The 115343-nt window shown below is 57.0% G+C and carries 96 protein-coding genes, 1 pseudogene and 1 riboswitch (1 of these 98 only partly in view); of the genes and pseudogenes, 58 read left to right on the top strand and 39 right to left on the bottom strand.

The window, feature by feature from the left end:
• The 3 genes from ATO67_RS08310 to ATO67_RS08300 all read right to left on the bottom strand — a co-directional run.
• On the bottom strand, nucleotides 1–514 hold the 5' end (the start) of the coding sequence (locus ATO67_RS08310) for a virulence factor family protein (protein WP_067646743.1). 854 nt of this gene lie to the left of the window's left edge; 514 of the gene's 1368 nt are visible here — the first part of the coding sequence; it begins with the start codon at nucleotides 512–514; its stop codon lies off the left edge, out of view.
• A complete protein-coding gene (gene mprF / locus ATO67_RS08305; protein WP_067646740.1) occupies nucleotides 511–3111 on the bottom strand; it encodes a bifunctional lysylphosphatidylglycerol flippase/synthetase MprF in 2601 nt (866 codons plus the stop codon). Before mprF ends, ATO67_RS08310 begins: the two co-directional genes overlap by 4 nt.
• 182 nt (nucleotides 3112–3293) lie before the next feature.
• Nucleotides 3294–4331, bottom strand: a complete 1038-nt coding sequence (locus ATO67_RS08300; protein ID WP_067646737.1) for a dipeptidase — start codon at nucleotides 4329–4331, stop codon at nucleotides 3294–3296.
• Between the two features lie 117 nt (nucleotides 4332–4448).
• Between ATO67_RS08300 and ATO67_RS08295 the strand changes: the two genes are divergently transcribed.
• Nucleotides 4449–5960 carry a serine hydrolase domain-containing protein gene (locus ATO67_RS08295; RefSeq protein ID WP_067646734.1) on the top strand — a complete coding sequence of 504 codons (1512 nt, stop codon included), beginning with the start codon at nucleotides 4449–4451 and terminating at the stop codon, nucleotides 5958–5960.
• A 22-nt stretch (nucleotides 5961–5982) separates the two neighbouring features.
• Here ATO67_RS08295 and ATO67_RS08290 read toward each other — a convergent pair whose 3' ends face one another.
• From ATO67_RS08290 to ATO67_RS08265, 6 genes are all read right to left on the bottom strand, one after another.
• Entirely contained in the window at nucleotides 5983–6849 is an 867-nt protein-coding gene (locus ATO67_RS08290; protein WP_067646731.1) for a D-amino-acid transaminase, read from the bottom strand.
• Between the two features lie 57 nt (nucleotides 6850–6906).
• On the bottom strand, nucleotides 6907–8910 hold the full coding sequence (locus tag ATO67_RS08285) for an acetyl-CoA carboxylase biotin carboxylase subunit (protein ID WP_067646728.1): 2004 nt from the start codon (nucleotides 8908–8910) through the stop codon (nucleotides 6907–6909).
• 10 nt (nucleotides 8911–8920) lie between these two features.
• A complete protein-coding gene (locus ATO67_RS08280; RefSeq protein WP_067646725.1) occupies nucleotides 8921–10453 on the bottom strand; it encodes an acyl-CoA carboxylase subunit beta in 1533 nt (510 codons plus the stop codon).
• A gap of 99 nt (nucleotides 10454–10552) precedes the next feature.
• Nucleotides 10553–11308, bottom strand: a complete 756-nt coding sequence (locus ATO67_RS08275) for an amino acid ABC transporter ATP-binding protein (protein ID WP_067646721.1) — start codon at nucleotides 11306–11308, stop codon at nucleotides 10553–10555.
• Nucleotides 11305–11985: an amino acid ABC transporter permease gene (locus tag ATO67_RS08270; protein ID WP_067646717.1), complete on the bottom strand. Its 681-nt coding sequence runs from the start codon at nucleotides 11983–11985 to the stop codon at nucleotides 11305–11307. The genes ATO67_RS08275 and ATO67_RS08270 overlap by 4 nt, the downstream gene beginning before the upstream one ends.
• A gap of 104 nt (nucleotides 11986–12089) precedes the next feature.
• A complete protein-coding gene (locus tag ATO67_RS08265; RefSeq protein ID WP_067646714.1) occupies nucleotides 12090–12863 on the bottom strand; it encodes an amino acid ABC transporter substrate-binding protein in 774 nt (257 codons plus the stop codon).
• 339 nt (nucleotides 12864–13202) lie between these two features.
• Between ATO67_RS08265 and minC the strand changes: the two genes are divergently transcribed.
• Genes minC through minE form a run of 3 tightly spaced genes read left to right on the top strand, consistent with a single transcriptional unit; the run spans nucleotide 13203 to nucleotide 15043 of the window.
• Nucleotides 13203–13940 carry a septum site-determining protein MinC gene (gene minC, locus ATO67_RS08260; protein WP_067646711.1) on the top strand — a complete coding sequence of 246 codons (738 nt, stop codon included), beginning with the start codon at nucleotides 13203–13205 and terminating at the stop codon, nucleotides 13938–13940.
• 33 nt (nucleotides 13941–13973) lie between these two features.
• Nucleotides 13974–14786 carry a septum site-determining protein MinD gene (gene minD, locus ATO67_RS08255; protein ID WP_067646708.1) on the top strand — a complete coding sequence of 271 codons (813 nt, stop codon included), beginning with the start codon at nucleotides 13974–13976 and terminating at the stop codon, nucleotides 14784–14786.
• Entirely contained in the window at nucleotides 14783–15043 is a 261-nt protein-coding gene (minE, locus tag ATO67_RS08250; RefSeq protein WP_045229302.1) for a cell division topological specificity factor MinE, read from the top strand. The genes minD and minE overlap by 4 nt, the downstream gene beginning before the upstream one ends.
• Nucleotides 15044–15099: 56 nt before the next feature.
• Here minE and ATO67_RS08245 read toward each other — a convergent pair whose 3' ends face one another.
• Complete coding sequence (locus ATO67_RS08245) at nucleotides 15100–16305, bottom strand: MFS transporter (protein ID WP_067646705.1); 1206 nt, start codon at nucleotides 16303–16305, stop codon at nucleotides 15100–15102.
• A 102-nt stretch (nucleotides 16306–16407) separates the two neighbouring features.
• Between ATO67_RS08245 and ATO67_RS08240 the strand changes: the two genes are divergently transcribed.
• On the top strand, nucleotides 16408–17241 hold the full coding sequence (locus ATO67_RS08240; protein WP_067646702.1) for an AraC family transcriptional regulator: 834 nt from the start codon (nucleotides 16408–16410) through the stop codon (nucleotides 17239–17241).
• A gap of 20 nt (nucleotides 17242–17261) precedes the next feature.
• Here the strand turns inward: ATO67_RS08240 and ATO67_RS08235 are convergent, their stop codons facing one another.
• Nucleotides 17262–18155 carry a choline sulfate utilization transcriptional regulator gene (locus ATO67_RS08235; protein WP_067646699.1) on the bottom strand — a complete coding sequence of 298 codons (894 nt, stop codon included), beginning with the start codon at nucleotides 18153–18155 and terminating at the stop codon, nucleotides 17262–17264.
• A gap of 94 nt (nucleotides 18156–18249) precedes the next feature.
• Between ATO67_RS08235 and ATO67_RS08230 the strand changes: the two genes are divergently transcribed.
• Both ATO67_RS08230 and betC read left to right on the top strand, forming a co-directional pair.
• Nucleotides 18250–19203 (top strand): choline ABC transporter substrate-binding protein, encoded by a 954-nt coding sequence (locus ATO67_RS08230; protein ID WP_067646696.1) that lies wholly within the window; start codon nucleotides 18250–18252, stop codon nucleotides 19201–19203.
• Nucleotides 19204–19220: 17 nt separating this feature from the next.
• Nucleotides 19221–20735 (top strand): choline-sulfatase, encoded by a 1515-nt coding sequence (gene betC / locus ATO67_RS08225; RefSeq protein WP_067646693.1) that lies wholly within the window; start codon nucleotides 19221–19223, stop codon nucleotides 20733–20735.
• A gap of 24 nt (nucleotides 20736–20759) precedes the next feature.
• Here the strand turns inward: betC and ATO67_RS08220 are convergent, their stop codons facing one another.
• Both ATO67_RS08220 and scpA read right to left on the bottom strand, forming a co-directional pair.
• Nucleotides 20760–22955, bottom strand: a complete 2196-nt coding sequence (locus ATO67_RS08220) for a methyl-accepting chemotaxis protein (protein WP_245303930.1) — start codon at nucleotides 22953–22955, stop codon at nucleotides 20760–20762.
• A gap of 181 nt (nucleotides 22956–23136) precedes the next feature.
• Entirely contained in the window at nucleotides 23137–25278 is a 2142-nt protein-coding gene (gene scpA / locus ATO67_RS08215; RefSeq protein ID WP_067646690.1) for a methylmalonyl-CoA mutase, read from the bottom strand.
• Between the two features lie 326 nt (nucleotides 25279–25604).
• Nucleotides 25605–25713, top strand: a riboswitch (guanidine-I (ykkC/yxkD leader).
• A 71-nt stretch (nucleotides 25714–25784) separates the two neighbouring features.
• Here scpA and ATO67_RS08210 point away from each other — a divergent pair.
• The 14 genes and pseudogenes from ATO67_RS08210 to ATO67_RS08145 all read left to right on the top strand — a co-directional run bounded on the left by ATO67_RS08210 (nucleotide 25785) and on the right by ATO67_RS08145 (nucleotide 45931).
• Nucleotides 25785–26864 (top strand): putative urea ABC transporter substrate-binding protein, encoded by a 1080-nt coding sequence (locus tag ATO67_RS08210; protein ID WP_067646687.1) that lies wholly within the window; start codon nucleotides 25785–25787, stop codon nucleotides 26862–26864.
• A gap of 78 nt (nucleotides 26865–26942) precedes the next feature.
• On the top strand, nucleotides 26943–27761 hold the full coding sequence (locus ATO67_RS08205) for an ABC transporter permease (protein ID WP_067646682.1): 819 nt from the start codon (nucleotides 26943–26945) through the stop codon (nucleotides 27759–27761).
• Nucleotides 27758–28501, top strand: a complete 744-nt coding sequence (locus tag ATO67_RS08200) for an ABC transporter ATP-binding protein (protein WP_067646679.1) — start codon at nucleotides 27758–27760, stop codon at nucleotides 28499–28501. The genes ATO67_RS08205 and ATO67_RS08200 overlap by 4 nt, the downstream gene beginning before the upstream one ends.
• A gap of 85 nt (nucleotides 28502–28586) precedes the next feature.
• The gene (locus ATO67_RS08195) at nucleotides 28587–29402 is read left to right on the top strand and encodes an urea amidolyase associated protein UAAP1 (protein ID WP_067646676.1); all 816 of its coding nucleotides are present in this window, start codon (nucleotides 28587–28589) and stop codon (nucleotides 29400–29402) included.
• A 16-nt stretch (nucleotides 29403–29418) separates the two neighbouring features.
• A complete protein-coding gene (locus ATO67_RS08190) occupies nucleotides 29419–30069 on the top strand; it encodes an urea amidolyase associated protein UAAP2 (protein WP_067646673.1) in 651 nt (216 codons plus the stop codon).
• 5 nt (nucleotides 30070–30074) lie between these two features.
• Nucleotides 30075–33611 (top strand): urea carboxylase, encoded by a 3537-nt coding sequence (uca, locus tag ATO67_RS08185; RefSeq protein ID WP_067646670.1) that lies wholly within the window; start codon nucleotides 30075–30077, stop codon nucleotides 33609–33611.
• Nucleotides 33611–35415: pseudogene (gene atzF, locus ATO67_RS08180) on the top strand (allophanate hydrolase). The gene uca and the pseudogene atzF overlap by 1 nt, the downstream one beginning before the upstream one ends.
• A gap of 156 nt (nucleotides 35416–35571) precedes the next feature.
• Nucleotides 35572–36549 carry an AraC-like ligand-binding domain-containing protein gene (locus ATO67_RS08175; protein ID WP_067646668.1) on the top strand — a complete coding sequence of 326 codons (978 nt, stop codon included), beginning with the start codon at nucleotides 35572–35574 and terminating at the stop codon, nucleotides 36547–36549.
• Between the two features lie 101 nt (nucleotides 36550–36650).
• On the top strand, nucleotides 36651–38678 hold the full coding sequence (locus tag ATO67_RS08170; RefSeq protein ID WP_067646664.1) for a hydantoinase/oxoprolinase family protein: 2028 nt from the start codon (nucleotides 36651–36653) through the stop codon (nucleotides 38676–38678).
• Between the two features lie 3 nt (nucleotides 38679–38681).
• Entirely contained in the window at nucleotides 38682–40649 is a 1968-nt protein-coding gene (locus ATO67_RS08165) for a hydantoinase B/oxoprolinase family protein (RefSeq protein ID WP_067646661.1), read from the top strand.
• Nucleotides 40650–40819: 170 nt separating this feature from the next.
• Nucleotides 40820–41674, top strand: coding sequence for an FAD binding domain-containing protein (locus ATO67_RS08160; RefSeq protein WP_067646659.1), 855 nt, complete (start codon nucleotides 40820–40822; stop codon nucleotides 41672–41674).
• Nucleotides 41671–42144: a (2Fe-2S)-binding protein gene (locus tag ATO67_RS08155; RefSeq protein WP_067646656.1), complete on the top strand. Its 474-nt coding sequence runs from the start codon at nucleotides 41671–41673 to the stop codon at nucleotides 42142–42144. Before ATO67_RS08160 ends, ATO67_RS08155 begins: the two co-directional genes overlap by 4 nt.
• The gene (locus tag ATO67_RS08150; protein WP_067646653.1) at nucleotides 42137–44485 is read left to right on the top strand and encodes a xanthine dehydrogenase family protein molybdopterin-binding subunit; all 2349 of its coding nucleotides are present in this window, start codon (nucleotides 42137–42139) and stop codon (nucleotides 44483–44485) included. The genes ATO67_RS08155 and ATO67_RS08150 overlap by 8 nt, the downstream gene beginning before the upstream one ends.
• Before the next feature lie 63 nt (nucleotides 44486–44548).
• Complete coding sequence (locus tag ATO67_RS08145; protein ID WP_067646650.1) at nucleotides 44549–45931, top strand: aspartate aminotransferase family protein; 1383 nt, start codon at nucleotides 44549–44551, stop codon at nucleotides 45929–45931.
• A 21-nt stretch (nucleotides 45932–45952) separates the two neighbouring features.
• Here the strand turns inward: ATO67_RS08145 and ATO67_RS08140 are convergent, their stop codons facing one another.
• Nucleotides 45953–46858 (bottom strand): LysR family transcriptional regulator, encoded by a 906-nt coding sequence (locus tag ATO67_RS08140; protein WP_067646643.1) that lies wholly within the window; start codon nucleotides 46856–46858, stop codon nucleotides 45953–45955.
• A gap of 137 nt (nucleotides 46859–46995) precedes the next feature.
• On the opposite strand from ATO67_RS08140, the gene ATO67_RS08135 reads away from it, so the two are divergent.
• The 10 genes from ATO67_RS08135 (at nucleotide 46996) to ATO67_RS08090 (ending at nucleotide 56202) form a co-directional block, all read left to right on the top strand.
• On the top strand, nucleotides 46996–47718 hold the full coding sequence (locus ATO67_RS08135; protein WP_067646640.1) for a LamB/YcsF family protein: 723 nt from the start codon (nucleotides 46996–46998) through the stop codon (nucleotides 47716–47718).
• A 73-nt stretch (nucleotides 47719–47791) separates the two neighbouring features.
• Complete coding sequence (locus tag ATO67_RS08130; protein ID WP_067646637.1) at nucleotides 47792–48025, top strand: acetyl-CoA carboxylase; 234 nt, start codon at nucleotides 47792–47794, stop codon at nucleotides 48023–48025.
• Nucleotides 48025–49389, top strand: coding sequence for an acetyl-CoA carboxylase biotin carboxylase subunit (locus tag ATO67_RS08125; protein ID WP_067646634.1), 1365 nt, complete (start codon nucleotides 48025–48027; stop codon nucleotides 49387–49389). The genes ATO67_RS08130 and ATO67_RS08125 overlap by 1 nt, the downstream gene beginning before the upstream one ends.
• Nucleotides 49390–49401: 12 nt before the next feature.
• Entirely contained in the window at nucleotides 49402–50277 is an 876-nt protein-coding gene (locus ATO67_RS08120; RefSeq protein ID WP_067646631.1) for a 5-oxoprolinase subunit B family protein, read from the top strand.
• Entirely contained in the window at nucleotides 50267–51238 is a 972-nt protein-coding gene (locus ATO67_RS08115) for a 5-oxoprolinase subunit C family protein (protein ID WP_067646628.1), read from the top strand. The genes ATO67_RS08120 and ATO67_RS08115 overlap by 11 nt, the downstream gene beginning before the upstream one ends.
• A 252-nt stretch (nucleotides 51239–51490) precedes the next feature.
• Nucleotides 51491–52243: an ABC transporter ATP-binding protein gene (locus tag ATO67_RS08110; protein ID WP_067646625.1), complete on the top strand. Its 753-nt coding sequence runs from the start codon at nucleotides 51491–51493 to the stop codon at nucleotides 52241–52243.
• Nucleotides 52240–52974 carry an ABC transporter ATP-binding protein gene (locus ATO67_RS08105; protein ID WP_067646622.1) on the top strand — a complete coding sequence of 245 codons (735 nt, stop codon included), beginning with the start codon at nucleotides 52240–52242 and terminating at the stop codon, nucleotides 52972–52974. The genes ATO67_RS08110 and ATO67_RS08105 overlap by 4 nt, the downstream gene beginning before the upstream one ends.
• Nucleotide 52975: 1 nt before the next feature.
• Nucleotides 52976–53881, top strand: a complete 906-nt coding sequence (locus ATO67_RS08100) for a branched-chain amino acid ABC transporter permease (RefSeq protein WP_067646619.1) — start codon at nucleotides 52976–52978, stop codon at nucleotides 53879–53881.
• A 4-nt stretch (nucleotides 53882–53885) separates the two neighbouring features.
• Nucleotides 53886–54968 carry a branched-chain amino acid ABC transporter permease gene (locus tag ATO67_RS08095; protein ID WP_067646616.1) on the top strand — a complete coding sequence of 361 codons (1083 nt, stop codon included), beginning with the start codon at nucleotides 53886–53888 and terminating at the stop codon, nucleotides 54966–54968.
• Nucleotides 54969–55008: 40 nt separating this feature from the next.
• Nucleotides 55009–56202 (top strand): ABC transporter substrate-binding protein, encoded by a 1194-nt coding sequence (locus tag ATO67_RS08090; RefSeq protein WP_082760200.1) that lies wholly within the window; start codon nucleotides 55009–55011, stop codon nucleotides 56200–56202.
• Nucleotides 56203–56286: 84 nt separating this feature from the next.
• Here the strand turns inward: ATO67_RS08090 and ATO67_RS08085 are convergent, their stop codons facing one another.
• Nucleotides 56287–57288, bottom strand: coding sequence for an AraC family transcriptional regulator (locus tag ATO67_RS08085; protein ID WP_067646613.1), 1002 nt, complete (start codon nucleotides 57286–57288; stop codon nucleotides 56287–56289).
• A gap of 78 nt (nucleotides 57289–57366) precedes the next feature.
• Here ATO67_RS08085 and ATO67_RS08080 point away from each other — a divergent pair, with 78 nt between their 5' ends.
• Nucleotides 57367–58569 (top strand): MFS transporter, encoded by a 1203-nt coding sequence (locus tag ATO67_RS08080; RefSeq protein WP_067647296.1) that lies wholly within the window; start codon nucleotides 57367–57369, stop codon nucleotides 58567–58569.
• Between the two features lie 81 nt (nucleotides 58570–58650).
• Here the strand turns inward: ATO67_RS08080 and ATO67_RS08075 are convergent, their stop codons facing one another.
• The 5 genes from ATO67_RS08075 to ATO67_RS08055 form a co-directional block, all read right to left on the bottom strand.
• Nucleotides 58651–59616 (bottom strand): magnesium and cobalt transport protein CorA, encoded by a 966-nt coding sequence (locus ATO67_RS08075; RefSeq protein ID WP_067646610.1) that lies wholly within the window; start codon nucleotides 59614–59616, stop codon nucleotides 58651–58653.
• Between the two features lie 143 nt (nucleotides 59617–59759).
• Entirely contained in the window at nucleotides 59760–60788 is a 1029-nt protein-coding gene (locus tag ATO67_RS08070) for a hydroxyacid dehydrogenase (protein WP_067646607.1), read from the bottom strand.
• A 44-nt stretch (nucleotides 60789–60832) separates the two neighbouring features.
• Complete coding sequence (locus ATO67_RS08065; RefSeq protein ID WP_067646604.1) at nucleotides 60833–61474, bottom strand: ThuA domain-containing protein; 642 nt, start codon at nucleotides 61472–61474, stop codon at nucleotides 60833–60835.
• Between the two features lie 18 nt (nucleotides 61475–61492).
• Complete coding sequence (locus ATO67_RS08060; protein WP_067646601.1) at nucleotides 61493–62593, bottom strand: Gfo/Idh/MocA family protein; 1101 nt, start codon at nucleotides 62591–62593, stop codon at nucleotides 61493–61495.
• A gap of 37 nt (nucleotides 62594–62630) precedes the next feature.
• Nucleotides 62631–63830, bottom strand: coding sequence for an ROK family transcriptional regulator (locus ATO67_RS08055; RefSeq protein WP_067646599.1), 1200 nt, complete (start codon nucleotides 63828–63830; stop codon nucleotides 62631–62633).
• 240 nt (nucleotides 63831–64070) lie between these two features.
• On the opposite strand from ATO67_RS08055, the gene ATO67_RS08050 reads away from it, so the two are divergent.
• From ATO67_RS08050 to ATO67_RS08035, 4 genes are all read left to right on the top strand, one after another.
• Complete coding sequence (locus ATO67_RS08050; RefSeq protein WP_245303944.1) at nucleotides 64071–65330, top strand: ABC transporter substrate-binding protein; 1260 nt, start codon at nucleotides 64071–64073, stop codon at nucleotides 65328–65330.
• A 76-nt stretch (nucleotides 65331–65406) separates the two neighbouring features.
• Nucleotides 65407–66345 carry a carbohydrate ABC transporter permease gene (locus tag ATO67_RS08045; RefSeq protein ID WP_067647293.1) on the top strand — a complete coding sequence of 313 codons (939 nt, stop codon included), beginning with the start codon at nucleotides 65407–65409 and terminating at the stop codon, nucleotides 66343–66345.
• Complete coding sequence (locus ATO67_RS08040; RefSeq protein ID WP_062451129.1) at nucleotides 66338–67186, top strand: carbohydrate ABC transporter permease; 849 nt, start codon at nucleotides 66338–66340, stop codon at nucleotides 67184–67186. The genes ATO67_RS08045 and ATO67_RS08040 overlap by 8 nt, the downstream gene beginning before the upstream one ends.
• A gap of 13 nt (nucleotides 67187–67199) precedes the next feature.
• Nucleotides 67200–68273: an ABC transporter ATP-binding protein gene (locus tag ATO67_RS08035; protein ID WP_067646594.1), complete on the top strand. Its 1074-nt coding sequence runs from the start codon at nucleotides 67200–67202 to the stop codon at nucleotides 68271–68273.
• A 75-nt stretch (nucleotides 68274–68348) separates the two neighbouring features.
• Here ATO67_RS08035 and ATO67_RS08030 read toward each other — a convergent pair whose 3' ends face one another.
• Nucleotides 68349–68753 (bottom strand): host attachment family protein, encoded by a 405-nt coding sequence (locus ATO67_RS08030; RefSeq protein WP_067646591.1) that lies wholly within the window; start codon nucleotides 68751–68753, stop codon nucleotides 68349–68351.
• Nucleotides 68754–68844: 91 nt separating this feature from the next.
• Complete coding sequence (locus tag ATO67_RS08025) at nucleotides 68845–69795, bottom strand: sugar-binding transcriptional regulator (protein ID WP_067646588.1); 951 nt, start codon at nucleotides 69793–69795, stop codon at nucleotides 68845–68847.
• Nucleotides 69796–69997: 202 nt separating this feature from the next.
• On the opposite strand from ATO67_RS08025, the gene ATO67_RS08020 reads away from it, so the two are divergent.
• From ATO67_RS08020 to ATO67_RS07990, 7 genes are all read left to right on the top strand, one after another.
• On the top strand, nucleotides 69998–71632 hold the full coding sequence (locus ATO67_RS08020; protein ID WP_067646585.1) for an ABC transporter substrate-binding protein: 1635 nt from the start codon (nucleotides 69998–70000) through the stop codon (nucleotides 71630–71632).
• A gap of 64 nt (nucleotides 71633–71696) precedes the next feature.
• On the top strand, nucleotides 71697–72692 hold the full coding sequence (locus ATO67_RS08015; protein ID WP_067646583.1) for an ABC transporter ATP-binding protein: 996 nt from the start codon (nucleotides 71697–71699) through the stop codon (nucleotides 72690–72692).
• A 56-nt stretch (nucleotides 72693–72748) separates the two neighbouring features.
• A complete protein-coding gene (locus ATO67_RS08010; RefSeq protein WP_067647290.1) occupies nucleotides 72749–73675 on the top strand; it encodes an ABC transporter ATP-binding protein in 927 nt (308 codons plus the stop codon).
• A gap of 10 nt (nucleotides 73676–73685) precedes the next feature.
• Nucleotides 73686–74612: an ABC transporter permease gene (locus ATO67_RS08005; RefSeq protein WP_067646581.1), complete on the top strand. Its 927-nt coding sequence runs from the start codon at nucleotides 73686–73688 to the stop codon at nucleotides 74610–74612.
• A gap of 11 nt (nucleotides 74613–74623) precedes the next feature.
• The gene (locus ATO67_RS08000) at nucleotides 74624–75505 is read left to right on the top strand and encodes an ABC transporter permease (RefSeq protein WP_082760199.1); all 882 of its coding nucleotides are present in this window, start codon (nucleotides 74624–74626) and stop codon (nucleotides 75503–75505) included.
• 15 nt (nucleotides 75506–75520) lie between these two features.
• Nucleotides 75521–76279, top strand: coding sequence for a glycerophosphodiester phosphodiesterase family protein (locus ATO67_RS07995; protein WP_067646579.1), 759 nt, complete (start codon nucleotides 75521–75523; stop codon nucleotides 76277–76279).
• A gap of 14 nt (nucleotides 76280–76293) precedes the next feature.
• A complete protein-coding gene (locus ATO67_RS07990) occupies nucleotides 76294–77208 on the top strand; it encodes a TIM barrel protein (protein ID WP_067647284.1) in 915 nt (304 codons plus the stop codon).
• Nucleotides 77209–77263: 55 nt separating this feature from the next.
• On the opposite strand, the gene hydA is transcribed toward ATO67_RS07990, so the two are convergent.
• The 5 genes from hydA to ATO67_RS07965 form a co-directional block, all read right to left on the bottom strand.
• Nucleotides 77264–78676: a dihydropyrimidinase gene (gene hydA, locus ATO67_RS07985; RefSeq protein WP_067647281.1), complete on the bottom strand. Its 1413-nt coding sequence runs from the start codon at nucleotides 78674–78676 to the stop codon at nucleotides 77264–77266.
• A 29-nt stretch (nucleotides 78677–78705) separates the two neighbouring features.
• Entirely contained in the window at nucleotides 78706–79971 is a 1266-nt protein-coding gene (locus ATO67_RS07980) for a cysteine desulfurase-like protein (protein WP_067646577.1), read from the bottom strand.
• A gap of 28 nt (nucleotides 79972–79999) precedes the next feature.
• Complete coding sequence (locus ATO67_RS07975; RefSeq protein WP_067646572.1) at nucleotides 80000–80749, bottom strand: amino acid ABC transporter ATP-binding protein; 750 nt, start codon at nucleotides 80747–80749, stop codon at nucleotides 80000–80002.
• A complete protein-coding gene (locus tag ATO67_RS07970; RefSeq protein ID WP_067646569.1) occupies nucleotides 80749–81420 on the bottom strand; it encodes an amino acid ABC transporter permease in 672 nt (223 codons plus the stop codon). The genes ATO67_RS07975 and ATO67_RS07970 overlap by 1 nt, the downstream gene beginning before the upstream one ends.
• A gap of 63 nt (nucleotides 81421–81483) precedes the next feature.
• Nucleotides 81484–82281, bottom strand: coding sequence for an ABC transporter substrate-binding protein (locus ATO67_RS07965; protein ID WP_067646566.1), 798 nt, complete (start codon nucleotides 82279–82281; stop codon nucleotides 81484–81486).
• A gap of 155 nt (nucleotides 82282–82436) precedes the next feature.
• On the opposite strand from ATO67_RS07965, the gene ATO67_RS07960 reads away from it, so the two are divergent.
• Nucleotides 82437–83132: a FadR/GntR family transcriptional regulator gene (locus tag ATO67_RS07960; protein WP_067646563.1), complete on the top strand. Its 696-nt coding sequence runs from the start codon at nucleotides 82437–82439 to the stop codon at nucleotides 83130–83132.
• A gap of 17 nt (nucleotides 83133–83149) precedes the next feature.
• Here the strand turns inward: ATO67_RS07960 and fhuB are convergent, their stop codons facing one another.
• The 4 genes from fhuB to ATO67_RS07940 all read right to left on the bottom strand — a co-directional run bounded on the left by fhuB (nucleotide 83150) and on the right by ATO67_RS07940 (nucleotide 89310).
• Nucleotides 83150–85150: a Fe(3+)-hydroxamate ABC transporter permease FhuB gene (fhuB, locus tag ATO67_RS07955; protein ID WP_067646560.1), complete on the bottom strand. Its 2001-nt coding sequence runs from the start codon at nucleotides 85148–85150 to the stop codon at nucleotides 83150–83152.
• Nucleotides 85134–85979 carry an ABC transporter substrate-binding protein gene (locus ATO67_RS07950; protein ID WP_245303926.1) on the bottom strand — a complete coding sequence of 282 codons (846 nt, stop codon included), beginning with the start codon at nucleotides 85977–85979 and terminating at the stop codon, nucleotides 85134–85136. The genes fhuB and ATO67_RS07950 overlap by 17 nt, the downstream gene beginning before the upstream one ends.
• 139 nt (nucleotides 85980–86118) lie before the next feature.
• Nucleotides 86119–88293: a TonB-dependent siderophore receptor gene (locus ATO67_RS07945; protein ID WP_067646555.1), complete on the bottom strand. Its 2175-nt coding sequence runs from the start codon at nucleotides 88291–88293 to the stop codon at nucleotides 86119–86121.
• Nucleotides 88294–88425: 132 nt separating this feature from the next.
• A complete protein-coding gene (locus ATO67_RS07940; protein ID WP_067646552.1) occupies nucleotides 88426–89310 on the bottom strand; it encodes a helix-turn-helix domain-containing protein in 885 nt (294 codons plus the stop codon).
• 197 nt (nucleotides 89311–89507) lie between these two features.
• Between ATO67_RS07940 and ATO67_RS07935 the strand changes: the two genes are divergently transcribed.
• Nucleotides 89508–90320 (top strand): ATP-binding cassette domain-containing protein, encoded by an 813-nt coding sequence (locus ATO67_RS07935; protein ID WP_067646549.1) that lies wholly within the window; start codon nucleotides 89508–89510, stop codon nucleotides 90318–90320.
• 28 nt (nucleotides 90321–90348) lie between these two features.
• On the opposite strand, the gene ATO67_RS07930 is transcribed toward ATO67_RS07935, so the two are convergent.
• Nucleotides 90349–90870 (bottom strand): 2'-5' RNA ligase family protein, encoded by a 522-nt coding sequence (locus tag ATO67_RS07930; RefSeq protein ID WP_067646546.1) that lies wholly within the window; start codon nucleotides 90868–90870, stop codon nucleotides 90349–90351.
• A gap of 207 nt (nucleotides 90871–91077) precedes the next feature.
• On the opposite strand from ATO67_RS07930, the gene ATO67_RS07925 reads away from it, so the two are divergent.
• The 5 genes from ATO67_RS07925 (at nucleotide 91078) to ATO67_RS07905 (ending at nucleotide 96275) form a co-directional block, all read left to right on the top strand.
• Entirely contained in the window at nucleotides 91078–92607 is a 1530-nt protein-coding gene (locus ATO67_RS07925; protein WP_067646543.1) for an ABC transporter substrate-binding protein, read from the top strand.
• Nucleotides 92608–92691: 84 nt separating this feature from the next.
• Nucleotides 92692–93633 (top strand): ABC transporter permease, encoded by a 942-nt coding sequence (locus ATO67_RS07920; protein ID WP_067646540.1) that lies wholly within the window; start codon nucleotides 92692–92694, stop codon nucleotides 93631–93633.
• Between the two features lie 12 nt (nucleotides 93634–93645).
• A complete protein-coding gene (locus ATO67_RS07915) occupies nucleotides 93646–94524 on the top strand; it encodes an ABC transporter permease (RefSeq protein WP_067646536.1) in 879 nt (292 codons plus the stop codon).
• 1 nt (nucleotide 94525) lies between these two features.
• Nucleotides 94526–95731: an amidohydrolase/deacetylase family metallohydrolase gene (locus ATO67_RS07910; RefSeq protein ID WP_067646533.1), complete on the top strand. Its 1206-nt coding sequence runs from the start codon at nucleotides 94526–94528 to the stop codon at nucleotides 95729–95731.
• Between the two features lie 46 nt (nucleotides 95732–95777).
• Entirely contained in the window at nucleotides 95778–96275 is a 498-nt protein-coding gene (locus ATO67_RS07905; protein WP_067646530.1) for a RidA family protein, read from the top strand.
• Nucleotides 96276–96284: 9 nt separating this feature from the next.
• Here ATO67_RS07905 and ATO67_RS07900 read toward each other — a convergent pair whose 3' ends face one another.
• Entirely contained in the window at nucleotides 96285–97112 is an 828-nt protein-coding gene (locus tag ATO67_RS07900; RefSeq protein ID WP_067646527.1) for an IclR family transcriptional regulator, read from the bottom strand.
• 103 nt (nucleotides 97113–97215) lie between these two features.
• Here ATO67_RS07900 and ATO67_RS07895 point away from each other — a divergent pair, with 103 nt between their 5' ends.
• Together ATO67_RS07895 and ATO67_RS07890 are read left to right on the top strand one after the other, a co-directional pair.
• A complete protein-coding gene (locus ATO67_RS07895; RefSeq protein WP_067646524.1) occupies nucleotides 97216–98412 on the top strand; it encodes an aminotransferase class V-fold PLP-dependent enzyme in 1197 nt (398 codons plus the stop codon).
• A gap of 40 nt (nucleotides 98413–98452) precedes the next feature.
• Complete coding sequence (locus tag ATO67_RS07890; protein WP_082760211.1) at nucleotides 98453–100297, top strand: ABC transporter ATP-binding protein; 1845 nt, start codon at nucleotides 98453–98455, stop codon at nucleotides 100295–100297.
• Between the two features lie 25 nt (nucleotides 100298–100322).
• Here ATO67_RS07890 and ATO67_RS07885 read toward each other — a convergent pair whose 3' ends face one another.
• The 6 genes from ATO67_RS07885 to ATO67_RS07860 all read right to left on the bottom strand — a co-directional run bounded on the left by ATO67_RS07885 (nucleotide 100323) and on the right by ATO67_RS07860 (nucleotide 106501).
• Nucleotides 100323–101393, bottom strand: coding sequence for an ABC transporter ATP-binding protein (locus ATO67_RS07885; protein ID WP_067646521.1), 1071 nt, complete (start codon nucleotides 101391–101393; stop codon nucleotides 100323–100325).
• Nucleotides 101390–102217, bottom strand: a complete 828-nt coding sequence (locus ATO67_RS07880) for a carbohydrate ABC transporter permease (RefSeq protein WP_067646518.1) — start codon at nucleotides 102215–102217, stop codon at nucleotides 101390–101392. Before ATO67_RS07880 ends, ATO67_RS07885 begins: the two co-directional genes overlap by 4 nt.
• Nucleotides 102214–103116, bottom strand: a complete 903-nt coding sequence (locus ATO67_RS07875) for a carbohydrate ABC transporter permease (RefSeq protein ID WP_067646515.1) — start codon at nucleotides 103114–103116, stop codon at nucleotides 102214–102216. Before ATO67_RS07875 ends, ATO67_RS07880 begins: the two co-directional genes overlap by 4 nt.
• A gap of 119 nt (nucleotides 103117–103235) precedes the next feature.
• Nucleotides 103236–104471 carry an ABC transporter substrate-binding protein gene (locus ATO67_RS07870; protein ID WP_067646513.1) on the bottom strand — a complete coding sequence of 412 codons (1236 nt, stop codon included), beginning with the start codon at nucleotides 104469–104471 and terminating at the stop codon, nucleotides 103236–103238.
• A 78-nt stretch (nucleotides 104472–104549) separates the two neighbouring features.
• Nucleotides 104550–105416, bottom strand: a complete 867-nt coding sequence (locus ATO67_RS07865; RefSeq protein ID WP_425352193.1) for a sugar phosphate isomerase/epimerase family protein — start codon at nucleotides 105414–105416, stop codon at nucleotides 104550–104552.
• Between the two features lie 50 nt (nucleotides 105417–105466).
• Entirely contained in the window at nucleotides 105467–106501 is a 1035-nt protein-coding gene (locus tag ATO67_RS07860; protein ID WP_067646503.1) for a Gfo/Idh/MocA family protein, read from the bottom strand.
• 132 nt (nucleotides 106502–106633) lie between these two features.
• Here ATO67_RS07860 and ATO67_RS07855 point away from each other — a divergent pair, with 132 nt between their 5' ends.
• The 6 genes from ATO67_RS07855 (at nucleotide 106634) to ATO67_RS07830 (ending at nucleotide 114881) form a co-directional block, all read left to right on the top strand.
• Nucleotides 106634–107650, top strand: coding sequence for a LacI family DNA-binding transcriptional regulator (locus ATO67_RS07855; RefSeq protein ID WP_067646500.1), 1017 nt, complete (start codon nucleotides 106634–106636; stop codon nucleotides 107648–107650).
• Nucleotides 107651–107904: 254 nt separating this feature from the next.
• Nucleotides 107905–109731: an ABC transporter ATP-binding protein gene (locus tag ATO67_RS07850; RefSeq protein ID WP_067646497.1), complete on the top strand. Its 1827-nt coding sequence runs from the start codon at nucleotides 107905–107907 to the stop codon at nucleotides 109729–109731.
• A gap of 42 nt (nucleotides 109732–109773) precedes the next feature.
• Nucleotides 109774–111306, top strand: coding sequence for an ABC transporter substrate-binding protein (locus ATO67_RS07845; protein ID WP_067646494.1), 1533 nt, complete (start codon nucleotides 109774–109776; stop codon nucleotides 111304–111306).
• Between the two features lie 60 nt (nucleotides 111307–111366).
• Nucleotides 111367–112290: an ABC transporter permease gene (locus ATO67_RS07840; RefSeq protein WP_067646490.1), complete on the top strand. Its 924-nt coding sequence runs from the start codon at nucleotides 111367–111369 to the stop codon at nucleotides 112288–112290.
• A 5-nt stretch (nucleotides 112291–112295) separates the two neighbouring features.
• The gene (locus ATO67_RS07835) at nucleotides 112296–113144 is read left to right on the top strand and encodes an ABC transporter permease (protein ID WP_067646487.1); all 849 of its coding nucleotides are present in this window, start codon (nucleotides 112296–112298) and stop codon (nucleotides 113142–113144) included.
• Between the two features lie 6 nt (nucleotides 113145–113150).
• Complete coding sequence (locus ATO67_RS07830) at nucleotides 113151–114881, top strand: M14 family metallopeptidase (RefSeq protein WP_067646483.1); 1731 nt, start codon at nucleotides 113151–113153, stop codon at nucleotides 114879–114881.
• Nucleotides 114882–115343 lie beyond the last annotated feature (462 nt).

Raw genomic sequence — 115343 nt, 5'->3', positions numbered from 1 at the left:
TGGTAGCTGGCGTGCAGAGTATCTTGTTGTCCAGAGGAACACCTGCAACGGGATCAACGGCAACAGCCTCGCCTATCGTTGCCGCCGGACTCTGCGCGATCATGGCCAGGGCCAGTGTTGCACCGTCACCGATGCCGGCAATGATCGGTGGCCGATAGTTCGAGACGCCTGCTTTACGCTGTATTTCCTGCGCAAGCTCTTCAATGTCCGAGATCATGTAGATGCACTCGTCGTCATCGGCCTTGAGTGCTTCGATATATTTCGGAAAATCGATGCCGACGACAACGGCGCCCTTTTCGACCAGCGCGTCCGCTTCTGTTTGTTCTGCCTTGCCCCAGCCGGTGGCACCGGAGATGAGGAAAATATTGGCGCTGACATCACCGTCCGGCAGCATGATATGATCTGGCGGGATCATGCCTGTCTGATAGCCGCTAGCGTCTTGTGCCGACACATGAAAGGGTACGGAGAGTGTCGCTGCTATCAAGGCGGCTTTCAGAAACTTCAGGCCTGTCATTTACCAATTACTCCTCTGACGCCACCGCTGATGAGCACCGTTGCATCCATCAGCGCCAAAGCGGCACTTGTACCGTTTGAAACCGCGACATAACGAGGTTCCCACTTCGGGTGGAACTTCGATTTGAACGCTCTCAATCCTTTGAAATTGTAGAAACGCTCACCGTGTTCGAATAATGTCCCGCCAATCCGATCCCAGACTGGAGCAGCCTCGCGTTTCGACATGCCAGAAAGCGGTGCCATGCCGAGATTGAAGTAGGAGTAACCCTGATCGCGCATATATTCAATAATGCTGACAAACAGGAAGTCCATAGCACCACGCGGCGCATCCGGTGAGAAGCGCATGAGATCGACGGTGACTTCTTTTTTCGTTTCGGTCATCAGCAGGTTGGCAAAAGCTGTGACCTGACCATCCTTGTACAACACGGCAACAGGCTGTGAAAGAATGTAGTCCTTTTCAAAGGAACCAAGCGAAAAAGTCTTTTCGCGCGTGTTGTGATGTTCCAGCCAGGAATCTGAAACCCGCTTGATATCCTCATAGATTTCAGGAACTTGCGGCGTATCGATGACAGAAAACGTCAGGCCGTCGCGCGCGCCACGGCTGAGCGATTGCCGCAGATTGGCCAGCTTGCCGCCCTTCAATTCGAAACGGGTGAGATCGACCATGGCGAGCTCACCCAGCTTGAAGGCGCGCAGGCCCGCATCGGCGCAGTGGGTGAGAATGGCAGGCGATATCTGATAGAACACAGCTCTTCCACCGGAAGCACGAGCAGTCTCAACGAACTGCCAGACGAGGTCTGCGAAATCGTTTTCGTCTCCCACAGGATCGGCCAGCGCAATCCAGGAGCGCCCGCGAATGCCGTACATGATGAAGGCATTGCCGCTTTCCGACAGCATGACGTGCTTGTCACCCATACGTACAAGATTGGCGTCGGCCACATCCTGCTTTTTGACGATCTCGGTCGCTTTCACGATATCTTCAGGATGTATTTCTTCCGGGCGGTACATGACCGGCCGCAACAGGCTGAAGATCGCGACGGTGGAGGAAGCGAGAACCAGACCCAGCAGGGCTCGCAAGCTGCGCGGGGCTTCCTCTGAAAATTCGAACTGCCACCAGAGCGTCTGGCTGTAATCGGTATCGCGATACACGAAGAACAGAATTGTTGCTGCTCCTGCAACGATGACAGCCATGGCGGCGAGCCATGTCGGGCCCAGCGCCTGACGCAGAAGTGAGGCATGGCGGGTAAAACTGCGAATGTTGAAGAACAACGCGACAATGAAAATTCCAAGGAATATCGCCTCGAAAACAGCGATAGCCTTGATCAACGACAGAAAAAGACCGCCTGCCGCAGCAACCAGTGCAACCCACCATGCGCCATCTAGCCGTTGGCTCAAGCCACGGGATGCGACCACCAGGACGAGGCCGAGAATACTCGACAAAAAGTGTGCTGCTTCGATGATCGGCAAAGGCACGAAGCCGGAGAGGAAATCGAGATTGCTATCCGGCGTCGGCGTCACACTCGAGAAAATGAGCATGGTGCCGAGAATGAGCGCGTAGGCTGAGAGTAGAGACGGCGCCAGTCGCCCGGCAAGATGGCCGATATCGGCCATGACAGGCTTGGACGCGAACTGCTTCATTTCCGTAGCAAGCATCAGGATAATCGCGACCAGAAGCGGAAGCACATGGTAGATCATCCGGTAAAGAACGAGGCCACCGAGCAGTTGATCGAGGCTGATGGCGTTGCCGAGACCCGCAACCATCACCGTTTCGAAAACGCCCAGACCCGCAGGCACGTGGCTGAGAACGCCGAGGCCGACAGCGGTTGCGTAGATTGCAAAGAAGCTGGGCCAGCCGACATTTGTTTCCGGCAGGAGCACGTAGAGAACGGATGCGGAGGCTGCAATATCGAGGGCCGACACCAGAAACTGCCGTGAGGATGTCCGGCTATCCGGCAGGCGAAGTTTCAGGCGCTTTATCTGGATGACCCGGCTGTTTCGCCCCAGATACATCAACGTTGCCATGATGCCGATGACGACGAGTGCGCCGCCTCTCAACCAAGTCGGATCGACGTTGATGATGCTGGCGATGCGCGGAGCCACGATCAACGTCGACAAAGCACTGACTGCAAGCAGCCCGAGGCCGAATGATAGCGTGACAAAGGCGATTATGCGGGCGATATCCGAGGGGGTTAGTCCCATGCGAGAATAGGCGCGAAAGCGGATGGCGCCGCCACTCAATGGCCCGAAACCGGCGGTGTTGCCAACCGCGTAGGCAATGAATGCAGTGGCGATGACGGAGGGCGTCGGCAGCTTCTTGCCGATATATTCGATGGCGTTCAGATCATAACAGATCAGGGCGGCAAAACTTAAGCCTGTAAACAGGATCGCAAGCGCCGCCGACTTCCAGCTTGTGTCCGCAAGCGCCTCAACGATGTCGTCGTAGCGGACTTCTGACGTCAGCTTGTAGATTGTGAAGGTCATCATCACGAAAACGACCGTCACTGCGATCGATGTGAGATGCGGCCTGTACCGCTCAAAAAAACCCTCGAGCCCGGCTTCGGCCTCTTCGATATTTGCGACGTCGTTCTTCTCGGTCATATGCTTTTCCACGAAACCAGATTGCGTCTGGCGAACCACAGGATTGTGACGCTAGTTCGGTATCGTCTCAGTCATATAAAGATTTAATTTTTATTTTCTAAATTGTGGCGGTGAATATTACGAGAAGCAGCAATAACTACAACAACCGCGCGTTGTTATATAGTATTACCCTTCCAGACTACTTATTGGCCCCAGGTCGCTTCCAGTACCCTGATCCAGTTGCCGTGGCAGATTTTTTCAAGCGACGCTTGATCGTAACCAGCGTTTCGCAACGCATCGACAAGCAGTTGCAGGTCAGCCGCATCCTTCATCGCCGCCGGAATCGTCGTGCCATCGAAATCCGAACCCATTGCGACGTGATCGATGCCCATGCGCTCGACCATGTAATCGACATGGCGAACCAGTTCACCCAGATCGGTGTCGGGGTTCTTGACGCCGTCCTGACGTACGAACAGCACGCCGAAATTGATGCCTGCAAGCCCGCCTGTATCACGGATGGCATCCAGTTGCCGGTCAGTGAGGTTGCGGCTGTGGTTGCACAGCGTGTGTGCATTGGAGTGGGACGCGACCAGCGGCGCGTTGGAAATTTTGGCAATATCCCAGAAACCCTGCTCATTCATATGAGAGAGATCGACCATGATCTTCAGATCATTGCAGACCTTCACCAGCCGCTGTCCGGCTTCCGTCAGGCCGGGTCCTATATCGGGCGTCGAAGGGAAGCGGAAGGGAACGCCATGCGCGAATATGTTGGGTCGGCTCCAGACCGGTCCTAATGTTCGAAGTCCTGCCTGATGCAAAACATAGAGAGCGTCGAGATCGGCGTCGAAAGCTTCCACGCCCTCGATATGTAAAACCGAAGCAAACGCGCCCTTCGCCATGGCATCACGAATATCAGACGCGCTGCGGCATACCTTGAGTTTGCCATCTGACGCCGATCCGATGCGAAACAGCAGGCTTGCCATGCCAAATGTGGTGGCCAGGGCGTCAGGTTGGCTCGGAGGTGTGAAATTGCGGTCAGCGTCAAAACCCGGTGGCGACGGCACAAAGATCGCACATAGACCGCCAGCCAATCCACCTTTTTTTGCCCGGGGCAGATCGATATGCCCAACCGTGTCGCCTTCGATGAACTGTGTCTCCGGCGCGGAAGAGCCGGAAAGTTTCAGACGCAACAGGACGTCGTTATGGCCATCAAATACGGGCACGGCATTGAGGTTCGTCATATGTTGGTCGCTTTCGGAGGGTCTGACACGGCATTGCTGTAAGCGTCAGATAGGTGCAAATGCAAGAGCTGAACAGTGCCCTATGGTATTGCAGGGACTATTTGAATGGAAAAATACATGACGGACAATCAAGACTGGAACGCTGCATCTGAGGTCGCGGAGGATTTCGTTTCGCAATGGAACAGCAACGAACCGGGCGGTTCCGTCATCGGCTTTGATCTGTCAGGCTTGCGGTTTGCCTCTTCGGGAGGTGTTGAAAGCCTGTCGACCTATATGCCGTTTACGCCCAAAAGTGTCGTGCGCTATGCGTCGGTAACGAAACATGTGTTTTGCGCCATGGTGCTGGAACACAGCGATCTGATCCTGCTCGATGATCCGCTCGGCAAGCACATTCCCGAACTGCAAGCACCGCTTTGCGACGTGACGGTCGGGCAGGCACTCGACATGAGCGGCGGTCTGCCGGATGTGCGCGAATGCCTCTCACTTCTGGGCCTGTCGGTCTACACGGAAACGGAAGCCGGACCGCTGCTCGATTATCTCTCGCGTCTGAAACGCCTTAATTTTCCGGCAGGCAGTGAAATTTCCTATTCCAATACCGGCTACCGTCTCGTCGAGGCAGCGCTTGAGCGAAACGGGTTACGTTTTGATGATTTCGTACAAGAGAAGATTGCCCAACCGCTCGGCATCGTTCTGAAAGCACCGGATGTCTGGAACGACCCGGTCGCGGGGCTTGTGCCGGGTTACTGGAAATCCAAGCCTGGCTGGCAGCTTTCATCCGCAGGCCTGCATATCTCCGCATCCGGTAGTCTGGCGGGAAGTGCCGAGGCGCTTGTTCGGTGGCTGCAAGCGCTGTTGAAAGGCGAGCAGGGTTTCGCGGGCGTCTTGGAAAAACTCTCTGCGGAACGCTCCTTGGCGGATGGCCGAATGAGCGAATACGGGTTGGGGTTGCGCTGGTCGCATTTGGGCGAGCGTCGGTTTATCGGTCACGGTGGCTCGCATCCCGGTTACAAGACCTACTTTCTGCTCGATCCTGAAAACGGAACGGGCTTTGCCGTCGTCTCGAACCGGGAAGATACGAACGGGTTTAAAATCGCAATAGAGTGCATGGCAGCATTGACGGGATTGCCGCTGCCAAGACCCAAGAGCGATCTGCCCAACGGCCTTTACGTTACCGAAACCGGCCCTTGGTGGTTGGAAATCAACGGAAGCACTTGCACGTTCATCGACGCTGACGACACGCTGTATGATGATGGCGATGGCTGGGCCTCGTCGCTTTCTGCATCGTCGCCTATGCGCCTGCGTCTGGAAGATGGCGCGCTGGTCGGAGAAGCGGGACACGCGCCGCGCCGCTTTATACCAGTGGGGAAGCATGACGTTCCCTCCACGCTTTCAGGCCGCTGGTCTTCAGAAGAAGGGGCTGAATTTGTGATCGAGAGTGGCGTTCTCTCGATGGGCATTGGCCCCACTCGTCAGTCGATGCCGATCACAGCGTTGGGGAATGGTCGCTTCCTGTTTACGCTGAATGATGGTCCATGGACAAAACGGGTCTGCATCAATTTGCTGGATCAAGATCGCCTGGAACTGGTTTCCAGCCGTGCGCGTATGGTCGAGTATAGGCGCTCGACCTGAGAGAATCGAGCGCCTTCAAGTATCAGATAGCCGTGCGCATCGCGTTTTCGAGGTAAAGCTCGCGAAGGCGCTTCACCAGTGGGCCGGGTTTTCCATCGCCCACCGGCTTTCCGTCGATTTTTGTGACGGGCATCACGAAGTTGCCCGCACTTGTCAGCACCGCTTCCTGCGCGTCCAACGCTTCCTGGAGCGTAAAGGGGCGCTCTTCCAGCGTCAGACCTGCTTCTTCAATCAATTGCAAAGCGGCCTGACGTGTGCAGCCGGGCAGGGTCTTGTTGCTGTTGCCGCGTGTGATCAGCTTCTTGTCTGCGCTGATGATGTAGGCAGTCGAAGAGGCACCTTCGGTTACGAAACCGTCCTCGATCATCCATGCCTCATCGCAGCCCTCGGCCTTTGCAATGCGCTTTGCCATGACCTGCGGCAGCAGGCAAACGGACTTGATATCACGGCGAGCCCAGCGCTGATCCGGAACAGATTTTACCGAGAGCCCGATTGCCTCCTGGGGGCTGCCAATCAGTTTTTTTACCTGTGGGAACATGACGAGCGTAGGTGCGAGATCATCTGAAAACAGAAAGTTGCGGTCTTCCGCGCCACGCGTCAGTTGCAGGTAGATCAAACCTTCCGTCAAATTGTTTTCCTTGATCAGGCGTCGTTCCGCTTCGACCACCTGCTGGGTCGTGATGGGCAAAGGAATGTCGATTTCACCAGCACTTCTCTCCAGCCGCGCCATGTGCAGATCGCTGTCGATCAGCTTGCCATCAATGACGGACGTAACCTCATAGATGCCGTCCCCAAACAGAAAGCCACGGTCGAAGATCGACAGTTTGGCTTCGGATTCAGGTAGAAATTCACCGTTGAGATAGACGATGCGGTCGGTTGCGCTGGGCATGATAGGTCCTTTGGTGTCAGGCTGAAAAGCAGTGTCTGTTTAAAACGATCCGGCGACCTATTCAAACTCCAAAATCACCTCATCGACAGCCAGGCTGTCGCCTGCACTGACCGCCACTTTGCTGACGCGCCCCCGCCGTTCCGCACGAAGAATGTTTTCCATCTTCATCGCCTCGACCGTCGCCAGCGTCTGGCCCGCTTCCACATGATCGCCCTGCTGTACGGAAATAGAGGTCACGACGCCCGGCATGGGGCAAAGCAGAAGTTTCGACGTATCCGGTGGCAGTTTTTCCGGCATAAGCCGGGCCAGTTCTGCCACGCGTGGGGTACGAACCCGTGCAGATATATCCATGCCGCGCCAGCGAAGACGGATGGCTGATGGCGAAAGATCGATCTTCACTGCCATGGACTGGCCACCGACCGTAAACATTTGCAGCGTTTGCCCTGGCTGCCATGCCGTGTCGATTGGCAAAGTTGTGCCATCCTCAAAGGTTGCAGAGGTATTGTTCTCAGCGTGTGTAAGGGAAATGCGATGGTCCGCCTTTGCTAAGGTGACAACCCAATCATTGCCAACCACTCTGCGATGATTACCGATGGTGCCGGAAATCTGCGTTGCCCGGGTCTGCACACGGTGATGAGCAAGGACCGCAATGACAGCCAGTTTCCGTGCGGTTTCAGTATCCGGTTCGACGCTCGCAAAGCCCTCGGGAAATTCTTCGGCGATGAAGCCTGTCGTCAGGTTTCCGCTGCGGAAACGCTGATTTTGCATGACGGCGGAGAGGAAGGGCAGGTTGTGGCCGATGCCTTCGACCTCGAAACTGTCCAGCGCATCCCCCATGGCATCGATGGCTTCTGCCCGATCTTTTCCCCAGGTGCAGAGCTTGGCGATCATCGGATCGTAATACATCGAGATCTCACCACCCTCGAAAACGCCCGTGTCGTTTCGAATAATGGTGCCGTCAGGCCGGGTCCCTTCTTTGGGTGGGCGATATCGCGAGAGACGACCGATCGACGGCAGGAAGTTGCGATAGGGGTCTTCCGCGTAAAGACGGCTTTCGATGGCCCAGCCGTTGAGTTTCACGTCGTTCTGGCTGAAGGCAAGGGGTTCGCCAGAGGCCACGCGGATCATTTGCTTCACGAGATCGATGCCAGTGACGAGTTCCGTAACTGGATGCTCGACCTGAAGGCGGGTGTTCATCTCAAGAAAGTAGAAATTGCGGTCGCCATCCACGATGAATTCCACCGTGCCAGCGGAATAATAACCAACGGCCTGGGCGAGTGCCACGGCCTGTTCACCCATGGCCCTGCGTGTAGCTTCATCGATAAAAGGAGAGGGCGCTTCTTCGATGACTTTCTGGTTGCGGCGCTGGATAGAGCATTCCCGCTCGCCGAGGTAGAGCACTTTACCATGCTGGTCGCCCAGAACCTGAATTTCGATGTGGCGTGGTTGGTTGACGAATTTTTCGATGAAGATGCGGTCATCGCCAAATGACGCCTTCGCCTCGTTCCTGGAGGACTTGAAGCCCTCGCGTGCCTCGGTGTCGTTCCAGGCGATGCGCATGCCCTTGCCACCGCCACCTGCGGATGCCTTGATCATGACAGGGTAACCGATAGATGATGCAATCTTCACGGCTTCGTCCGCGTCTTCGATCAGGCCCATATGCCCAGGCACGGTGGAAACACCGGCCTCCTGCGCCAGTTTTTTCGAGGTGATCTTGTCGCCCATCGCCTCGATTGCCTTCACCGGCGGTCCGATGAAGATGACGCCGGCCTTATCCAGCGCTGCGGCAAAAGCTGCGTTCTCCGACAGAAAGCCGTAACCGGGATGCACGGCATCGGCCCCGGTCTGCTTTATGGCGTCGAGAATTCGGTCGATGACGATATAGGACTGGTTGGACGGGGCCGGGCCTATGTGCACGGCCTCATCCGCTTCCCGCACATGCAGCGCGTTGGCATCGGCATCGGAGTAAACCGCGACGGTCTTGATGCCCATGGCTTTCGCGGTGCGAATGACGCGGCAAGCGATTTCGCCTCTGTTGGCGATGAGGATTTTGGAAATCATTGGGTTATCCTCACAGCGGAATCGTGTCGTGTTTTTTCCAATGCGTCGTCACCTGCTTATTGCGCAGTGATGCGAAGGCGCGGGCGATGCGGCGGCGGGACGAATGCGGCATGATGACCTCATCGATAAAGCCGCGCTCTGCCGCTACGAAGGGATTGGCGAAACGCTCTTCGTATTCTTTGGTCCGCGCGGCGATCTTGTCTGGGTCGGAGAGTTCGGAGCGGTAGAGGATCTCTGCCGCGCCCTTCGCGCCCATCACCGCAATTTCCGCCGTCGGCCACGCGTAATTGACGTCGGCGCCGATATGTTTCGAGGCCATCACGTCGTAGGCGCCGCCATAAGCCTTGCGTGTGATCAACGTTACCATCGGCACTGTCGCTTCCGCATAGGCAAAGAGCAGTTTTGCCCCATGCTTGATGACGCCGCCATATTCCTGTGCCACGCCGGGCAGGAAGCCCGGGACGTCCACTAGCGTCAGAACAGGAATGTTGAAAGCATCGCAGAAACGTACAAAACGGGCTGCCTTGCGTGAGCTGTCTATATCAAGGCAACCGGCCAGCACCATCGGCTGGTTGGCGACAACGCCAACGGTCTGGCCTTCGAGGCGGATGAAGCCGGTGATGATGTTCTTTGCAAAGGCCTCCTGAATCTCGAAGAAATCGCCCTCATCGGCCAGCGCGTGGATCAGTTCCTTCATATCGTAAGGCTTGTTGGAACTGTCAGGAATGAGTGTGTCGAGACGCTGCTCCAGCCGTGCCGGATCATCGTGAAACGGGCGGTTCGGTGCCTTCTCGCGGTTGTTGAGCGGCAGGAAATCAAACAGCGCCCGCACTGCCTCCAGTGCCTCGACATCGTTTTCATAAGCGCCATCGGCCACAGACGATTTTCTGGTGTGGGTGGAGGCCCCGCCCAGTTCCTCCGCCGTGACGATCTCGTTGGTGACGGTTTTTACCACATCCGGTCCGGTGACGAACATGTAGGAGGTATCGCGAACCATGAAGATGAAATCGGTCATGGCGGGGGAATAGACAGCGCCGCCCGCGCAGGGGCCCATGATGACGGAAATTTGCGGGACAACGCCGGAAACCTCGGCATTGCGCCTGAAAACCTCTGCGTAACCGGCCAGCGACGATACGCCTTCCTGGATACGCGCACCGCCGCTGTCGTTAAGACCGATGACAGGCGCTCCAACACGTGCGGCCATATCCATGACCTTGCAGATTTTCTGCGCATGGGTTTCGGATAGCGAACCGCCCAGAACGGTAAAGTCCTGGCTGAAGACGTAGACCTGCCGCCCGTTGATGGTGCCCCAGCCGGTGACGACGCCATCGCCTGCGACCTTTTGTTCGGCCACCCCGAAATCCACCGCGCGGTGGGTGACATACATGTCGTATTCTTCGAAAGAGCCTTCATCAAGCAGAACATCCAGACGCTCCCGCGCCGTCAGCTTGCCTTTGGCATGTTGCGCATCGATGCGCTTTTGCCCGCCGCCAAGCCGTGCCTGCGCCCGGCGCGCTTCCACTTCCTCAAGAACCGTCTGCATGCAGCCTCCCTGATGCGAATGTCGTCGTTCTAGACTTAAGGGTCAAATCCCGAATTGAAAACAGTCTATTACGGCCAACGGTAGGGATTCGACGACATGCTAAAGGGATTGTGCCGCGTTGATGGAGGAAACGAAGCGACGGGTGCGATCTTGCTTGGGCGAGCGGAAAATGGCTTCGGAGGAGCCGGTTTCGACAACTTTTCCAGCTTCGAGAAACACGACGTTATTGGCAATGCGCGAGGCAAGGCGCAGATCGTGCGTCGCCATGACCATGGTCGTTCCCTCACGGGCGAGTTGACCCAACACGTCGACCACTTCCTCTGACAATTCCGGGTCGAGCGCTGACGTCGGTTCGTCGCATAACAGCACTTGCGGCGAGGGACCGAGTGCCCTCGCAATGGCCACGCGCTGTTGCTGCCCGCCCGAGAGATTGGCGGGCCAGGCGTCGGCCTTGTGCGCCATGCCGACCTTGGTCAGAAGCTCCATGGCGCGATCTCTTGCCTTTTCGCGTGACCACTTCTGCACGATCAGCAGTCCTTCCATGACGTTCTCGATGGACGTGCGGTGGGGGAAAAGCTGGAAGCTCTGAAACACCATGCCCGTTTGCCGGCGGATTTTCTGGATGGACTGCCACGTCACTTTCTTGCCTGCGGTAAAGGAAACCGCATCGGTGCCGATCTTTACGGTCCCTTCCGTTGGCAACTCCAGCAGGTTGATGCAACGAAGCAGGGTGCTCTTGCCGCCGCCGGATGGGCCGACCAAAGCGGTTACGCTGCCTTCAGGAAAGCTGAGCGAAATGTCCTTGAGGATGACCGCTTCGCCGAAACGTTTTTCGATATTGGAAAGCTCGATCATCGGCTGTTCTCCATCATGCCGCCGTAACGGGCGAAACGCACTTCCAGCCGCGCCTGCAAGTTGGACAGCACGGAACTCAGGGCCAGATAGATGATGGCCGCCTCGATATAGAGGATGAGCGGTTCATAGGTGGTGGCCACGATGCGCTGTGCCGATTGAAAAAGTTCCGGCACGGTAATGGCGGCGGCGAGCGAGGTGTCCTTCACCAGAGAAATGAAGGTGTTGGACAGCGGTGGTACGGCCACCCGGCTTGCTTGCGGCAGGATGGTACGCTGCATGGCCTGCCGCCAGTTCATGCCGGTCGAAAATGCCGCTTCCCACTGACCTTTCGAAACCGACGAAATGGCAGCGCGGATGATTTCGGACGTGTAGGCGCCTACATTCAGCGTAAAGCCGATAAGGGCCGCCGGGAACGCATCCAGCAGAATGCCCATGCTGGGAAGGCCGTAGAATATCACGAACAACTGCACCAGCAGCGGCGTGCCACGGATGACCCAGACGTAAAACCGCGCAAGCAACCGGAGCGGCGTAGGGCCGAACAATCGTGCGACAGCGGTGGCAAGACCCAGCGTTAATCCAAAGAGAAAGGACAGCAATGTCAATGGGATGGTGAATTTCACACCTGCCCAAAGCAGCGTGGGCAGGGAATCCATCATCAGTTGAAGCCAATGCGGCACGGTAAACCCCTTAAAAATGCGAAGTCCGGCGCTGGACGCCGGACTTTATGATCTTATCTCAACAATGGCCTATTTTCCCGAAGGAAAATAGACGTCACGTCAGCTTACTTGGAGACGTCCTGACCGAAATATTTGTCGGAAATCCTCTTGTAAGTGCCATCGGTCTTGATGTCGGCCAATGCCTTGTTGATGGAGGCTACCAGATCGTCGTCACCCTTGCGCACGATGATACCGGAATAATCGGCATCCGGCTTTTCAGCCACGATCTTCACGGGTGCGTTTGCCTGCTTCTTCTTGAAATCCAGGAACGAGAGGCTGTCGTTGACAGTCGCGTCGGCACGACCGGTCAAAACCAGCTGGATCGACTGATCGAAGCCATCTGTTCCAACGAGCTCAGCGCCCGCTTCCGTTGCCAGCTTGCCGAAGTTGCTGGTCAGCGACTGGGCCGATTTTTTGCCCTTCAGGTCTGCAAAGCCCTTGATGTCGGTATTCTTCTCGCTGACGATCAGCACCGCCTTGGAGGCGATGTAAGGTTCGGAGAAGGCGTATTTCTGTTTGCGCGCTTCGGTGATGCCGACCTGATTGATGACGGCGTCGTAACGCTTGGAATCGAGACCGGCGATCAGGCCATCCCATTTGCCCTCAACAAACTCGGCCTTGACGCCGAGCTTCTTTGCAACGGCTTCGCCGATCTCCACGTCGAAGCCAACCAGCTTGTTGGCAGAATCATGGAACGTGAATGGCGCGTAAGTGCCTTCGGTGCCGATCTTGATGACGCCCGCGGACTTGATCTGGTCAAGATTTTCGCCAGCAAATGTTGGAGCGAACATGGCAGCGTTCAGGGCTGCTGCGGTTGTGATTGTCTTGAGCCAGCTCATGGTATTCCTTTCAGAATTTTCTGTTGATGTCTCTTCCCATAAATCGTGCTGGTTTAAACGGCACAAAGACGCAAAAAGATGCAGTTTGGGAGAATATTTTTCTCTTCTCAAGTGCGTCGTCCGGGTCGACTGGTTGAAGGGTGGATGGCCACTCTCTAAAGGCGAGCTGCATACTTCGTCCGAAGGCAGAATCACTTGGAAATTCAGCGCTATGGCCGCTGCAAGATGTACGTCTGTCAAGGCCATGTCGAGGTTAATTTCTCTTGGTTGACATGGTGCCTGTTAACCATTTGTTAACCACATTCGCGGTACCTCATTGTCAATGATTTCTTTACCAAGATGACCAAAGTGCTAACAGACACCTCACGCTCAATCCGCATCAAAGGCCGCTCGTTTCTTGCGGTCGTGCTATCTCCTGAACAGCCTCTGGACCAATGGCTTGAGCGACTCGATGATCTGGCAGCACGCTCTGCCGGGTTTTTTCTGTCGCGCCCCGTGGTTCTGGATGTTGCGGAACTGAAGCTCGACAAGGCGGGGCTGAAAGGCCTTCTGGCAGAGCTTTTTTCCCGTAATGTCGCCATTATGGGTATCGAAGGCGCACGCCCGTCCATGATTGAGCCCGGCATGCCTCCCGCTTTGAAGGGTGGAAAGGCAGCTTCGGACGTCGATGTGGAACCCGTATCGCTCGCCACGGCCGAAGCGGCTGAGGATGTTTCGAAGCCACCCGTTACGGAAATCCGCAGTGTGGTTCAGTCCCTGATGATCAGCGAGCCGGTGCGTTCCGGCCAATCGATCATCTTTCCTGAGGGCGATGTGACCATAGTCGGGTCCGTAGCCTCGGGTGCCGAAGTCATCGCGGGTGGATCGATCCACATTTACGGCGCGCTGCGCGGTCGTGCCATGGCGGGATCGCTGGGCAACGCTTCGGCGCGGATATTCTGCAAGAAGCTGGAGGCCGAGCTGCTGGCCATCGATGGCGTCTACAAAGTGGCTGAAGATATCGACCCGAAGTTTCGCGGTCAGGCCGTCCAGCTATGGCTGGAAAACGATACGATCAAAGCGGACAAACTCAATTAAGCCGTATGCGGCAAAAACGGATAGGAGAGCAGGATGGGGAAGGTAGTCGTCGTTACCTCCGGCAAGGGAGGCGTTGGTAAAACCACGTCGACAGCCGCGCTTGGTGCAGCGCTGGCGCAGAACGGGGAGAAGGTCGTCGTCGTTGATTTTGACGTCGGTCTTCGCAATCTCGATCTCGTCATGGGTGCGGAACGCCGCGTCGTTTACGATCTGGTCAACGTCATTCAAGGCGATGCGAAGCTGCCGCAGGCGCTGATCCGCGACAAGCGTCTCGACACGCTGTTTCTGTTGCCGGCATCGCAAACACGCGACAAGGACAATCTGACGCCTGAAGGTGTCGAGTGGGTCATCGGCGAGCTGAAGAAGCATTTCGACTGGGTCATCTGCGATAGCCCGGCTGGTATCGAACGCGGCGCGACCTTGGCAATGCGCCATGCGGATGTTGCCGTTGTCGTTACAAACCCGGAAGTATCCTCGGTTCGCGATTCCGATCGCATTATCGGTCTCTTGGATTCCAAGACACTAAAGGCCGAGCGCGGCGAGCGGATGGAAAAGCACCTGCTGCTGACCCGTTACGATTCGGTTCGTGCCGAGCGTGGCGATATGCTGAAGGTCGAAGACGTTCTGGAAATTCTATCCATTCCTTTGATCGGCATCATCCCTGAAAGCATGGATGTTCTGCGCGCGTCGAACGTCGGTGCGCCGGTTACTCTGGCGGATGCGAAATCTCCACCGGCCATGGCTTATTTCGATGCGGCACGCCGCCTGCGCGGTGAAGACGTTCCGATGATGATTCCCGGCGAAAAGCGTGGCATCTTCGCCAAGTTCTTCGGGAGGGCCGCATGAGCATCTTCAACCTTTTCCGCAAACAAAAATCGGCACCCCTTGCCCGTGAGCGGTTGCAGGTTCTGCTCGCGCATGAACGCAACGGTGTTGGCAACGAGCTCGTCGCCTTGCTGCGTGAGGAAATTCTCGCTGTAATCGCCAAGCACGTCCAGATCGACAGCGACAAGGTTCACGTCAAGATGGACAGCGACGAGCATGTCTCGCTGCTGGAGATCGACGTTGAGATTCCTCTGGCTGCGAGTCTTCGTGCAGCCTGATAGATAGCAATATAGAAAAGCCGCCCGGATGGTTTCCGGGCGGCTTTTTATTGACTTCAAGCGGCCCTGCGGCGGCTTGGCAATTGCGGTAGAAACACCGTGAGCAAGCCAAGCAACGGCATGTAGGAGCAGAGGCGGTAGACGAAATCTATGCCCTCGCGGTCTGCGAAGACGCCTAGAACCGCAGCACCAATGCCCCCGAAACCGAAGGCAAATCCGAAGAACATGCCTGCGATCAGGCCGACACGTCCGGGTACCAACTCTTGCGCAAACACGACGATGGCTGAAAACGCCGAGGAAAAGATGAAGCCGATCATGACAACGAGAATGGCAGTCCACATCAAATTGGCGTAGGGCAAAAGCAGTGCAAACGGGATGACGCCGAGGATCGAAAACCAGATAACGACGCGCGAGCCGAACTTGTCACCAATCGGCCCGCCGAAGAACACGCCCGCAGCGGATGCGCCAAGGAACAGGAACAACAGCAGCTGCGCATCCTGAACAGACAGGCCGAACTTCTCAATCGTGTAGAAGGTGAAGTAGCTCGACAGGCTGGCGAGGTAGGCGTTCTTGGTCGCCGTCAGAATAATCAAGACGACAAGCGTCATGATCACCTTGTTTTTGGCCATGGGCAAAGTACGGCTGACGGGTGCGCGGCCCGCATTGCTGCGGCGGTGACGGCTGTACCAGACGCTCACCCATGACAGAACGGCAAAGCCGATAAGGGCGATCACGGAAAACCAGCTCAGGCTCTGCTGACCCATCGGAAGAACGATGAAGGCTGCGAGAAGCGGGCCGATGGCCGTGCCGGTGTTGCCACCAACCTGAAAGAACGACTGTGCAAGACCGTGGCGACCACCCGATGCGACGCGCGCGACGCGCGACGCTTCCGGGTGGAAAATGGCAGAGCCGATGCCAATCATGCAAGCGCCGATCACCAAGACCGCAAAGCTATGTGCGTAGGCAAGCGTGAACAGTCCGGCACAGGTGGAGAGCATGGCGACTGGTAATGAAAATGGCATCGGCCATTTGTCTGTTGCTATGCCCACGGCTGGCTGAAGCAGCGAGGCAGTCACCTGAAAGGCGAAGGTCAGCAGGCCGATCTGGACGAAATCCAGCGCATAGTTCGCCTTGAGAAGCGGGTACAGCGACGTGAGCAGCGACTGCATGATATCGTTGAGCATATGGCAGAAGCTGGCTGCGGCGATGATGGAAAACGTCGTTTTTTCGGCACTGAAGCTCGTGCTGGTCACACTCGCCATAGGGTTTCTCTCCAGATATTCGTCATGATTTTGCGCTCTTCTACCCTCATTGTTTTCGGCCTGCTTTTGTGGTGTGGTCTAGTTTTTACGAGAGTGGGCCAAATGCTTGACGATCATTCCCAGGGATTGAGCTTTTTGCGCAGTGACGAGCATGACGCCATGCTCAGTTTCATCGATGGCAATAATGAAGCCGTGCTAGCACTTCGTCGCGTCTATCCCGAAGGCTTCAAGAGCCCGGTGCACTTACACAGAAAGACGCAGTTGTGGTTTGCCCATAGCGGTGTCGTGATCGTCAGTACAGGTGATGGACGCTGGATGATCCCGCCTGGCCATGGGCTGATCATTCCTGCCGGATTGCAACATTCCAGCGAAATGATCAGCGATGTGGAAATGCATTCCGTCTACGTGCATCGCGATGTCATCAACACCGACAGGCCACGCGTCGTGGAGGTCACCGTTCTCGCTGAAAACTTGATCGAGGAACTCGTTCAAGATGACGTAAGACGATCGGCAACGCGCAGGCGTGAACTGGTCATGGAGTTGCTGATGGACGAAATCAGTCAGCTTCCCGAAAAGCCGCTGGGGCTTCCCTTTCCGTCTCAACCAAACATAGCAGCGCTTTGCAGGCATTTTTTGAGTGCCCCGGCCGCCAACGCCAGCATTGATGATTGGGCGCAGACGCTGGGTATGAGCAGGCGGACATTTACCCGCGTGTTTCGCGCCGAAACTGGTGTGAGTTTCGTGACATGGCGCCAGCAAGCCTGTATTTTTGCCTCGCTGCCGCGTCTGGCAAACGGGGAAAGCGTGACGAATGTTGCGCTGGATGCGGGCTATGAGAATGTTTCCGCCTTCACCACAATGTTCAGGCGCATGCTGGGCAGTTCGCCAAGCGCTTACCTCAAATCATCGGGTGTGCGGATAGTCAGGCATCCATGACGTAAAAGGATCTGCTATCGCTATGGCGCTTGCTCACGCAGCCAATCTACCAGTTTTGCCGTGGCACCTTTTCTGCCCGATGAGCCCATCAACCAATATCCCCGATCTGGTGCTTCAAGTTCGGGGCCGACGCCGACGAGCGCGCCGCTTTTCAGCAGGTCATCCACCAGGCCTGCCCAGCCGAGCGCCAATCCCTGATGGCCGATGGCTGACTGGACGACGAGAGAATAGGTGTTGAAGCTTATGTCGCCTCTGCCGTGTTCGATATTTCTTTGAACACCAGCACTTGCGAGGTAGCTCGGCCAATCGTGCCAAGTCGATGCCCAAGAGCTTTCGAGATGGATGAGCTTCAGCTTTGCGAAATGTTCCGGCTTTGCCATTTCGGGAGAAGCGTTCAAAAAGCCCGGGGCGCAAACGGCTCTGACTTTTTCCGGCAGCAGCAATGTCGCGTTACGACCGGCCTCTTCTCGGGTTCCGAAGATCACCAAGACGTCATTTTCACCCGTATTCTGGCGAAGCGGGTTCTGTGTCGCTGCTATCTGGATGTTGATATCGGGATATCGGGCGCGGAATTCCTGCATTCTCGGAATGAGCCACAGCGACGAAAACGCATAGTCCGTGTGCAGCCGAACGGTCGCCCGTTCATCTGTTTTGAACTCATCGGCCAACAGATCGATTTCGGCGACATGGCGGCTGACTGTGTCGTAGAGGCGTCTGCCTTCGGGCGTCAGTTCAACGCCGCGGTGCTGGCGTTTCAGAACGCGAATGCCCAACTCCTCCTCCAGACGCCGGATTTGATAACTCACCGCGGGCTGCGTCAAACCCAGTCCCTGCGCTGCCGCAGTCAGGCTGCCGCGCCTGCCGATCTCCAGCAATATCCGCATCCATCCCAGATTGATCGGTCGCTCAGCCATAAAAAATCCTTTTGCCAGATATCAAAAAATATCCGCTTCACGGCAGAGATCAATCCGTTGTTCACTAAAATACTGGATTAATCGGAGAACAGCGATGAACAGGAATTCTCGTACAGGACGCATCACCACAGGCATTCTTCTGATTGTTGCTGCTTTTGCTGGCAATGCGAACGCGGCGGATGACGCTGCGTGCAAGGCGATCCGGTTGAGCGATCCCGGCTGGACGGATATTACAGCAACTAATGGCGTTGCATCCGTAGTGCTGAGCGCGCTTGGATATGAACCGGACGTCAAGACCCTGTCGGTGCCGATCGGCTATCAATCCATGAAAAATGGCGAAATCGATGTGTTCTTGGGCAACTGGATGCCTGCCCAGAAAGCGTTCGTCGATGATCTGAACGCCGCAAAGGCAATCGAGGTCATCGGCCAGAACCTGGAGGGTGCCAAGTTCACGCTCGCCGTTCCATCTTACATGGCGGAAAAAGGCATCAAGAGTTTTGCTGACCTTTCAAAGCACGCCGATGAGTTCGACAAGAAGATTTATGGCATTGAACCCGGCGCACCTGCCAACCAGAATATTCAGAAAATCATAGCCGACGAAAAATTTGGGCTTAAAGACTGGGAACTGGTCGAATCTGGAGAGCAGGCCATGCTGTCGCAGGTAGAGCGTGCCGGTAAGTTGAAGAAGGGCGTCGTGTTTCTCGCCTGGGCACCTCACCCGATGAACGAGAAATTCTCGATCGAGTATCTGTCCGGTGGTGATGACTACTTTGGACCGAACTTCGGTGGCGCACAGGTTTACACGCTGGCCAGAACCGGTTGGACGGCGCAGTGCCCGAACGCCGCCAGCCTGTTTAAAAACCTCAAATTCGATGTGGGCATGGAGAACAAGCTGATGGGCGAAATCCTTGGCGGCCAGACGTCCACCGATGCGGCAACAGCGTGGCTCAAAGCCAATCCGAAAGTCATCGATACTTGGCTGTTTGGTGTGACGACGCTGGACGGCAAGCCCGGTGATGCTGCAGTCAAGGCTGCGGTCGGTCTGTGATTTCAGGATAACAGTGCATGACGCGTCAGAATATTCTCATCCTCATGGTCGATCAGTTGAACGGAACGTTCTTCCCGGATGGACCAGCGGATTTTCTCCACGCGCCCAACTTGAAGGCGTTGGCGGAGCGCTCCGTGCGCTTCGCCAACAGCTACACGGCCAGTCCGCTCTGCGCGCCTGCGCGGGCGTCCTTCATGTCCGGCCAGTTGCCAAGCCGTACGCGTGTCTACGACAATGCTGCAGAATTTGCGTCAGACATCCCGACCTATGCGCACCACTTGCGTTCGGCGGGATATTATACCGGTCTGTCCGGCAAGATGCATTTCGTCGGACCGGATCAGTTACATGGTTTCGAAGAGCGATTGACGACAGATATCTACCCGGCCGACTTCGGCTGGACACCTGACTATACCAAGCCCGGCGAGCGTATAGACTGGTGGTACCATAATCTCGGTTCCGTCACGGGGGCAGGCGTTGCCGAAATCACCAACCAGATGGAGTATGACGACGAGGTCGCCTATCATGCGACCCGCAAGCTCTATGACCTCTCGCGCAGGCTCGATGACCGTCCATGGTGTCTGACAGTCAGTTTCACGCATCCTCACGACCCCTATGTCGCACGGCGCAAGTTCTGGGACTTATACGAGGATTGCCCGGCTCTCGACCCGCACGTCGAGCCCATTGCCTTTGCCGATCAAGATACGCATTCGCAACGGCTGCTGGAAGCTTGCGATCACCGCGCGTTCGATATTACGCCTGAACAGGTGCGGCGGGCAAGGCGGGGCTATTTCGCCAACATCTCCTATGTCGATGAGAAGGTCGGTGAAATTCTCGATGTGCTGAAACGGACGAGAATGGATGAGGACACGATCGTTGTCTTCCTGTCCGATCACGGCGATATGCTGGGCGAGCGCGGGCTGTGGTTCAAGATGTGTTTCTTCGAAGGTTCGGCCCGCGTCCCCTTGATGATTTCCGCTCCACAGTGGAGTACTAACCGCGTCGATGCACCGGTCTCAACTCTCGATGTGACCCCGACCCTTTGCTCGCTTGCGGGTCTGGATATCACATCGCTGAAACGTTGGACGGACGGGGAGGACTTGACCGGGCTTGTCGAGGGCACGTCGAAGCGCGGCCCTGTTCCAATGGAATATGCCGCCGAAGGTTCGATCGCGCCATTGGTTGCCATACGCGATGGGCGTTACAAGCTGAGCATTTGCGAGGCAGACCCGCCGGTGCTCTTCGACCTCGAGGCCGATCCGCAGGAACTGCATAACCTTGCAGACGATCCGCGTCATCAGGATGCTCTGGCATCTTTAATGAAACAGGTCGATACGCGTTGGAACCTCGACGCATTCGACGCGTCCGTTCGCGAAAGCCAGGCGCGCCGTTGGGTCGTCTACAAGGCCCTTCGCAACGGCGCTTATTACCCATGGGACTTCCAGCCGCTTCAAAAAGCGTCGGAGCGTTACATGCGAAACCACATGGACCTCAACATCCTTGAGGACAACCAGCGTTACCCCAGAGGCGAATAGGGCAAGCGCCGGATGCCCGGGCCATTAGCTGGCCAGGGCATATTGTGTACGTCGCTGGTCGGTGTGCGACGTGTTTTTGCCAACCTTGAAGCGGCCGATGACTTCGGCAAGATTTTCGGTTTCCTGTGACAAGCTTTGCGCCGCTGCCGTCGTCTCTTCAACCATGGCCGCGTTCTGCTGGGTAACCTTGTCCATGTGATCGGCAGCCGACGACACTTCGCGAAGGCTCACGGCTTGTTCGCGGGTGTTGGAGGCGATCTGGTTGACCGTCTGGGTCATGCCAACCACCTGTTCAACGATTTTATCGAGCGACGAGCCGGTTTCCTGAACGAGTTGAACACCTATTTCTACCTGCGAGGATGACAGCGAAATCAGCGTTTTGATTTCCTTCGCGGCCTGTGCGGAACGCTGCGCCAGCTCTCTGACTTCCTGCGCCACGACGGCAAAGCCCTTGCCAGCTTCACCCGCACGAGCAGCTTCGACACCGGCATTCAGCGCCAGCAGATTGGTCTGGAACGCAATTTCATCGATGACGCTGATGATATTGCCGATCTTGCTCGAAGACCCCTGGATTTCCGTCATGGCGGAGATGGCACGGGCGACGACTGCGCCGCCCTGTTCAGCGTCGGTGCGCGCGGCGCTGACCGTTTTTTGGGCAGTGTTTGCACCATCGGCGGTGTCGTTGACGCCACGGGTTACATCACCCAGCGCTGCAACTGTTTCTTCCAGAGATGCGGCCTGCTGTTCGGTGCGGCGCGCGAGATCGTTCGATGCCGTTGAAATTTCTCCGAGGCCAGAGCGGATGGCATACACGGCCTGGACGACGTTGCTGATCGTATCTTCGAGCGTGGAGACCGACGTGTTGAAGTTCTGACGGATGGTTTCGAATTCCGCAGAAACCTTTGCGTCCATACGGACCGTGAGGTCACCGGAAGCCAGCACACTGAAGCTGTTCTGGACGATTTGCACGAAATTCCGCAGATCTTCTGCCTTCGCTTCTTCAATATTACTGCGGCGTTTGCGGTCTTCTTCGACCTGCTCCTGCAGCTGCTCCTGTTCCTGTTTCAACGTCTCGCCGCGGGCGAGATCATGGCGGAATTTTTCAAGAGCCACCTTCAAGCGGCCGAGTTCGTCTACACTGCCATTATGGGGAATGTCGTCACGGTAATCGCCATCCGCCATTTTCTGAACGGAGCCGAGGAGGCTCTTAAGTGGTTTTCCGATGAGGGTGCGGCTGGCGGCGAGAATAACGCCCAGTGACACCAGCAGGATCAGCACGCCGCCGATGGTGGTGCTGTAAATCTGGCTCCATACCGGACCGGAGAAGGTTGCTGCGGGAACATCGAGAATTGCCGCCCAGGTCGTGTTCATGCCGGGGGCTGAGAATGGGTAGACCAGACGAACGGAACCGTCCGCCATATCGCGCAAAATCTGCGGCTTGCCATCCACCAGCGCCTGCTTGACCTTGTCAGCGCCTTGATCGGCATAATCCTTCATCAGATTGGCAGCATCAGGGTGTGACAGCCATTTTCCATTGCTGGCCAGTAGCATGACGCGGCCACCATCGAATGGTTTCATCTGGTTCAGCGTATTTGTCAGGTCATCAAGTTTAATGTCGACGCCGGCCATGGCAACGATATTGCCGTTTGCACGCATAGGAACGGAAACAGATGTCACCAACTTGTTCATGTTGGTAAGATAGGGTGAGGTAATCGCAGCTTTGCCAGAATTGGCCACAAGCGAATAATATTCGGACGTTGGATCAAGGCTCCAGGTCGATAGTTCCATCTGGCCATTGTCGCCCTTTGTCCAATAGGGTGTGAAGATGCCTTCCTTGTTGACGCCATCGCTGCCTGCGGCGGGTGTCAGGCCCTTGGCCTCTGGCATTTCAAACATCCATGCCCCGAATACGTTGGCATATTGCGGCGGGACGGACTTGATGGCGGCAATGATGTCAGTGCGGTTTTTTGAGCCGTCTGTGATGATACCGTTCAGGGTGGCGGCCAAAGTGGCGCCGGCAGATGTGGCCTGAGCAATGTCGGTAGCCACGCGCTGGCTGACAAGGGCCGCCTTCTCCGTTGCAAGAACCATGACGTCGTTTTCGGTCTTTGCTTTGATGGTGATCGCATTGAAGGTAGTATAGGCAATCAGGATGCTTGCGATGGCCGCTCCTGTCGCGAGAATGAGCTTACCTGATAATGTGCGAAGTATTGCATTCATGTACTTGTCCCCAGCTTTGCGCGAAGTCTGCTGGAAATTGGTGAATATTCTCCAAATAGAAAACTGTTATAGTCATTACGGATACCCGTTTTCGAGACCAAATATCTGGGTGTTGTCCGTACTTGTGTGTCCGGCGTACAAAGCAGCTTCGCGCGCCGAGCAAAATTGTCGTTTTTCCGAGTTAGGCGTTTCTCAGTCGGCCCTGCATCAGATCAACGACGGCGCGGGCGGCTTCCAGCACGTTGGTGCCGGGGCCGAAGACGGCAGCGACACCATTATCCAGCAGAAACTGGTAGTCCTGCCGTGGCACGACACCGCCGACGATGACGATGACATTTTCCGCGCCTTTGGCTTTCAGTGCCTCCACCAATTGCGGGGCCAGCGTCTTGTGGCCCGCTGCCAGTGAGGACATGCCTACCACATGAACCTTGCTTTCCACGGCAAGGCTTGCGGCCTCTTCCGGTGTCTGGAACAAAGGGCCAGCAATGACGTCAAAACCAATATCGCCGAAAGCAGATGCGATGATCTTTGCGCCACGGTCATGGCCATCCTGCCCCAATTTGGCAATCAGCATTTTGGGTTGGCAGCCGACAGCCGCCGACAGCTCGCTTAGACGCGTGCACAGGGTGGCATATTCGGGATCGTTCTCATAGGCGGCGCCGTAAACATCGTGCACGACCTCCGGCACTGCGGTGTGATCCCCGAAAACAACGCGTAGCGCATCGGAAATCTCGCCTACTGTTGCGCGCGCGCGTGCTGCTTCCACGGCAGTTTCCAGCAAATTGCCGTCGCCGTTGCGGGCGACCCCCGTCAAAGCGGCAAGCGCATCTTGCGCCGCTTTCGGGTCCCGTTGACGTCGCACCTTTTCAAGTTGCCTGATTTGCCCGGCACGAACCGCACTGTTATCAATGTCGAGAATGTCGATGGGATCTTCGTTTTCCAGCCGGAATTTGTTGACGCCAACGATGATTTCCTCGCCGCGGTCCACGGCCGCCTGCCGTCTGGTCGCCGCCTCCTCGATGAGCCTTTTCGGCAGACCGTCATCGACAGCCTTTGTCATGCCGCCAAGGGCTTCCACCTCTTCGATCAACGCCCAGGCTTTGTCAGCCAGTTCGTTGGTGAGGCTTTCGACGTAATAGGAGCCAGCTAGCGGATCGACCACTTTTGTCACACCGGTTTCATGCTGGAGAATGAGCTGGGTGTTGCGGGCGATGCGGGCGGAAAAATCCGTCGGCAACGCCATGGCTTCATCCAGCGCATTGGTGTGAAGCGACTGCGTGCCACCTAGCGCAGCAGACAGTGCCTCATAGGCCGTACGGATAACGTTGTTATACGGGTCCTGCTCCTGCAGGGACACGCCTGATGTCTGGCAATGGGTGCGCAACATCATCGATGACGCTTTTTGCGGCTCGAACTCCTCCATGATACGCGACCACAAAAGACGTGCAGCGCGCAGCTTCGCCGCCTCCATGAAGAAATTCATGCCGATGGCGAAGAAGAAAGAAAGGCGGCCCGCGAAATCATCGATATTCAAGCCTTTCTTCAGGGCAGCGCGCACATATTCACGTCCGTCCGCCAGGGTGAAGGCCAATTCCTGCACCAGCGTCGCACCCGCTTCCTGCATGTGGTAGCCGGAAATCGAAATCGAGTTGAAGCGTGGCATTTCCTTTGCCGTGTATTCGATGATGTCTGCAATAATCCGCATCGAAGGTTCAGGCGGGTAGATGTAGGTGTTGCGCACCATGAATTCTTTGAGAATATCGTTTTGTATGGTGCCTGAAAGGTCGGCTTTCGAGCAACCTTGTTCTTCCCCGGCGACGATGAAGCTGGCGAGAATGGGAATGACCGCACCATTCATGGTCATGGACACGGACATGTCTTTGAGTGGGATGCCGTCAAAAAGGATTTTCATGTCCTCGACACTGTCGATGGCCACGCCCGCTTTGCCGACATCTCCCACCACACGCTCATGATCGCTGTCATATCCGCGATGGGTAGCCAGATCGAACGCAACGGAAAGGCCTTTCTGGCCAGCCGCGAGGTTGCGTTTGTAAAAGGCGTTGGATTCTTCAGCGGTCGAAAAACCGGCATATTGGCGTATGGTCCAGGGGCGGCCAGCGTACATGGTCGCACGAGGGCCGCGCACGAAGGGTTTAAAGCCCGGCAAACTATCGAGGTGTGGGATGTTTTTGATGTCTTCGGCGGTGTAGAGCGGCTTGACGTCAATGCCCTCTGGCGTCTGCCAGACAAGACTGTCGGATGAACGTTTCAGTTCCTTTTCGGCAAGTTCCTGCCAATCCTTGACCGTTTTATCATCTGACATCCATGTCTCCTGTTCAATCGGCGTGTGCCATCGTTGCAGACGGTAACGCTTTACCTCCCGTATTGGACGCATGTTTTTTACGACCAGTTCAGGTAGGATATGAAGCCAGAGGCAGTTGCACAACAAAAACCCTTGCGGCCTTATTGAATGACGTCACTCGAGATGGAATAGATGTGCTTCAAGCACGGTTTATTTCGTGGGCACATGACATCTTGCGTGCTGCAAATTTCATCAAACGGAAATTGAACGTGCTGTTCTGCCTCCTTAATACCGGAAAAACGCGCGGTTTTTGCATCTGGCACGCCATTTGCTTGTATCAAAACATCAGAGTTGGCCGCTAGGGTTCCGGCGCATTGTGCGTGACTGGTCCGAGAGCAGCCACTGGGTGGGGAGAAATCCTGCCCGGATGCACGGCGGGACAAAAGCCCGGGAGACCTCGTTAGCCAAGGGATTGGCTGCGTTGGTTCGTGCCGATCCCTTTTTGTAGAAAAGCAAAGGGGAATACCATGCAAACAGTCAAAAAAATCATCTCCATCTCCATCACCGCACTTGCAGCGTCGCTGGCTCTCTCCAGCGCCTTTGCGGCGCAGGCCGCACCGAAGAAGGATTTCAAGGTCGCGTGGTCCATCTATGTCGGCTGGATGCCGTGGGGCTATGCCAACGATCACGGCATCGTCAAGAAATGGGCGGACAAATACGGCATCAACATCGAAGTCACGCAGTTCAACGACTATGTGGAATCGATGAACCAATATACGGCGGGCGCTTATGACGCCGTGACGCTGACCAATATGGACGGCCTCTCCATTCCAGCCGCTGGCGGTGTCGATACCACTGCCGTCATCGTCGGTGACTTCTCCAATGGCAATGACGCCGTCATCCTCAAAGACAAGACGAGCCTTGCCGATATCAAGGGTCAGAACGTCAACCTGGTCGAATTTTCCGTTTCGCACTATCTTCTCGCCCGCGCACTGGAAAGCATCGGCTCCACCGAGCGCGATGTGAAAGTCGTCAACACCTCGGACGCGGATATGGTTGCCGCATTCCAGACGCCTGACGTTTCCGCTGTCGTTACATGGAACCCGCTGGTCTCGACCATTATGGAAACGCCATCGGCCAAAAAAGTCTTCGATAGCGCGCAAATCCCCGGCGAAATCATCGATCTCATGGTCGCCAACACCAACTTGCTGAAGGACAATCCGGATTTCGGCAAGGCGCTTGCAGGCATCTGGTACGACACGATGAAGGTGATGACCGCAGACAGCGCTGAAGGCAAAACCGCACGCGAGACGATGGGCAAGGCCTCGGGAACAGATATTGCCGGTTTCGAAGCGCAGATGGCCGCAACCAAGCTTTTCGATAAAGCCGCAGACGCGGTCGCGTTTACCGCTTCGCCCAATCTTCCGAAGACAATGGATCTCGTTCGCAACTTCCTGTTCGAAAAAGGCCTTCTGGGCAATGGCGCGCCATCTGCAGATGTCATCGGCATCGCCTTCCCGGATGGTTCAGTTCACGGCGACAAGGACAACATCAAGTTCCGCTTTACCACGGAATATATGGACGCGGCCGCCAAGGGCGCACTGTAAGGCATTCAACGCCAGACACCTCGCGACCGGGCGATATGCGCCCGGCATAGTGATAAAGCCTCAATCAGGAGCTTTTCCATGCGCTGGATCAACACACGGCCTTCAAGCGGAGGGCGGCTTGCCCTTGCAGCTTTGCCATTTGCCGCAGTTCTCATCGCCTACACCATCGGCTCGGCCACGCGACTAGCAGAAAACGCCAATGACAAGCTGCTGCCCGACTTGACCGGCTTTGCAGACGCCATCAACCGCATGGCTTTCATACCGGATGCCCGCACAGGCGATATCGTTTTGTGGACGGATACGATCGCCAGTCTCATCCGTCTGTTTTCTGGTCTTGGCATCGCAACCGCGATAGCGCTGATCGTTGGCATGTTAATCGGCATGTTGCCCTATGCGCGTTCGCTGCTATCGCCATTCGTCGGTGCCATCTCCATGGTGCCGCCGTTGGCCTTGCTGCCCATTCTGTTCATCGCGCTGGGTCTGGGCGAAGTATCAAAAGTGGCTTTGATCGTCATCGGTGTCACTCCCGTGATGATCCGCGATCTGGCGCTACGAGCGCTGGAACTGCCGCGTGAACAGATCATCAAGGCCGAAACCTTGGGCGGAAATTCCTGGCAGATCGCGCTTCGCGTCGTTCTTCCGCAGGTGCTACCGCGCCTTATCACCTGCATACGTTTGCAGATTGGACCGGCATGGCTGTTTCTAATCGCGGCTGAAGCCATTTCAGCGGATGCCGGGCTTGGTTACCGCATTTTCCTCGTGCGCCGTTATCTGGCGATGGATGTGATCTTTCCCTACGTCGTCTGGATAACCCTGATCGCCGTTCTGACCGACTGGCTGCTGGAGCGTTTGCGGCTTGCCGTATTCCCTTGGTCGGCCACGGAGACAAACGCATGAGCGCGATCAGGATGGACAACGTCTGGAAGGAATATGGCGACCAGATCGTTCTGGAAAACATCTCGCTCGAGATCGAATCCCGTGCTTTCGTGGCACTGGTTGGGCCATCGGGCTGCGGAAAAACCACTTTCCTGCGCATGATCCTCGGACAGGAGCGCCCAACGCGGGGAGCCATTTTCATGGATGGCCAGCCCTTGTCGCCAGAACCGGGGGCCGACCGAGGCGTCGTGTTCCAGCGTTATTCGGTGTTTCCGCATCTCACGGTTCTCGGCAACGTGCTGATCGGCAGAGAGCTTACGGCAGCCCCTTTTGCGGGGAGACTGTTCGGTTCCGCACGTCGTGCGGCCATTGAAGATGCCCGCGCCATGATTGCCGATGTTGGTCTTGAAGGCACCGAGAACAAATATCCAGCGCAGCTTTCCGGCGGCATGCAGCAGCGTCTTGCCTTGGCGCAGGCACTGTTGATGCCACCCAAAGTACTGCTGCTGGATGAACCTTTTGGCGCGCTCGATCCCGGCACTCGGGCGGAAATCCACCAGTTGATGAAGCGCTTGTGGAACGAGACGCCGATGACGGTGGTCATGGTGACCCATGACATGCGCGAGGCCTTTACGCTGGCCACGCGGGTGGTCGCGTTCGAGAGACCGCGCGACCGCCCGGAAGAAAAAATGCGCTACGGCGCGACGATTACCCGCGATCTCCACATCTGGCCGACGCGCCGGGCGGCAAGTACCGACTGACAGCTTTGAACGCCCGCCGGGACGACCCGGCATTACGGGCAAAAAACAAGCGGGACGACCCGAACTTAACCCATGGAGCAGGCTCATGCACCTAAGACGTTCGCCTGAAGACATCGCTGCCAACCGTGCGCGCTACGAAGAACACCAGAAAAAGGGGCTGAATTTCGCGCCCAAGGCCTTGCCGGGCTTCAGCGATTTCCCAGAAATTCCAGTCGATGAAGCCAGAGTCATCCATCGTGAGGTCATTCCCGGTGGCTGGTACTGGTCCACGAAAGTCAAACGCGAAGAGGTTTTGCGCGTCAGCCTCACACACGGCTTTTCGTCTGTTGCACTCATTGCCTGGGCCAGTGGCGACACCTCGGAACGCATGAACCTGCCCGATACGGTCAAGATGCAGTGGACGACAGGGCTCTCCAAAGGCCGTGTCATCTTCTCGGACATGGGCCGGGTCATGTTCTCTATCACCGAAGATTCGTCTGGCGCGCATGATTGCCTCGTGGGCGGTTCGAACGCTGCAACCAATGCCCGCTATCAAGGCCACGAGTTGCGCGACACCCGCGACAATTTCGTCAAACTCGCCATGAAGATCGGTCTCGACCGGCGCGATATTCCTGCAGCGTTGACCCTGTTTGCACCCGTGCGCGTAGATGCGGAAGGCCGTTTCTTCTGGAACTCGGCGCTCCTCAACGGCGCCGATTATGTGGAACTGCGCGCCGAGATGGACATGGTCGTAGGCTTGTCCAATTGCCCACACCCGCTCGATCCGAACCCTGCCTATGCGCCCAACCCGGTGACGATCACGCGCATCGCCGCGACAACCGTTGCCGCCGACGATCTTTGCCGCACCGCGAGCGCAGAGGCGATCCGGGGTTTTGAAAACAATGCAGCCGCCGAACTTTGAGCCGGGGAGACCGATCATGACCAATTTCATCCAGACCGCTCCGTCCCGCACGCTCGAAAATACCGCGCAGGACCATTACATCGCAGCCGAAAAGCCGTTTTCGACCATCATTCGCAAAGGTCAGACGGTCCGCATCGAAGACAGCTATGGCCAGCAGGCCATCGATACGCTGTTTTATAACGCAGACGATTATTCCGAGCGCTATTCCAGCCAGGATACGGTGCGCGAGCAGAATGCCGCCTATATCTCCACCGGCACGAAAGTTATGTCGAGCGAAGGCCGGGTCATGTTGCGCATGACGGCAGACAGCTGCGGGCGGCATGACACCTCTGCCGGCGCCTGCTCATGCGAGAGCAACACGGTACGCTTCGGGCACGGTACGAAATATCTGCATGCCTGCCGCGACAACTTCGTGGCGGAGGTCGCAAAATACGGCATGGGCAAGCGTGATATTCCCGCCAACATCAACTTCTTCATGAACGTTCCGATCTCCCCCAACGGCGGTATGACCATAGTCGATGGCATCTCATCCCCGGGTGATTACGTGGAACTGGAGGCTGAAATGGACGTGCTGCTCGTCATTTCCAACTGCCCGCAGATCAACAATCCCTGCAACGGTTTTGACCCGACGCCGATCCGCGTTCTGGTTTGGAATGGGGAGGCTTGATCGCCATGTTCACCAAAGTTCTGGTCGCCAATCGCGGTGAAATCGCGGTTCGCGTTATTCGCACATTGCGGCTCATGGGCATTGCGTCCGTTGCCGTCTATTCCGATGCCGACCGTTTTGCCAAGGCAACGCTGATGGCTGACGAAGCGTTTCGTCTCGGTCCCGCACCGGCTGCGGAAAGCTATCTGAATGTCGACGCCGTCATTGCCGCCTGTAAGGCAACCGGCGCTCAGGCGGTGCATCCCGGCTATGGTTTTCTCTCTGAAAACATCGGCTTTGCTGAAAGACTGAAGGCCGAAGGCATTGTCTTCATAGGCCCGAAGCCGGAAAACATTGCTGAGTTCGGTTTGAAGCACACGGCACGAGCGCTGGCGAAGAAAAGCGGCGTTCCGCTGCTGCCAGGATCGGATCTGCTGGCCTCGGTTGACGAGGCGCTGGTTGCCGCTGATAGCGTCGGCTATCCGGTGATGCTGAAATCCACGGCTGGTGGCGGCGGCATCGGCATGCAACTGTGTGACGACGCGGCAGCGTTAAAAGCAGCGTTCGAAAGCGTCCAGCGCACGGCCAAGGCAAGCTTTGGCGATGCCCGCGTTTATCTGGAACGCTTCGTCGCCAAGGCGCGCCATGTCGAGGTTCAAATCTTCGGAGATGGCGAGGGCAGGGTTATTGCGCTGGGTGAGCGTGATTGCTCGCTGCAACGGCGAAATCAGAAAGTCATCGAAGAAACACCTGCACCGGGCTTGTCTTCTGCTATGCGGGAGAAGCTTCATGCGGCCGCTGTGGCTTTGGGTACGCAGGTCAAATACCAATCCGCAGGTACTGTAGAATTTATTTTCGATCCTGCGCGTCAGGCGTTCTACTTCCTCGAGGTGAATACCCGTTTGCAGGTCGAACATCCCGTAACAGAAGCGGTTTTCGGCATCGACCTGGTCGAATGGATGATCCGCCAGTCTGCCGGTGAGGATGTTCTGACCGGCAAAGACAATCTTATGCTGAAGGGCGCGGCAATCGAGGCGCGGGTCTATGCGGAAATGCCGCACGCGGATTTTCGGCCCAGTGCGGGGCTGCTGACCGAGGTCGTCTTTCCACCGGATGTGCGGGTGGATGGCTGGATCGAGACGGGAACCGAGGTCACGCCGTTTTACGACCCGATGCTCGCCAAGATCATCGTGACGGGTGACACGCGACAGGACGCTATCAACGCGCTGAAAAAGGCGCTATCGGCAACATCGATTTCCGGTATCGAAACCAACCTCGACTATCTCAATGCCATTACCAAATCCGACCTGTTCGGCAGCGGCGATGTGGCAACGACTGCGCTCAAAGATTTCGCCTTCGTGCCTGATGTGGTGGAGGTGATTTCATCCGGTGCGCAATCCAGCCTTCAGGAACTTCCGGGCCGTCTTGGCCTCTGGAATGTCGGCGTTCCGCCCAGCGGCCCGATGGACGAGCGCTCCTTTCGCCACGCCAACCGCCTCGTCGGCAATCATGATTATACTGCAGCACTCGAGCTTACCGTGTCGGGGCCGGTCCTGAAATTTTTCACAGACGCCACCGTGGCGCTGGCGGGTGCCGACATGCCGATGACCGTGGATGGCGAACCGGTCGATCACAATGTTCCCCATCGCATACATGCGGGACAGACGCTTGCCATCGGGCAGATCAAAGGTGCAGGGCAGCGGGCCTATCTTGCCGTTTCCGGCGGCTTTGATGCGCCCGTCGTGCTCGGCTCCCGCGCCACCTTCGGGCTTGGCCAGTTCGGCGGAAACGCCACCGGACCATTGCGCGCAGGCCAGGTGTTGCGCCTTGCAAAAGCGGTGCAGACAGAGATCACGCCCGCGGTGGAACCTGTGGACCTGACCCGCGAATGGTCCGTTGGTGTCGTCTACGGCCCACACGGTGCGCCCGATTTCTTCCTTGAGGACGATATCGAAACGCTGTTTTCGACAGACTACGAGGTGCATTTCAACTCTGCCCGCACGGGCGTGCGCCTTATCGGCCCCGCGCCGAAGTGGGCGCGCACGGATGGCGGCGAGGCTGGACTTCACCCATCCAACCTGCACGACAATGCCTATGCCATCGGCTCCATCGATTTTACCGGCGATATGCCTATCATCCTTGGACCTGATGGACCCTCGCTGGGCGGCTTCGTCTGCCCTGCCGTCATTGCAGCCGATGAGCAGTGGAAAATGGGGCAACTCAAGCCCGGCGACAAAATCCGCTTCCACCCGGTGGCCCGTGCGCAGGACCCGATTGCCGGACCGGTCGCCAAGCGTATCTCGGATGACGCCGGTTCGCCCATTCTCGCACGGCGTGAAGATGCCGAGGTTCCCGTTACCTATCGTCGCCAGGGCGATGACAATCTGCTGGTCGAATATGGTTCGATGCAACTCGATGTGGGCCTGAGGTTGCGCGCGCATCTGCTGATGCAGGCTGTCAACGAAGCCAAACTGCCCGGCGTGATCGATCTCACGCCCGGCATACGATCCTTGCAGATCCACTATGATGGATCGAGCCTTGCCCGCACGAGGTTGCTTGGGCTGCTGTCCGATATCGAGGATGGCATGCCTTCGGTGCAGTCTGTGAAGGTACCAAGCCGGACTGTGTGGTTACCGCTATCCTGGAACGACCCGGACGCTGAACTTGCGATGCGCAAATATCAGGAACTTGTACGCCCTAACGCCCCCTGGTGCCCCTCCAACATCGAGTTCATCCGCCGCATCAACGGGCTTGCGGATGAGCAGGCGGTGAAAGACACCATCTTCGACGCCTCTTATCTGGTCATGGGCCTTGGCGATGTCTATCTCGGCGCACCGGTTGCCACGCCGCTCGATCCGCGCCATCGCCTAGTCACGACGAAGTACAATCCGGCCCGCACATGGACACCGGAAAACGCCGTCGGCATCGGCGGGGCGTATATGTGCATCTACGGTATGGAAGGACCGGGTGGTTACCAGCTTTTCGGCCGCACCATTCAGATGTGGAACACCTGGCGGCAAACGCCGGTCTTCGGCAAAGACAAGCCATTGCTGCTGGATTTTTTCGATCAGGTGCGGTTCTTCCCCGTTTCGCATGCGGAGTTGACGGAAGCACGCGCCGCCTTTCCGCATGGCGGCTATCCCATCCGCATTGACGAGGGCGAATTTTCCTATGCGGATTACGAGGCAGATCTCGTGAGAGACGCCTCCGGCATCGGGTCTTTCAAAGCGGGGCAACAGGCAGCATTCGAGGCCGAGCGTCAGCGCTGGAAAGAACAGGGCCTCGACAGTTTCGTGCCCGATGAAGGCGCAAGCGTCGGCGCTGGTGGCGACATCGCAGAAGGATGCTTCGGTATCGAAAGTGCCGTACCGGGCAATGTCTGGAAGGTTCTGGTCGAGCAAGGCCAGAAGGTTGATGCAGGCGAAACACTCGCCATCATCGAATCCATGAAAATGGAAATCAACGTCACCGCCCATGCGCCGGGCCGCGTCCGCGAGCTTCGCGCCGGACCGGGCCGTAATGTCAAGGCAGGCGATGTCCTCATCGTTCTGGAGACAATCTGATGCTACCCATGTTTCTCGATCTCACTTCACTGAAACAGGCATATGCCAACGGCCTTACACCACTTGATCTGGTGGAGGAAGTGCTGGCTCGCATCGACGCTTGTGATGATCCGGCCATCTTCATTACCAAGACCCCGGCAGAGGCGTTGCGTGCCGCCGCGCGGGAACTCATGGCCCGCGCGCCCTTAGTCAATAGCCTGCCGCTGTGGGGCGTACCATTTGCTGTGAAGGACAATATCGACGTTGCCGGGTTGCCAACGACGGCGGCATGCCCGGCCTTTGCCTATGATCAGCAACAGGATGCGACAGTCGTCGCGCGGTTGAAGGCAGCAGGGGCGCTTGTCATCGGCAAGACGAACCTCGACCAATTCGCTACTGGTCTGAACGGCACACGCTCACCCCACGGCGCGCCGCGTTCGGTGTTCGACAAGGCCTATGTATCTGGTGGATCGTCGTCCGGGTCAGCCGTCGCCGTCGCGTCCGGTCTTGCCTGCTTTGCGCTGGGAACGGATACGGCAGGGTCGGGCCGTGTTCCCGCCGCCTTCAACAACCTCGTCGGCATCAAGCCGACACCGGGGCTGGTACCGAATGTCGGCGTCGTTCCCGCCTGCCGCTCCGTCGATGTGGTCACCGTATTTGCCGGAACGGTGGGGGATGGCGTGGCGGTTCGCAAGGTCATGGATGGATATGACGCTGCCGATCCATTCTCGAAAACAGCCAAACCCATCACGCTTCCCACATCTGGATTGAAGGTCGGTGTCCTCGCTCATTCCGAACGAGAATTCTATGGCAATGCCGCCTATGAAGCGCTGTATGATGCCGCCATCGAACGGGCCAACGCGCTCGGCGCGCAGATCGTGGAATTCGACTACGCGCCTTTCCGGCAAGCTGCAGAACTCCTTTACAACGGGCCATGGGTGGCGGAACGGCTGGCGGCTGTGAAGGATTTCTTCGCGACAAACAGCGAAGACTTCGATCCTACGGTTCGAAGCATCATAGCTGGCGCAGAAGCCTACACCGCCGTTGATGCTTTCCAAGGTCTCTACAGGCTGGAAGCCCTGCGGCAATTGACGCTGAAGGAATGGGAAAAGGTCGATATGCTGATGCTGCCGACATCACCGACCACCTACACGGTGGAAGAGATGTTGGCCGACCCTGTCGCAAAGAACGGTCACTTCGGGCGATACACCAATTTTGCCAACCTGTTCGGTTATGCGGCAATTGCGATACCCGCTGGTTTCGACACCGATGATCATCTTCCATCGGGCGTAACATTGTTCGGCCCCTCCTTCTCAGATGACGCGCTCGCACCCTTCGCCGATGCGCTTCATCGCGCGGTGGCCTGCGGTATGGGCAAGGATAGAATGCCGCACATCCCGAAGCCTCCCGCGTGGCCGTATCAGATGACGGGCTGGTGCCGATTGTCGTTGTTGGCGCACATCTGTCCGGTATGCCGCTGAACCACGAACTGACCGGTCCCGGCGGTATTCTCATCAAGACATGCAGAACGGCGGGCGACTATCGTTTGTTCGTGCTTCCCAACACCACGCCACCCAAGCCCGGCCTTATCAGAGAGCCTGGTTTTCTCGGCGAAGGACTTGAGATCGAGGTGTGGAAAATCACGCCCGATGCATTCGGTCGTTTCGTCCAGAATATTCCAGCCCCGCTTGGCATAGGCAAGATCACGCTGGACGATGGCAGCCAGGTCTCCGGCTTCCTGTGCGAAGCGCATGCAGTGACCGGGGCGCAGGAAATCACCCAACTGGGTGGCTGGCGCGGCTACATTCAGTCTCTTCGGAAATGAGGTCGTTCAGTCAGCGCATAACATCTCCGCCGACATGGCCGATGCGGCTGGGTTCAGAAACTTGTGCGTTTTTTAGCAATACGCTCCCCGAAATTGATGTATCTTGAACTCAATAAAAGGAACCGGAAAAGCCGGACCACAGGGGAATATCGAAGAATGAGATACGTCGTCGATAATGTCGGCGGTCTTGCTGGAGGTGATGCCTGGCAGGCCGCAGTGACAGAAACATACTTTCCGCTGGATACGGAGTATCGTAGTCGGCGGGAATTCACCGGACAACTGGAAACCTGGTCTCTTGGTCTCGTGGGTGTTTCGCGGATGCAGTGTGACGGCGTGCGTTATCGCCGACATCGCCGTCATTTTCTCAACGAGAGCGATGCAAGCCTTCTGGTTTCCATTCCAGAACTCAGCGAAATCAACTTTTCGCAAGGTTCGCGCAGCGTCAAATGCGATCCTGGCGGGTTTTTGCTGGAACGCGGTGATGCGCCCTATGAATTCTGGCATGGGCGGCCCAATGCTCTGTGGGTGCTGAAAGTGCCATCCGCCAGTGTCCGCTCGCGCATCGGCTCGACCGACAGGTTCAGTGCCTTAAGCTTCGATGGCACGAGCGGCGTTGCCGCGCTGTTTCTCGATACCGTGCGCACCACAATCGGGCATGTCGCCGATCTCAGCGAGGCGGCACGAGAAATGACTGGCAGGCACATTCTCGAAATGCTTTGTCTGTCTATCGTCAGTGACGACCGGGTTCTGGACAGCAGCATTTCCTCCATACGGGCGGGGCACCTGCACCGCGCCGAGCAATATATCCGCGACAATATCAAGAGCCGATCGCTAGGGCCGCAGGCCGTTGCGGATGCTGGCGGAATATCATTGCGCTATCTGCAAGGCCTGTTTCAGGAAAGCAGCAAGTCGATCAATGGCTTCATCCGTGATAGCCGCCTCGACCACTGCGCTGAAGACTTGATGTCGGTAACCCATACCGCGACAATCGCCGAGATCGCCTATCGTTGGGGATTTGCTGACCAGTCGCAGTTCTGCCGACACTACCGGACCAGATTTGGATGTTCGCCAAGCGACACGCGTCGAGAGGCAGTGCTGCGAGCGCGATCATTCGCGGATATGCAGCGACACTGACGCGGTAGAAACACTCCTCCCAAGAAAATGTCGACCTCGGCCACAAGCATGTGTGGCCGGGCAGGGAAACTGCGGCCTCAAACAGCCTTAAGGACACGAGTATGACAAAGACGAGAGTTGCCGTGGATGTCGGCGGAACCTTTACCGATATCTGCATCATGGATGAGGATACCGGTGCGATCCGTATCGAGAAAACCGGCTCGACGCCTGACGATCCGATGCGCGCCATTCTGAACGGTGTGGAGCAGGCCGGCATTGACCTGTCCGAGGTCACGATGTTTTCTCATGGCACAACGGTCGCAACGAATGCGTTGATCACACGCCGCCTGCCGCGGGCTGCCATGGTGTGCACCGAAGGATTTCGTGATGTTGTTGAAATCCGGCGGGCCAACAAGGAAGACCTCTGGGACACCTACAAGGATGTCGCGAAGCCCTATATTCCACGTCGTGATCGCCTGACCGTGCGCGAACGTGTGGACGCAGAGGGTGTGATTTTGGAGGTGCTGAATGAAGAGGACGCCATTCGCGTGGCCGAAATCCTCAAGAAGCGTGAGGTGAAGTCGGTCGCTGTCTGCTTCATGAACTCCTACGTTAACGGCGCCAATGAGCGGCGCATGCGTGATATTCTGAAACAGGTCATGCCGGATATTCCGGTCTCGGTTTCTTCCGAAGTGATGCCGGAAATTTTCGAGCATGAGCGCTTTTCCACGACGATGGCGAATGCCGTCTGTGCGCCGGTGGTTGTCGATTACGTGTCGCGCCTCAGCGATAAGCTAGCGGCGGGCGGGTACCGCCGCGATCTGCTGCTTCTACACTCAGGCGGCGGCGTGATGACGCCCGCAAGCGTCAAGGAGTTTTCCGCCCGCCTTGCGGGTTCCGGCATTGCCGCTGGGGCCATCGCCAGTCGTTTCATCGGCAATCTCTGCGGTTTTCCCAACTCCATCGGCTTCGATATGGGCGGCACGAGCACGGATGTTTCGTTGGCATGGAACGGCCAGTCGCGCATCACCAAGGATTGGTACATTGAATATGGATATCCGATCCGCTTTCCATCGATCGAGGTTCTGACGATTGGTGCCGGTGGTGGATCTCTGGCTTGGCAGGACGAAGGCGGCTCGCTGCGCAACGGCCCTCAGTCTGCCGGAGCCCATCCGGGCCCCGCCTGCTATCGTAACGGTAATCCCGTTGCTACGAACACGGACGCCAATGTGGTGCTGGGGCGGCTGGGTAGCAGCCTTGCTGGCGGCAAGATCACACTTGACCCGGCCCTTGCGGCGAAGGCCGTTCAGGAAACGGTTGCGACACCCTTCGGCATGAGCCTTCACAAAGCTGCCGAAGCCATCATTGCCGTGGCCAACGCCAATATGGCCAATGCCGTTCGTCTTCTGTCCGTCAGCCGGGGTTACGACCCGCGCGATTTTGCCCTTGTTGCCTTCGGTGGCGCTGGCGCGTTGCATGGGGCAGCGGTTGCCAGAGAGCTTTCCATTCCAACCGTTATCGTTCCACCCAATCCTGGCGTCACCTCTGCCCTCGGCTGCCTGCTGGTGGATGTGCAGCATGATTTTTCCGAAAGCTTCATGGCGGACGCCTCCGCAGTTTCGCCAGATGAGATGGAAGCGGCGTTCCAGCGCATGGAAATGCAGGCGACCGAGCGGCTGTCTCACGAAGGTATCGCGCCCGGCGACATGGCACTGCAGCGCACGGTGGAGATGATGTATCAGGGCCAATGGCGCTCGCTTGCCGTCAACGCACCGCCCAAAATCGATAGCATCGGCGCGCTGATCGAGGCATTCCATGCAGAGCATGAGCGGGAGTTCAACTACCGCCGCGACGAAGCGCCGGTATCGGTCTTTCGCATCGCCATCAAGGCCGCCGGTATCGTGCCCAAGGCTGATTTGCCGAAATACGAGGTGAGGGATCATACACCGGAGCCGATCGCCCGCCGTGCAGTCTGGTTCGATGGCGTATCCCATGAAGCAGCGATCTATCAGCGTGAAATTCTCGAGGCAGGCGCAATGTTCGTTGGCCCCGCCATAGTCGAACAATTTGATTCCACCACGGTCGTCCCACCAGGCATGAGCGCGAGGGTTGACGCTTTCCTGAACATTCTGATCGGAACGAAAGGCTGAGAAATGACCAAATTTGCGGAAACGGAAAACGGCCTCGATCCTGTTACCTTCGAGGTTTTGAAGAACTCATTCATTACCACCGTCGATCAGATGGCCGAGCAGATGCTACGCACCTGCTATTCCTTCGTCATCTATAACAGGGACTTCTCCAACGCGCTGCACGATGCTGACGGCAACTCCGTTGCGCAGGGCAATTACGACATCGCTGTCCATGTCGGCACCCTGCACAACACCTGCAAAGAGGTGATCCGCGTTTTTGAAGGCGATATGGCTCCCGGCGATGTCTACGCGATCAACGACCCCTATGCGGGTGGTACGCATTTCAGTGACGTGCGGCTGGTGCGGCCCATCTTCGATGAAGACAAGCTGATCGGCTTTGCGCAATCCAACGGCCACTGGTCCGATCTTGGTGGCTCTGTCCCCGGATCGTTCGATGTAACGGCGCGAGACATGTTTCGCGAGGGATTGCGGATCACGCCGGTACGGCTGTTCCGCCAGGGACGCTTCTGCTCTGATGTGGCCAACATGATTGCCGCCAACACCCGCGACCCTGCCTCCATCATCGGCGACATTCACTCGCAGGCGCAGGCAACGCAGGCGGCGGAGCGCGAACTGTTGCGACTGACGAAGAAATACGGTCGCGACAAGGTCACGCGCGGCATGGAAGAGGTGCAGGACTATGTCGAGCGGGCGGTGCGTAAACGTTTGGCCGAATTGCCAGACGGAACGTGGGAAACCGTCGACTATATAGATCGCGATCTGGGTGCCGGGGAAGGCATGATTCCAATCCGCATCAAGATGACGATCAAGGGCGATGCGGTTCATTACGATTTCACCGGCAGTCACGCCACAATCGCCTCCATGTACAACTCCGCTCCCGGCGCGACCTTCTCAGCGGTGGTTGCGGGCATGAAGACGTTCTTTCCCGATCTTCCCCTCAATAGTGGTTTTTACCGAATGATCCGGGTAACGGCGCCGAAGAACAGCGTCGTCAGTGCTGAATGGCCAGTTGCCGTGACCGGCTTCCTCATGCCGTTCGAAAAGATCATGAACGCCATTTTCGAGATGTGGTCGCAGATCATGCCGGAACGCGCCATCGCCTGCGCATTCAACCTTGAATATCTGCTGGCCGGTGGCCGGGATGCGCGCAAGCCTGAAAAGCCGATCTTCATGTTTTATGAGTGGCTGCCGGGCGGTTGGGGCGGTCGCAACGGTAAGGATGGCGCTGACGTGACGACGGCATGTTTCGGAACCGGGTTGATGTCTCAGCCCAATGAAGGCAACGAGCGCGTCAATCCGACCCGCACCACTGAGTTCCAGATCAAGCGGGATTCTGCCGGTCCGGGCAAATGGCGCGGTGGCGTCGGTGTGCAAAAAACGTCTCTGTTACTGGAGGCAGAAGGCGCGGTCATGTCCTATATCTGCGACCGCGAAAGGGCCGTTGTCTGGGGTGTGGAAGGCGGACTTCCCTCCATGCCACACGGCCTGACCATCCGCCGCGCCGGTGAGGATGCCGACACGTGGCTCGGTTCCGTGTTTTCCGATTATCCCGTGTTTACCGGTGATGAATTTGCTCGGCCGACAGCAGGCGGCGGTGGGTTTGGAGATCCGCTGGAGCGCGATCCCGTCCACGTGATGGAAGATGTGATTGACGATTACGTGTCGATCGAGCGTGCGAAAGTCGATTACGGTGTGGTTGTAAAGGCTATCGATCCCGATCTTTGCAAATATGAGATCGACCCGTCTGCGACACAGGCTGCACGCGCCGAAATAAGAGCAAACCGCAAGGACTGGGCGCGGATGGATCCGCATACGGTATCCGCGCGATACAAAGCCGGAGAGATCAATTCCCTCGATGCAGTGCGCCGTTTTGCCGTCATTCTGGATTGGGAAAGCGGCGAGGTGCTGGAAAAAACCACCGCCCAGTTCCGCGAGAGCTTCGAAAAGCGCAGCGTTGCTCACTGGGCGTAATCGCCCTCACACCGGGCGTTGCTGTGACTGCATTGCCCGGCGTTGAGCAGCGATCAAGCGCTATCTGATTTATCGATATGACTTTCAAGAAACAACTATTTCACATGGGGTTCCGGCTGGGACACTATGCTGTAACGCCGCAAAAGATGGCATCTGAGGGGTCCTGAACGATGTTCGATAATCTGGAGCGGTCTTTGACCGTTGCCGGCACTATCGAGGAAGCGCTTGCCGCAAAAAGGCAGGGCGCTGCGATTTTGGCCGGTGGTACGTGGTTGATGCGTGATCCGCGTAGAGGCGTTGACCTGCCGCAAGCGCTGGTCTCGCTACACGCAATTGCAGGTCTTAAGGCAATCTACATATCCGACGACACGATCACCATTGGTGCAGCGGTCACGCATGAGGCGCTTGGGCAGGCGCTGCTCGGTCTTGCCGGATTTGAAGCCGTTGCTCTTGCTGCATCGAGTTCCGCCAATCCTGCCATTCGCCGCGTGGCGACGCTTGGCGGTAATCTCTGTACGCCGGGTTTTGCAGCCGCAGACCTTCTGCCCGCACTCCTCGCTGTTGATGCCATCGTTGAGTTGCGTGCTACCCAAGCACCTTTGCGCATGCCGCTTGCGTGTTTTCTTGCGAATAGGGAGCAGGTGCTGGCAGACGCGATCCTTACGAGCGTTATTATTTCCCGCGATATCATCGCCAGCGCCCATGTGAGGCTGCCGCTGCGCCGTGCTGGAGATTATCCGGTTGCGATCGTGTCATGCGCCCTGTCGAGCAAGGGACAGATACAGATCGCGGTCGGTTCTGTGGAGGAGGTTGCGCGGCGCTGGACCAAGCTCGAAGAAGCATTTTCCCGTGAACCCGGCGGGCGTCCGGCAAGCGCGCAGATAGCGGCCTCTCTGGCTGAGACGTGCAACGATTTCGAAGGGCGAAACGGTATCGAAGCGGATGGCTGGTATCGCCGTCAGGTGCTGCCGACGCTGGTCCGCCGCGGCCTAGAAGCTTTGTCGCACAAGGAGGATGCCAGATGACGGTGACGCTTCGCATCAACGGCTCCATCTGTCGTTTCAATGGTGATCCGATGACGCCTCTGGTCAATGTACTGCGCCACGAGCGTTTCTTGACCGGCACCAAAGCTGTCTGCCGCGAAGGCTTTTGCGGTGCCTGCACCGTGCATGTCGATGGAGAAGCGGTTATGTCCTGCCTTCGCCCAGTTGGCCTGCTGGAGGGGGCGAGCGTCACCTCAATCGAGGCGATGTCGAGCGGTGACGGGCCATTGCATCCGCTTCAGGCGGCGTTCGAAGCCGCTGACGCCGTTCAGTGTGGCATGTGTTTTCCCGGCATGGTCATGAGCCTCTCGCATTTTCTGCGAGATCATCCCGATGCCTGCCGTGCCGATGTCAAAGCGGCGATGGTGGGCAATATCTGTCGTTGCACCGGCTACGAGCGGATCATCGATGCCGTCATGGATGTTATCGCTGGAGTGCGCGCCCATGGTTGAGGTTTCCACGACTGTCATGGACCTTCCGCGCCGCGACGCCCGCGACAAGCTGCGTGGGCGCACCTGTTATACCAACGACCGCGCCCGTCCCGATATGCTGCATGCGGTTTTGTTGCGCTCCAATGTTCCCTCCGGTCGCATCATCAGGCTCGACGTGTCCACTGCGCTTGAATGCCCCGGCGTGCTGGCCATTGCGACAGCTGCGGATGCTCCGGGAAACTATGGTATCGGTATTGCCGATCATCCGCTTTTCGCCGTTGATATGATCCGCTACAACGGCGAACCCATCGCCGCCATCGCTGCCGAAACAGAGGCGGATGCGCGGGCCGCCCTCAAGGCTATCATTATCGAGATTGAACCACTCGAGCCCGTCCTGACCATGGCCGAAGCGCTTGAGCCCGACGCTCGGCTGGTGCACGAAAACTGGCGTGACTATGAGGTTTTGACGGAGGGCGGTGCGCGTTCTCGAAACACTGCCTGGGAAGCAAAGTCAGTGCGGGGTGATGTCGATGCCGCCTTTGCACGCGATGACGTGACCATCGTCGAAAGCAGCTTTTCGGTCGGCAGACAAAGCCATTTGCCGTTCGAGCCGCGTGTTGCGATTGGTAGCTGGGAGGATGGGCGCGCGCATATCCAGACGTCGACGCAGGTGCCCTGGACCGTGCGCAATGTCACCGGGCGCGTCATGCAACTGCCGCCGGGGCGTGTTCGCGTCACCGTGCCACCAGTGGGCGGAGCCTTCGGTCTGAAATTCGATGCCTCCATTGAGCCGATCACGGCATTGCTGGCCCGCATGACGGGACGCGGCGTCATTCTGGAAAATACCCGGCAGGAGGAAATGGCGACCTGCCTGTGCCGGGAAAACGCGGAGATAACCATTCGGTCGGCGGTAACGGTTGATGGTGAGATCGTCGGGCGCGAGGCAGTGGTCCTGATGGATTGCGGCGCCTATGGCGGTGAGCAAGTTTTCCTCACGACGATGACCTCGCACACCCTGGGCGGTAGTTATCGGCTGGGTGCTGTCAGGCTTGTCAGCCGCGCGATCTACACCAACACGCCTCCAAACGGCGCATTCAGGGCCTGTAACGGCGTCTATAACGGCTTTGCGCTGGAGCGTCACACTGACGAAATTTGTGCGGCAATCGGCATGGACGCAATAGAGTTTCGTAAACGAAACGTTCTGGGCGATGGCGATCTTGGGCCAACGGGTCAGATATTTGAAGGCGATGTGCTGAGCCCGATGCTGGAGCGCATGGATGCGCTGCGAACAAAAACCGGCACCGCCGAGGGCAAGGCCGATGGCCGCCTTTATGGCCGCGCTACGACGGTCGGGACGTGGTTCATCTTCGTTGGCCCGTCTGCCGCTACTATCAACATGAACGCAGATGGCAGCGCTACGTTGGTGACATCAGGTGTGGAGATCGGCTCCGGCACGATGATGCAATCCTTGCCGCAGATCGTGGCGGGCCAATTGGGGTTGAAGCCGGATCAGGTGGTGGTGAAGGAAGCCGATACGGATGCGGCAGGCCTGGACGCCGGTGTCGGTGGCGGGCGAACAACAGTCTCTATTGGCGCGGCCAGCATGGGCGCATCCGCTGAGGTCAAAGAGAAACTGTTACGATCTGCAGGCGAGATGTTGCAGACGCCACCGGGGAGCCTCGTGCTGCGTGAAGGCAGGGTGGAAATCGATGGTCGTCCGGGATCTGGCGTCACCATCCCGGCGGTCGTGGCCCACGCGCAAGCAACGACGGGGCCGATCACCGGCACCGGCAGCTTCACAGCCAAGAACACGCCTGCCATGACCGGTTGCGCGATGGGGCATTTCATCGAAGCGCTCGATATTCCGGTCTTTGTTGTACACGAGGCGGAAGTGGCTGTTGATCCCGATACCGGACATGTTGAGGTGCTCGCCTATCGCGTCGTGCAGGATGTCGGGCGCGCGCTCAACCCACGCGCCATTATGGGACAGGTTCAGGGCGGCGTGGTTCAGGGACTGGGTTATGCCTTGCACGAGGAGGTGACGATAACCGATGACGGACGCATCGCGCAGGATGGTTTCGAGACCTACCGCGTGCCGCTGGCGCAGGATGTCGTTCCCGTAGTTGCCGATCTTTACGAAGGTGCGCCATCCATCGGGCCGCTCGGCACGAAAGGGGCAGGGGAAGTTCCTATTCTCGCTGTCGGTTCGGCGATTGCCTGCGCTGTTTCACGTGCCATCGGCAAACCAGTCTCACGCTTGCCGCTCACGCCACCGCGGGTTTTACGCCTGCTCCATGATCTGGAACCATCGTCTTCGCATCCGCATATCGCGCCCGCGTGGGTGGATAATACATTGCGCTGAAGCGCTCTCCAAAAACCAAATGAACGACATTGCTGCACAATCACTCCAGCCTATGGGACTGACATGAACATCCTCTCCAACTCCCTTGCCGCCGCCGACATCGCCTCCACCATGCACCCCAATACCAATCTGCGCCAACACGAACGTACGGGTCCGCTGGTCATCGAACGGGGGGAGGGCATCCGCGTCTATGATGATCGTGGCAAGGAATATATCGAGGGGCTTGCAGGTCTGTGGTCGGTGGCGGTGGGTTTCTCAGAGCCGCGTCTTGCTGAGGCCGCCTACAAGCAGATGCTGAAGCTGCCCTATTACCACACGTTCTCGTCCAAATCGCATGAGCCCTCCATCCGCTTGGCGGAAAAGCTCGTGGAGATGACGCCTGCAAATATCAACCGTGCGTTCTTCACCTCGTCAGGGTCTGAAGCCAACGACACGATCGTGAAGATGGCGTGGTATATGAACAATGCTCTGGGGCGTCCCAACAAGAAGAAATTCCTGTCGCGCATCAAGGGATATCACGGCATCACCGTCGCATCGGGAAGCCTGACCGGTCTGCCCATCAACCACCGGGACTTCGATCTGCCGGTTATTCCGGTACATCATCTGACATGCCCGCATTTCTATCGCTTCGGTGCCGAGGGCGAAGATGAGGCGGCATTTACGGCGCGGTTGCTGGTCGAACTGGAAACCGTCATTGCAACCGAAGGCGCAGATACGATTGCCGCCTTTATCGGCGAGCCGCTGATGGCAGCCGGCGGTGTCCTGCCGCCGCCAGCTGGCTATTGGGAGGGCGTCGAGCGGATTTGCCGTGCCAATGACATTCTGATCGTTTCGGATGAAGTGATCTGCGGCTTCGGTCGCTTGGGCACGCCATTCGGTTGCCAGAAGTTCGGTTTCACGCCTGATATCATGACGCTTTCAAAGCAGATTACCTCCTCCTACATGCCGTTTGCGGCTGTGATGTTCTCTGATGCGATCTATCAGGCGATTGCCGATAACTCGGAGAAGATCGGCGCTTTCGGGCATGGCTTTACGGCATCTGGCCATCCGGTGGCTTCGGCTGTTGCGCTGGAAAACCTCGCTATCATTGAGGAGCGTGACCTGATGGGCAATGCCGCACGGCTCGAAGCACAGTTTCAGGCTGGCCTGCGTTCCTTTGCGGACCACCCGCTTGTCGGCGAGGCGCGGGGCACGGGACTGATTGGCGCGGTGGAACTGGTAGCGAACAAACAAACCCGCAAGCCCTTCGAGAAAATCGGCAAGGCGGGTGCGATTGCATCGACGATCGGCCATGAGGAAGGCCTTATCTTCCGGGCCATTGGCGATCAATTGGCTCTTTGCCCGCCGTTGATCATCACCTCTGATGAGGTGGACGAAATCATGGTCCGCATGGGGCGCACTCTGGACCGTTTGACGGGCGCCATTGCCGACGAAGGGCTCGTGTAACGCGATCTTCGCGTCCAACCTTCAGCCTCCGCCGCCCATGGTCACGGACATGAAAGCCCGGAAGGTTGCAGCCGCGGCGACAAGGGGGCGGGCTCTTGCCCAGGCGAAGCCGACGTCCATGCTCGGAATGGGCTCGGCCAGCCGCTTGAGTTCGATGCGCTGTCCCTCAAGTGACCAAGGGCGGTAGACCATATCCGAGAGTATGGTCACGCCCACACCTGCTGCAACAAGTGAGCGGACAGCTTCGACGGAGCTGGTTGTCAGTACCGTGCGTGGCGTGAGTCCTGCCAGATCCCAGTATCGTCCGGCGGTTTCGTTCGCTTCATCGACGGTCAGCATGACATAGTCTTCCTGCGCGATATCGGCCAGACTGATGTCGTTGCGCAAAAGCAGGTGGTGATCTGCCGAGAGCCAGAGGCGTCGACTGGATCGCATCAGGACTTCTTGTTCCAGTTCTTTTGTGTTGCCAAGGTTCGACACCAACATCAGCGCTATATCGATGTCGCCGCAGGCTAACTGCCGCTCAAGCTCCGCGCGGGGCAGTTCCTTCAACTCGACAGCGATTTGCGGATAGGTCTTTCGAAACCGCGCATAATATTTAGACATGAAATATCCAGTGACGGTATAGGTCATTCCAAGTGTTAGTTTGCCAGCGTAACCTTCACGCTCACGCAATGGACTGTGCACTGCGGCAGCGACAGCGCCGGTGATAATGCGGGCGTGTTCCAGAAAGCGCGAGCCCTCCATCGTAAGGCGTACTCCGGCATGGGTGCGCTCCAGCAGCTTGACGCCGAGCTCGTCTTCAAGCGCTTTGATGGCCGCTGTCACGGCTGATTGTGAGATATTGAGATTAACGGCTGCATGACTGACTTGGCCGCTTTCAGCCGACGCTATAAAATAGTTAAGCTGTTTCAACGTGATGCTCATAAAAGTTCACCCTCTGAATAATTATCTTTTTTTTTGATAATACATTAAAAAAATTACTATTTCACAAGAGCAAAATCCTCAGACAAGATTTGTGCAACGCCGCAAAGACGGCAGCATACACAAGGGGAATTTCGATCATGAGCGTCACGCTAAACTGTGACATGGGGGAGAGCTTTGGCCTCTACCGACTGGGCGACGATGCTGGCTTGATGCCGCTTATCAATGTCGCCAACGTTGCCTGCGGCTTCCATGCATCCGATCCTGACCACATGCGCTCCACCGTTCGCCTTGCCAAGGAAAACGGCGTGAAGGTCGGTGCACATCCCTCTCTTCCCGATCTCCAAGGCTTCGGTCGTCGCGAGATGAAGATGAGCCGCGAGGAAATTGCCAATAGCGTCATCTATCAGGTCGGCGCACTGATGGGTTTCCTCAAGGCCGAGAATATGCCGCTTAACCACATCAAGCCGCATGGCAGCCTTTACGGAATGGCGGCGCGTCAGGAAGAAATTGCGCATGGCATCTGCGACGCTGCGGAAATTTTTGGCGTGCCTTTGTTTGGCATGACCAATACGCTGCATGAGAAAATCTATCAGCAGCGCGGCATTACTTTCATTCCGGAGTTCTATGCCGACCTTGAATATGCCCCCGGCGGTACGTTGATCGTGACCCGCGAACATGATGCTAAAGACCCCGACCTGATGGCTGAGCGCTGTGTGCGTGCGCTGAAGGAAAATAAGGGTACGGCAAACGACGGGAGTTTCTTCCCGGTCACGTGCGAGACCATATGCGTTCATTCCGATACGCCGAACGCCATCGACATTGCCAAGACCGTGCGCGAAGCCATAGCGCCCTGGCACTGAGATCGACAACCGCCTCAAACGGCGGTTTTATGCCTGCAGTCTTCTCGCATCGTCGGAACCGGAGAACCTTGCCATGACACAGATTCTTTCACCTCTTCCAGGAACGTTCTATCGCAGCGCAGCGCCAGGCCAGCCACCTCTGAAGGCAGATGGTGAAGACGTCGCCATCGGTGACGTGATCGGCCTCATTGAGGTGATGAAATCCTTTCACGAAGTCCGTTCAGAGGTTGCCGGCAGCAGCGTCGCCTTCCTCGTTGATAACGAAGATCCGGTGATGGCCGGTGCAGCGCTTGCGGAACTCAGCTGATGTTGAAAAAACTGCTGATCGCCAATCGCGGGGAAATTGCGGTGCGAATTATTCGTGCAGCGCAAGACCTCGGCATTGCGACCGTTGCCGTTTATTCCGCAGCCGATGCCGAAGCCCTGCATGTGCAACTTGCTGATGAAGCGGTGAATATTGGCCCTCCCGCCGCCAAAAAATCCTATCTCAATATCGAGGCCATTCTTGACGCGGCCCGCAGCACCGGGTGCGACAGCGTGCATCCCGGTTATGGATTCCTGGCGGAAAACGCTGCGTTTTCGGATGCCGTAACGGCGGCCGGCCTTGTCTTTGTAGGTCCATCGGGCAACGCGATCCGTCTTATGGGTGATAAGGTGTCGGCACGCGTTGCGGCAGCAGCAGCTGGTGTTCCCGTGGTTCCGGGTTCTGCCGGTCGCGTCGAGAGCATCGAGGCCGCGCGGGGTGTTTTGGAAGAGACCGGTTTTCCGGTGATGATCAAAGCCGCGGCCGGTGGCGGCGGGCGCGGCATCCGCATCGCCAACTCGGCTGCCGAATTTGAACAGGCCTATCCGCAGGCGCAGGCCGAAGCTTTGGCTGCGTTTGGTGATGGCGGCCTGTACATGGAAAAGGTCATCGGTCGGGCGCGTCACATCGAGGTGCAGGTTCTGGCCGATGGCCATGATGCAGTGCATTGTTATGAGCGGGAATGCTCGCTTCAGCGCAGACGCCAGAAGGTATGGGAAGAAGCTCCCTCCCGTGCACTGTCTGATGCCTTGCGCGAAGAGCTTTGCGCATCTGCAGTGGCGCTGGCAAAAGCCGTGTCATACTCTGGTGCGGGTACCGTCGAATATCTCTATGACGATGCGGCCGATCAGTTCTATTTCATCGAGATGAACACCCGTATTCAGGTCGAACATCCGGTAACGGAAGCCATTACCGGTATCGATCTGGTGGCAGAGATGCTGCGGATTGCGGGTGGGGAGCCGTTACGACTTGTGCAGGACGATATCAAGGTCAAGGGTCATGCCATCGAGGTGCGGCTGAATGCCGAGGACCCGGCCAAGGATTTCGCGCCGTTTCCGGGCAAGGTCGATAATCTTCGCATCCCCGGCGGGCCGGGCGTGCGGTTCGATTCCATGCTCTACAATGGCTACCAGATACCGCCCTTTTACGACTCGCTTCTGGCAAAGCTGATCGTGCATGCGGAAACACGCGAAGCTGCGATTGCACGCCTGAAAAGAGCCTTGAACGAACTTGAAATCACCGGAGTGAAAACCACCAAGCCGCTGTTTCTGGCGCTTGCCGCCGATCCGTCGGTGCAGGTGGGAGACGTGCACACGCGCTGGCTGGAAGGCTGGCTCACCGAAAACGCAGCGGCGCTCGCCGGCTGAAAAGGAGAAGCGATGTCGATACGATTCAATTTCGGCGGCGACGAACACATCTTCGGTGAAGTATCCGAAGACATGTCGCTGGCCTCGTTTTTCACCGGCCTATCGATGATCAATGCGGTGCGTGAGGCCAATATTCGCGGCGTGACCGAAACCTGCCCGGCCAATGCCAGCTTCCAGATTCGTTTCAACCCTGACATCATCTCCCCGCAGGACCTGCTGACAGAACTGAAATCCATGGAAGACGCGGCATCGAAATCCGATGCGGCACTGAAAACACGGATCATCGAGTTGCCGGTCTATTTCCAGGACCCATGGACGCATGAAACCGGCATGCGTTTTCGCGAGCGCCACCAGGACCCCAGCTCGACCGATCTGGAATATTCCGCACGCATCAACGGATACGGCACGGTCGAGGAATTCATTGCGGCCTATTCAGGCCAGCCATGGTTTGTCTCCATGGTCGGCTTCGTTGCCGGTCTGCCGTGGCTCTATCAGATGGTAGAACGCAAAAAGCAGATCGAAGCGCCGAAATATCTGCGCCCGCGCACGGATACGCCAAAACTGACGGTAGGGCATGGCGGCTGCTTTGCGGCGATCTATTCAGTACGCGGTGCCGGTGGTTATCAAATGTACGGGGTCACACCTGCTCCAATCTACGATCCGACCCGCAAGGTCCGTTATCTCACAGACGAAATGTGTCTGTTCAAGCCGGGTGATATCGTCAAATTCAAGTCGATCACCCGCGACGAATACGACGCAACGCTGGAGGAGATCGGGGCCAACAGATGGCAACCGACGGTGCGCGATTGCACCTTCAGCCTCACCAGTTTCAACAACGATATTTACGGCACCAACGCCCAACTGATGGAGCTTCTCCATGGCCGTTAAAGTCATCACGCCCGGCCTCGCCACCTCGGTTCAGGATCTCGGTCGCCCTGGTTATTACCATTCCGGCATTCCCGAAGGCGGCGGCATGGATCGATTTTCCACCCGTATCGCCAACCTTCTGGTGGGCAACGATCCCGGTGCTGCTGTCCTTGAAGTCACCTTCATGGGCCCAGAACTGGAATTCTCCAAGCCTTTGATCGTTGCAGTAACCGGTGGCGAACTGCCGCCGAAGGTCAATGGTGTAGAGCAGCCGACGTGGGAAAGCTTCGCCGTCCAGGCTGGGGATCGCCTGTCGTTCGGGTATCTGAAAGCCGGCGCGCGGGCCTATATCGCGATTTCTGGCGGTATCGATGTTCCGATCGTTCTTGGGTCACGCTCGACCTATGTGCTGGGTGCTTTGGGTGGTTTTGAAGGCCGTGTTCTTAAGGCAGGCGATGAGCTTCCTGTGGGCGAAGGTTCCGGCAAGGCCGGGCTTTCCCTTCCTTCCCATATGCGTGGTCTGGGTGCCATGCCCGCTGAACTCCGTATGCTGCCCGGTATTTACTGGCACCGCATAACGGAAGCTGCTGGAAAGCGGTTCTTCGAGGATACTTGGAAAGTGGCGCCGGAAGCTGACCGTATCGGGTATCGTTTCCGTGGTGGCACGCCGCTGGAATTCATGCCGCGCGTGCAGCCATTCGGTGCCGGTTCAGACCCGTCCAACATCGTTGATGCTTGCTATCCATATGGTTCAGTACAAGTGCCAAGCGGCACGGAACCGATCGTGTTGCACCGTGATGCGGTTTCTGGCGGCGGCTACATGATGCTGGGTGTTGTCATTTCTGCGGATATGGACCGTATTGCACAATTACAACCGCACACCCCAGCGCAGTTCGTGCCCGTTACGCTTGAGGAAGCGCTTGCTGCGCGGGCTGACCGAACGGCTGCCCTTGCGAAGGCAGAAGAATTCCTGACCGCCTGATGCGGATGTCTCCGGAAGAGGAACCGGAGATTTAAGGGGAGGGGTTGGCCAGCCGATGTTGGCTCTCCGCCGCGCCAGATAACAATATCCGGCGCGCGCAACGACAAGACGAAGCCGGTAAACGGCGTGAATTTGTTAGCCGAGCGATCCGCAGAGATTGCCGGAAGAATAAGGGGAACATCGCTGGAAACTTGAGGCCGTAACACGGCCCGCTCCAGCATGCCCTCTCCTGAAAACATAAGGAACAGGGGAATGGGTCAACTTAGCGCGGAAAACGTGTCCGTCGCCTTCGCGGGGCTTAAAGCACTGTCGTCGGTGACGCTGAACATAACGCCTGGACATATCAGCGGCTTGATCGGCCCCAATGGTGCCGGCAAGACGACGCTGGTCAATGTGCTGACGGGTTTTCAGGCTCCAACGGAAGGGGCCATCAATCTCGACGGCTCGTCGCTCAGCGGGCTCAAACCGCATATGGTACGCCGTCGTGGCGTCGCCAGAACCTTTCAGGGCGGTCGCCTGTTTCGGGATTTGGCCGTTATCGATAACCTCGAGGTAACAGGCGTGGGCCTCGGCATGAGCAGGCGAACCGCCGTTGCCGAAGCACAGGCCATGCTGGACTGGATGGGCATTGGTGCTCTCGGTTCGCGTATTGCCGGAACGCTGCCTTATACGGATGAGCGCCGTGTTGCCATTGGTCGCGCCCTCATTGGCCGCCCATCCTATATTCTTCTCGATGAACCCGCTGCCGGAATGAGCAGCCACGAAGCCTCCGACCTGTCGTCCCTCGTTCGGCGTATTGCCCGTGAACTGGGTTGTGGCGTTCTGATCATCGAGCACAATGTCGGCCTTGTGCTGGGGCTATGCGACCACATCGTTGTTCTGGATTCCGGGGCGGTCATCGAAGAGGGCACGCCCGCCGCCATCCGCGGCAGCGAGAAGGTGCGGCACGCGTATATGGGCACAACTGCCGACACGGATTTGCCCATTGTGGAGGCCCTGCAATGAGTATCCTTACGGTTTCCGACGTTGAGATACGCTACGGCAGACTGACTGCGGTGCGTGGCGTTTCTTTTTCGATGGATGAGGGCGAAATCCTTTTCATCACCGGCCCTAACGGAGCTGGAAAATCCTCGTTGATGCGGGCGATTGCGGGCGTGACCCCGGCAACTGCCGGGCGGATAGACTTCCAAGATCAAGATATCACCGGCAAAGCGCCGGAAGACATTGCACGCCTTGGCTTTTCCATGGTGCCCGAGGGTCGGGAGGTTTTCGGTTCACTGACCATCGAGGAAAACCTTCTGGTCGGCACAGGCATGCATGCGCGCGACCGTGGCTGGCGCGCCCGTGCCGCAATCGAGCTGGAAGCAGTCTACGAGACGTTCCCTATTCTAAAGGAACGTCGAAACGGGCAGGCGGGCCTCCTGTCCGGTGGCCAGCAGCAGATGCTGGTCATCGGCCGGGCCCTGATGACCAATCCACGGCTTATCGCCATCGATGAGCCATCGCTCGGTCTTGCCCCCAACATTACAGATCAGGTCTACGAACGGCTGATCGCCTTGCGTGCCGAGCGCCGGTTGACGCTGCTTGTCGTGGAGCAAAGCTCTGCCCGCGCCGTCATGGTCGGCGGGCGGATGATCCTTATGCGCGGCGGCGAGATCGTGCTGGATGGCGATGCCCGCACACTCGGCAACAGCGAGGCCATTCAGGCCGCCTATTTCGGTTACGAGGATCATTGAGATGTTACAGATCGTCTTCGACTCGCTGTCTCTCGGCTCCCTTTACGCGCTCGGTGCACTCGGCATCGCGCTAATCTTCGGCGTCATGCGGCTGGTGAACTTCGCCCATGGCGATGTTATCGCCTTTTGCATATTTGCGCTGTTGTGGCCTTCGACCGATGCGATGGCCATCGTCTTCGCCGGTCATCTGCCATGGTACCTGCTGGTGCCACTTGTCCTGATAACGGGGGCTGGGCTGTCGGTGCTGTGCGAAATCGTCGTGTTCCGCCGTTTTCGGCGGGCCAGCCCGGCAACGATGATGATTGCTTCCTTCGCGCTGGGCTTCGTGATCCGCTACTTCCTGCTGATGCTGTTTACCAGCCGACCGAAATCCATTTCGCTGTTGCCAATGCTGTCGCAGCCGGTCGAGATATTTGGCGCGCGGCTACCGCTTTTGCAATTGATCACCATCATCGCAACGGTGCTGATCCTCATCGGGCTTTCGCTCTTTCTGAGGCGCACCCGTTTCGGGCTGGAAATGCGCGCGGCTGCGGAAAACTTCTCCATGGCCCGTATGCTCGGTGTTCGCGCCAACCGCGTCATCATGGGTGCCTTTGCTTTATCCGGGGCCTTGGCCGGTGCAATCGCGCTGATCTTCGGCAGCCAGACGGGTACGGCCGATATTCAGATGGGAGCATCGATCATGCTGATGGCTTTCATCGCAACCGTCATCGGCGGGCTCGGCAGTCTGGCAGGCGCCGTTCTTGCCGGATTTCTGCTGGGGGCTGCGTCCGTCGTCATGCAGGTCGTGCTGCCGATTGATGCTCGGCCGTTTCGTGATGCCTTCGTTTATGGCGCTGTCATCCTCGTGCTTTTATTCCGACCGCAAGGCCTGATCGCCGCCCGCGGCACCAAGGAAAGGGTCTGACGACATGACCACAGCGACCATACCAGACCTACCCGTCGAACTGGCGTCTCCGAAGAAACCAGCACCTTTTTCGCTGGCGCGTCGCACCATGATAACGCCGATCCTGTTGTCGCTGCTGCTTCTGGCAATCGCGGTGCTGACGGTGATGACCGGGTCGAAGCCTTTCAATCAGGCCATGATCGATGTTTTCGTGCGTGTCACACTGGTCGTCGGTCTCTACATCTTCATCGGAAACTCCGGCGTCCTGAGCTTCGGCCATATCGGCTTCACCTGCCTCGGTGCCTATGCTGCCGCGTGGTTGACCATCAATCCGATCATGAAGAAAAGCGCTCTTCCGGGCCTGCCGCAGTGGTTGCTGGATACGCGATTGCCCTATTGGGAATCCGCAATATTGGCAGCGCTCTTTGCTGGTGTCGTGGCGCTCATTTTCGGCAAGGTGCTGATGCGGCTCTCCGGCATCGCCGCCTCGATTGCGACATTTGCCGTGCTTGCCATGATCAACACGGTCTATTCCAATTGGGAAGATGTCACCGGCGCGACGTCTTCGGTGGTCGGCATTCCCATCGTCAGAACCATCTGGCCTTATGTCGCAGCCGCTGTCATCGCCGTATTTATCGCCTGGGCGCACGCCATCTCCCGATCCGGCCTGGCACTTCGGGCCGCGCGTGACGAACCGACGGCCGCGGCAGCGTCGGGCGTCGATATTCCTAGAGAACGGCTGGTCGCCTTCACCATCTCCGGTGTGGTGATGGGGCTGGGCGGCGCCTTGATGGCGCATTCGATTGGTGTCGTCACGCCCGATACGTTCTATCTTGGCCTCACCTTCATCACGCTTTCGATGCTCGTCGTTGGTGGCATGAGCAGTCTGTCGGGCGCTGTCATCGGTGTGGTTCTTCTCTCTGCCCTCATTCAGGCACTTCGCATGCTTGAGGCCGGTGTCCCCGTTGGCGCTACGACCTTTGCCCTTCCCAAGGGGCTTCAGGAAATCGCCCTCGGCGTGATCATGATCGTGATTCTCGCGCTTCGTCCTGCCGGGTTGATAGGCAACCGCGAGATCACCTTGTTTCGTCGCAGTCGTAACAAATAGCCGGCGGAGAGGAAACCGCACGGCAATAAAGGAGAACGAAATGGCTTATATGACGAGAATACTGTCTGCGGTGCTGGCGACCGCCATGACCAGCTTACCCGCATGGGCAGACGACGATAAGATCGTCGTTGGTTTTGCCACCGGTGCTTCCGGTTTCATGGAAGCTTATGACAAACCGGCGCAGGATGCGGCGATGATCCGTATCGACGAGATAAATGCGGCTGGCGGCTTGCTCGGCAAAAAAATCGAGGTTGTCAGCGCCGATACGAAATCCGACCGTGCAGAGGGTGCAAAAGCCGGTTTGTCCGTCATCGACCAGGGTGCGGACCTCGTCGTGGTATCGTGCGACTATGACTTCGGCGCACCAGCGGCACTGGCGGCGGAAGATGCGGGACTTGTTTCATTCTTTCTCTGCGCAGAATCCGTGAAAGCGGGTATTCAGGGTGTCGGTCCGCACAGTTTCTCCGCATCGGTCCTGGCTGGCGTGCAGGGTGCGACGATGGCAGAATGGGCTTTCAACGAGAAGAAGGCCAAGACCTATTATCGCCTCCTCGATACCTGGACGGAATATAACAAGGGCATCTGCGACGGTTTCGACTGGATGATGCCGAAACTTGAGGCCAAGGGTGCTAAGCTCGTGGGCAAGGACACCTTCAAGAACGACGATGCCTCCATCGCGGCGCAGATCACCCGCATCAAGGCACTGCCTCAGGAGCCAGATGCCATCATGCTGTGCACGATGATGCCGGGTGCCGTATCGGCGATCAAGCAGATCCGCGCTGCCGGTATCAACTCGATGATCCTCAACGGTTCGGGCGTGGACGGAAGCTACTGGCTGTCGGCGGTGCCGGACCTCTCCAACTTCTTCACGCCGGTTCAGGGCTCGATATATGGTGACGATCCTAACCCGGACGTCCAGACATTCAATGCCGCCTACAAGAAGAAAACTGGCTCTGATCCATCCAGCCAGTATGTCTATCCCGGCTATTCCATGATTGATGTCTGGGCAAAAGCCGTAGAGCGTGCGGGGACCACCGACGCGGACGCCGTCGTTGCTGAACTCGAAAAGATGAAAGATGAGCCTACCCTGTTTGGACCGCGCACTTTCACCGCAGAACTGCACCATCAGAACAAGGCTCGCTATCTCATCGTTGAAACGAAAAACGGTAAGCCGGGTGTTGTCGGTAACTGGACAATCTCTGAAGCCGTCCCTCTGAGTGCGCTCGTCAAGTAGTACAATCTGAACTACCAAACGCCATGCGCTGCACAAGGCGCATGGCGTTTGCCGGTCTTGAGATATAAAACCAAAACCCTGCAGCTAACTGATTTGCGCGCTGGTTAATCGCTCGATAGTTCCTCGAGCGGTCAGTGAGCCCGGCGGGTGGCCGATGATGCGTTTGAAAGCGCGGCTGAAAGCGGCTTGGGAGCCGTAGCCGAGTTTGATTGCTGCTGTCTCTATCGGCATATGCTCCTTGCCGATCCATTGCGAGGCAAGGCGCATGCGTAACTCCGTGAGGTAGCGCAGTGGAGTAATGCCTGTGACCTCCAGAAAGCGTTCGGCGAAGACCGAGCGGGACGCACCCATCTGGCTGGCGAGTTCTGCAAGGGACCAGTCGTGGCCGGGATTGTTATGGATGGCCAGAATGACGCGACCAAGCCGAGGGTCACGCAGGGCCGCAATCCAGCCAGAAGAGTCTCCGCATCCGCATTCCACCCAAGCCCGCACGATAAAGGCCGCAACCACATCTGCCAGTCGGGCAAGAATGCCTGCGAAACCTGCTCGTTCCTGCCTGGTTTCCCGTTCCATTGCTTCCAGCATCGGCAGCAGTTCCGGGTAGCGGGTGATGAGCGTATCGACAAACATGACCTCTGGCATCAAGCCGACCAGCGGGTGCAACCCGCCCAGATCGAACTCCATACAGCCACTGAAAACCAGGACGCGTTGGTCGTTCGGCATGCCCGGATCGCAGGCTGTTACGTTCGTGACCGAGTTGCAAAGCGGCGCCGCATCAAGCGAGCGAATGTTCTGGCACGGTAAAGCCGGGCTTGAGACCAGCGAATGCGCGCCGCCGCGCGGCAAAAGCACAGCGTCACCCGTCTTCATGGTATGAAGCGTGCCGGCCACCGTTCGCAGATAGACCGGTCCACGTGCTACAAAGTGAAACTGCGCACGTCCTTCCACCTCCCCAAAGCCCAGGCCAAACGGCGCGGTTGCTTCGATGCGGCGGTAATCCAGCCCGACGAGACGCATGCCCATCAGCAATTCACTGATGAGGTCAGGATCAGGCAAGGAATGTTTTTCGGACTTTCGATCAATCATGGCGGATTATTTGGCATAGATCGTCCGAAAAGTCCAGTTTATGTTAAGGCCATTCTCATCCTCCCAAAGGACCTGACTATGAACCCGACTTTTAATAGTGTTTCGACGGATGCGAGTCCGCAAGCGCCCAACTGGGGCGCCGTGACATCCATGGCACTTGGCGTTTTCGGACTTGTGACAGCAGAGTTTCTGCCCGCAAGCCTGCTGACGCCCATTGCTACCGAGCTTGGTATTACCGAAGGCGCCGCTGGCCAGGCGGTAACCGTCACTGCCGTTGTTGGCATGGTGGCGAGTTTGCTGATCACCTCTGTCGCACAACGTATCGACCGGCGGCATCTGATGATGTTCTTCTCGGCCTCGCTTGTGGTGTCCAACTTGATGGTAGCAGCCGCGCCGGGCATGACGGTGCTGTTGATCGGGCGTCTGTTGTTGGGTGTGGCTCTCGGCGGCTTCTGGGCTATGTCCACTGCCATTGTCATTCGGCTGGTTCCACCCGCGAGTATTCCACGCGCATTGTCGATGATATTTAGTGGCGTTTCGGCGGCAACCATCGTCGCTGCTCCCGTTGGCAGCTATGTGGGCGAGCTCGCGGGCTGGCGCTCGGTCTTTGTGTTGACAGCACTGCTGGGCGTCATTGCCTTTGTGATGCAGTTTCTGACCTTGCCAAAGCTTCCCCCATCTGGCTCGACCAGTCTGAAAACTCTGGGCGTGGTCCTCGCTCGACCTGGCATCGCACTTGGCCTAATCGCGGCAACGCTCGTTTTTGGTGGTCATTTCGCGTTCTTCACCTATTTGCGACCCTATCTCGAAGCGAACATTGGGGCTGGCATCGGCATGGTATCGGCTTTATTGCTTGGTTTTGGACTTGCCAATTTCGTTGGAACGTTGCTGGCGGGATCATTGATCAGCCGTAGCCTCAGATTTTCGCTCGCAGCCCTGCCGTTGCTGATGGCGCTCATCGCGCTGCTGCTCGTCACCACAGAGCCACCATTGCCGGTAGCGGCTGTCATGGTCGCCGTATGGGGTTTCCTGTTTGGAGCTGTTCCCGTGTCATGGTCCACCTGGCTGGCGCGCACGATTCCTGATGAGGCCGAGAGCGCAGGTGGCCTGCTCGTGGCGTCTATACAGTTCGCCATAGCCATGGGTGCTGCGGTTGGTGGCGTTATTTTCGATATGAACGGCGCTTTGAGCGTGTTCGGTACGAGCGGGTTGATCCTGGCCCTCGCTGCAATTGGCATCGTCGTGGGTGTGAAACCACAGCCGCGTATCAGTGTCGCCTGATAGAGCTTGCAGTATCTGAAAACAAAAATGCCGGGGTTGATGCCCCGGCTGTTTCGTTGGCCAAGCCGCTTCGGTCGTGGATCACAACCAGCCAGCCTTTTTGAAGCGCACGTATAAGATCGAACACAGTGTTGCAATGACAGCAAGCACTATGAAGTACCCGTATCTTGTTTCAAGTTCCGGCATATTTTTGAAGTTCATTCCGTATATGCCCGCAATGGCTGTCGGCACTGCCAGAATGGCGGCCCACGCGGCCAGTTGGCGGGTAATCGCGCCCTGTCGCTGCTGTTCGAGCAGGTTCGAAGCCTCGAAAACAGACGTCATGATTTCCCGCAAGCCGCTGACCATCCCGTCCACACGCCTTATATGATCATGGACATCCTTGAAGAAAGGCTGGACATTTTCATCCACGCACGGAAGCTCAAGATGGCTTAGCTTGCCGACGACTTCCGCCATCGGGCCGAGGATGCGCTGAAAGCGGATGACCTGCCGTCGCATTCTGAAAATGCGTCTGATCTGCTCCGGTTGAAGCAAGGACATCAAGATGTGCTTTTCAAGCTCCAGCACCTTGTCTTCCAGCGTCTCCACCATCGGGAGATAACCATCCACCACGAAGTCGATGATGCCGTGAAGTACGTAATCCGGGCCTTGCCGCAATAGCCTGGACGAATGTTCCAGTTGCTCCCGCAGCCCCTTATGATTGCGTGCCGAGCCATGCCTGACAGAGATGAGATGGTTGGAGCCAACGAAAATAGAAGTCTCGCCATAGGCAATCTTATCGCCTTCGAGGTGGGCAGTTTTGACAACGACAAAAAGCTGGTCGCCGTAAACATCGACTTTTGGCACCTGCCTGCCGTTCAACGCATCTTCCACCGCCAAAGGGTGCAGGCCGAACATCGCCTTCAGATCGGACATTTCCTCGGCTGTCGGATCAACCAGTCCAATCCAGACGAATTCACCGTCTTTGGCTTCGAATACCGTTGAGGTCAGTGGTACCTCTTCGGCGCGGCTACCGTCCCGGTAGAGATAAGATGCTAGAATTGTCATTGGGGCCTGTGTGCGGGATAAAAATATGGGCTTCCACAAACGCGCAGGGCGAGCAATCGCTCCCTGTCCGTTTCTTGAAAGTTAAGGGAGCGACGATAAGGGTATCGATTGCGAAAGTCTCGGTTTTCAGAACGAGAAATGAATTATGAAACACTGACGGGCTTGGAGCGAAGTCTGCTGGCAGTGGCGGGGTCGGCGCGTCGGCAGAGCTGCGGCGGAAGGCCCTTCATGATAAGTTCTGCGTCGGCGACAGCCATCGATCCGAGTTTATAAAAGGCATCCCGCGTACCACCCGTTCGGTGCGCGGAAAGCAGCAAGCCGGGGATCGAGCGGACCTGATCATCCACGGCCACCGGCTCATCAGGAAACACGTCGGTTGCAGCACGAATATGCCCGGATTTAACAGCACCGAGCATGGCAGGAAAATCCACTACGGCAGCGCGGCTCATCAGCAGGAAAGCCGAACCCGGCTGCATGGCATCGAACTGGCGTTTTCCAATGAAGCCCTGATTTTCACTGGTGACGCTTGCAAACACGTAGACCACCCGGGATTTGGAAACGACATCATCGAGATTGCTGGGAATACCGTCGAGACGTTCTATGATCTCGTTTGGCAGCCATGGATCGTAAACACGGACCTCGTTTTTGAAGGGGCGCGTTAGCTCCCGAAGCTCGCGGCCCAGATCCCCGAAACCGATGATGCCGATGGGCGCGCCAGCATAGCGAAACGTCTCGATGTTTCCCGCAAGTCCATATTCTTCGGTGCCATCTCGAAACTGGCGGTCGGCAATGGTTATGCCGCGCGCCAGATCGAGCGCCATGCCGAGCGACGCTTCCGCTACCGGCGACGAGAAAGCGGATGCGGGTGTAATGACCCAGATGCCCCGCTCGACGCAGGCCTGATAGTCGATATTCGGCAGGAAGTTCGATTCGACATTGATGATCGCCTTAAGCTTCGGCGCTCGCTCCAGCCGTTCCTTCGGCATGTCGGTCTGGCCGAAGATCAGCACGGTGTCGGGAAGAAGGGCATCTACCTGCTCCGCAGGCATTTGCCGATCTTCCGAGATGACGAGTTCGCCAAGCTTTTCAAGCCGTGCACGAACATCAGGCTCCATGATCAATTCAAGGGTCCGTGGCAGCGGATCGACCAGCACGATGTTGCGACCTGTCATGATACCTCCCAGTATGAGACGGCATCATTCCGTCTCGCTTATTGTTACCGCGCAGCCCAGTTCGCGCCACGGCGGAAGATTTCCCGCATTTGCGGCACCTCGAACTCTTTCGCGACGTGACCGAGCGCCGAGAAGAACACCCGGCCTTTGCCGTAGTTCCGTTTCCACGCCACCGGCATCACAACGCCATCGATCCACCAAGCGTGATCGCCAGTAAAGGTGGTTGTTGCCAGCACTTCGTTGGATGGATCGGTGTGCATATAATACTGTTCGGATGTGTAGGGAAAGTCGGTGATACCCTGCATGATCGGATCATCCGGCTTGGTGATGTTCACGTCATAATCGATAATATTGCCGGGGTGAGCCACCCATTGGCCACCGATCATGAATTGGTATTCCACGCATTCGCGGAAACTGTCGCCAGCGCCGCCGTGATAGCCAGCAATGCCGACGCCGTTTTCAACGGCAGCGGCGAGGTTCTTGATCTCTTCCTTCTCGATCTTGGACATGGTGATGATCGGCACCACAAGGCTCAGATCATGCACGGATGGGTCGGCAAAGGCCTCCGTGCTGTGCTCGACATAGACCTTGAACCCTTCTTCCTCGAGCAAATCCTTGATGATCACAGAGCATTCCTGCGGCTCGTGACCGCTCCATCCGCCCCATACTATCAGTGCTTCACGCATAGTCTTCCTCCTCAAGGATTATTTGCCGATCTGGCCGTCAATCAACGATTCCGCCAGCGGTGCTGGACGATCGACTGCGGTGGTTATGGAAATGGTCGTGCCGGTGTCGGATGCGGTCTGGAACGCTTCCATCACCTCCAGCACATGCAAGGCGAGATCGCCATTTGCGCGGTGTTGCCGGTTGGAGCGGATGGCATGCGCCATATCCGCCACGCCGATGGAGCGGTAATTGCCATCTGCATAGGGCGACGACAGGTCCTGATTTTCGAACTGGCCTCCCTTCTTCAGCAACTGCACTTCGCCGCCGAAATGATTGGGGTCCGGCACGATAAGCGTGCCTTCGGTGCCATAGAGTTCCAGCGGCACATGCTTGTGTCCGGCCACATCGAAGCTCATGCCGACCTGAACGACAGCGCCATTTTTGAACGCCAATGCGCCAGCAACGTGAGTGGCAATCTGCACCGGTATCTTTTCGCCATTGCGGGGTTCACTGGTAATCAAACGCTCCGTCCGTGGAGAAAAGGTAAAGCCCGCGACCTTGGCCACAGGGCCAAACAGATTGACGAGATCGGTGATGTAATATGGCCCCATGTCCAGCATCGGCCCGCCGCCGACTTCATAATAGAAGGCGGGGTTGGGGTGCCAGCGCTCGTGGCCCGGGCACATGAAAGTTGCCGTCCCGCCCACGGGTGTGCCGAGAACGCCTTGGTCGATCAGCGTGCGCGCCGTCTGGTGGCCGCCGCCCAGAAACGTGTCAGGTGCCGCGCCGATGCGCAGGTTTCTGGCCTTCGCGGCTTCCGCCAGCTTTTTGCCCTCCGCGAAATTGATGCCGAGCGGCTTTTCGGAATAGGTGTGCTTGCCCGCATCCAGCGCCCGCAACGCCACCTCGACATGTGCCTTGGGGATTGTCAGATTGACGATGATTTCGATGTCCGGGTCGGAAAACAGCTCATCCACCGTTCGCGCCGTCAGGTTGAATTCCTCGGCCTTCGCCTTGGCCATATCCGCATTCATGTCGGCTACGCCGCGAATGTCGAGAATGGGAAACGATGCCATCGCCTTCAGATAGGCGCCGGAAATATTGCCGCATCCGATGATGCCAACGCCGACTTTCTTCATGTTCTCTCTCCCATCATGATGTGAACCCGCTCCCTCCTCAGAGAGCCGGACCCGTGGTGTTCCACGGCGATTCGTAAAGCTCGTAGAGCGCAACGGCGGCCGCACCCTGCGCCCACAGCTCGTCGCTCGATTTGTCGAAAACCAGTTCCGCCACGCCTTGCAGGGAAGGCGGCACGGAGGCCTCATAGGCATCGCGGATGCTGTCGATGAACGGCGCGCCAAGCTCGAGGCTCGACCCGACGATGATAACCCGTGGCGGCGCAAACAGCGTGACGATATTGGCCAGTGTCAGCCCGATGGCCGCACCCGCGCGCTCTGCAGCAGCGATGAGGTCGTTGTCCTGCGCCAGCACCAGAGTCTGCGCATGCTGCATGCCTCGTCCAAGGCGAATGGCCTCCGCAAAGCGCCCATCCGCAGGCCGCGATCCTAAAATGGCATTTTCGCCCGCCTGGCTGGCAAGCCGCACGGTGCCTTCCGGGCTTGCGACCAGCACGAGATCCCCGAGATTGTGGCTGAGACCACCGGCACCGCGAAACAGATCGTTCCGGTGCAGCACGCCCAGCCCCAAGGTCTGCTCCAGCGAGATCAGCACCATGTCTTCCAGATCGCGTGCCTTGCCGAACCAGTGGTGGCCGAGCGTCACGGCATGGGCATCGCTTTCGATAATCGTCGGCGTGCCGAAACGCGCCGTCATCTCATCGGCAAAGTCGATATTCACTTCCCGCAATACGGGGCTGGAACGGATCCTGCCCGTGCGATGTTCGATAACCCCCGGGAGACCGAGGCAGACCATATCGACATCTTCAAGTGACAGCCCGGCATCCACCACGCAGCGGCGCACGCCGTCCTCAATCAAATCGGCAATGACGCCGATAGGCTGGCGGTCGATACGGATCGGCAGTGCGAGCGTAGACAGCACATTGCCGCAGAAGTCCGTAACCACGAACACCATTCGGCTTGCCGCAATTTTGGCGCCTACGACACGCGCTGCGTCCGGGTTAAGCTCCAGCATCACACGGGGGCGTCCGCGCGCGCCTTCGGTTCTGATATCACCGAGATGCCGAGACAAAATAAGGCCATCATCCAGAAGTGATGCCGTGATTGCAGATACCGTCGTCGTGGAAAGCTGGGTTCTCCCGCTGATCTCCACGCGTGAAATCGGCCCGTGACGACGGACGGTGTCGAGGACGTTCAAGCGATTGATCGCACGCATTAATTCCGGGTCTGCGGTCTTCATGATTTCCAGTCGCGATCAGGCCATATTCCAACGTGGTATTTACATCGGGTTGCGGATTAAATAACCGGGCAGGGCAGGGGTATGTCAAGCGTAAAGCTGAAAATATCAGCAAAATGCCTTGACATTGAGCGTGTCCTTATATGAATTAATCCGCATTGGGGAATAATTGGTGAGGAACGTCCCCGGGAGGAAATCATCATGACGCATAAGCACGCAGGCGCAAGCCTGAGCGGCAAATGGATGTCGTTTGCCGCGACCACAGCCATCACATTCATGTTAGGCACAGCCGCTGCATCTGCCGCAACGGTCGTCAAATGGATGCATGTGGAGCTCGATCCGAAAGCCGTGGCCGTCTGGGAGGAGATTGCCAAGGATTTCGAAGCGAAACATCCGGATGTTGATGTGCAATTGCAATTCCTGGAGAATGAAGCCTTCAAGGCAAAGCTACCGACGCTGCTGCAATCCAATGACGTACCGGACTTCTTTTACAGCTGGGGCGGTGGCGTTCTGGAGGAGCAGTCCAAAACCGGCGCTCTGAAAGACCTGACTGAACTGTTCGATGCCGATGGCGGCAAAATTCGCAACGCCTATAACCCGGCATCCATTGAAGGTCTGTCCTTCGATGGCAAAGTCTGGGCCGTGCCGTACCGCGTCAGCCTCGTCAGCTTTTTCTACAACAAAGAGCTTTTCGCCAAGGCAGGCGTGAAAGCAGAAGACATTAAGACTTGGGATGATCTGGGTACTGCGGTCAAAACCATCAAGGCTGCGGGCATCGTGCCGATTGCCGGTGGTGGCGGTGAAAAATGGCCGATCCATTTTTACTGGAGTTACCTCGTCATGCGCAATGGCGGACAGGCCGTGTTCGATGCCGCCCGCAAGGGTGAGGGCGAAGGCTTCATGGCTCCGGCGATGATCAAAGCTGGCGAACAACTGGCGGAATTCGGCAAGCTCGAACCCTTCCAGCCCGGCTATCTCGGCTCCACCTGGCCGCAAGCGCTTGGCGTTTTCGGTGATGGCAAGGCCGCGATGATCCTCGGTTTCGATAATACCGAAGCCAACCAGCGCAAGAATGCCGGTGACGGCAAGGGTCTTGCGCCAGAAAATCTCGGTCGCTTCGCGTTTCCAGCCGTCGAAGGCGGCGCGGGCAAGGCAACCGATACGCTGGGCGGGTTGAACGGCTGGGCCGTCACTAAGAATGCGTCTAAGGAAGCCATCGAGTTCGCGACCTTCCTGACCAATGCCGAAAATGAAAAGAAAATGGCCAAGGCTGGCATGATCCTGCCGGTCGCCGTTGGCGCCAGCGAGGCTGTAACCAACCCGTTGATGGCCGGTTCCGCCAAGCAGCTTTCCGAGTCCACCTGGCATCAGAACTTCTTCGATCAGACACTGGGCGCTGCCGTTGGCCGCGTCGTGAATGATGTCTCCGTCGAAATCGTCTCTGGCCAGATGACATCGGAAGAAGGCGCGCAGCAGATTCAGGATGCCTTCGAGCTTCGCTGATCCCGCATGAACGTGAGGGCGCCGCGCTCAGATGCGGCGCCCCTTCGCGCCCCGCGTGAAAACGAAAGCGGACAAGATGACGAATATCTCCATCGATGCACAACCTGCATTGGCCAAACCACTGACGAAGGTGAAGCGTAAACAAAGCTCGGTCGCCCATGACCGCGCCTTGACGCTGCTGATCTTCCTGCCACCTGCACTTCTTCTCTTCACCCTCTTCGTCATTCTGCCGATGGGCGAAGCGGCATGGTATAGTCTCTATCGCTGGAACGGTTATGGCACGCCCACCGATTTCATCGGTCTGAAGAACTTTCAGGTGCTGTTCGGCAATGCTGCATTCTCGCAGGCGCTGATCAACAATGCCCTGATCATCGTAATTTCGATCTGCATCCAGATTCCGCTTGCCATCTGGCTGGCAACGATGCTGGCCCACAAAATTCCCGGTGTCGTCGCCTTCCGCCTCGTCTTCTTCCTGCCCTACGTTCTGGCAGATGTGGCGGCGGGCCTGATCTGGCGCTTCGTCTATGACGGTGACTACGGTCTGTTCGCCGCAATCTCAAACTTCTTCGGCTTCGCCAATCCCTACGTTTTGGCCGACAGGGATGTTGCGATCTATGCGGTGCTGGCTGTCATCGTCTGGAAATATTTCGGTTTCCACATGATGCTGTTCATCGCAGGCCTGCAATCGGTCGACAAGAACGTGCTGGAAGCGGCGGAAATCGATGGTGCGACCGGCTGGCAGAAGTTCCGCTATGTGACGTTGCCCATGCTGGGCTCCACTGTGCGCCTGTCCATCTTCTTTGCGGTGATCGGGTCGCTCCAGCTCTTCGACATGATCATGCCGCTGACCGGCGGTGGTCCGTCCAATTCCACACAGACCATGGTGACCTTCCTCTATACATACGGCGTCATGCGCATGCAGGTCGGTCTTGGCAGTGCGGTCGGCGTGGTGCTCTTCGTCATCTGCGTCACGCTCGCCTTTGGTTACAAAAGGATTTTCATGCGCCATGACTGATACATCCACATCCATCCGCGTGAGCACGCAGACGAAGCTCTATCTTTATGTATCGCTCGGCCTTATCGCGGCCATCGTTCTGGTGCCGCTTTTGACGACGGCGCTGGGCGGCTTCAAGACGCTGGGGGATCTGCGCGTGAACCCCTTCGGCCTGCCCGCCGAATGGCAATGGTCGAACTACGGCGATATTCTTTTCGGCAAACGCTACTGGCTGCAAATCTTCAATTCGCTGGTCATTGCCGTTCTCACCGTGTTTCTCACACTTGTCGTGTCGGCCATGGCGGCCTTCACCTTCGCGCATGTGAAATTCTTCGGCTCCAACTTCCTGCTGAATTACTTTCTGCTAGGGCTGATGTTTCCGGCAGCCACCGCCATCCTGCCGCTCTTCATCCGCATCCGCGATCTTGGGCTTCTCGATACCTATTGGGGCGTGGTGCTGCCGCAGGTGGCCTTTGGTCTGGGCATGAGCATCCTGCTGTTTCGCAACTATTTCAGAAACCTGCCGGATGAGCTGTTTCAGGCTGCCTTTGTGGATGGCTGCGGATACCTGAAATTCTTCTGGTACATTTCCATGCCGCTCTCGCGCCCCATCATCGCAACGGTGGGCATCGTTTCTTTCGTGGGGAGCTGGAACAGCTATATCCTGCCGCTCATCATGCTCAATTCGGAATCGAAGTACCCATGGCCGCTCGGCATCATGGTCTATCGCGGTGAATTCGGCACGGAATGGCAGTTGGTTCTGGCCTTCATCACCATGACGATCCTGCCCACCATTATCGTCTTTTTCCTTGCACAGAAACACATCATTGCGGGTCTGACGGCTGGCGCCGTCAAGTCCTGATCAGGAGCAGAACATGGCATCCGTCGAACTCAAAGATATCCGCAAGTCCTATGGCTCGCTTGGTGTCATTCACGGCATTTCGCTGGATATTGCCGATGGCGAATTCATCGCGCTCGTCGGCCCCTCCGGCTGCGGCAAGTCCACGCTGCTGCGCATGATTGCAGGGCTGGAAGAAATCACCGATGGCGACATCATGATTGGCGGCAATGTCGTCAACGAGATGACGCCGCGAGAACGCAACATCGCCATGGTGTTCCAGTCCTACGCGCTCTATCCGCATATGACGGTGGCCGAAAACATGGGCTTCAACCTCAAGATCGCTGGCCAGCCGAAAGCCGTGATCGAGGAGCGTGTGGCCGAAGCCGCGCGCATGCTGGATCTCGCCAGTCTTCTGGAGCGCAAACCCTCGCAGCTCTCCGGCGGCCAGCGTCAGCGCGTGGCCATGGGGCGTGCAGTAGTGCGCAATCCGGCCGTGTTCCTGTTCGATGAGCCATTATCCAATCTGGACGCCAAGCTGCGTGTGCAGATGCGCAGCGAAATCAAAACTTTGCATCAGAAGGTCGGCACCACATCGATCTACGTGACCCATGACCAGATCGAGGCCATGACGCTGGCCGACCGCGTGGTCGTCCTCAATCAGGGCCGCATCGAGCAGCAGGGAACGCCGTTGGAACTCTACAAAACACCGGCTAATTTGTTCGTTGCGGCCTTCATCGGCTCACCCGCCATGAACCTCATCGAATGTATTGTGGATGGTGAGGAGGGTGCTCCGGCGGCGCGTCTCGATGATGGCACCGCAATCCGCATTTCGCCGGACCGCAAGGTCAAGCTCGGTCAATCCGTAACAATCGGTCTACGCCCCGAACATTTCGCCATGGGTGGTGGTGGTGATGTGGCGGTGTCCGGGCAGACGCTGTTGGTGGAGCCGACGGGTGCACAGACGCATGTCATCTTTGATCTAGCCGGGCATCACGTTACGGCAGTGGTGGATGGCGAACGGTTGGTTCGTACAAACACGCCGTTCGCTGCAAACATCAGCCATGAACGTGTGCATGTGTTTGATCGGGCGTCCGGGCTAGCACTTTAAAAAAATACGAAAATATTCTGAAATTGGAAACCAAAAATGGAGCGGTCAGAACCGCTCCATTTCGACGTAATCTGTTTATGCGGCAGCGAGTGCTTTTTCGATCTCTTGAATCGAGTGGCCGGTTAAATCCTTGTCGAGTTCGCCCAACAGGACGTCAGACAGGGACTTGTGGTAACCCTTGCGCATCTCACCCAGCGTGCGGGGAGCAGCGACAACGATCAGACCTTTGATATTGCCGCCGAGAACTTTCTTGTTGAGCATGTCGGCGATACCCGCGCTAAAGCCATCTTCATCCTGCTGGCTGTCATCAGGGTTTGCGGAGCTGCTGGAATGGCGGGCACCGGACGGGATTTTTGAACTATCCACACCCGCCTCTGGAAGCGGCTTCAGCTTCACGTTCTGCGCATCGCCTTCATTCTTGAAAAGGCTCAGCTTTTCGCCATCAGCTACAGCGATAACGGTGTTCTGTGGAATATCCATAATCTTCTCCCAATATTTTAATCAAAGAATAGTCGTTTTCAGACCCTTGGCTCATCAGAGATAACCGATTGCGCCGGACTCTGTTCCCTGATCATGCGATATTGGACGTTGGCTTCAGGAGGTGAAGTGCGCTGTCGGCGTCGGTTATCAGGCTTGTTGCAAGATTGGCAGAGATACAGGCCTCTAGAATCCCTCGTTTCTGCTCACCTCCCGACGCGATGATGCGCGTTGGAATTTTACGGTATTCGGCCATGGAGGGAGAGATAACCTGCCTGTTCAACGGATGATCGATTTCCTCGCCCTTTATGTCCAGGTAACGACCCAGCAGATCACCGACCGCGCCAGCTGCGGTCAGTTCCGTGACATCGGTGCCGGTGGGCAGGCCATATCGAACTTGAAGTGATTGCGAGGATACATCGCCAATGCTGAGGATCGAGACGTCGACGGCGGTTGCCTCTGCAAGCAGGCTTGCAAAAACCGGCTGAGTGACAATCGTATCGCGAGATGCTGGACTATCTGCGTAGATTGGGGCAGCCAGATAATGACATTCGGCATTCAGTGCCTTGGCAAAGCGTTGAACGATTTCAAATGTATTGATCTCGGACCCACGAGTAAGCCCGCCCATCATCGACCGAACCTTGATATCCGGTGCATTTGCAGGTGCCATATGGTGCACGGTTTCCCGCAGCGTTGCACCCCAGCCCACGCCCAATGATGCTGGCTCACTCGCCTGGATCAATCGCTCCATAAACATGGCTGTAGCGCGGCCGATTACCGTCGCCATCTGGCTTTTGTCCGCAGGCGTCGGGACGATGACCACATCCGTCAAGCTGAAGCGTTTTCGCAGCTGCGCCTCTAGCTCAATATTTTCCGTCAGCGGAGAATTGAAGCTGATACTGACGATTCCCTGATCAAGAGCCGCTGCCAGCAGTTCGTTGACCTTACGCCGGGTTAACAACATGCGCTCCGCGATCTGGGCCTGTGTCAGTCCTTCCACGTGGTAGAGCCAAGACGCCCGCACCATGCTCTGTTGATAAGGCATATGCTCCCCCTCTCAAATGTCACAACAGCGTAACATTTGTAACCTAGAGGTAATCGAAGTTGAGGGGCCGGTAAAGACACCGAAAACCGCCGCTCTACGGAAAGATCGACTGTCAAATTTAACGGAACCCGACGTGGCGCCCTGCGGCGCTCCGCATTCGTTCGCGCGTCCGTATCGTCCTTTGGTTCTACAGGAGAAATCCATGCTTTCTATCAACCGTCGCCATGCGTTGGGTCTAATGTCTGCCGCAGCGGGCAGCATCATCTTGCCGCGCATCTCGTTCAGTCAGGCCGCTCGCCCGTCTGTTACGATAGCTGTTCAGAAGATTACCAATAACAACACGCTCGATATCTGGAATGAGCAGTCTAACGTCGGCGAGCGCGTGTTCTTCCCCAACCTATGGGAGGGCTTGATCAACCGGAACTGGATGGGCGATCAGGGACCGGTGCCCGGGCTGGCCACTGAATGGAGGCGCGTTGATGAAAAGACCCTTGAGCTGAAACTGCGTCAGGGTGTGAAGTTCCACAATGGCGACGAACTGACTGCGGAAGACGTGGCGTTCTCTTTCTCCAAAGAACGTGTCTTCGGCAATACGGAGCCGAAGGGCGGCAAGACAGTTTTCGAGGCAGACAACAAGCCGGTGACCGCCAAGGAATTGCCAGCCATCGTTCCTGGTGTCGGACGTCGTCTCTGGCCCGCACTTGCCGGCGTTGAAGTCGTCGATAAATATACCGTTCGTTTCCATAACGCGACGCCGGATGTCACGCTTGAGGGTCGCCTCTATTCCTTCGGTAGCCAGATCACCAGCCGCCGTTCCTGGGATGAGGCAAAGACCTACATCGACTGGGCTCGCAAACCAATCACGACCGGTCCTTACATGGTCGGCGAATACAAGCCGGACGTTTCGCTGACGCTTGTTGCTTTTGACGAATATTGGGGTGGACGCCCGCCGCTTCAGCAAATCCGCTTCGTTGAAGTCCCGGAAGTCGCTTCACGCGTGAACGGCTTGCTCTCAGGGCAGTACGACTTTGCCTGTGACCTGCCGCCGGATCAGATTTCCGCAGTGCGGTCGGCACCGGGCCTCGAAGTCCAGAATTCGACTATCTGGAACCATCGTGTTTCCACCTTCAACACTCAAAACCCAATCCTCAAGAGCCCGCTGGTGCGCCGCGCCATGACGCACTCCATTGATCGTCAGGCTATCGTGGACGCGTTGTGGGCTGGTCAGACTGTGGTCCCGGCTGGACTGCAGTTCGAGTCCTTCAAGGCCACGAACATGTTCGTGGATGGCTGGACATTACCAGAGTACAACCCCGAGCTTGCCCAGAAACTTCTCAAAGACGCCGGTTACAAGGGTGATCCGATCCCTTATCGCCTGCTCAACAACTACTACACCAACCAGACTGCCACGGCGCAGATCATGGTGGAGATGTGGAAGCAGGTCGGCCTAAACGTTGAGATACAGATGAAGGAAAATTGGGCCCAGATCCATGATCCTGAAGGCGTCAAGGGCGTTCGCGACTGGTCGGCCGGTAACACGATCAACGATCCGATCACTCCTCTGGTGGCGCAGTTCGGCCCGAATGGCGAAGCCCAGCAGAAAAAGGACTGGACCAACGAGGAGATGAACACGCTCTCAGTCGTCATGGAAACCTCCACGGACCGCGCCCTGCGCAAGAAGGCCGTCACCCGTATGCTGGAAATTTGCGAGCGCGAAGACCCTGCCTATCAGGTCCTGCACCAGAACGCTGTCTTCACCGGCATGAAGTCGTCGTTGAAGTGGAAGGCCGCTCCAGCCTTTGCGATGGATTTCACCACCGCCAACTGGAATTCCTGACCTTTTGCGCCGGCCGTCTTCGTGCGGCCGGCGTCTTTTATCTGAGAAAAGGAGATGAGCTCCGATGGCTTCCAATCTCGTGGAACTGCGCGGCTTGACGGTCGCTTTTGACGGCGTCCAGGTCCTGCACGGTATCGATCTCGATGTCGCCCGTGGTGAGGCAATCGGCCTCGTGGGTGAATCCGGTTGCGGTAAGTCGGTTACATGGCTGGCAGCCCTGGGTCTTCTACCGGGCAAGGCAACAGTCACCGGGTCGGTGAAAATCGACGGCAGGGAAATCCTCGGCGCGCCGCGTTCTGTTTTAGAGAGCGTGCGCGGCAAACGTATCGCCATGATCTTTCAGGACCCCTCCAGCTCATTGAACCCCGTTTTGCGGGTGGGTCGACAGATCACGGAGGCGCTTGCCATCCATCGCGGGATGATGGGGCAAGTGGCCAAAACCGAGGCGCTACGCCTGCTCGATATGGTCGGTATTCCCGATGCACGTGGCCGGTTCGATCTCTTCCCTCACGAATTTTCCGGCGGCCAGTGTCAGCGCCTGATGATTGCCATGGCTCTCGCAGGTGAGCCGGACCTTCTTGTGGCTGACGAACCGACGACTGCGCTCGACGCCACCATCCAAGCGCAAATCCTCGATCTCCTGATCGCGCTTCGGGCTGAAACCGGCATGGCGACCATCTTCATCAGCCATGATCTGGGGGCCGTTAGCCAGGTCTGCGAGCGCGCCTGTGTCATGTATGCCGGTCGCATCGTGGAACAGGGAACGATTGCGTCTCTGTTCGATAATCCGCGGCATCCTTATACCCGTGGGCTCTTCGACGCCATTCCGCGATTGGATGGTCCTCGCGAGCGATTGATCCCTATTCCCGGCACGGTTCCGCACCCACGCGACCTGCCACATGGTTGTGCCTTTTCGCCGCGCTGTTCTCACGTCGCACTGGACTGTCGGACCCGCCAGCCAGAGCTCCATGCCATGGCGGATGGTCGCCTTCTCTCCTGTCATCACCCCGTTGGCCGGAAGGCACCTGCAGAAACTCGCGTTCTGGAGGCCATCTCGTGACGACCCCTCTTCTCGAAGCAAAAGACCTCGTTAAAATTTATGAAGCCCGTCAGGGAATGTTCGGCAAAGCGACGTCAATACGCGCGGTGGACGGCATAGACCTCACGGTGATGCCGGGTGAAACGCTGGGCATCGTCGGAGAATCCGGCTCCGGAAAATCCACGCTTGGCCGAATGCTTCTCGGTATTGATCCGCCGCAGTCGGGCAAGACCGTCTTCGAGGGTCAGCCGATGCCGAAACTCGGCACACCGCAATGGCGCGCCCTTCGGGCAAAGATGCAGCTCGTCTATCAGGACCCTCTGGCTGCTCTGGACCGGCGGCTGACGATTGCCGAACAGATCGGCGAACCGTTGGCCATCCATAATCTCGTTCCCAAAGAGCATCGGGCAACCCGCGTGGCCGAGTTGATGTCTGCGGTGGGTCTAAGGCCGGATCAGGCTGACCGCTATCCGCATGAACTGTCCGGTGGCCAGCGCCAGCGTGTCGTGATCGCCCGTGCACTCGCTTCGCATCCCAAGCTGCTTGTCTGTGACGAGCCCGTCTCCGCTCTTGATGTGTCGATTCAGGCGCAGGTCGTGAACATGCTGCGTGACCTTCAGGAAAAGAACGGCATTGCCATGGTTTTCATCAGCCATGATCTCAAAGTGGTGCGCCACATCGCAGACCGTGTGGCCGTCATGTATCTGGGCCGCATCGTGGAGGAGGCGTCATCCGATGTCATCTTCGCGAAGCCGCTCCATCCTTACACGAAGGCGCTGGTGTCCAGCGTCCCGGTGCCGGGCACGATGCTCAAGAGCCGTACGATTTTGCAGGGAGAGCCACCCAACCCGGCCGATCGTCCATCCGGCTGCGCTTTCCATCCCCGTTGTCCTGTTGCCATCGATCTGTGCCGCACCGGCGTACCGCAACTTCGGCACGTTGCCCAAGGTCGTACTGCCGCTTGCCATTTGGTAACCGGCGCCGATCAGCCGGTCGTGGCATAAGGAAAAGAAGATGCTGCGTTACGTTTCCATCCGTTTTCTACGCGCGCTCGTCACCATCCTTGCCGTGATGACCTTCGCCTTCGTTGTTCTGCGTATGTCGGGAGATCCAGCTCAGATCATGCTGGGTCCAGACGTCCCGCAGGATGCGGTTGATGCCTTTCGCAAGGCCTGGGGTCTCGATCAACCGTTGTGGATACAATATCTCGCTTATCTCAAGTCGATCTTGACCGGTGATTTTGGCGTCTCCATGCGCGACAAAGCCTCCGCCATGCAGCTTGTCATCGAACGTATTCCAGCCACCCTGCAACTGACCATCCCTGCGCTTTTCCTCAAGGTCGTGATTGGCATTCCCGCAGGCGTCTATGCCGCTCTTCATCGCCAGAGCGCTGTTGATCGCGGCGTCATTCTTGCGGCGATCTTTGGCTTTACCATCCCGTCCTTCGTCATGGGGCTGCTCTTGGTGCTGATCTTCTCAATCATGCTTGGCCTTCTGCCCTCTGGCGGCTACGACACATGGCAGCACGGCATTCTTCCCACATTGACAATGAGCATTGGCGGCATCGGCATTCTGGCGCGCTTTTCGCGCAGCGCCATGATCGAGGTGATGGGCCAGCCCTACATTCGGGCCGCTTCCGCCAAGGGTATGAAATGGCAGGATGTCGTCTGGCGGCATGCTCTGCCAAATGCTGCGGTTCCCATCGTTACCATTGTCGGTTTCATGGTCGGTACGCTGATTGCTGGTGCCGTCGTGGTGGAATCGATCTTCTCCTGGCCGGGCATAGGTCGTCTGCTGGTCGTCTCCGTCACCAACCGCGATCTCGCCGTCGTGCAATGCATTCTGCTGATGATCGCCGCCACCATGGTCGTCTCGAACCTGATCGTAGACCTGCTCTACGGATGGCTGGACCCGCGATTGCGCAGCCAGAGCGCCCATTGAGGATTTGAGTGATGACTATCGCAGACGCCCCCCGCCCCCATGTATCTGACAGCTCCGTCTTCGTTCGCCTTATCAGGCAAGTGCGCAAGGTGCCGTTCTCCGTTGCCTTCGGCATCGTCTGGCTTGCGGCCATGATTTTCATCGCCTTCTTTGCGGATATGCTTCGGCCATACGGCATCACCGCCATGGATTTGCGTGCTCGACTGTCGCTGCCGGGCAACCCAGCGCATTTTCTGGGGACGGACGAACTAGGGCGTGATGTGCTGTCGCGTCTTGTCCAATCCATTCGGGTATCCTTTACCATCGCCTTCGGAGCGACGATCATTTCAGCCGTTTTTGGAACCGCACTCGGCTTTGCTGCTGCCAAATTCCGTGGGGTGATCGAGCAGTTTGTTCTTATGCTTGCTGATTTCCAGGCGGCGCTGCCGTTCCTCGTGATGGCGTTGGCGGTGCTTGCCTTCTTCGGTTCGTCTATGCCGCTTCTTATCGGTCTGATGGGCTTTTACGGGTGGGAGCGCTATGCCCGTATCGCCCGCGGTTTGGCAATCTCCGCCAGTGCTCAAGGTTATGCTTCTGCCGTAGTGCAATTGGGGGCGACGCCCGCGCGCGTCTACATGCGCCACATCCTACCAAACGTCGCCTCGACGCTGATCGTCTCCATGACCCTCACCTTTCCGGAAATCATCCTGATGGAAAGCGGGCTTTCCTTCCTTGGTCTCGGAGTGCAGCCACCAGAATCCAGCCTTGGCAATATGGTCGGTTTCGGCCGCGAATACCTGACCCGTGCACCCTGGATCATGCTCGCTCCCGCCTTCGTCATCATGATGACGACGCTGTCCATATCGCTGGTCGGAGACTGGCTGCGCGACAAGCTAGACCCGACCCTTCGCTAACTTGAGGAAAGTCCCATGACAAAAATCGTTGGCCACCGTGGTGCCAGAAATATCTGGCCTGAAAATTCACTGACCGGTTTTCGCAACGTGCTGGCTCTCGATGTCGATGCGGTCGAATTCGACGTGCACCTGACACATGCTGGCGAGCTGGTGGTCATCCATGATGCCACGCTTGATCGCACAACCGAGAAAACCGGTCTGGTGAGGAGCCTGACACCGGACGCCCGGATTGCGACGCGCCTGGAAGGCTCAAGCGATACCGTGCCGACGCTTGCAGAGGTTTTGTCCGTGTTGGCGAAGAACGACAGCAAACAGCTTCATGTCGAGATCAAATCTGATGAGGCGAAGCAGCCTTATCCCGGCATCACAAAAAAGGTCGTCGCAGAAATCGAACGCTTCGGACTTGCCGAACGCTGTCACCTGACGTCTTTCGATGTTTCGGTGCTGGAAGAATGCCGTCGTGTTGCGCCGCATATTGCACGCTTGGTCTCGGTGAATGCCGAATGGGCGGCAAAGCAAGGTGGCCTGCAGGCTTTCCTAGAAAATGTGGAGAGCCTCGTCGATATCGTTGCCATCGAGCACGAACTGATGTCAGCCGAATGGGAGCACATCACACAAATGTTGCCGCTCGATCGGCTCGGCGTGTGGACGCTTAACGACGAAGCGCTGATACGGCCATGGCTGGAGCGCAAAATAGGTTTTCTGACATCCGACAGGCCAGACCTCGCTCTCCGGCTGTCTCGTGAAATCCAATCCCAAACGCAACCGGCCTGAAGAGGAATATGAATATGGGTAACATCATCGGTACCGGCTTTAATGCAGGCTCCACAGACGGAGAACTGGCAAGCCTTGAACACGAACTGCGCGTCCTCGCCGATATCGGTGTCGATACCGTCGAACTGGGTCTGACCAGCCTCGACCTCATCGCCGGCGGGCGTATCATCGAGGAGCGTGCCAATAGGCTGGTTGCTCTGACGAAACAGTTCGGTTTTCGATACACGGTCCACGGCCTCGTCTCGTCCAACTTCATGGACCCGGACACCTGCCGTTACCAGTTGGATGCGGCAAAGGCACTGGCTGTTGTTTGTGACCGCATTGGTGCTCGCATCCTCGTTCAGCATGGCGGCTGCCTGCGCGCCGAGCAGTTGGTGGAGCGCGGCGAAGCCGACAGCCGCGAGCGGGAGGCTCTTCATGAACTGGCGGAGTTCTGCAAACCTTATGGTGTGCGTATCGCGTTTGAAAACATTTTCACCACAGAACTGGGTCAGTATCGCCAGACGCCGACCCAAATTGCCGAGACGGTGAAAGCTGTCGGTCACCCTAACCTCGTGGCGCTGATCGATTTCAGCCATGCCTATATTGAATCGACCTATCGCGGCCTGAATTTCCGTGAAGAGCTAAGAGCAATGGCGCCGGTTGCCGGTCACCTGCATGTCCACGACAGCTTTGGTCGCCCGCAGGCCTTTTACAAGCCGTACCACATTCAGGAAAATACCGCTCTTGGAATCGGTGATCTGCACATGCCGCTCGGCTGGGGTGACATCGACTGGGAGGATATTTTCTCGGAACTCACCTTCCTGCCGGAAACAGTGATGATGATGGAAATCGGTCGTCGTTACCATGCTGAACAACCGGCCAGTCTGATCCGTGCCAAAAACCTGATCGCGCTGAACGACGCCCGCCTGTCAATCGCAGCGGAATAAGAGGTTTCCGTCCCTCTCTTCTCCTTGTAGCGGGGAAGGGAGGGCGCTCACGGCTCTACTGTCGCTGACGGGTTAGACAGGAGCGTTCACGCGGCAAATAGCCTCCCTGCGGAAAGGTCTGATTGAACTGCCCGTCGTTCACAACGGTCTTGCCGCGCAAGAGCAATCGCACCGGCCATCCGCGTACATCGAGCCCTTCATAGGGCGTATAGTCTGCGCCGTGATGCAGCATGTCATTGCTGAGGGTGACGTTTTTGTTCGGGTCCCACAGGGCTATATCGGCATCAGCGCCGACAGAGATCGTGCCCTTGCGCGGGTAGAGGCCGTATAACTTGGCGTGGTTGGTGGATGTAAGCGCCACGAACTGGTTGATGTCGATCCGGCCCTTCATCACGCCTTCTGAAAACAGGATCGGCAGACGTGTGGCAACACCGGGAATACCGTTCGGAATCCAGCGAAAATGGCGCTTGCCCTTCTCGTTCAGTTTTCCCTCTGCATCATCGAAACGGAACGGGCAGTGATCGGAGGAAAACAGATCGAACACGCCCTGTTCCAGACCTTCCCAGCAGGCATCCTGGCTTGCCTTGTCACGCGGTGGCGGTGAGCAGACGTATTTGGCGCCTTCCATTTCACTTTGATCAAGATCATCCGCGGTCAGCATCAGATATTGCGGGCAGGTTTCACCGGCAATCTTCTGGCCACGCTGGCGGGCACGACGGATCTCCTCCATAGCCTCGCGGTTGGACACATGAACGATAACAATGGGGACATCCACGATTTCGGCCAGAGATAGCGCCCGGTGCGTTGCCTCGCGCTCGGCAGCAATTGGTCGGGTCGTAGCGTGGTATCTAGGCTCGAATTTACCGTCTTCCTCGTGGCGACCGATGAGATAGCGAATGGCGTCTTCATTCTCGCAATGGACCATGACGAGCGCGCCGGTGAGGCGTGCCGTGTCGAGCGTGGCTAGGATTTCGTCGTCGCGCAGACGCAGGCCTTCATAGGTCATGAAGACCTTCAGAGAGGTGTAGCCATCCTCGACCAGCGCAGGCAGTTCCTGCCCCAGCACATCGGCAGTCGGGTCCGTGATGACGAGGTGGAAGGAGACGTCCACGTGGCATTTGCCTTCGGCCTTTGCGTGATAGACCTTCAACGCCTCGCGCAGGGACTGCCCTTTTTCCTGCATGCAGAAGGCCAGAACGGTGCTGTTGCCGCCGATGGCCGCAGAGCGGGTGCCGCTGTCGAAATCATCCGCCATGACAATGCCATCGCCAGAAGGTTGGTCGAGATGGACATGGCTGTCGATACCGCCTGGCAGGACGAAGAGGCCGGTTGCATCGATCACCTCCTCGGCATCGGTCAGTTCAGCGGCAAGCGCTACGATACGACCATCCTTGATGCCGACATCACTGACGAAAGTGTCGCTTGCCGTCACCACGGTTCCGTGCCTGATCACCGTATCGAAACGCATCATTCCATGTCCTTCTTATCGTTCACAGCTCAGCTTGCTTTCGCAAATCCCGCATCGCCAGATAGAATCCGATCGAGCGCTGCGGTGAAGCGATCAACCTCTTCCAGCGTGTTGTAATGCACCATGGAAACCCGCAGCATGCCGCCATGGTCGGTCAGTTCGAGATATTCGGCAAGGCGACGGGAGTGGAAATCACCAAACCGCATGGCAATCTTTTCGCCATCCATTGCCTTGCAAAGCTCTCCTGCCTCGCGGCCATCGAAGCGGAAGGCAATCGTGGGCACGCGGGTTTCATCATGGTTGGAAACCTGCCCGATGATCCAGCAATCGTTGCGCGACCGCAGGTAGCTCAGCAGCCGTTCGGTCAAAAGGTTTTCCTGCGCTGTGATGGCTGAAAAGGCGGCCTCGATTTTCTGGCGCACCGTGCCAGTCTCGCCAGCCTGCTCACCGAGTGTGGTCAGGTAATCGACGATGCCGCAGGTGGAATAGGCCAGCTCGTAGTTGGGGTTGCCCGGTTCCAGCTTGCCCGGCACTTTGTCCTTGCCGTAGAAATAATGGTAAAGCGTATCGAGTTCTAGCAGCAGGTCGTACTTGCCATACATCAGCGCATAATGCGGACCATAGGTCTTGTAGAGACTGAAGACGTAATAATCGACGTCGAACGCCTGCACATCGACGGCGCGGTGTGGGGCGTAGGCAACGGCATCGACGCAAATCTTTGCGCCACGCGCATGCACGAAATCGGCGATCTCGCGGACAGGGTTGATCGAGCCGAGAATATTGGAGACATGGGTGACGCAGACCATCTTGGTGCGCTCGCTCATCAGCGGTTCGAGGTCGGCCAGATCGAGCGTCAGTGTTTCCTTGTTGAGCGGCCAGAATTTGAGCGTGATGCCCGCATCCTGCAACCGATCCCAAGGACCGATGTTGGATTCGTGGTCGCTGACAGTGACGATGATTTCATCACCTGTAGACAGTTGGCTCTGCATGGCGCGGGCAAGGTTTTGCAGCAATGCCGTGGTGGAGCTGCCGAAGACGATTTCTTCAGGGCGCGACGCATTGACCAGATGCATGGCGGCGGTCCGCGCTTCATAAAGCGCGCTAGCTGCACTTTGCGACACCTCGTAAGAACCGCCGATCTGCACGTTTTTCTCGATCAGAAAGGTATTGATGCGCTCCAGCGCGCCCTTGAGGATTTGCGATCCACCGGCATTGTCGAAATAGGTCCAGCCGCGTGACAGGCCCGGAAACTGGCTGCGCACATAGTCGAGGTTAAGCGGTGAAGTGGTGGTCATCCCTGGTGTCTCCCGAATGGTCTTTTATTCAATGATTGAGGACGGCGCGGAGGAAACCGCGCGTTCTGGCCTCTTGTGGATTATCGAAAATCTCTGTCGGCGTGCCTGACTCCACCAGCTTGCCGCCATCCATGAAGATGACGCGGTCTGCGACCTGTCGGGCGAAACCCATCTCGTGTGTCACGATCACCATGGTCACGCCGGTGCCAGCCAGCTTTCGCATGACATCCAGCACCTCGCCGACCATTTCGGGATCAAGCGCGGATGTCGGTTCATCGAACAGCAGAACGCGCGGCTCCATCGCCAGCGCGCGGGCAATGGCCACGCGCTGCTGCTGGCCACCTGAGAGATGGCCGGGGAATTTCTCTGCCTGCTCCGAAATGCCGACGCGGGCCAGAAGCTCGCGGGCTTTCCGTTGCGCCTCAGCTTCGGGCGTTTTTCGCACCCGCATGGGCGCTATCATGACGTTTTTCAAAACCGTCATATGCGGAAACAGATTGAAGGACTGGAACACCATGCCGACTTCGGCACGCACCTTCGCAAGCGCCGGACCGGGCGCAACGCGAATGCCATCCACGGTGATGGTACTGTCAGCGGAAAAGGCTTCCAAGTGGTTGATGCAGCGAATGAGCGTCGATTTGCCGGACCCGGAAGGGCCTATGACGCACACAACTTCGCCTTCGGCCACATCGAGATCGATGCCGTGCAAAACGGTAAAGGTGCCATAGGCTTTGGTCAGCCCACGGATGGAAATGAGAGGAGCGGCCGTCTTTTCCATTACCGTTTACCCCGGCTAAAGTGTTTTTCAAGACGTGCCACGATGGCGACCATCGGCCAGAGCAACGCAATATAGATGAGTGCGGCGCCGATCAGCGGCGTTGGGTTTGCGTTCAACGCCTGCGTTTGCGTTGCCTGTTTCAACAGGTCCGGCATGGCGACCACAGAGGCGAGAGCCGTGTCCTTCATGACGTTGACGCAATTGTTGGTCAGCGGCGGAATGACGATGCGCACCGCCTGCGGCAGAATGATATCGACCATCGTGTTGCGGTTGGAGAGGCCAAGAGCTGCGGAAGCCTCGAACTGACCATGCGGAACAGCTTCGATGCCTGCACGAAAGATTTCAGCGGTATAGGCGGCAGAGACCAGCGACAGGGCGGTGACGGCAGACAGAAATGGCGACAGCCGGATGCCGACGAAGGGCAGCGCGTAGTAGACGACGATCAACAGCACGAGCAGCGGGATCGACCGGAAAATGTCGATATAGCCGCGGATCAGCAGTTTGAAGAATGCAGGCGCATATAGACGTGCCACCGCCAGAAACAGACCACCGACCAGACCGCAAATGATGCTGGTGATGCCGATTTGAAGCGTGACCATCAGGCCCCAAAGCAATTGCGGCAGGCTGTTGAGAAAGACGGGAACATTGAAGAAGGTATTGATGAGGTTCATGCCGATAGGCTCCCTTGGCAATCCGGCAGGACGCGATTGGTCCCGCCGGATGCGGTTCAAGCCTTACTTGGCCTTCGGCATGTCGAGAACGGCAACGGTCGATGTCGTGTCCTCGGCCTTTGCGCCGAACCATGTCTCGTGCAGCTTGGCGATGAAGCCTTCGCCCTTCAGCGTGGTGATGACCTCATTGACCTCGGCGGCCAGTGGATCACCCTTGTTGAACATGATCGAGTATTTCTCCCCGGTCGGGATACGCTCGACCACCTTCAGTTCCGGCTTGTCTTTGGCGTAATACAGCAGGGCCGGAATGTCGGAAATATAGCCATCAACGCGACCCGCAACGAGATCGAGCATGGCGGGCTGCAAGCCTTCGAACTTGCGGATTTCGCCCAGCTTGTATTCGGCCTTATGGGCTTCTGCCCACATATCGCCGGTCGATCCCGTATCGACGCCGACGACCTTGCCGCTCATGCCCTTGAGGCCGGTGATGCCGGAGGCCGCTGTCACCGTCAACGACTGGTCGCTGTCGTAATAGGGCTGGGCGAAGCTAACGGATGCCAGGCGCTTTTCAGTGATGGTGATCGAGGAAATCGCCATATTGATGCGACCAGACTGGACGGCTGGAAACAGACCGTTGAACGGTGTGTTGACGAACTCGACCGACTTGCCGAGGCGCTTGGCGATCTCGTTGACGAGATCGACCTCGAAGCCGGTGACCTTGCCGCTGGCATCTTCGAATTCCCATGGGACGTTGCCGATATTGGCGCCGACCGTCAGATCGGCCGCCTGAACGTTGAACACGCCGAGCGCTGAAACCAGCCCGGCGAGAAGTGTGCTTTTGATGCGCGAAACGTGATGCATTCGAGAACCCCTTGTTTTATGTCGTAAGCCAATCTACGTTGGTCTAACTGGTCAGACCAGTCCGACCAAACAAGCATTTGCTTTTGTACTTTGCAAGATGCTTCTTGAAAAATATATCGAAAGAGCCGGAGCGGCTTTAGGAAAACAGGGATCGAATGCTCAACAAAACGCTTGTGCCACAATCGGTCGCCCGCGAAATCCAGGCCATGATTCAGGCCGGGCAATTGAAAGCAGGCGAGAAGATACCATCCCAGCGCGAGTTCTCCCAGAAATTCGGCATCAGCCGGGCATCCCTTCGTGAAGCGTTGCTGACCTTGGAAACCTTGGGTTTGCTGAAAACTGAGGCGGGCCGTGGAACATTTGTCGCCGCTACCGATGGAACGGCTGGGCAAGCGGGGCATATGGCACCGTGGCGTTATTCGGAGAGCTATTCCGTATTCGATGTTTTCCAGACCCGCATCCTGCTGGAAGGTGAGATCGCCCGACTTTCGGCAGGGCGATTGTCTCAGACTCAGTTGGAGAAGATGGAGAAAGCGACCAAGACGATGGAGGATTGCTGGGCCAATCAGGACCTGCTTGCCAATGTCGACGCCGATCTGGAGTTCCATGGCACCATCGTATCTGCCTGCTCCAACACCATGCTGAAGGCGCTTTATCAGACCGTTCGGGATCAGGTCACCGAGACACAGCGCCAGCCAATCCCCATCACTGACCCGGAAAGAATGCGGCAATCCATTGCCGAACACCGCCGCATCATTGCGGCGTTAAGGTCGAATGATGGGTCTTTGGCCCGCGCTGAAATGGAAGCACATATTCGCAACACGGCACGGTGCGCGGGCTTGCAGCCGTGACAGCGATAGGTGTGTGATCACGATCGCTTTTCCATACGTGCGATAAGCCAGAGGAGGTATGGGCCACCGATCAGAGCCGTAAAAACCCCTACCGGTACCTGATAGGGATAGATGACGGCCCTTGATAACCAGTCAGCTCCAACGAGCAAAGCTGAGCCTATCAGGAGCGACGCAATGAGCTGATGGCGCGCGCCACTTAGACCTATGAGCCGTGCAAGATGCGGCGCCACGAGCCCGGCAAGACTCAGCGGTCCCACGAGGAAGGAGGCCACAGCGGTCATAAGTGCAGCGAGTACCGAAAGCGCAAGTCGTGAAGATGTGAGGCTGAGACCAACGCTTCTCGATACGACCGTACCAAGCGGCAGAATGGTGAGCCAGCTCTTCATGAATAGAAGTGGTGCGGCGAACAGTGCAAGCGCGATTAGTGCCGTCACGGCCTCGAAATTGCCGGCCCGATTTGTCGACCCCGCCATCCACATCAAGAGAATGAAGGACTGCATGTCGCCCTGTGCCAGCACGATGGTAACGATGGCCATCGAGATTGCACTCATCGCGATGCCTGTCAAAAGAAGACGTTCGGCGGAAAGTTCTCGGGCGGCTGTGATTGCGATCATGATCGAGAACACGGTCAGTGCGCCAAGCGACATTCCAATCAGCATGACCGTCGGCGATGGTGAGCCGACGATATAGAGGGTGGCTGCGAGGCCCGCTCCTCCGCCCGCCGAGACACCAAGGACTTCGGGGCTTGCTATCGGGTTACCCGTTACACGTTGCATGATAAAACCCGCCGCGCCCAGAAGGGCGCCAGCGCCACTGGCAGCTAAAATACGTGGCAAACGGAAAGGTAGAAGTTCCCAGAGGGCTGGGCCGAATGAAAACCGTAGGCCGGTTGGTGACGGGCCGATGATGAGTGCTGCAAGCCCGAATATGACGATCATTGCAGCTATCAAAGCAAGGCATAGAGTTGGTCTTGTAAGCCGCAATCCCGTTGGAGCAGCAGACGCGGTGACGGGAGCAATAGCGTGTAGCCGGGGCAGCAGAAACAAGAGAATGGGTCCACCCATCAGCGCGGTGGCTGCACCCGCCGGTGCAAGATCTGAAAATCCGGTTCCCAGCAATTGGCTTGTGCCATCCGTCAGGAAGAGTAACGCTGCACCGGTAAGCGGAGCGGCGATCAACACCTGGCCAGTCGTCCTCGCACCCCAGAGCTTTGCGAGAGCAGGGGCGGCAAGTCCGAGAAAGCCGATGACGCCGACCGTGGCGGTTACGGATGCAGCCAACCAGACGGCCAGAAGCAAAATCGCCAATCGAAGCCAGACGAGAGAAAGCCCCAGGCTTTTGGCGCTTGCATCATCCAGCGCCAGCACATTGAGCGGACGAACGAGGACGAAGGCCAAGATGGCACCAAAGCCAAGCCGGGGTGCCAGAGAAATGACGCCCTGCCAATCCTGTTGGCTGAGCGATCCCGCGCCCCATATGCTGACCGATATTGCGTATTCGCCCCGTGCCAGAATGAGCGTGATGGTGAGCGAAGCGGTGATCATGCTGACGATCAAACCGGAAACCGCAACCGTTACCGGGTCGAAAGCCTGTCGCCAGGATAAGGCAAGAACCAGAGAAACGGCGGCCAGTCCGCCCGCGAAAGCGACGATTTCGCGGGAAAATCCGGCAAGCAGCGGCGATAGACTAAGGCCTGCCACCAGCGCAAGCTCAGCACCCGCCGCGATACCCAGCGTTGATGCATCGGCAATAGGGTTGCGCAAGACCTGCTGCAGCAATGCCCCGGCCAACCCCAACGCCGCCCCCGCAAGGAGCGCGATGACCATACGGGGGAGCATGCTGTTCCACAGCAAAATATCACCGAGGCCCGCTGCGATGGCGGGATCACCCGGCACCGTGGGGCGCGTCCAGATAAGCAGTGCCAGCATAGCCATACAGGCGAGGCAAACCGAAAAAACCGAGATAACGGCACGGTTGCTGCTGGCCTTACGGGAGGCAGCACTAACCGTTCCAGGCATAGGACAGACCTTTCGCAAGCTCCTCGGCAAAGCGCCCAGCCGCAGGCAGCGCGCCGTAAGGATTGATCGAACCAAGCGTGATAACCCGCTTTTCCCGCACGGCAGGCAGAGCATTCCAGAATGCACTATGGTCAAGCGTCGCCAGTGCATCGAGCGGGTGAGGCGGGATCATGACGATCCACGCATCGGGCATCGAAGCAAGTGTTTCGATGCCCATCGGAGCTGTCGCGGAGTAGGCCGTAGCACCCTTCCATGCATTCTCGATGCCAAGCCGCTTCAACGCGCAGCCAAACATGCTGTCATTGCCAAAGACGCGGTAATGCCGGGCATCACCCAGATTGATGGGCAATATTGCTCTTCCATCGCCCTTGGCCAGCTTTAATCGCAGTTCATCCAGCCGACTGGTGGTCGCCGCGATATAGGCTTGCGCTTCCGGCCCGGTTTCGAGATGTTCGCTTATCGCGAGCGTTGCCCTCTCTGCCATTAGATAAGGGTCTTCGCCGGGAAGGTAGATGCCGAGGTTATACGTCGGTGCGATGCCTGCCAGCAGCGGATCGGCCCAGGCGTAGAAATTCGAGTTGAAGATCATGTCCGGTTTCGCAAAGGACAACGTTTCCAGATTGGGAAGACCACGCAGGCCAAGATCGGTAACGGTTTGCGGCAACACAGGCTCGACCGCGACCTCGCGGAATTGGTGCAACTCAGGTGCGGCAACGACGTTTGCGCCGAGGGCGAGAAGCGTTTCGAGAAGAGCCCAGTCAAGGGTTGCGGTTTTGGGACGGGAAGTGCGGCTAGGCTCCTGTGCAAAGGCAGGAAGAGAGGCAGCCAAAGTGCCGGCACCTGCCAAAAAAACTCTGCGGGAGATATGAGCCTGCGATTTCAGTTTTAGTCTCCGGTGATGTGAAAAGGATGGCCTTGTCTGGCCATCCCCTCAAAGCTTCCTCGCGTACTTATGTGAGATGATCGACTTACCAGACCTTGCTGATTTTCAAGGTTGCGGTGCGTGCCTCACCATAACCGCAGAAGATCGTCGTATTGCAGCCTGCAACATATTCCTTGTCAAACAGATTAGTGACGTTGAGCGAAGTCTTCCAACCGTTCTTTTCATACCGAATACCCGCATCGAAAACGACGGCGTCCGGGACACGGAAATTATTGGCGTCGTCAGCCCATGACTTGCCGCGATAACGTGCGCCTGCGCCAAGACCGAACCCTTCAAAGGCACCATCGGTCACCGTATAATCCAACCAGAGTGAAGCCTGGGAGTTTGGTACCAGCAGAGGCGTCTTGCCCTGCAAGCTCGGATCACTCGGGTTTTTGGTAAATTCGAGATCGGTATAGGATGCCGATGCGATTGTCTTCCAGTTCTCATTCAAATTGATCTTGCCTTCGATTTCAATCCCACGCGATCGAACCTCACCAAGCTGTCTGCTGACAAAAGTGGGAGTGGAGACGGTATAGTTTTGTTTGTCGATCTGGAATAGAGACGCCGTGAGCACACCATCGAGCCAGTTTGGTTCGTATTTGACACCCGCTTCGTATTGCTCGCCCTCTTCAGGCTTCAACGCTCCGTCAGCACTTGTGCCGACAAGTGGGCTGAAGAACGTTGAAACGCTTGCATAGGGGGTGAGCCCATTATCAAATTCATAGGCCAGACCCGCACGGCCACTCCAGGCCGTCTCACTCAGTGAGTAGTCTCCTGTTCCCAGGCGATCGTCAACTTCACTGTCCAGATAGTCGAAGCGACCATTCAGGGTAGCGATCCAGCCATTGCCGAACTTGATCTGGTCCTGCGCATATATACCAACCTGATTGATGGAGTAAATCTGGTGTGTAGATGGTGTCAGTGGAGGTATAGGAAAACTATACGGTAGGTCGTTAGGGTTAACCGGGTTAGGATAAAAACCGAACGGTGTCGCCAACTGGTTATTGTCGAGACGGTAGTTGCGGTAATCCAAGCCTATCATAACTTTATGATTGATGCCTGCGACATCAAACTGGTTTTCAATGCGGTTATCGACATTGAAGGAGTTTGCCTTCGACCGGACGTCGTCGGCGTACATTAGCACGTCAGCGTCGGTCTGGTCGGCATAGTCAAACGGATATAACTGCCGTTCACGCTTGTCGAGATACCCGTAACGCAGGTTCTGCGTGAATTTCCAGCCTTCGTCGAATTCATGCTGGAATTCGTAACCCACCATTGCTTGTGTAGATCGCCCGATATCGAAATCTGCATTTCCGAAATATGCGTCGCGGTCGATCTTACCGAAGAAAGGGTTGGCAACGACCGTACCGGAATAGGGCAGAAGGCCGTTGGATGTGTGCGTCTGGTCAAGATGGCTGACATAAGCCCAGATGTTCAGACTTGTATTGTCATCGGGCTGAAATGTCACTTGCGGCATGAAAATGCCACGGATGTCTTTTTGCTCATCCGAATAGCCATTGCCGCCAGCAAGCTTTCCCGTCACGCGGTAGTCGATCCCCTCATTGTCCGATACCTTGCCGGAAGCGTCGAAGCCGAGAAAACCGTTGCCGTTATTGTCGATACCAACTTCCGTATAGGCGTAAGGCTCATCACTTGGACGTTTGCGCACCATATTGATGACGCCACCGGCATTTGCGCCACCCAAGAGAACCGAAGCCGGGCCCTTCAAAACTTCGACGCGCTCAAGCATAAACGGATCGACTTGAAAGTTTCCGAAGGCGTGGCTGGTGAGTGCCATATTGTCCAGAAACAGGCCTGTTTGGCTGGCGTTGAAGCCACGCACGTATATCCAGTCTGTGTCAGGATCTGAGCCATAGGGCTGTGCGAAAACACCCGGCGTATAGAGCAGGGCTTGATCAACCTTGTCCACGACGCCACGGTCTTCGAGTTCCTCGCGTCCTACGACAGAGACCGACTGCGGAATTTCTTTCAGTGGCGTCGCGGTCTTTGAACCTGTGGTGGTCTGCTTGGCAACGTAACCCTTTACTGGCCCCGTACCGCCTTGCTCTCCGTTACTCTGAACGATTATGGGCTCAAGCACGGTGCTTCCGTCTTCATTCGTGCTTTGCGCAAGCGCCCATCCGGCGTTCAGTCCCAATGCTGCTACGCCCGCCCATAAGCCTACCCTGATCAAGGGAGATTTGATCGATTTCTTCATTTCACGCCCCACTCGCGCCGATGCCCAATAAGATGAGTGGATAAATCAATTTTAAATCTGCCGCTTGCCGCTATGCGCGGCACTTGAATGATTTTGGGCAAATCTCACGCCAACGCGCATTTGCTCACACATTTATTCAATGTGTGACTTTTTCCATTGTGACGGCGTAACGCCCACATATTTGCGGAATGTGCGGCTGAAATGGGCGTGGTCTGCAAAACCGGTCTCCGCGGCAATCGTCGTCAGCATATAGCCACCGGATTTCAGTAAATGCTTGGCACGATCAAGCCTCGCACTCATCTGCCACTCGTGCGGAGCCATGCCGGTGGCAGCTTTGAAGGAATGGCTGAAATGCGATTGCGACAGGCCGGTAATGGCTGCCAGTTCTTCGAGCCGAATGTTGCGCAGGCAATGTTCTTCGATGAAGTTTTTTGCACGGCGCAATTGCCAGGGAGCAAGCGCCCCCCGTCTACGGGGCTCCGTTTTGCCGAGTTTCAGGACGTCGATCAAAAGCGAAAGCGCCAGCCCATCGCCGTAAAGATCATGCAGCGGTTCGGGGTTGGCAATTTCGGTCGCGATCAATTGGGACAGCGTGACGATCCGACTATCGGTGAAGGATAATCTGGGCTCTCTCAACCGTTGTGGATCGAGGTCATCACCTAGGCGACGGTTCATGGCATCCACATCGAAATGGATGTCGAGATGGCGGACATATTGAACATCCCTGATATCGACCCATAACTCCACGTCGGCAGGTATGTAAGAGATCGGGCTGAGATTGCTGTCTTGTGACATTCCCTTTTCGCCAGCCGTGCGTTTCACAGTTGGTCTGCCTGCGCCCCTGTGGTCCAATAAAATGAATAGGCGCGGATCGCGCGCGACGTAGTAACCACCGGCATAACTCGCGCACTCCACGTCCCAGAGATCCGCAGTAATTCCATTCCAATATCGCCGACGAAGGCCACCGAGAACGGAGAAGCCTTCTATCTTATTATGCATTCTCGGCTGAAACATCATTCTCGAAACCTGAAACGAAGTAAAAGTTTCATCTAATTATCAAGTTTTTTATGAGCGTTCAAGAAGGCCGTGTCTTGATACCGAATATCAAGTCATGACGCTGGTTGGCTGTGCACACTGGTGGTGTTGACGGTCGATGATAAATTGGCCAAACATCCGGCAGGTCCTCCGTTTAATGCAGACATGTGGAAATCGAAATGCTCTTGAATGCTCAGCAAAGATCGACAGATGTTGTTGCACCACTGCTGTCTCTTTCAGATGTGAGCTTTGCCGTTGAAGGTCGCACGCTGCTACATCCTTTGACATTGGAACTCGGTTCTGGTCGGTCGATCGCGCTGATTGGCCATAACGGGTCGGGAAAATCGACACTTCTCAAACTGATCGGGCGTCAGCAGGCTCCGACCGGTGGTCAGATTACGTTCGAGGGCAAGCCGTTGAGCGAATGGGGAAACCGAGACTTTGCGCGTCGGCTGGCCTACATGCCGCAACGGACACCTGCGGCGCCCGGCATGCTGGTCAAGGAACTGGTTGCACTTGGTCGTTACCCATGGCACGGGGCGCTTGGCCGTTTTGGCGAAGACGATCACCTCAAAGTGGAAGAAGCCATTGAGTTGACCGGTATCGGTAAATTTTCAGATCGCATGGTCGATAGTTTGTCGGGTGGCGAGCGGCAGCGGGTATGGCTTGCAATGCTGGTTGCGCAGGATGCGAGTTGCCTTTTGCTTGATGAGCCCATCTCGGCGCTCGACATTAGACATCAACTGGAAGTCCTTAGCCTGACAGCGGATTTGTGCCGCAAGAAGGGTATCAGCATCATAATGGTGCTGCACGATATCAATATGGCAGCGCGGTTTTGTGATGAGATCATCGCCCTTCATTCTGGCCACTTGGTCGCTCACGGCACACCCGACGATCTCATGAGTCCTGGCGAACTACAGCGTATTTACGATGTTCCGATGGATATCATCCGCCAACCGTCAAACGGTGCTGTCATCGCTATGGCGCGCTAATCGAATTTAGGCTGATCGGATTTGGCGGTCAGCGGTCGAGCCAAGGCCTGAAGGCTTGGGAGGTGTTATGCTCCCACGGGCCACCCATGTATCGCCAGAGATCAAGACCAACAATCTCGATGGAGTGAGGTCGAAATTCGGCAGCAAGCTTCTGGTAAGTCGCATCAGCGGTCGTTCGTGAAACCTTGTTCTGGATCGTGATATGCGGCTGCCATTTTTGCATGTCCTGTCCACCCAGCCATGGCCTCCAGACCTGTTTCAGACGCAAATGTATCTCCAGAAGCTCAGGACTGGTAATCGTGAACGCGACACCTGCCCCAAGATGTCGGATGCCGCTGACCTCAGCTGTTGCTGAGTGAACCTCCGCAACGTCCTGAAGATCCTCAATAATCTTATCGATGTATTCCCCTGGCAACCGGTGAAACATCGTCAGGTGAGCACGCAGGAAATTTCGATCTGGTGGAAAGTGTTTCTGGCGCAGGTCATCAAAGGGTTGAAGGTCTGCATCCGCGATTTTGGCCGTCAGGATGAGGGGATGAAGTGTCTTCATAAGTCAGGGCCTCGGCACGCCCAATGCGATGCCTTATCCGACCAGACTAAGATAAGCCCGCCAGATTGGAAGTGGAGCAATCCTGAACGGCATCGGTTACATTTCAATCTCGTCATTAACACGATTGACACCCCCGGTCATTTCGATATTCTGTTATAAAGTCTTAAATAACATAATAATGGAACAAACGAAAACCGGGAGCTTTGTATGAGACTCAAGCTAGCATTTCTGATTGCCACCGCCCTCGTTGCAGCACCGTCACTCCTTTCCGCTCAGGAAAAGGGTGGTGTGATCAACGTCGCCACGATTGGTGAGCCACCGACACTTGACCCCATGGCATCGACCGCCGATTTGGTCGGGATTGTTACGCAGCACATTTTCGAGACGCTTTACACATTCGACAAGGACTGGAAGCCGACGCCGCTGCTTGCCGAAAGCCTGCCGGATATCACCGCAGATGGCAAAACCTATGCGATCAAGTTGCGGTCCGGCATCAAATTTCATGACGGCTCGGACATGGCCTCCGATGATGTCGTGGCGTCGCTCAATCGTTGGATGAAGGTTGCGTCACGCGGAAAGCAGGCGGCGTCGTTCATTGAAAAGATCGAGGCAACTGACCCGTCGACGGTAACGATCACGCTCAAACAACCCTACGCTCCCTTGGTGTCGCTGCTTGCGTTCAACAATTCGGCTGCGATCGTTCTGCCATCGGAAAAGCAGGACGAGCCGATGAAGGAGTTCATCGGCACGGGTCCCTATATGCTGAAAGAGCGTAAGGCAGACCAGTATATCCAGCTCGCCCGTTTCGACGGTTACACGTCGCGTTCGGGAGACAGTAACGGTTATGGTGGTGCACGCCACCAGTATCTCGATGAAATCCGGTTCGTTCCGGTGCCAGACGCCAATACCCGCGTCGAGGCTGCCGTTTCCGGGCAGTACGACTACATTGACAGTCTACCGGTCGAATCCTTCGACAAGGTGAAATCTTCCTCCGCCACCGAACCCGTCGTCCTGAAACCTTTCGGTTATCCCGTCTTCGTGTTCAACACGGCGGAAGGTGTCGCCAAGGATGTCGCTATCCGCAAAGCCATTCGCCAAGCTCTCAGCATGGAAGACATGATGGCGGCAGCCTTCGGCAGCACGGATTTCTATGCTCTGGATGGTGATATCTACCCCAAGAATTATGTCTGGAACACAGATGCGGGTGTCGAGGGTAATTATAACGTTGCTGACCCCGAGGGCGCAGCCGCGTCCGCAAAGGCTGCCGGTTATGATGGCTCGAAACCGATCCGCATTCTGACGAGCCGCCAGTATGAGTTCCACTACAAGATGGCGCAGGTTGCTGCGGAGTACCTGAAGCTTGCCGGTTTCAAAGTCGATCTTCAGGTGGTGGATTGGGCGACGCTCACCCAACGCCGCGCCGACAAGGCTCTTTGGGATATCTACATTACCCATAGCCCGTTCCTGCCGGAACCGGCATTGATTGGTTCGCTTGCTCCGTCATCGCCTGGTTGGTGGGACACACCGCTGCGGAAGCAGACAGTCGAGGCATTTTCCGCCGAGTCCGATCCACAAAAGCGGATTGCTCTTTGGGCCGATGTTCAAAAAGCCATGTATGCGGAAATTCCCTACATGAAGATCGGCGATTTCAACGGCCTGACCGCGAAGGCGAAGAAGGTTGAGGGCGTTGACCCGGCCCCATGGCCGTATTTCTGGAATGCTTCGATCAAGAAGTAACGTTTTTTCGATGCGCCGGATGCTGCCTTACGGCGGCTCCGGTTTCGAAAAAGGTTCTGACTTGGAGCATGAAGAGAGACATATATGATCCGTTATATTCTCCAGCGCCTGTTCGGCATGATCGTCGTGATGTTTCTCGTCGTGACCATCGTCTTCGTCATCGTGCGCGTCACGCCCGGTGATCCGGCTGCCGTCATGCTCGGCCCGGACGCATCGGCGCAGGATATCGCCGACCTGCGCATGCGGCTGGGGCTGGATCAGTCGCTTGTCGTTCAATATCTCATCTATATCGGCCAGATGCTGAAGGGTGATCTCGGCCAGTCGATCTTCCTCAACATGCCGGTTACGTCTGCGCTGATGGCGCGTGCGGAGCCGACCTTTTTTCTCACGCTGTTTTCGCTTCTCATTGCCTGCGTGATAGCGTTGCCCATCGGTATTTACGCGGCCTATCGCCGTGGCTCCTTCGTGGATCAGGCCGCGACGACCGTCGCGATGCTGGCCGCCAGTATTCCCAGTTTCTGGCTTGGCCTCATTCTCATGCAGTTCTTTGCCGTGCGGCTCAATATGTTCCCGGTGTCCGGTTATGGTGGTCCGGGCTCCAGCTTCATGGAGCGCATGTATCATCTGACGCTTCCCGCTTTTGCGCTGGGCATCGTCTCTTCAGCGCTCATCCTGCGCTTTACACGCGCCTCCATGCTTGATGTTCTCGGCGACGACTATATTCGCACGGCCCGGGCTAAAGGGCTGATAGAACGCCGCGTCATTCTCAAGCATGCGCTGAAAAATGCGCTGATCCCGATCCTCACCGTCATCGGCCTGACCGCTGCCGTCTTGATTTCGGGTGCTGTCGTGACCGAGACAGTGTTTGGTCTTCCCGGCGTTGGCAGTCTGGTGGTTTCGGCGGTGCTTCGACGGGATTATCCGGTCATTCAGGGAGCTCTGCTGGTCATTGCCGCGCTCTATGTTCTCATCAATTTCGCGATCGACATGCTCTATTTGGCTATCGATCCCCGCGTACGGTATTGAGGGGACATATTGATGGCTGACATTGCAGTAAACACGCCGAAGCCCGCCGCCAGTGAAGGCTCAAAATTCCTGCGGCGGTTCATTAAACGCAAGACCGTGGCTTTTGGTCTGATCATTCTGGTTGTCTTCGTTCTTCTGGCGGCGTTGGCGCCGTGGATTGCGCCTTACTCGCCATCCAAGCTTTCCATCGTCAACCGGCTGAAGCCGCCAAGCGAGATATTCTGGTTCGGCACGGACGAATTCGGACGGGATGTCTTCTCGCGAACCATTTATTCGGCCCGCCTGTCCCTGCTGATCGGAGCGTCGGTTGTCCTGCTGTCTGCATCAATCGGCGTGACGCTGGGTTTGCTCGCAGGTTTCTTCAAACGGCTCGACACGCCGATTGCCCGCCTTATTGATGCGATGATGGCATTCCCCGATATTCTCCTTGCCATCGCGCTGGTGGCCGCACTCGGTCCATCTCTCACCACCGTTATCATCGCATTGTCGATTGTTTATGCCCCGCGTCTTGCCCGCATCGTGCGCGCTTCGACGCTGGTTATTCGTGAACTGCCTTACGTGGAGGCTGCGCAAGCGCTCGGCATTTCCACGTTCCACATCATGACGCGGCATGTCTTGCGCAATCTGCTTTCGCCGATCCTTGTTCAAGCCACCTTCCTGTTTGCCAGCGCAATGCTGGCCGAAGCTGGTCTTTCCTTTCTCGGGCTCGGTGTCAGCCCGGAAATTCCAACCTGGGGAACCATGATCGCCAGCGGCCGCCAATATATCGGACAGGCCGACTGGATGACCTATTTCCCCGGCTTTGCCATCATTCTTTCCGTTCTGTCGCTGCAAATGGTTGGCGACGGACTGCGGGACATGCTCGATCCAAGACTGCGAAGGGATTTATAATATGACCGGGGAAAACGCGAAACCGCTCCTCCTCACCAACGTCAAGCCCATGGCTTTTGGCGAAACCGCACAGACAGGCACGATCGATATTCTGGTGGGAGGCGACGGCAAGATCGCCGCCATCGGTCAGTCGGTCGCCGCTCCTGCAGATGCCGTGCGCGTCGATGGCAAGGGCGCCTGGATTTCTCCGGGCTGGGTGGATCTGCACGTGCACATCTGGCACGGTGGCACCGATATTTCGATCCGCCCGTCAGAATGTGGTGCTGAGCGCGGCGTTACCACGCTTGTCGATGCAGGCTCTGCTGGTGAGGCCAATTTCCATGGTTTCCGGGAATATATCATCGAGCCCTCGAAGGAACGGATCAAGGCGTTTCTCAATCTCGGTTCCATCGGCCTCGTCGCCTGCAATCGTGTGGCGGAACTGCGCGATATCAGAGACATCGACCTCGATCGCATTATTGAATGCTACGCCGAAAACAGCGAACATATTGTTGGCCTGAAGGTACGTGCCAGCCACGTTATCACCGGCTCCTGGGGCGTTACACCCGTCAAGCTCGGCAAGAAAATTGCGAAAATCCTGAAAATACCAATGATGGTGCATGTGGGCGAACCACCTGCGCTTTACGATGAAGTGCTGGAAATTCTCGGCCCCGGCGATGTCGTAACCCACTGCTTCAATGGCAAGGCGGGTTCATCGATCATGGAAGACGAGGACCTGTTCAATCTCGCTGAACGTTGCGCGTCCGAAGGCGTGCGGCTTGATATCGGCCATGGCGGCGCGTCGTTTTCGTTCAAGGTGGCGGAAGCCGCTATCGCCCGTGGTTTGCTACCGCATTCCATCTCCACCGATCTTCATGGCCATTCCATGAACTTCCCTGTCTGGGATCTGGCAACGACGATGTCGAAGCTCATGTCTGTCGGCATGCCCTTCAACAAGGTGGTCAATGCCGTCACCCACGCCCCGGCAGAGGTCATCAAGCTCGATATGCAAAACCGCCTTTCGGTGGGTGCCCGTGCTGATTTCACCATATTCGACGTCATCGATTCCGATCTTGAAGCGACGGATTCCAATGGCGACGTCTCGCAACTGAAGCAGCTGTTCGAGCCGCGTTACGCCGTCATCGGCGCGCAGGCGACTGTCGCCAGCCGTTACATCCCACGCGCACGCAAACTGGTTCGCCACAGCCACGGTTATTCCTATCGCTGATGCTGCCAGACATGAAGAAAGAATTTCGCATGACACAGGAGTTTGCGTGACCCAGTCCCCGATCACAGCCGTAGCGAAGGCGAATACGCCCTATCATCGGCTTGCTGCGCTCGGCATCGAACTGCCACCGCCAGCGCCACCAATCGCCAATTTCGTGACGCATGTCATTGAAGGCAACATGCTGTATTTGTCCGGCCAAGGTCCGCGCGAGGTCGATGGTTTCATGCACACCGGCAAAGTTGGAACGAATGTTTCGACGGAAAAGGCCTATGCCGATGCGCGGTTGACCGGCATCAACCTGCTTGCCGTGATGCACGACGCGTTGGGAGACCTTTCCCGGGTTCGGCGGGTGGTGAAGCTACTCGGCATGGTCAATGCCGCGCCTGATTTTCTGGATCACCCGCAGGTCATCAACGGTTGTTCCGATCTGTTCAATGCCGTGTTCGGTGAGGCGGGCCAGCATGCCCGCTCCGCCGTCGGTTTCGGCTCGCTTCCGGGCAACATTACGGTCGAGATCGAAGCCATCGTGGCACTGCACGCTTAGAGGAGACGATCAGTGGTTGCGCCAGCCCATCAGCTTTTCGATCCTTGCGGCCGACGCCTTGACGCGGTCGGCATAACCGGACTTGTCGGCCAGCACCTTCTGTTCTGGAAGCACGATGGAAATCGTCGCAACGCAATCTCCTCCGTTGTCGACAATCGGCGACGCGATACAGGCGACCGAGTAATCGGATTCACCGGCCTGAATCGACAGCCGCTCCTCAAAGGCCTTTGCCGCTGCATCGGACAAGGTCGTCGCATCTACAGTGGCGCGGCCGGTTGGCGAAATACGCGCGCCACGCTTGAACAGTTCGATACGCTCTTCTTCCGGCATATGGCCGACAAGAAGACGACCGGACGCCGTCCAGTTCAGCGGAACGCGGGTTCCCACGCGGGATGCGACCTGAAAATGGCTGGGGCCATCGGCCATGGCCAGAACAAGCATATGCTCGGCATCGCGGCCGCAGACCTGAACAGTTTCACCCGCCTCGCGGCAAAGATCATGCATTTCATGGGTCGCAACACTCATGAAATCCAGCGACCGGGCATAGGCCAGGCCGTAATGGTAGAGCCGCGCGCCAAGCCAGATCAAACCATCGGCGTTGCGGGCCAACATGTTCTTTTCGACCAGATCATCGATGATCACATAGACGGTGGAAAGCGGAGCCTTGACGGCCTTGGCAATAGCATAGGCCCCGGCGGGCGCGCCGGTTTCGTACAAATAATCAATCACCTGCAAGGCGCGGTCCATGCCGCTGACCCGCGAGCGACGGACTTTGCCATCGGCTTCAGCGATCTCTTCGGAAAGAGCTTCCGATGATGTCTTCAAATCCAAAACCATGCTCCTGCGCTTTAAAGAACCTATTGCATTACTATGGTATAGTCCCGTGCAGGGCAACCGAAATCAAAGCCGGGCGAACCGGCTTGCAGACTGGAGAATGACAATGTCCGACGATATCCGCACGAAGCTCGGCCTGCGCCCCGTGATCAACGTATCCGGCACGATGACCAGTCTTGGGGCTTCCATCGTGGTGCCGGAAGCGATTGCCGCGATGGCGGCGATTCTACCTCAGTTCGTTGAGATCAACGATTTGCAGCGAAAGGCAAGCGCCATCATTTCGCGATTGACGGGGGGAGAGGCCGGGTTTGTCACTGCCTCCTGCTCGTCTGGTATCAGTCTTGCTGTGGCGGCAACCATCACCGGGCCGGACCTGTTGGCCATCGAAAAATTGCCGGAAACCTCGACTGACAAGAACGAGGTGTTGGTGCAGATGGGCCATATGGTTAGTTATGGCGCGCCGGTGGATCAGTCCATTCGGCTGGCCGGTGGCAAAGTGGTGATGGTGGGTCAGGCGACCTCGACACACCGCTACCACATGGAAAATGCCATAACTGACAGTACAGCGGCGGCCGTCTATGTGGTGTCGCATCATGTCGTCGATTATGGGCTCCTCAATCTCAAGGAATTCGTCGAGATCGCCCATGCAAAGGGCGTTCCGGTGATTGTCGATGCGGCCTCCGAATATGATTTGAAGCTGTTTCTGGCGCAGGGTGCCGACATCGTCCTCTACTCCGGTCACAAGTTCCTCGGTGGTCCGACCTCGGGAATAGTCGCGGGCAAAAAGGAGCTGGTCCGCAATGCTTTCCTGCAAAATATGGGCATCGGCCGCGGCATGAAGGTTGGCAAGGAAAGTATCTATGGTGTCATGGCGGCATTGGAAGCGTGGGAAAAGCGTGACCACGCAGGCATCCGCGAACGGGAGGCCGGCTATCTGAACCTGTGGAAGCAGACGCTTGAAAACCGCCCCGGCGTAACCGCGTTGATCGAGCCCGACCCGACGAACAACCCGCTTGACCGCATGCGCGTGATCATCTCGCCGGAGGAAGCGCACATCACTGCCTGGGATTTGGCCGCTGCCCTTCGCCAAGGCCCGCAGCCGATCATCGTGCGCGATCATGAGGTCGAGCATCACTACTTCTATCTCGACCCCTGCAACCTGCATCCCGGACAGGAAACGGTTGTGGCATCGCGACTGGCGGAAGAACTCGACAAGGCTCGCGCTTCCAACGAGATCATCGCCACGCCAATCGAAGATTTATCTCGACACCGCTTCGATGGTGCATTGCGCTGGCCCGATTGAGCGCCTGACGCGACTGAAGACGGATAATAAGGGAACGATCATGACCAATCTTGCTCAGACCATGCCAATCGCGCCGCGAGCCACGGATCCGGTCTTATCGGTCGAAAAGCTGCGGACGTCTTTCATGGTCGATGGCAGTTGGAAGCCTGTCGTTCGCGATATCTCTTTTACGGTTGCCCCCGGTGAGACGGTGGCAATAGTCGGCGAAAGCGGCTCGGGCAAGTCAGTCACGTCGCTTTCGATCATGCGTCTGCTACAGCCCGATACCAGTCGCATCGAAGGCAAGGTAATGTTGGGTGGTCGCAATCTGTTGGCGCTGCCGGAACACGAGATGCGCAAGGTGCGCGGCAATGATGTGGCGATGATCTTTCAGGAGCCGATGACGAGCCTCAATCCGCTTTTTACGATTGGCGACCAGATTTCCGAAGCGCTTTTGTGTCATGCCCCGATGAGCAAAGGCGAGGCGAAAGCGGAGACCATCCGTATTCTCGAAAAGGTGCGTATTCCCTCAGCCGCGTCCCGCTTCGATGAGTATCCGCACCGGTTTTCCGGCGGCATGCGCCAGCGTGTGATGATTGCCATGGCGCTGGCCACCAAACCGAAGCTGCTGATCGCCGACGAGCCGACAACCGCTCTCGACGTAACGATCCAGGGCCAGATTCTCGATCTCATAAAAACCTTGCAGGAAGAGGAGGGCACCTCCGTCCTCTTCATCACCCACGATATGGGCGTCGTCGCAGAAATCGCAGATCGCACCGTTGTCATGTATCAGGGAGAACAGGTGGAAACGGGCGCAACCACCGACATCTTTCATCGCGGCCAGCATCCCTACACGCGGGCGCTGCTATCTGCCGTTCCGGTTCTCGGATCGATGCAGGATTATCAAAGACCGCGCCGCTTTCCAGTCGTTGACGTCACCACCGGTGAGTCGGATGTCCCTGTTGAAGTCGGTGACACCGTGGCGAAAGGCCAGCCACTGTTGCAGGTGAAGAACCTCACCAAGCATTTCGATATCCATTCAGGCCTGTTCGGGTCGGTAACCGGGCGTGTTCATGCGGTGGAAAACGTCTCGTTTGATCTGCACGCGGGCGAAACCCTTTCATTGGTGGGCGAGTCCGGTTGCGGTAAATCGACCACCGGGCGCGCAATCATGCGGTTGATCGAGCCGGGAAGCGGCTCTGTCATGGTCGAAGGCCGCGAAGTGCTGACGATGGATAAAAACGAGATGCGCGAAATGCGCAAATCCGTACAGATGATCTTCCAGGACCCTTTCGCTTCGCTCAACCCACGCATGACGGTGGGTGCTGCCATTGCTGAACCATTCCTTGAGCATAGGATGGGCGACAAGAAAAAGGCGAAAGAGGTGGTCGCCGATATGCTCGTAAAGGTCGGGCTGACACCCGATATGGCCAAGCGCTATCCGCATGAATTCTCTGGCGGTCAGCGCCAGCGTATCTGTATCGCCCGCGCTTTGGCGCTTCAGCCAAAGGTCATCGTGGCGGATGAGAGTGTGTCGGCGCTTGACGTGTCGATCAAGGCGCAGGTCATCAACCTCATGCTGGATTTGCAGCAAAGTCTCGATCTAGCCTTTCTCTTCATCTCCCACGATATGGCCGTGGTCGAGCGCGTCAGCCACCGGGTGGCCGTGATGTACCTGGGGGAAATCGTTGAGATCGGACCGCGTGTGGCCGTATTCGGCAACCCGCAGCATGCCTATACCAAACGCCTGATGTCGGCCGTACCGGTTCCGGACCCCGACAGGCGCAGGTCCAAGAGTGGTTCGGTCACCGAGGAATTGAAAAGCCCGATACGACCGGTCGATTACGAGGCCGCACCGCCGAAATTCCGCGAGGTTTCTCCGGGTCATCTCGTGGCGGAGATTTAGTCTCCGCACATGCCGTATGTCCGCTTTACTCGATCCGCATATTCGTGCTCGCATCGAACAGATGAAGATGCTCCTGTTCGAAATCCAGCCCGACAGTTTGCCCATTTCCGATGAGAACACGGCCATTGACGACCACCACCAGTTCGGGTGTCGTTGCAGTCGTCACATAGGTCGTTGACCCCGTGGATTCGACAAGTCCGACGGGCACCTTGATTGCGCCTTCACCATTCTCCGCGATACTCAGATGCTCGGGCCGCAAGCCGACCACGAGTTCGCGATTGACGGGCAGTGCGCGGTCCAGGCGGATTGTCTGCGGCGCACCGAGGTCGAGAATCAGACTTTTTCCATCCGGTCCTGCCAGCGCCGGAATGAAATTCATCGCCGGTGAGCCGATAAATCCCGCAACGAACCGGTTTACCGGCCGGTCGTAAAGCTCAAGCGGCTGCCCCTGCTGTTCGATAACGCCCTGACGCATCACCACCACATGATCGGCCATCGTCATCGCCTCGATCTGGTCATGCGTAACGTAGACCGATGTAGCACCAAGCCGGTCATGCAGCGCTCTGATCTCTTTGCGCATGTGAACGCGCAACGCGGCATCGAGGTTGGATAAGGGCTCATCGAACAGGAAGGCCTTGGGGTTGCGAATAATCGCCCGGCTCATCGCAACACGTTGTCGCTGTCCACCGGAGAGTTCCCGCGGATAACGATGCAGCAGGTCTGAAAGGCCTGTGATAGCCGCCACATCCTCGGCTGCTTTTCTGGCTTCTGCCTTTTTCGTCCCTCGGATACGCAGGCTGTAGGTGAGGTTTTCCTCGACCGTCATATGCGGATAGAGCGCATAGGACTGAAACACCATCGCCAGATCGCGCTTGCGTGGCGGCACATTGTTCATGCGCTCGCCAGCGATCACAAGATCACCCGCCGAGATTGATTCAAGCCCTGCAAGTGAGCGCAGCAGCGTGGACTTGCCGCATCCTGATGGCCCGACGAGAGCGACGAAAGCGCCTTTGCGGATGGTGAGGTCAATGTCCTTCAACGCATGATAAGCGCCGTAATATTTGTTGACGCCGGACAATTCGATTTGATTGGTCATTTGAGAGCTCCCGATGTGAGGCCGGAAACGATGCGGCGCTGCAATAGGACGAAAATGGCCAGGATCGGGGTCACATACATGGTGGCATAGGCCATGATGTTGTTCCATTCGCTGGTGTTTGGACCCATGAACGAGTTGAGGCCGACGCTTGCGGGCTGGAACTCGACGTTCTGGATCATCGACTTGGAATAGACGAACTCCCCGAATGCCTGCATGAAGATGAGGATGGCGCTGACGAGAATGCCGTTGCGGGCAAGCGGCAGCACGATGTTGAAGAAAGCGCCGATGCGGGAATTGCCGTCGACCAGCGCGGCCTCTTCAAGCTCCATCGGCACCGCCATGAAGGTTGCCCTTACAAGCACGACGAAGAAAGGCATGCTCTTTGCCGCAATGGCCAGAATGACCGCAAAGCGCGGATAGTCCAGCAAGCCGACCTGCGAGAAGCCGACAAAGATCGGCGTGATCATCAAGGACGCGGGCAAAACCTGTAGCATCAGGATGAGGAACAGCCCGATATCCACCCAGCCGTTGCGATAACGCGCCAACACATAGGCGCAGCCGGTGCCGAGAACGGCGATCAGCGCCACCGAGCCGAAGGCAATCAGTGTCGAGTTCCAGAGATAGCGGCCCATGTTCCGGCTTTCCCAGACATAGACAAAGGTGTTCCATTGCGCGGTAGATGGCCAGAAGCTTGGTGGGCTGGCGAACATCTCGGAGCCGGTTTTCAGCGCCGTGATATACATCCAGTAAAGCGGGAACAGATAGATCGCTGCCATGATGATGGCGATCAAGAGCATCATGCGGTTTCGGCCAGTGTCACTCATCCGCGCACCTCATGACGTGTCGAGCGCACATAGACGATAGCGGCAAACATCACGAAGACAGTCATGATGACCGAGATCGTCGCTCCCTTGCCAAAGTCGTATTGCCGGAAGGAAAGGTCCCAAGCCCAATATTGGGCGACATTTGACGAATTGTTCGGTCCTCCATCGGTAATGGCGGCGAACAGATCGAATTGTTGCAAAGTGAAGATCAGTCCCAGCGAAATGATGGCTCCGATTGTAGAACGCATCATCGGCAGCGTGATGGTCCAGAACCGCTGCCAGGCGTTGGCACCATCGAGTTCGGCAGCCTCGTAGAGATCGTCGGGAATTGACGATAGTCCGACGGATAGCAGGATCATGTTGAACGACGTTCCGAGCCAGATATTGGCAAGAATAACAGCCCAGAGGGAGAAGTGAGGATCGGAGCGCCAGAAGATGTTGCTGTCGATCAGGCCGCTCTCGCGCAGGAAGAAATTGAGCACGCCGAAGTCGCCTGAAAGAATCCAGTTCCAGATCGCCCCGACCACCAGACCGGGCATGACCCAGGACACAAGAAACAGACCGCGCAGCCATGATGAGCCGGGAAAGTTCACCCAGAAAAACAGGGCAAGGCCGAAGCCGACGAGAAATTGACCGGCGATGGAGCCGACAACGAAAATGACGGTGTTGTAGAGAATTGGTAGAGTTTCAGGCTGCTTGAAAAGATCGATGTAATTCTTGAAGCCGACGAATGGCCTGATGATGCTTCCCAGGCTGAACATGTCCACTTCCTGAAAGCTCATCAGGATATTATAGAGCAAGGGCAAGCCCGCCAGGATAAACAGGAAGGCGAAGGGTACACCGACCAGACCGATGTCGAAGCCGCGTCCATCCGTTATGCTGGAAAATATCCTTTTCATGGAAGCCTCATGTGCGCCGGTGGAGAACTGCCCGACACCGAAGTGTCAAGCAGTTCTCTCCAGGAGGAAAGGTAGATGGCGTGCATGCCATCGGTTTCTTGAAGCAGACGAGGTTGCCCTTAGCCGTCGATCAGCTTGATCTTTTCGGCAGCCTGGTCAAGCGCAGCCTTCGGTTCCATCTGGCCAGTCAACGCTGCCTGAATAGCGTCCTGAATAGCCTTGGAAATCTTCGGCCATTCCGGCGATGGACCACGCGGCTTGGCATATTTCAGCTGTTCCACGAAGGTTTTCAGTGCGGCATCCTTGAGCGCGTTGCCCGTTGGCGGGATCGGCAGATCGGACCGGGCCGGAATCTGGCCGAAATCCTTGTACATGGTAACATCCTTGGAAGCGAAGAACTCGAGCGCTTTGAACGCCTCTTCAGGGTGTTTAGTGCTGGAGAAGATCGCCCAGTTGTAATCGCCCATGGCAGAAGAACGCTCAGCCCCTTGCTGCGGTACCGGCAACAACGCGGTTCCCCAGTCGAACTTGGCATCCGTCAACATGCGGTCGATTTCCCATGGGCCGGAGATGGCCATAGCGGCATTACCCGCATTGAAGGTTGCGGTTGCGTCCCACTGGCTGCGCGTCAACGTGTCGGGAGATGTCATTTTGCCATCCAGCATTTGCTTCCAGATCGTCAGGGCCCGGACGGCACCTTCACTGTTGATGGACTTGTAGGTGGCGCCACCCATCTGTGCCCATGGCAGGAACTGGAATGTACCTTCCTCATTGGCTTTGGCCGAGAATGTAATACCGTAAACATTCTTGGACGGGTCGGTCAGTTTCTTTGCGGTTTCCAGCAATTCATCCCAGGTCTGCGGTGGCTTTTCCGGGTCAAGCCCTGCGGCTTTGAACAGATCCTTGTTGTAATAAAGCGCAATCGTATTCGTGGCTTTCGGCACACCGTAATATTTCCCGTCCCAGGTGGCGGAGGCGAGGGGGCCGGGGAAGTAATTTTCGGGTTTGATCGTGGTTGATTTCGCAATCATGTCTGTCAGGTCGAGAAACGCTTTTCGCGATGCGAACATGGCATGATTGGGATTGTCGATGGTGATGATATCGGGCGCATTGCCGGTCGAATAGGCACGCATGGCTTCGCTCACCACATCATCGAACTGTATCTGGCGATACTCGATCTGGATGCCGTTCCTCTGGGCGTTGAATTCCTTGATGAGATTTGGTGCGGGCTGAATATCGCGGTCAAGCGACCACAGCGTCAGCTTTACGTCTTCTGCCTGTGCGCCGAGCGCAAAGAGCGATGCGCTTGTTGCGAGAGCCGTTGCCACAGCAATCGTGTATGTGCGGATACCCATAGTCTCCTCCTTTGTGGTTATCCAGAATTCTCAAATAGCGCGTCGCGGCCTCCTCCTGCCGCGCCTGCGTTTCTCCACTTACACCGGATCGACGACGAAGCTGCCGCCGCGGGCCTGTTTCAGATGGTTGAGCCCGTGAACCTGCCCCGTCATTTCCAGCGCGTCGCGATAGACCGGGTCATGCCAGCCTTCGATATCGATGGAGCCGGACCAGCCAGCCAGCCGCAGCTCTGAGATGATGTCTGTCCAGTTGCTGTCACCAAAGCCAGGTGTGCGCATGAGCACAAACGGATGTTTACCGAAAATGCCGTGTTCGCGAATGACGTCCCAGCGAATGGTCGCATCCTTGCCGTGAACGTGGAAGATTTTCGAAGCCCATTTGCGGATCTGCGGCAGCGGGTCGATTAGATAGACCATCTGATGGCACGGCTCCCATTCAAGTCCGATATTGTCATCGGGCGTCTCGTTGAACATGAGCTCCCAGGCATCAGGGTTGTGTGCGATGTTCCAGTCGCCAGCCGCCCAGTTGCCGTCCATGGCACAGTTCTCGAAAGCGATCTTCACACCTTTGTCGGCCGCGCGCTTGGCAAGCTCGCTCCATATTTGCTTGTAGCGTGGCAGGCTATCGGTGAGGGGTTTGTTACGGATGCGACCGGTGAAGCCGGCAACGCAGGTAGCACCGAAGTGATGGGCATTGTCGATGCAATCCCTCCAGCCCTGCAAGGTCTGAAGGTCCATATCGGTCTCTTCCAGCGGATTGCCGAACATGCCGATGGTCGAGATCGTGATGTCGCGGTCTCCGATGGCCTCAAGGCAGCGCTTTCCGAGATCGGCGATGTCCTGGCCATTGGTTGTCTGCCAGAAAAACGGCTCGAAACTTTCAAATCCCATGTCTGCAATCTGCGCGATGCGCTCGGCTGCCTGACCCTTGGTGGCGCTGACCATGGTACCGATGCGAATGGATTGTCCCTGTAGGTTGCTCACTGTTTCGGTCCTTATGCTGTGATATCGACGGATTGGCCTGACTTTGCGCTTTCGATAGCGCCAAGCACCATCGCCAGGCTTTTGATATTGTCGTGGCTGACTGTCTCTGGTTCGTGTCCGGTGCGGATGGCATCGAGGAAGTTGGCGATCACGCTGGCGTGGCCATGGGTTTCCTCATCGTTGTCAGGGGGCGGCACCTCGATGTGGGTAACGCCGTGCAGCAGACCGGGTTCGGTTCCTGCTACGGCTGCCCTAAAGGTTTCCTCGCCGTCCCAGGTCAGCATGCCCTTCGAGCCAACGATACGCCACGTGCTTTCCCAACTCGTGCGCTCACCCTCGGCGCACCAGGAACCGCGATAGGTAAAGACAACATCATCTGAAAACTTGAAAATAGCATTGGCCGCCGCGCCATGGGCATACCACGATCCCGCCGGATTGGTTTCCAGACAATAGACCGATAGTGGCGATTTGCCCGATACGAAACGTGCGGCATCGAAGGTATGGATGGCCATGTCGAGAAGCAGGACATTATCCATTTTCTCCCGAAAACCACCGAAATGGGGGGCGAGGAAAAAATCACAATGAATGCCGGTCACCGTGCCGATGACACCGCTTTCGACCAGACGGCGCATGCGGCGCACACCTGAAATAAACCGTCGATTCTGAACAATGGCGTGAACACGGCCTGCATCCTTGGCGGCACGGCGCAAGTCATTCGCTTCGTCCATCGACGTTGCCATCGGCTTTTCGCTCAGCACATGGCAACCGTGCGCCAGACCGGTTTTGACAACGGAATGACGAGCAAGGGGAATGACCACGTCGAAAAGAATGTCGGGCTTCGTATCCGTCAAAACGGATTCCAGATCGGTCCCTATGACAGCATTCTGAATATTGAACTCGGCCGCAATGGCCTCGGCCGTCGCCCGGTCCAGATCGACCAAGCCAACGATCCTGACTGCATCTCGCATCTCCGGTGTGGCCTGAAGAGCTCTCAACCAACCTTTGGCCATGGCTCCGCACCCACACAAAACGGCATTGTATGTCACTGAAATCCTCCTCCTACGGCAACCGAAACTCCTCTTCCGGTTTTCCGTAAACGTTTACGATACTATGGACAGGAGCCTATTTTTGTCAATACTGTTTGTAAAATCGCTTTAGGAACCGTGGAAAGACACTTCATGAAGGGCATCCGCCAACTGGCAGAACATCTTGATATTTCTATTGGTACGGTCTCCCGTGCTTTGAATGGAAAAGCGGATGTGAATGAGGAAACGCGTCGTCGCGTGCTGGAGGCCGCAGCCCGGCTTGGTTACGTGGCCAACCAATCAGGCCGTTCTCTTCGCAAGGGCTCGACTGGTATCATCGGGTTCATGATGCAGACGGGGCCTGAGATCACGGGTCAGGGCGATACGTTTTTCATGAGTGTCTTTGATGGCGTACAGACTGTTTTTGCGCGTCATAAACTCGATCTGGTGGCACTGCTGTGTTCATCTGACGAGGACCCGGACGCTTATCTCCAACGTGTGGTGGCACGGGGTTTTGCCGACGCCATTATTCTTTCTGCAACGCGTCTTCACGATGCGAGATTTGAACTGCTGGCCCGCCACGGCATCCCCTTCATCACATTGGGGCGAAGCCAGACCGATGTCGGTCAGCCATGGATCGATCTGGATTTCGAGGGCATGGCGGAAATCGCGATCGAAAGGCTGGTTGGAAATGGACATAAGCATATCGGTCTCATCTGGCCCTACGGCGATCTCAATCTTAGTCATCTGTTCGTACAGCGGGCGCGGGAGGTTCTTGGCCGACACGGTTTATCCCTCGCGGACCAGCACATTTTCCGCGCAACGCCTAGCGAAACCGGTGGTTATGGCGTGGCCCGCGATATTATGGCCTGCAAAACCCGCCCGACGGCCGTCGTGCTTGTGAACGAAACTCTGGTCACCGGGCTTTATCGCGGGCTTGAAGAAAGTGGCCTGACGCCTGGCAAGGACATCGCCATCGTTGGAAGGCAAAGTTTGCAGGCGCAGTTCCTGCAACCGCGCCTCACCTGTTTCGCGCTGTCACTTCGCGATCTCGGCATCGGTCTTGCAGAAACTCTGCTGTCGGTGATGCCAGAATACCAGTCGCATTATCCCGATGCCACCAAACGCAAGGTCTGGCCAATGGAGCTTATCGAAGGGAAGAGCGGTTAGGGCGGTTCGTCCGGTCAGAAGACTGACATTGCTGGATGAATACGCAAATGCATATTTGTTAGGCAATGATAGAATATTGTTCAACAGTATGGACATGATTGTCCTACTTTGGTAGCGTCTACATTAGCAAGTCAGACCCTGTTTCGCTGGCGTTGGGACAATGGGCGTGAGCGTGATTTTCGTCTCGCATTTCCATCCGCAACGACGAGGGCAGCTCTGAATGAGACCGCGCAAGCGACGCCGGAGACGCATAGATGACGAACGCAGCAGACAAACTCACGCCGCTCCTTTCGGTTGAGGGATTGAGTGTAGAATTTGGCGCTAGTCGGGTCGTCGATGATCTCTCGTTTACAGTCGCTGCTGGCAAGACCGTCGCAATTGTTGGTGAGTCCGGGTCCGGGAAGTCCATCACATCGCTGTCGACCATGCGCCTGGCGGATATGATGGGGGCAAGATTTCCAACCGGACGCATCATGTTCGGCGCAAAGAATCTGCTCGAAGTCTCGCAAAAAGACATGCGCTCCATTCGTGGCAAAGACATTGCCATGATTTTTCAGGAGCCGATGACCTCACTCAATCCTGTTTTCACCGTCGGTGATCAGATTTGCGAGGTATTGATCCTACACGAGAAAATGGGCAAGGCAGCGGCCTCGGCAGAAGCGCGCAGGCTTCTTGATATGGTGCGCCTGCCGGATTCGGCAGCACTTCTTGATCGCTATCCTCATCAACTGTCAGGTGGAATGCGCCAACGCGTCATGATTGCCATGGCGCTGGCCTGCCGACCTAAGCTTCTCATCGCAGACGAACCGACGACCGCTCTCGACGTCACCATTCAGGCGCAAATTCTCAACATCATGCGCGACCTGCAAAAAGACCTCGGTATGGCCATGGTTTTCATCACCCATGACATGGGTGTCGTCGCTGAAATGGCCGATGATGTCGTCGTTATGTGGAAAGGTAAAAAGGTCGAGGATGGCCCGGTTGGGCAAATCTTTGCCAACCCGCAGCATCCCTACACCCGCATGCTTTTGTCGGCCGTGCCGCGGCTGGGCAGCATGACGGGGGAGGACTTTCCCAAGCGCACGCCTCTTACCGTGCTGGAAGATGGAAAGCCCAGGATCGTCGGGGAAGAGCGAATACAGGACACCGCGAAATACGATGAAAAGCCGCTTTTGGCGGTGAAAGATTTGCTCGTTCGTTTTGATGTGAAGAAGAACCTGTTCGGCAAGGCGACCCATCGCCTCAGCGCCGTCCAGAACGTCAGTTTCGATATACATCCGGGTGAGACTCTCGCGCTGGTCGGCGAATCCGGCTCCGGTAAGTCGACCATTGGCCGCACCATCCAGCAGCTTCAGACATCCATGGGCGGCGAGATCGCCTTCGCCGGGCGCACCTATTCATCCATGTCTGCAGCGGAACGTTTTCGCATGCGACAGGACGTGCAGTACATCTTCCAAGATCCCTTTGCCTCACTTGATCCGCGCAAGACTGTCGGTTTTTCGATTGCCGAGCCGATCAACACCCACAGCTTGATCTCTGGCGGCAAGGCGGTTCGCCGGAGAGTCGATGAGCTACTTGAACGCGTGGGCCTGAGTTCCGCTGTAGCCGAGCGCTATCCGCATGAGTTTTCCGGGGGGCAGCGCCAGCGTGTCTGTATTGCGCGTGCACTGGCGTCAGATCCGAAGCTCATCATCGCCGACGAGGCGCTGTCGGCGCTCGACGTCTCCATTCAGGCGCAAATCATAAACCTGTTCATGGATTTGCAGGCCGAGCGCGGTCTAGCTTATCTCTTCATCAGCCATGACATGGCTGTGGTTGAAAAGATCAGCCACCGCGTGGCCGTTCTCTATCTCGGCCAGATCATGGAATTGGGCAGTCGTCGGCAGGTCTTCGAAACGCCGACGCATGATTACACACGCCGGTTGCTGTCCGCAGTCCCGGTCGCCGATCCTGCTGCCGTCAGGCACACAGCGATGATCGAGGGTGAAATACCCAATCCGGTTCGTCGCGTTGGCGATGAGCCAGCCATTCTCGTTCACGAGGAAATCAATCCAGGCCACTTTGTTGCAAAAAGGGCCTGAAAAAACCGCGAAAAATCGCATCTATCTGAGAGGAACAGATCAATGAATAGAATAAATAAGGGGCTGACGGCCTTCGTAGCGCTTGCTTTTTCGAGCGTGGCCTTTTCTGCAACACCTGTACTGGCTGCGGGAAAGATGACCATTTCCACCCCGCAGGACCCTGGCAGCTGGGACCCTATCGATACGTTTCTGGTTCAGTGGGCTGCTGTTGCCACCAACATCTTTGACGGCCTGACCTATCGCGGTCCTGATCTGAAGCTCGTACCGGGCCTTGCTGAATCCTGGGAAGAGCTGGATCAAGGCAAGCGCATCCGCTTCAAGCTTCGCCAGAACGTCAAGTTCCACAATGGCGAGCCATTCAACGCCGAAGCCGTCAAGTTCACCTTCGATCGCCTGCTGGGCGAACAGGGTGCGAAGGGTCCGCAACGTTCCAATTATACGGCCATTGAAAGCGTCGAAATCGTTGATGAAAACACCGTGGACATGAAGCTGAAGGCTCCTGATCCCGTTCTTCTGACCAAGCTTGCTGGCTACGGTGCCATGATCGTGCCGCCGAAATACATCCAGGAAAAGGGCGAAGACAACTTCAACACCAATCCCGTCGGCACGGGTGCATTCAAGTTCGTGTCCTATGCGCCGAAAGTGAATATCAAGCTCGAAGCCAATGCGGATTATTGGGGCGGCGCACCGAAGCTTTCCGAACTCGATTACCGTTTTATCTCTGAGCCAGCGACAGCCGTTGCCGAGCTTCAGGCTGGCCGCGTCGATCTCGTGATTCCGCCGACCATCCCCATTGGTATGTTGCCGGTCATTCAGGGCGACTCCAATCTGGAAATCGTCAGCGTTCCCGGCCCGACCGTCGATGCCCTTCGTTTCAATACGCGTGATGGCATCACTGCCGACCCGAAGGTTCGCAAAGCCATCATCATGGCGGTTGATCGTGCCACAATCGTCAAGTCGATCCTTGCGGGGCAGGGGTCCGAAATCGCAAGCTTCCAGGGCGCGCTCTCCTTCGGTTACGATCCCGAGTTGAAGCCGCTTCCTTACGATCCGGAAGGCGCAAAGAAGCTTCTGGCGGAAGCTGGCGTGAAGGCGGGCGCGACGATCCAGATCGATATTCGTGGCAATGACGCGACGATGAACGAGGTCACACAGGTCATCGCCAGCTATCTGCAAATGGTCGGCATCACCGCCACCATCAAGCCTTACGAAACCAACGTTCTACTGAACGATATCATTCCGCAGGGCAAGACCGGCGCGATGTTCCAGCAGAAGTGGGGTGGCTGGACCTTCGATTACGATAACACCGCCTATTCCATGTACCACTCCGGTGAAAAGTGGAACCCTTACGAAAAGGACGCTGCGCTGGACAAGCTGCTGGAATCCCAGCGGCCGCTGACGGACCGCGCGGAGCGTGAGCGCATCCTGAAGGAAATAGGCAAAGCGACTGCCGAAAAAGCTCTTGAGCTTCCGCTCTACAATAGCAACGCGATTTATGGCGTCAGCAAGAAGGTCAAGGGCTTCGTCGCTCCACCGGATAACCGCCTGAAACTGACCGACGTCACCGTCGAATAATCATTGTTTGACGCCGCTCCTTCGGGGCGGCGTCACCATCCCCATTGCAAGGAAAAGAACGTGGCCGGTTTCCTCATCAAGCGATTGTTGCAGGCGTTATTCGTCGTCATCGCCATCACGCTGCTCGTCTCATTTGCCATTCGCCTGACCGGCGACCCTGCTGTCACGATGTTTCAGGGTGGTGGCAGCATGACGGAAGAGGATCTGATGCGCATCCGTGTGGCACTCGGCACGGATCAACCGTTCTTCGTGCAATACATGAACTTCCTGAAAGGCCTTGTGACACTGGACCTTGGCAAAAGCTTCATTGGCGGTACGCCTGTCTCGCGCTTGATCGGAGATGCCTTACCGGCAACGCTGATGCTCGCGTTCATTTCCATGATTGTTTCGATTGCTCTGTCCATCCCGCTCGGCATCAAAGCCGCGACCTCGAAGGGTAAGGGCGTCGATCAGGCCATACGGATTTTTTCGCTTCTCGGCCTGTCATTTCCGAATTTCTGGCTTGCGTTGATGCTCGTGCTGCTGTTCTCAATCACGCTTGGCTGGCTGCCACCGAGTGGCATGGGTGGCTTTGCGAGTTACATCATGCCGGCGGTCACGATGGGTGTCATTCTCACCGCCACCAACGTCAGGCTCGTTCGCACGGCTATGCTCGACACGCTGCAATCGCAGTACATCATGGTCGCCCGCGCCAAGGGGCTAAGCGAAAGCAAGGTTCTTTACAAACACGCGCTGCGCAATTGTGCGATCCCGCTCATCACCTATTTCGGATTGCAGTTCGGCGGATTGCTGGGTGGCATCGTCGTTATTGAGCGGGTGTTCAACTGGCCGGGTATGGGCTCTCTGGCATTCGATGCCGTCGGCGCGCGCGATTATCCTGTGCTGCAAGCCGTCATTACCGTGCTGTCGCTGATGATCGTCGGCATCAACCTTCTGGTCGATATCGCCTACGGGCTGGTCGATCCCCGTATCCGCACGGAGTAATCGACATGGCAACCAAAACCTCCCGCCTTTCGCGGTTCTACAGCCTTGAATTCGTGCTTGGTGCGACATTGACCGTGGTCATCTGCGCTGCCGTGCTTCTGTCTGACGTGCTTTTCCCCGGCGGTGCCGAGAAGATCGATCTGATGGCACGTCTTGCCAAGCCCTTCGCGAGTGCCGCGCATCCCTTCGGCACCGACCCACTTGGCCGGGATGTTCTGGCGCGCGTCGTGGCAGGTGGCAAGATTTCGCTGCTGGTCGGCTTCACATCCGTCATCGGCGCCGTCATTTTCGGTGTGCTGATGGGTTTGATTGCAGGCTACTACCGCGGCTTTTGGGATATGGTCGTCATGCGCTTTGCCGATATCCAGCTTGCCATGCCCTTTATTCTTCTGGCTATCACGTTCATTGCCATTGTCGGCGGTAGCCAGACCAACACCATCATATTGCTGATCGTTTCGCAGTGGGTGCAATATGCGCGACTCGTTCGCGGTTCGGTTCTAACACTGCGTGAGCGGGAGTTCATCCTGTCTGCACGCGCGATCGGCGTCAAAGACTGGCGTATCATAGCCCAGCATCTGCTGCCAAACCTCATAGGCCCGGTCATCGTTTTGATGACGCTGAATGTCGCAAACAACATCTTGCTGGAAAGCAGCCTGACATTCCTCGGCATGGGCGTGGACCCGACAATTCCAAGCTGGGGCGGTATGCTGGCAGATGGGCGCACTTATTTGCAAATCGCATGGTGGGTCAGTGTATTCCCCGGTCTGGCAATCCTGCTAACGGTGCTTGGCCTCAATCTTCTCGGCGACTGGCTGCGCGATAGTCTTGACCCGACTGGAAGAACTTCAAGGTAAACTAGAATGACAGAGATTTTCAGCCAGACTTTTGAGCGCACTCTCGATGAGTTGTTAAGGCAGGCAGTGCCTGGTCAGTCTCTCGAAGCATGGACGTTCGATGATTTGAAAAGCCGTCGTGATTACGAGCAACGCTTGGCAGAAAAAGGTGTTACGGCACGCATACGCAGTGCATATAAACCTCTGCTCCACGCCTTCCTGGAAGAGATCGACCTGACGGGCCTCGAGCGCGTTCAAATCAGCTACCCCGTTCACGCTGCGGCACCTGCAAACCGGTTCCGGCTGGAAGCTTATCCGCTGGCGGCGCTGGTCGGGAACGCCAGAATCGATTTCATCCCACGTGACGACGGTGGTTTTTTCTACGACGTGGTTCTGAACCGTGTTGAGGGAGCCGAGACGGTGAGGGTGTTGGCGCCCAATCGCGTTCATGTCGACGTCGTCGGAGAAACGAATGTTTCGCTAACCGGTTGGTTGCGCGGCGAAGGGGACGAGGCCGGGGAACGGCTGGAAACGGACTATGAGCGTCTGTTTGAAACGGCAATCGATGCAGTCGCAAAGCATGATTGGGGAAATGATGAGCCCTATTTCGAAGAGTTGAACATTCGTGTTCTCTTTCCGTCTGAAGATTTGTCACTCGCTGTCGGCGATGAGGTCGTCAGCTTGCGTGAAGCCTTGCATGAGGATTTCTACTTTTCGCTCCTCGAATTCTTCCAGAAGAAGTCTGGTCGCCCGCTGGGTGATCGCGGCTTGAGGCCCGGCCAGATCGTCCCTGAAATTATCAAGAGTGATGCGGAAATTTCGGTTCGTATTGAAACCCGGCCACTCGGTACGACATTTCTGGATGGTGCTGATCAGGCACTCGACATGGCCACCGCACCGCTTGCGGCGGACCAGATTTCAAAACTGCTGATCGAGGTCGGTGGCGAGGGGTTCATCGCACACGCCCGTTCAGGTAGGCAGGTTTCGGCACGCTATCTTAAGGGAAGCGACGCTGCTGTGATGATCAGCGGTGGACAACATCCCAATGAAACGACGGGCATTGTCGGCGCGCTTCGTGCGGCTCGCGCATTGCAAGCGAAGACGGGTGCTCATTTCACCATTTCGCCGCTTGAAAACCCGGATGGTTATGCCATTCATCAGCGTCTTCGTATCGACAACCCAAGACACATGCATCATGCCGCCCGTTATACCGCGTTAGGCGACGATCTCGAATACCGCACAGTCGAGAATTCGGGAGCGCATCTCAACGAGAAGGCAATCCGTTTCGATGCACAGGAACTGAGCGGCGCCACCCTGCACGTAAACCTCCACGGCTATCCATCACACGAATGGACCCGCCCGCTCTCCGGTTATGTGCCGCGCAATTTCGCAATGTGGACACTACCAAAAGGCTTCTTCTTGGTCGTACGGCACCATGCCGGATGGGCTGAGCAAGCCGAAACATTGCTCGACAAAGTCACCCGCCATCTGGGCAGCATTCCCGGCCTATTGGATTATAATGACCGACAGATAGCGCTCTATGAAATCCACGCTGGTGAAACCGGCTTCCGCCTCATCAACGGCTTCCCCTGCCTTTCATCGATCGATGATCGACATACCGTGCCGATGACGCTGATAACCGAGTATCCGGACGAAACCATCTATGGCGATGATTTCATTACAGGGCACACGGCCCAGATGCAGACGGTGATGGCAGCTTACGAGGCATGGCAGGATATTGCGGTGGCAAGCTCCTGAGTAAGGGAGTAAATTGTGCTGACATCCCATTCGTCCGGTTCAATTTTTCTATGTCCTAGACCGTATCATTAAATCTTTTTCAGCCGGCGTATCTCTGGCGGTATTGCGTTTTGCGCGAAATTTGCATTGAGAGATCATATAGAAGCCGGATGCGTACGAACTAAGTCGACTCGTATTCCAAAGCTAACAAAAATTATATTTATATAAAAATAATAGAGGTTTTAGATATATTTTATATGGTTGATGACATAATTTGAGTCGTGCGGCGGCTAGCCAGAACATCGCTATCTTCGGGTTGCAAGGAACATCTGTCTCCTGGTCACGTTTTCCAACGCTTACAATGGAGATGAAAATGGCAATTACCTATCACGTTGGCGAACACGATGGCGGTTATGCGTACCGGCTTGGCGATGTCTGGTCCGAGACGTTTCCCGATCACGATACCGCGCTCAAAGCGGCCAA

This window comes from Agrobacterium bohemicum (assembly GCF_001562555.1).
GTDB lineage: Bacteria > Pseudomonadota > Alphaproteobacteria > Rhizobiales > Rhizobiaceae > Agrobacterium > Agrobacterium bohemicum.
Note: the sequence above shows the minus strand (reverse complement) of the source record. Positions and strands in the feature narration are given on the sequence as shown.

Bases quoted from the DNA above. Each gene is read 5' to 3' on its own strand.
- ATO67_RS08175 (WP_067646668.1), top strand. From the start codon at position 35,572: ATGAGATACGTCGTCGATAATGTCGGCGGTCTTGCTGGAGGTGATGCC.
- fhuB (WP_067646560.1), bottom strand. From the start codon at position 85,150: ATGCCTGGAACGGTTAGTGCTGCCTCCCGTAAGGCCAGCAGCAACCGT.
- ATO67_RS07850 (WP_067646497.1), top strand. From the start codon at position 107,905: ATGACGAACGCAGCAGACAAACTCACGCCGCTCCTTTCGGTTGAGGGA.
- ATO67_RS07835 (WP_067646487.1), top strand. From the start codon at position 112,296: ATGGCAACCAAAACCTCCCGCCTTTCGCGGTTCTACAGCCTTGAATTC.
- ATO67_RS08010 (WP_067647290.1), top strand. From the start codon at position 72,749: ATGTTCGGCAAAGCGACGTCAATACGCGCGGTGGACGGCATAGACCTC.
- hydA (WP_067647281.1), bottom strand. From the start codon at position 78,676: ATGCGTTTCGATACGGTGATCAGGCACGGAACCGTGGTGACGGCAAGC.
- ATO67_RS08300 (WP_067646737.1), bottom strand. From the start codon at position 4,331: ATGACGAACCTCAATGCCGTGCCCGTATTTGATGGCCATAACGACGTC.
- mprF (WP_067646740.1), bottom strand. From the start codon at position 3,111: ATGACCGAGAAGAACGACGTCGCAAATATCGAAGAGGCCGAAGCCGGG.
- ATO67_RS07945 (WP_067646555.1), bottom strand. From the start codon at position 88,293: ATGAAGAAATCGATCAAATCTCCCTTGATCAGGGTAGGCTTATGGGCG.
- ATO67_RS07855 (WP_067646500.1), top strand. From the start codon at position 106,634: ATGAAGGGCATCCGCCAACTGGCAGAACATCTTGATATTTCTATTGGT.
- ATO67_RS08200 (WP_067646679.1), top strand. From the start codon at position 27,758: ATGAGCGCGATCAGGATGGACAACGTCTGGAAGGAATATGGCGACCAG.
- ATO67_RS08295 (WP_067646734.1), top strand. From the start codon at position 4,449: ATGACGGACAATCAAGACTGGAACGCTGCATCTGAGGTCGCGGAGGAT.
- ATO67_RS08195 (WP_067646676.1), top strand. From the start codon at position 28,587: ATGCACCTAAGACGTTCGCCTGAAGACATCGCTGCCAACCGTGCGCGC.
- ATO67_RS07970 (WP_067646569.1), bottom strand. From the start codon at position 81,420: ATGAACCTCATCAATACCTTCTTCAATGTTCCCGTCTTTCTCAACAGC.
- ATO67_RS08140 (WP_067646643.1), bottom strand. From the start codon at position 46,858: ATGAGCATCACGTTGAAACAGCTTAACTATTTTATAGCGTCGGCTGAA.
- ATO67_RS08275 (WP_067646721.1), bottom strand. From the start codon at position 11,308: ATGATCGAGCTTTCCAATATCGAAAAACGTTTCGGCGAAGCGGTCATC.
- ATO67_RS08165 (WP_067646661.1), top strand. From the start codon at position 38,682: ATGACCAAATTTGCGGAAACGGAAAACGGCCTCGATCCTGTTACCTTC.
- ATO67_RS08110 (WP_067646625.1), top strand. From the start codon at position 51,491: ATGGGTCAACTTAGCGCGGAAAACGTGTCCGTCGCCTTCGCGGGGCTT.
- minE (WP_045229302.1), top strand. From the start codon at position 14,783: ATGAGCATCTTCAACCTTTTCCGCAAACAAAAATCGGCACCCCTTGCC.
- ATO67_RS08210 (WP_067646687.1), top strand. From the start codon at position 25,785: ATGCAAACAGTCAAAAAAATCATCTCCATCTCCATCACCGCACTTGCA.
- ATO67_RS08030 (WP_067646591.1), bottom strand. From the start codon at position 68,753: ATGGATATTCCACAGAACACCGTTATCGCTGTAGCTGATGGCGAAAAG.
- ATO67_RS08120 (WP_067646631.1), top strand. From the start codon at position 49,402: ATGTCGATACGATTCAATTTCGGCGGCGACGAACACATCTTCGGTGAA.
- ATO67_RS08065 (WP_067646604.1), bottom strand. From the start codon at position 61,474: ATGCGTGAAGCACTGATAGTATGGGGCGGATGGAGCGGTCACGAGCCG.
- ATO67_RS07900 (WP_067646527.1), bottom strand. From the start codon at position 97,112: ATGGTTTTGGATTTGAAGACATCATCGGAAGCTCTTTCCGAAGAGATC.
- ATO67_RS08150 (WP_067646653.1), top strand. From the start codon at position 42,137: ATGGTTGAGGTTTCCACGACTGTCATGGACCTTCCGCGCCGCGACGCC.
- ATO67_RS07935 (WP_067646549.1), top strand. From the start codon at position 89,508: ATGCTCTTGAATGCTCAGCAAAGATCGACAGATGTTGTTGCACCACTG.
- ATO67_RS07870 (WP_067646513.1), bottom strand. From the start codon at position 104,471: ATGGGTATCCGCACATACACGATTGCTGTGGCAACGGCTCTCGCAACA.
- ATO67_RS08230 (WP_067646696.1), top strand. From the start codon at position 18,250: ATGAACAGGAATTCTCGTACAGGACGCATCACCACAGGCATTCTTCTG.
- ATO67_RS08085 (WP_067646613.1), bottom strand. From the start codon at position 57,288: ATGATTGATCGAAAGTCCGAAAAACATTCCTTGCCTGATCCTGACCTC.
- ATO67_RS08160 (WP_067646659.1), top strand. From the start codon at position 40,820: ATGTTCGATAATCTGGAGCGGTCTTTGACCGTTGCCGGCACTATCGAG.
- ATO67_RS08235 (WP_067646699.1), bottom strand. From the start codon at position 18,155: ATGGCTGAGCGACCGATCAATCTGGGATGGATGCGGATATTGCTGGAG.
- ATO67_RS08005 (WP_067646581.1), top strand. From the start codon at position 73,686: ATGCTGCGTTACGTTTCCATCCGTTTTCTACGCGCGCTCGTCACCATC.
- ATO67_RS08130 (WP_067646637.1), top strand. From the start codon at position 47,792: ATGACACAGATTCTTTCACCTCTTCCAGGAACGTTCTATCGCAGCGCA.
- ATO67_RS07830 (WP_067646483.1), top strand. From the start codon at position 113,151: ATGACAGAGATTTTCAGCCAGACTTTTGAGCGCACTCTCGATGAGTTG.
- ATO67_RS08050 (WP_245303944.1), top strand. From the start codon at position 64,071: ATGTCGTTTGCCGCGACCACAGCCATCACATTCATGTTAGGCACAGCC.
- ATO67_RS07910 (WP_067646533.1), top strand. From the start codon at position 94,526: ATGACCGGGGAAAACGCGAAACCGCTCCTCCTCACCAACGTCAAGCCC.
- ATO67_RS08265 (WP_067646714.1), bottom strand. From the start codon at position 12,863: ATGAGCTGGCTCAAGACAATCACAACCGCAGCAGCCCTGAACGCTGCC.
- ATO67_RS08095 (WP_067646616.1), top strand. From the start codon at position 53,886: ATGACCACAGCGACCATACCAGACCTACCCGTCGAACTGGCGTCTCCG.
- ATO67_RS07965 (WP_067646566.1), bottom strand. From the start codon at position 82,281: ATGCATCACGTTTCGCGCATCAAAAGCACACTTCTCGCCGGGCTGGTT.
- ATO67_RS08240 (WP_067646702.1), top strand. From the start codon at position 16,408: ATGCTTGACGATCATTCCCAGGGATTGAGCTTTTTGCGCAGTGACGAG.
- ATO67_RS07895 (WP_067646524.1), top strand. From the start codon at position 97,216: ATGTCCGACGATATCCGCACGAAGCTCGGCCTGCGCCCCGTGATCAAC.
- minC (WP_067646711.1), top strand. From the start codon at position 13,203: ATGACCAAAGTGCTAACAGACACCTCACGCTCAATCCGCATCAAAGGC.
- ATO67_RS07960 (WP_067646563.1), top strand. From the start codon at position 82,437: ATGCTCAACAAAACGCTTGTGCCACAATCGGTCGCCCGCGAAATCCAG.
- ATO67_RS07990 (WP_067647284.1), top strand. From the start codon at position 76,294: ATGGGTAACATCATCGGTACCGGCTTTAATGCAGGCTCCACAGACGGA.
- ATO67_RS08090 (WP_082760200.1), top strand. From the start codon at position 55,009: ATGGCTTATATGACGAGAATACTGTCTGCGGTGCTGGCGACCGCCATG.
- ATO67_RS07865 (WP_425352193.1), bottom strand. From the start codon at position 105,416: ATGGTCAGCGCCACCAAGGGTCAGGCAGCCGAGCGCATCGCGCAGATT.
- betC (WP_067646693.1), top strand. From the start codon at position 19,221: ATGACGCGTCAGAATATTCTCATCCTCATGGTCGATCAGTTGAACGGA.
- ATO67_RS08145 (WP_067646650.1), top strand. From the start codon at position 44,549: ATGAACATCCTCTCCAACTCCCTTGCCGCCGCCGACATCGCCTCCACC.
- scpA (WP_067646690.1), bottom strand. From the start codon at position 25,278: ATGTCAGATGATAAAACGGTCAAGGATTGGCAGGAACTTGCCGAAAAG.
- ATO67_RS08055 (WP_067646599.1), bottom strand. From the start codon at position 63,830: ATGAAGACCGCAGACCCGGAATTAATGCGTGCGATCAATCGCTTGAAC.
- ATO67_RS08125 (WP_067646634.1), top strand. From the start codon at position 48,025: ATGTTGAAAAAACTGCTGATCGCCAATCGCGGGGAAATTGCGGTGCGA.
- ATO67_RS08135 (WP_067646640.1), top strand. From the start codon at position 46,996: ATGAGCGTCACGCTAAACTGTGACATGGGGGAGAGCTTTGGCCTCTAC.
- ATO67_RS07875 (WP_067646515.1), bottom strand. From the start codon at position 103,116: ATGAAAAGGATATTTTCCAGCATAACGGATGGACGCGGCTTCGACATC.
- ATO67_RS08190 (WP_067646673.1), top strand. From the start codon at position 29,419: ATGACCAATTTCATCCAGACCGCTCCGTCCCGCACGCTCGAAAATACC.
- ATO67_RS08115 (WP_067646628.1), top strand. From the start codon at position 50,267: ATGGCCGTTAAAGTCATCACGCCCGGCCTCGCCACCTCGGTTCAGGAT.
- ATO67_RS08290 (WP_067646731.1), bottom strand. From the start codon at position 6,849: ATGCCCAGCGCAACCGACCGCATCGTCTATCTCAACGGTGAATTTCTA.
- ATO67_RS07925 (WP_067646543.1), top strand. From the start codon at position 91,078: ATGAGACTCAAGCTAGCATTTCTGATTGCCACCGCCCTCGTTGCAGCA.
- ATO67_RS08105 (WP_067646622.1), top strand. From the start codon at position 52,240: ATGAGTATCCTTACGGTTTCCGACGTTGAGATACGCTACGGCAGACTG.
- minD (WP_067646708.1), top strand. From the start codon at position 13,974: ATGGGGAAGGTAGTCGTCGTTACCTCCGGCAAGGGAGGCGTTGGTAAA.
- ATO67_RS08080 (WP_067647296.1), top strand. From the start codon at position 57,367: ATGAACCCGACTTTTAATAGTGTTTCGACGGATGCGAGTCCGCAAGCG.
- ATO67_RS08000 (WP_082760199.1), top strand. From the start codon at position 74,624: ATGACTATCGCAGACGCCCCCCGCCCCCATGTATCTGACAGCTCCGTC.
- ATO67_RS08060 (WP_067646601.1), bottom strand. From the start codon at position 62,593: ATGAAGAAAGTCGGCGTTGGCATCATCGGATGCGGCAATATTTCCGGC.
- ATO67_RS08075 (WP_067646610.1), bottom strand. From the start codon at position 59,616: ATGACAATTCTAGCATCTTATCTCTACCGGGACGGTAGCCGCGCCGAA.
- ATO67_RS07995 (WP_067646579.1), top strand. From the start codon at position 75,521: ATGACAAAAATCGTTGGCCACCGTGGTGCCAGAAATATCTGGCCTGAA.
- ATO67_RS08045 (WP_067647293.1), top strand. From the start codon at position 65,407: ATGACGAATATCTCCATCGATGCACAACCTGCATTGGCCAAACCACTG.
- ATO67_RS07980 (WP_067646577.1), bottom strand. From the start codon at position 79,971: ATGACCACCACTTCACCGCTTAACCTCGACTATGTGCGCAGCCAGTTT.
- ATO67_RS08155 (WP_067646656.1), top strand. From the start codon at position 41,671: ATGACGGTGACGCTTCGCATCAACGGCTCCATCTGTCGTTTCAATGGT.
- ATO67_RS08040 (WP_062451129.1), top strand. From the start codon at position 66,338: ATGACTGATACATCCACATCCATCCGCGTGAGCACGCAGACGAAGCTC.
- ATO67_RS08220 (WP_245303930.1), bottom strand. From the start codon at position 22,955: ATGAATGCAATACTTCGCACATTATCAGGTAAGCTCATTCTCGCGACA.
- ATO67_RS08285 (WP_067646728.1), bottom strand. From the start codon at position 8,910: ATGATTTCCAAAATCCTCATCGCCAACAGAGGCGAAATCGCTTGCCGC.
- ATO67_RS07890 (WP_082760211.1), top strand. From the start codon at position 98,453: ATGACCAATCTTGCTCAGACCATGCCAATCGCGCCGCGAGCCACGGAT.
- ATO67_RS07885 (WP_067646521.1), bottom strand. From the start codon at position 101,393: ATGACCAATCAAATCGAATTGTCCGGCGTCAACAAATATTACGGCGCT.
- ATO67_RS08205 (WP_067646682.1), top strand. From the start codon at position 26,943: ATGCGCTGGATCAACACACGGCCTTCAAGCGGAGGGCGGCTTGCCCTT.
- ATO67_RS08280 (WP_067646725.1), bottom strand. From the start codon at position 10,453: ATGCAGACGGTTCTTGAGGAAGTGGAAGCGCGCCGGGCGCAGGCACGG.
- uca (WP_067646670.1), top strand. From the start codon at position 30,075: ATGTTCACCAAAGTTCTGGTCGCCAATCGCGGTGAAATCGCGGTTCGC.
- ATO67_RS07920 (WP_067646540.1), top strand. From the start codon at position 92,692: ATGATCCGTTATATTCTCCAGCGCCTGTTCGGCATGATCGTCGTGATG.
- ATO67_RS08070 (WP_067646607.1), bottom strand. From the start codon at position 60,788: ATGACAGGTCGCAACATCGTGCTGGTCGATCCGCTGCCACGGACCCTT.
- ATO67_RS08025 (WP_067646588.1), bottom strand. From the start codon at position 69,795: ATGCCTTATCAACAGAGCATGGTGCGGGCGTCTTGGCTCTACCACGTG.
- ATO67_RS08245 (WP_067646705.1), bottom strand. From the start codon at position 16,305: ATGGCGAGTGTGACCAGCACGAGCTTCAGTGCCGAAAAAACGACGTTT.
- ATO67_RS08015 (WP_067646583.1), top strand. From the start codon at position 71,697: ATGGCTTCCAATCTCGTGGAACTGCGCGGCTTGACGGTCGCTTTTGAC.
- ATO67_RS08020 (WP_067646585.1), top strand. From the start codon at position 69,998: ATGCTTTCTATCAACCGTCGCCATGCGTTGGGTCTAATGTCTGCCGCA.
- ATO67_RS07880 (WP_067646518.1), bottom strand. From the start codon at position 102,217: ATGAGTGACACTGGCCGAAACCGCATGATGCTCTTGATCGCCATCATC.
- ATO67_RS07915 (WP_067646536.1), top strand. From the start codon at position 93,646: ATGGCTGACATTGCAGTAAACACGCCGAAGCCCGCCGCCAGTGAAGGC.
- ATO67_RS08100 (WP_067646619.1), top strand. From the start codon at position 52,976: ATGTTACAGATCGTCTTCGACTCGCTGTCTCTCGGCTCCCTTTACGCG.
- ATO67_RS07940 (WP_067646552.1), bottom strand. From the start codon at position 89,310: ATGATGTTTCAGCCGAGAATGCATAATAAGATAGAAGGCTTCTCCGTT.
- ATO67_RS07930 (WP_067646546.1), bottom strand. From the start codon at position 90,870: ATGAAGACACTTCATCCCCTCATCCTGACGGCCAAAATCGCGGATGCA.
- ATO67_RS08035 (WP_067646594.1), top strand. From the start codon at position 67,200: ATGGCATCCGTCGAACTCAAAGATATCCGCAAGTCCTATGGCTCGCTT.
- ATO67_RS08170 (WP_067646664.1), top strand. From the start codon at position 36,651: ATGACAAAGACGAGAGTTGCCGTGGATGTCGGCGGAACCTTTACCGAT.
- ATO67_RS07975 (WP_067646572.1), bottom strand. From the start codon at position 80,749: ATGGAAAAGACGGCCGCTCCTCTCATTTCCATCCGTGGGCTGACCAAA.
- ATO67_RS07845 (WP_067646494.1), top strand. From the start codon at position 109,774: ATGAATAGAATAAATAAGGGGCTGACGGCCTTCGTAGCGCTTGCTTTT.